At 72.2% G+C, this 112,496-nt stretch carries 109 protein-coding genes (2 of these 109 only partly in view); 43 read left to right on the plus strand and 66 right to left on the minus strand.

Features of this window, described 5'->3' with window-relative positions; translation table 11 throughout:
- Positions 1-298, minus strand: partial view of an MDR family MFS transporter gene (locus tag IG86_RS0108525; protein WP_030829797.1) — the start only. The gene continues 1,292 nt to the left of window position 1, outside the view; the window shows 298 of its 1,590 coding nt (coding positions 1-298); it begins with the start codon at positions 296-298; the stop codon falls past the left edge of the window.
- Positions 299-424: 126 nt separating this feature from the next.
- Here IG86_RS0108525 and IG86_RS0108530 point away from each other — a divergent pair, with 126 nt between their 5' ends.
- Positions 425-1,006, plus strand: a complete 582-nt coding sequence (locus IG86_RS0108530) for a TetR/AcrR family transcriptional regulator (protein WP_030829799.1) — start codon at positions 425-427, stop codon at positions 1,004-1,006.
- 49 nt (positions 1,007-1,055) lie between these two features.
- On the opposite strand, the gene IG86_RS0108535 is transcribed toward IG86_RS0108530, so the two are convergent.
- Entirely contained in the window at positions 1,056-1,883 is an 828-nt protein-coding gene (locus IG86_RS0108535; protein WP_030896021.1) for an alpha/beta fold hydrolase, read from the minus strand.
- A gap of 383 nt (positions 1,884-2,266) precedes the next feature.
- Positions 2,267-2,677, minus strand: coding sequence for a nuclear transport factor 2 family protein (locus IG86_RS0108545; protein WP_030829811.1), 411 nt, complete (start codon positions 2,675-2,677; stop codon positions 2,267-2,269).
- A gap of 107 nt (positions 2,678-2,784) precedes the next feature.
- On the opposite strand from IG86_RS0108545, the gene IG86_RS0108550 reads away from it, so the two are divergent.
- The 3 genes from IG86_RS0108550 to IG86_RS0108560 all read left to right on the plus strand — a co-directional run bounded on the left by IG86_RS0108550 (position 2,785) and on the right by IG86_RS0108560 (position 4,272).
- Complete coding sequence (locus IG86_RS0108550; protein WP_030896023.1) at positions 2,785-3,315, plus strand: TetR/AcrR family transcriptional regulator; 531 nt, start codon at positions 2,785-2,787, stop codon at positions 3,313-3,315.
- A gap of 95 nt (positions 3,316-3,410) precedes the next feature.
- Positions 3,411-3,884 carry a carboxymuconolactone decarboxylase family protein gene (locus tag IG86_RS0108555; RefSeq protein ID WP_030896026.1) on the plus strand — a complete coding sequence of 158 codons (474 nt, stop codon included), beginning with the start codon at positions 3,411-3,413 and terminating at the stop codon, positions 3,882-3,884.
- A gap of 61 nt (positions 3,885-3,945) precedes the next feature.
- Positions 3,946-4,272 (plus strand): SCO4225 family membrane protein, encoded by a 327-nt coding sequence (locus tag IG86_RS0108560; protein ID WP_037849302.1) that lies wholly within the window; start codon positions 3,946-3,948, stop codon positions 4,270-4,272.
- Here IG86_RS0108560 and IG86_RS0108565 read toward each other — a convergent pair whose 3' ends face one another.
- From IG86_RS0108565 to IG86_RS0108625, 13 genes are all read right to left on the minus strand, one after another.
- Complete coding sequence (locus IG86_RS0108565) at positions 4,273-4,911, minus strand: OmpA family protein (protein ID WP_030896031.1); 639 nt, start codon at positions 4,909-4,911, stop codon at positions 4,273-4,275.
- 4 nt (positions 4,912-4,915) lie between these two features.
- A complete protein-coding gene (locus IG86_RS0108570) occupies positions 4,916-5,503 on the minus strand; it encodes a hypothetical protein (RefSeq protein ID WP_030896033.1) in 588 nt (195 codons plus the stop codon).
- A 30-nt stretch (positions 5,504-5,533) separates the two neighbouring features.
- Positions 5,534-6,187 carry a pilus assembly protein TadG-related protein gene (locus tag IG86_RS0108575; RefSeq protein WP_030896036.1) on the minus strand — a complete coding sequence of 218 codons (654 nt, stop codon included), beginning with the start codon at positions 6,185-6,187 and terminating at the stop codon, positions 5,534-5,536.
- A 5-nt stretch (positions 6,188-6,192) separates the two neighbouring features.
- Positions 6,193-6,402, minus strand: a complete 210-nt coding sequence (locus tag IG86_RS0108580) for a hypothetical protein (RefSeq protein WP_051785050.1) — start codon at positions 6,400-6,402, stop codon at positions 6,193-6,195.
- 110 nt (positions 6,403-6,512) lie between these two features.
- Positions 6,513-7,208 carry a LuxR C-terminal-related transcriptional regulator gene (locus IG86_RS0108585; RefSeq protein WP_030896041.1) on the minus strand — a complete coding sequence of 232 codons (696 nt, stop codon included), beginning with the start codon at positions 7,206-7,208 and terminating at the stop codon, positions 6,513-6,515.
- A complete protein-coding gene (locus IG86_RS0108590; protein ID WP_107056220.1) occupies positions 7,208-8,098 on the minus strand; it encodes a DUF5936 domain-containing protein in 891 nt (296 codons plus the stop codon). The genes IG86_RS0108585 and IG86_RS0108590 overlap by 1 nt, the downstream gene beginning before the upstream one ends.
- A gap of 13 nt (positions 8,099-8,111) precedes the next feature.
- Positions 8,112-9,050 (minus strand): type II secretion system F family protein, encoded by a 939-nt coding sequence (locus IG86_RS0108595; protein ID WP_030896048.1) that lies wholly within the window; start codon positions 9,048-9,050, stop codon positions 8,112-8,114.
- A complete protein-coding gene (locus tag IG86_RS0108600; protein WP_030896051.1) occupies positions 9,047-10,396 on the minus strand; it encodes a TadA family conjugal transfer-associated ATPase in 1,350 nt (449 codons plus the stop codon). Before IG86_RS0108600 ends, IG86_RS0108595 begins: the two co-directional genes overlap by 4 nt.
- A gap of 1 nt (position 10,397) precedes the next feature.
- Positions 10,398-10,793, minus strand: coding sequence for a TadE/TadG family type IV pilus assembly protein (locus IG86_RS0108605; RefSeq protein ID WP_030896053.1), 396 nt, complete (start codon positions 10,791-10,793; stop codon positions 10,398-10,400).
- Between the two features lies 1 nt (position 10,794).
- Complete coding sequence (locus IG86_RS0108610; RefSeq protein ID WP_030896057.1) at positions 10,795-11,172, minus strand: TadE/TadG family type IV pilus assembly protein; 378 nt, start codon at positions 11,170-11,172, stop codon at positions 10,795-10,797.
- A gap of 3 nt (positions 11,173-11,175) precedes the next feature.
- Entirely contained in the window at positions 11,176-12,447 is a 1,272-nt protein-coding gene (locus IG86_RS0108615) for a CpaE/TadZ family protein (protein WP_030896060.1), read from the minus strand.
- A 7-nt stretch (positions 12,448-12,454) separates the two neighbouring features.
- Positions 12,455-13,156, minus strand: a complete 702-nt coding sequence (gene cpaB / locus IG86_RS0108620) for a Flp pilus assembly protein CpaB (RefSeq protein ID WP_030896063.1) — start codon at positions 13,154-13,156, stop codon at positions 12,455-12,457.
- A gap of 50 nt (positions 13,157-13,206) precedes the next feature.
- Complete coding sequence (locus IG86_RS0108625; protein WP_030896066.1) at positions 13,207-14,184, minus strand: hypothetical protein; 978 nt, start codon at positions 14,182-14,184, stop codon at positions 13,207-13,209.
- Positions 14,185-14,568: 384 nt separating this feature from the next.
- Between IG86_RS0108625 and IG86_RS0108630 the strand changes: the two genes are divergently transcribed.
- Together IG86_RS0108630 and IG86_RS0108635 are read left to right on the plus strand one after the other, a co-directional pair.
- On the plus strand, positions 14,569-16,260 hold the full coding sequence (locus IG86_RS0108630; protein ID WP_045936973.1) for a chitinase: 1,692 nt from the start codon (positions 14,569-14,571) through the stop codon (positions 16,258-16,260).
- A gap of 125 nt (positions 16,261-16,385) precedes the next feature.
- Entirely contained in the window at positions 16,386-17,717 is a 1,332-nt protein-coding gene (locus tag IG86_RS0108635; protein ID WP_030829869.1) for a M14 family metallopeptidase, read from the plus strand.
- A gap of 136 nt (positions 17,718-17,853) precedes the next feature.
- Here IG86_RS0108635 and IG86_RS0108640 read toward each other — a convergent pair whose 3' ends face one another.
- Both IG86_RS0108640 and IG86_RS0108645 read right to left on the minus strand, forming a co-directional pair.
- Positions 17,854-18,264 (minus strand): RidA family protein, encoded by a 411-nt coding sequence (locus tag IG86_RS0108640; RefSeq protein WP_030829871.1) that lies wholly within the window; start codon positions 18,262-18,264, stop codon positions 17,854-17,856.
- Positions 18,261-19,019 carry an IclR family transcriptional regulator gene (locus IG86_RS0108645; RefSeq protein ID WP_030896068.1) on the minus strand — a complete coding sequence of 253 codons (759 nt, stop codon included), beginning with the start codon at positions 19,017-19,019 and terminating at the stop codon, positions 18,261-18,263. Before IG86_RS0108645 ends, IG86_RS0108640 begins: the two co-directional genes overlap by 4 nt.
- Positions 19,020-19,213: 194 nt before the next feature.
- Here IG86_RS0108645 and IG86_RS0108655 point away from each other — a divergent pair, with 194 nt between their 5' ends.
- Genes IG86_RS0108655 through IG86_RS0108665 form a run of 3 tightly spaced genes read left to right on the plus strand, consistent with a single transcriptional unit; the run spans position 19,214 to position 23,128 of the window.
- Entirely contained in the window at positions 19,214-20,500 is a 1,287-nt protein-coding gene (locus IG86_RS0108655; protein ID WP_030896069.1) for an alanine racemase, read from the plus strand.
- A gap of 8 nt (positions 20,501-20,508) precedes the next feature.
- A complete protein-coding gene (locus IG86_RS0108660) occupies positions 20,509-22,089 on the plus strand; it encodes an N-acyl-D-amino-acid deacylase family protein (protein ID WP_030829879.1) in 1,581 nt (526 codons plus the stop codon).
- Positions 22,090-22,111: 22 nt separating this feature from the next.
- A complete protein-coding gene (locus tag IG86_RS0108665; protein ID WP_030896072.1) occupies positions 22,112-23,128 on the plus strand; it encodes a YdcF family protein in 1,017 nt (338 codons plus the stop codon).
- Positions 23,129-23,197: 69 nt separating this feature from the next.
- On the opposite strand, the gene IG86_RS0108670 is transcribed toward IG86_RS0108665, so the two are convergent.
- Complete coding sequence (locus IG86_RS0108670) at positions 23,198-24,553, minus strand: carbohydrate-binding protein (RefSeq protein ID WP_030896075.1); 1,356 nt, start codon at positions 24,551-24,553, stop codon at positions 23,198-23,200.
- Positions 24,554-24,731: 178 nt separating this feature from the next.
- Here IG86_RS0108670 and IG86_RS0108675 point away from each other — a divergent pair, with 178 nt between their 5' ends.
- Positions 24,732-24,917, plus strand: a complete 186-nt coding sequence (locus tag IG86_RS0108675) for a hypothetical protein (RefSeq protein ID WP_030034983.1) — start codon at positions 24,732-24,734, stop codon at positions 24,915-24,917.
- A 203-nt stretch (positions 24,918-25,120) separates the two neighbouring features.
- On the opposite strand, the gene IG86_RS0108680 is transcribed toward IG86_RS0108675, so the two are convergent.
- Positions 25,121-26,134 carry a LysR family transcriptional regulator gene (locus IG86_RS0108680; RefSeq protein ID WP_045936974.1) on the minus strand — a complete coding sequence of 338 codons (1,014 nt, stop codon included), beginning with the start codon at positions 26,132-26,134 and terminating at the stop codon, positions 25,121-25,123.
- A 107-nt stretch (positions 26,135-26,241) separates the two neighbouring features.
- Between IG86_RS0108680 and IG86_RS0108685 the strand changes: the two genes are divergently transcribed.
- On the plus strand, positions 26,242-26,700 hold the full coding sequence (locus IG86_RS0108685; protein WP_051785051.1) for a nitroreductase/quinone reductase family protein: 459 nt from the start codon (positions 26,242-26,244) through the stop codon (positions 26,698-26,700).
- Positions 26,701-26,704: 4 nt separating this feature from the next.
- On the opposite strand, the gene IG86_RS0108690 is transcribed toward IG86_RS0108685, so the two are convergent.
- From IG86_RS0108690 to IG86_RS0108705, 4 genes are all read right to left on the minus strand, one after another.
- Positions 26,705-27,655, minus strand: coding sequence for an arylamine N-acetyltransferase family protein (locus IG86_RS0108690; protein ID WP_051785052.1), 951 nt, complete (start codon positions 27,653-27,655; stop codon positions 26,705-26,707).
- Between the two features lie 22 nt (positions 27,656-27,677).
- Positions 27,678-27,947: a hypothetical protein gene (locus tag IG86_RS0108695; RefSeq protein WP_030829899.1), complete on the minus strand. Its 270-nt coding sequence runs from the start codon at positions 27,945-27,947 to the stop codon at positions 27,678-27,680.
- 12 nt (positions 27,948-27,959) lie between these two features.
- On the minus strand, positions 27,960-28,436 hold the full coding sequence (locus IG86_RS0108700; protein WP_030896084.1) for a macro domain-containing protein: 477 nt from the start codon (positions 28,434-28,436) through the stop codon (positions 27,960-27,962).
- A gap of 297 nt (positions 28,437-28,733) precedes the next feature.
- Positions 28,734-28,967: a hypothetical protein gene (locus IG86_RS0108705; RefSeq protein ID WP_030665735.1), complete on the minus strand. Its 234-nt coding sequence runs from the start codon at positions 28,965-28,967 to the stop codon at positions 28,734-28,736.
- 339 nt (positions 28,968-29,306) lie between these two features.
- On the opposite strand from IG86_RS0108705, the gene IG86_RS0108710 reads away from it, so the two are divergent.
- From IG86_RS0108710 to IG86_RS0108720, 3 genes are all read left to right on the plus strand, one after another.
- Positions 29,307-30,518: a pyridoxal phosphate-dependent aminotransferase gene (locus IG86_RS0108710; RefSeq protein WP_030823077.1), complete on the plus strand. Its 1,212-nt coding sequence runs from the start codon at positions 29,307-29,309 to the stop codon at positions 30,516-30,518.
- A 101-nt stretch (positions 30,519-30,619) separates the two neighbouring features.
- The gene (locus IG86_RS0108715; RefSeq protein ID WP_030823074.1) at positions 30,620-31,012 is read left to right on the plus strand and encodes an SCO4983 family protein; all 393 of its coding nucleotides are present in this window, start codon (positions 30,620-30,622) and stop codon (positions 31,010-31,012) included.
- Between the two features lie 253 nt (positions 31,013-31,265).
- Positions 31,266-31,907 (plus strand): RDD family protein, encoded by a 642-nt coding sequence (locus IG86_RS0108720; RefSeq protein ID WP_030823071.1) that lies wholly within the window; start codon positions 31,266-31,268, stop codon positions 31,905-31,907.
- A gap of 43 nt (positions 31,908-31,950) precedes the next feature.
- Here the strand turns inward: IG86_RS0108720 and IG86_RS0108725 are convergent, their stop codons facing one another.
- Positions 31,951-32,391, minus strand: a complete 441-nt coding sequence (locus IG86_RS0108725) for a hypothetical protein (protein ID WP_157854795.1) — start codon at positions 32,389-32,391, stop codon at positions 31,951-31,953.
- Positions 32,392-32,535: 144 nt separating this feature from the next.
- On the opposite strand from IG86_RS0108725, the gene IG86_RS0108730 reads away from it, so the two are divergent.
- From IG86_RS0108730 to IG86_RS0108745, 4 genes are read left to right on the plus strand one after another with little or no spacing between them, the layout of a single operon-like run.
- Entirely contained in the window at positions 32,536-33,612 is a 1,077-nt protein-coding gene (locus IG86_RS0108730; protein WP_030823066.1) for a substrate-binding domain-containing protein, read from the plus strand.
- Between the two features lie 16 nt (positions 33,613-33,628).
- Positions 33,629-34,816: a toxic anion resistance protein gene (locus tag IG86_RS0108735; RefSeq protein WP_030896086.1), complete on the plus strand. Its 1,188-nt coding sequence runs from the start codon at positions 33,629-33,631 to the stop codon at positions 34,814-34,816.
- Positions 34,813-36,426, plus strand: coding sequence for a substrate-binding and vWA domain-containing protein (locus IG86_RS0108740; RefSeq protein WP_030896089.1), 1,614 nt, complete (start codon positions 34,813-34,815; stop codon positions 36,424-36,426). The genes IG86_RS0108735 and IG86_RS0108740 overlap by 4 nt, the downstream gene beginning before the upstream one ends.
- Complete coding sequence (locus IG86_RS0108745; protein WP_030823055.1) at positions 36,413-37,024, plus strand: hypothetical protein; 612 nt, start codon at positions 36,413-36,415, stop codon at positions 37,022-37,024. The genes IG86_RS0108740 and IG86_RS0108745 overlap by 14 nt, the downstream gene beginning before the upstream one ends.
- A 116-nt stretch (positions 37,025-37,140) precedes the next feature.
- On the opposite strand, the gene IG86_RS0108750 is transcribed toward IG86_RS0108745, so the two are convergent.
- A complete protein-coding gene (locus tag IG86_RS0108750) occupies positions 37,141-38,967 on the minus strand; it encodes a phosphoenolpyruvate carboxykinase (GTP) (RefSeq protein ID WP_030823052.1) in 1,827 nt (608 codons plus the stop codon).
- 220 nt (positions 38,968-39,187) lie between these two features.
- Between IG86_RS0108750 and trhA the strand changes: the two genes are divergently transcribed.
- The gene (trhA, locus tag IG86_RS0108755) at positions 39,188-39,919 is read left to right on the plus strand and encodes a PAQR family membrane homeostasis protein TrhA (protein ID WP_030823049.1); all 732 of its coding nucleotides are present in this window, start codon (positions 39,188-39,190) and stop codon (positions 39,917-39,919) included.
- Between the two features lie 52 nt (positions 39,920-39,971).
- Here trhA and IG86_RS0108760 read toward each other — a convergent pair whose 3' ends face one another.
- From IG86_RS0108760 to IG86_RS39785, 6 genes are all read right to left on the minus strand, one after another.
- The gene (locus IG86_RS0108760; RefSeq protein WP_030896091.1) at positions 39,972-42,386 is read right to left on the minus strand and encodes a galactose oxidase family protein; all 2,415 of its coding nucleotides are present in this window, start codon (positions 42,384-42,386) and stop codon (positions 39,972-39,974) included.
- Positions 42,387-42,409: 23 nt separating this feature from the next.
- Positions 42,410-43,603, minus strand: a complete 1,194-nt coding sequence (locus IG86_RS0108765) for a glycosyltransferase (protein WP_078848123.1) — start codon at positions 43,601-43,603, stop codon at positions 42,410-42,412.
- A gap of 6 nt (positions 43,604-43,609) precedes the next feature.
- Positions 43,610-45,310, minus strand: coding sequence for an ArnT family glycosyltransferase (locus IG86_RS0108770; protein WP_030823043.1), 1,701 nt, complete (start codon positions 45,308-45,310; stop codon positions 43,610-43,612).
- Positions 45,307-46,611: a glycosyltransferase gene (locus tag IG86_RS0108775; protein WP_030896101.1), complete on the minus strand. Its 1,305-nt coding sequence runs from the start codon at positions 46,609-46,611 to the stop codon at positions 45,307-45,309. Before IG86_RS0108775 ends, IG86_RS0108770 begins: the two co-directional genes overlap by 4 nt.
- Before the next feature lie 273 nt (positions 46,612-46,884).
- A complete protein-coding gene (locus IG86_RS0108780; protein WP_030823037.1) occupies positions 46,885-48,963 on the minus strand; it encodes a thioredoxin domain-containing protein in 2,079 nt (692 codons plus the stop codon).
- A gap of 69 nt (positions 48,964-49,032) precedes the next feature.
- Positions 49,033-49,794: a DUF4344 domain-containing metallopeptidase gene (locus IG86_RS39785; protein ID WP_051785053.1), complete on the minus strand. Its 762-nt coding sequence runs from the start codon at positions 49,792-49,794 to the stop codon at positions 49,033-49,035.
- 152 nt (positions 49,795-49,946) lie between these two features.
- Here IG86_RS39785 and IG86_RS0108790 point away from each other — a divergent pair, with 152 nt between their 5' ends.
- On the plus strand, positions 49,947-53,219 hold the full coding sequence (locus tag IG86_RS0108790) for a tetratricopeptide repeat protein (protein ID WP_078848125.1): 3,273 nt from the start codon (positions 49,947-49,949) through the stop codon (positions 53,217-53,219).
- 224 nt (positions 53,220-53,443) lie between these two features.
- On the opposite strand, the gene IG86_RS0108795 is transcribed toward IG86_RS0108790, so the two are convergent.
- Both IG86_RS0108795 and mca read right to left on the minus strand, forming a co-directional pair.
- Positions 53,444-53,671 carry a hypothetical protein gene (locus IG86_RS0108795; RefSeq protein WP_030823028.1) on the minus strand — a complete coding sequence of 76 codons (228 nt, stop codon included), beginning with the start codon at positions 53,669-53,671 and terminating at the stop codon, positions 53,444-53,446.
- A 2-nt stretch (positions 53,672-53,673) separates the two neighbouring features.
- A complete protein-coding gene (mca, locus tag IG86_RS0108800) occupies positions 53,674-54,555 on the minus strand; it encodes a mycothiol conjugate amidase Mca (RefSeq protein ID WP_037942174.1) in 882 nt (293 codons plus the stop codon).
- 115 nt (positions 54,556-54,670) lie between these two features.
- Between mca and IG86_RS0108805 the strand changes: the two genes are divergently transcribed.
- Positions 54,671-55,084 carry a DUF4307 domain-containing protein gene (locus IG86_RS0108805; protein ID WP_030823022.1) on the plus strand — a complete coding sequence of 138 codons (414 nt, stop codon included), beginning with the start codon at positions 54,671-54,673 and terminating at the stop codon, positions 55,082-55,084.
- A 164-nt stretch (positions 55,085-55,248) separates the two neighbouring features.
- Positions 55,249-55,746 (plus strand): transcription elongation factor GreA, encoded by a 498-nt coding sequence (gene greA, locus IG86_RS0108810; RefSeq protein WP_030823019.1) that lies wholly within the window; start codon positions 55,249-55,251, stop codon positions 55,744-55,746.
- Between the two features lie 149 nt (positions 55,747-55,895).
- On the opposite strand, the gene IG86_RS0108815 is transcribed toward greA, so the two are convergent.
- The 3 genes from IG86_RS0108815 to ilvA form a co-directional block, all read right to left on the minus strand.
- Positions 55,896-56,753 carry an ABC transporter permease gene (locus IG86_RS0108815; RefSeq protein ID WP_030823015.1) on the minus strand — a complete coding sequence of 286 codons (858 nt, stop codon included), beginning with the start codon at positions 56,751-56,753 and terminating at the stop codon, positions 55,896-55,898.
- Positions 56,750-57,799 carry a daunorubicin resistance protein DrrA family ABC transporter ATP-binding protein gene (locus tag IG86_RS0108820; protein ID WP_030823012.1) on the minus strand — a complete coding sequence of 350 codons (1,050 nt, stop codon included), beginning with the start codon at positions 57,797-57,799 and terminating at the stop codon, positions 56,750-56,752. The genes IG86_RS0108815 and IG86_RS0108820 overlap by 4 nt, the downstream gene beginning before the upstream one ends.
- 166 nt (positions 57,800-57,965) lie before the next feature.
- A complete protein-coding gene (gene ilvA, locus IG86_RS0108825; RefSeq protein ID WP_030896106.1) occupies positions 57,966-59,198 on the minus strand; it encodes a threonine ammonia-lyase in 1,233 nt (410 codons plus the stop codon).
- Between the two features lie 241 nt (positions 59,199-59,439).
- Here ilvA and IG86_RS0108830 point away from each other — a divergent pair, with 241 nt between their 5' ends.
- The 3 genes from IG86_RS0108830 to IG86_RS0108840 are packed head-to-tail and all read left to right on the plus strand — an operon-like array spanning position 59,440 to position 60,691.
- Positions 59,440-59,961 carry a MarR family winged helix-turn-helix transcriptional regulator gene (locus tag IG86_RS0108830; RefSeq protein ID WP_045936384.1) on the plus strand — a complete coding sequence of 174 codons (522 nt, stop codon included), beginning with the start codon at positions 59,440-59,442 and terminating at the stop codon, positions 59,959-59,961.
- Positions 59,962-60,017: 56 nt separating this feature from the next.
- Positions 60,018-60,440 carry a sigma factor-like helix-turn-helix DNA-binding protein gene (locus IG86_RS0108835; RefSeq protein ID WP_030823001.1) on the plus strand — a complete coding sequence of 141 codons (423 nt, stop codon included), beginning with the start codon at positions 60,018-60,020 and terminating at the stop codon, positions 60,438-60,440.
- Positions 60,437-60,691 carry a hypothetical protein gene (locus IG86_RS0108840; RefSeq protein ID WP_030822998.1) on the plus strand — a complete coding sequence of 85 codons (255 nt, stop codon included), beginning with the start codon at positions 60,437-60,439 and terminating at the stop codon, positions 60,689-60,691. The genes IG86_RS0108835 and IG86_RS0108840 overlap by 4 nt, the downstream gene beginning before the upstream one ends.
- 173 nt (positions 60,692-60,864) lie before the next feature.
- On the opposite strand, the gene IG86_RS0108845 is transcribed toward IG86_RS0108840, so the two are convergent.
- On the minus strand, positions 60,865-62,022 hold the full coding sequence (locus IG86_RS0108845; RefSeq protein WP_030822995.1) for a cystathionine gamma-synthase: 1,158 nt from the start codon (positions 62,020-62,022) through the stop codon (positions 60,865-60,867).
- Positions 62,023-62,099: 77 nt separating this feature from the next.
- Here IG86_RS0108845 and IG86_RS0108850 point away from each other — a divergent pair, with 77 nt between their 5' ends.
- From IG86_RS0108850 to IG86_RS0108870, 5 genes are all read left to right on the plus strand, one after another.
- The gene (locus IG86_RS0108850; protein WP_030822991.1) at positions 62,100-63,206 is read left to right on the plus strand and encodes a hypothetical protein; all 1,107 of its coding nucleotides are present in this window, start codon (positions 62,100-62,102) and stop codon (positions 63,204-63,206) included.
- Positions 63,207-63,450: 244 nt separating this feature from the next.
- The gene (locus IG86_RS0108855) at positions 63,451-65,049 is read left to right on the plus strand and encodes a M48 family metallopeptidase (RefSeq protein ID WP_030822988.1); all 1,599 of its coding nucleotides are present in this window, start codon (positions 63,451-63,453) and stop codon (positions 65,047-65,049) included.
- Positions 65,046-66,200, plus strand: a complete 1,155-nt coding sequence (locus IG86_RS0108860) for a hypothetical protein (protein ID WP_051785054.1) — start codon at positions 65,046-65,048, stop codon at positions 66,198-66,200. The genes IG86_RS0108855 and IG86_RS0108860 overlap by 4 nt, the downstream gene beginning before the upstream one ends.
- Positions 66,201-66,283: 83 nt before the next feature.
- Positions 66,284-66,952, plus strand: a complete 669-nt coding sequence (gene msrA / locus IG86_RS0108865; protein ID WP_030822982.1) for a peptide-methionine (S)-S-oxide reductase MsrA — start codon at positions 66,284-66,286, stop codon at positions 66,950-66,952.
- Positions 66,953-67,240: 288 nt separating this feature from the next.
- Positions 67,241-68,068, plus strand: a complete 828-nt coding sequence (locus tag IG86_RS0108870; protein WP_051785055.1) for an SAVMC3_10250 family protein — start codon at positions 67,241-67,243, stop codon at positions 68,066-68,068.
- A 23-nt stretch (positions 68,069-68,091) separates the two neighbouring features.
- Here IG86_RS0108870 and IG86_RS0108875 read toward each other — a convergent pair whose 3' ends face one another.
- Positions 68,092-69,153 carry an NAD(P)-dependent alcohol dehydrogenase gene (locus IG86_RS0108875; protein ID WP_030822978.1) on the minus strand — a complete coding sequence of 354 codons (1,062 nt, stop codon included), beginning with the start codon at positions 69,151-69,153 and terminating at the stop codon, positions 68,092-68,094.
- Between the two features lie 169 nt (positions 69,154-69,322).
- Between IG86_RS0108875 and IG86_RS0108880 the strand changes: the two genes are divergently transcribed.
- Entirely contained in the window at positions 69,323-70,309 is a 987-nt protein-coding gene (locus tag IG86_RS0108880) for a helix-turn-helix transcriptional regulator (protein ID WP_078905853.1), read from the plus strand.
- Here the strand turns inward: IG86_RS0108880 and IG86_RS38530 are convergent.
- From IG86_RS38530 to IG86_RS44225, 3 genes are all read right to left on the minus strand, one after another.
- Positions 70,299-71,258 carry a GNAT family N-acetyltransferase gene (locus IG86_RS38530; protein WP_030896118.1) on the minus strand — a complete coding sequence of 320 codons (960 nt, stop codon included), beginning with the start codon at positions 71,256-71,258 and terminating at the stop codon, positions 70,299-70,301. The genes IG86_RS0108880 and IG86_RS38530 overlap by 11 nt on opposite strands.
- 105 nt (positions 71,259-71,363) lie before the next feature.
- A complete protein-coding gene (locus IG86_RS0108890) occupies positions 71,364-72,635 on the minus strand; it encodes a L,D-transpeptidase (protein WP_030822972.1) in 1,272 nt (423 codons plus the stop codon).
- A gap of 132 nt (positions 72,636-72,767) precedes the next feature.
- Entirely contained in the window at positions 72,768-73,061 is a 294-nt protein-coding gene (locus IG86_RS44225) for a hypothetical protein (protein WP_030661679.1), read from the minus strand.
- A 155-nt stretch (positions 73,062-73,216) separates the two neighbouring features.
- Between IG86_RS44225 and IG86_RS0108900 the strand changes: the two genes are divergently transcribed.
- Positions 73,217-73,555, plus strand: a complete 339-nt coding sequence (locus IG86_RS0108900; RefSeq protein WP_030822970.1) for a hypothetical protein — start codon at positions 73,217-73,219, stop codon at positions 73,553-73,555.
- Positions 73,556-73,651: 96 nt separating this feature from the next.
- Here IG86_RS0108900 and hutH read toward each other — a convergent pair whose 3' ends face one another.
- The 5 genes from hutH to IG86_RS0108925 form a co-directional block, all read right to left on the minus strand.
- Positions 73,652-75,193, minus strand: a complete 1,542-nt coding sequence (hutH, locus tag IG86_RS0108905) for a histidine ammonia-lyase (protein ID WP_030822968.1) — start codon at positions 75,191-75,193, stop codon at positions 73,652-73,654.
- Between the two features lie 116 nt (positions 75,194-75,309).
- Complete coding sequence (locus IG86_RS0108910; protein ID WP_030822965.1) at positions 75,310-76,425, minus strand: GGDEF domain-containing protein; 1,116 nt, start codon at positions 76,423-76,425, stop codon at positions 75,310-75,312.
- A gap of 121 nt (positions 76,426-76,546) precedes the next feature.
- Positions 76,547-77,344, minus strand: a complete 798-nt coding sequence (locus IG86_RS0108915) for an enoyl-CoA hydratase/isomerase family protein (protein ID WP_030661666.1) — start codon at positions 77,342-77,344, stop codon at positions 76,547-76,549.
- A 239-nt stretch (positions 77,345-77,583) separates the two neighbouring features.
- A complete protein-coding gene (locus IG86_RS0108920; protein ID WP_030661663.1) occupies positions 77,584-78,732 on the minus strand; it encodes an adenylate/guanylate cyclase domain-containing protein in 1,149 nt (382 codons plus the stop codon).
- Positions 78,733-78,953: 221 nt separating this feature from the next.
- A complete protein-coding gene (locus tag IG86_RS0108925; protein ID WP_030822959.1) occupies positions 78,954-79,820 on the minus strand; it encodes a biotin--[acetyl-CoA-carboxylase] ligase in 867 nt (288 codons plus the stop codon).
- 131 nt (positions 79,821-79,951) lie between these two features.
- On the opposite strand from IG86_RS0108925, the gene IG86_RS0108930 reads away from it, so the two are divergent.
- The 4 genes from IG86_RS0108930 to IG86_RS0108945 all read left to right on the plus strand — a co-directional run bounded on the left by IG86_RS0108930 (position 79,952) and on the right by IG86_RS0108945 (position 82,642).
- Positions 79,952-81,544, plus strand: coding sequence for an acyl-CoA carboxylase subunit beta (locus IG86_RS0108930; protein WP_030661657.1), 1,593 nt, complete (start codon positions 79,952-79,954; stop codon positions 81,542-81,544).
- Between the two features lie 18 nt (positions 81,545-81,562).
- Complete coding sequence (locus IG86_RS0108935) at positions 81,563-81,775, plus strand: acyl-CoA carboxylase epsilon subunit (protein ID WP_030028528.1); 213 nt, start codon at positions 81,563-81,565, stop codon at positions 81,773-81,775.
- An 80-nt stretch (positions 81,776-81,855) separates the two neighbouring features.
- The gene (gene mmpB / locus IG86_RS45005; RefSeq protein ID WP_257856429.1) at positions 81,856-81,990 is read left to right on the plus strand and encodes a morphogenic membrane protein MmpB; all 135 of its coding nucleotides are present in this window, start codon (positions 81,856-81,858) and stop codon (positions 81,988-81,990) included.
- A gap of 22 nt (positions 81,991-82,012) precedes the next feature.
- A complete protein-coding gene (locus IG86_RS0108945) occupies positions 82,013-82,642 on the plus strand; it encodes a Maf family protein (protein WP_173429197.1) in 630 nt (209 codons plus the stop codon).
- Here the strand turns inward: IG86_RS0108945 and IG86_RS38535 are convergent.
- The 5 genes from IG86_RS38535 to IG86_RS0108970 form a co-directional block, all read right to left on the minus strand.
- Entirely contained in the window at positions 82,623-83,105 is a 483-nt protein-coding gene (locus IG86_RS38535; RefSeq protein WP_045936380.1) for a hypothetical protein, read from the minus strand. The two genes, IG86_RS0108945 and IG86_RS38535, sit on opposite strands and share 20 nt — an antisense overlap.
- Positions 83,106-83,225: 120 nt before the next feature.
- On the minus strand, positions 83,226-83,831 hold the full coding sequence (locus tag IG86_RS0108955) for an SAM-dependent methyltransferase (RefSeq protein WP_030822948.1): 606 nt from the start codon (positions 83,829-83,831) through the stop codon (positions 83,226-83,228).
- Positions 83,831-84,592, minus strand: coding sequence for a PIG-L family deacetylase (locus IG86_RS0108960; RefSeq protein WP_030822944.1), 762 nt, complete (start codon positions 84,590-84,592; stop codon positions 83,831-83,833). The genes IG86_RS0108955 and IG86_RS0108960 overlap by 1 nt, the downstream gene beginning before the upstream one ends.
- On the minus strand, positions 84,589-85,320 hold the full coding sequence (locus IG86_RS0108965) for a GNAT family N-acetyltransferase (RefSeq protein ID WP_051785056.1): 732 nt from the start codon (positions 85,318-85,320) through the stop codon (positions 84,589-84,591). The genes IG86_RS0108960 and IG86_RS0108965 overlap by 4 nt, the downstream gene beginning before the upstream one ends.
- A gap of 62 nt (positions 85,321-85,382) precedes the next feature.
- A complete protein-coding gene (locus IG86_RS0108970; protein ID WP_030896124.1) occupies positions 85,383-86,564 on the minus strand; it encodes a macrolide family glycosyltransferase in 1,182 nt (393 codons plus the stop codon).
- 83 nt (positions 86,565-86,647) lie between these two features.
- On the opposite strand from IG86_RS0108970, the gene IG86_RS39790 reads away from it, so the two are divergent.
- Both IG86_RS39790 and IG86_RS0108980 read left to right on the plus strand, forming a co-directional pair.
- Entirely contained in the window at positions 86,648-87,169 is a 522-nt protein-coding gene (locus IG86_RS39790; RefSeq protein ID WP_157854796.1) for a hypothetical protein, read from the plus strand.
- Positions 87,166-88,302: a beta-ketoacyl synthase N-terminal-like domain-containing protein gene (locus tag IG86_RS0108980; protein ID WP_030896126.1), complete on the plus strand. Its 1,137-nt coding sequence runs from the start codon at positions 87,166-87,168 to the stop codon at positions 88,300-88,302. The genes IG86_RS39790 and IG86_RS0108980 overlap by 4 nt, the downstream gene beginning before the upstream one ends.
- A gap of 63 nt (positions 88,303-88,365) precedes the next feature.
- Here the strand turns inward: IG86_RS0108980 and IG86_RS0108985 are convergent, their stop codons facing one another.
- The 6 genes from IG86_RS0108985 to fabF form a co-directional block, all read right to left on the minus strand.
- Positions 88,366-89,853 carry a class I adenylate-forming enzyme family protein gene (locus IG86_RS0108985; RefSeq protein WP_234315986.1) on the minus strand — a complete coding sequence of 496 codons (1,488 nt, stop codon included), beginning with the start codon at positions 89,851-89,853 and terminating at the stop codon, positions 88,366-88,368.
- Positions 89,850-90,878 (minus strand): agmatinase, encoded by a 1,029-nt coding sequence (gene speB, locus IG86_RS0108990; RefSeq protein WP_030822922.1) that lies wholly within the window; start codon positions 90,876-90,878, stop codon positions 89,850-89,852. The genes IG86_RS0108985 and speB overlap by 4 nt, the downstream gene beginning before the upstream one ends.
- A 1-nt stretch (position 90,879) precedes the next feature.
- Positions 90,880-91,650, minus strand: coding sequence for an enoyl-ACP reductase FabI (gene fabI / locus IG86_RS0108995; RefSeq protein WP_030822919.1), 771 nt, complete (start codon positions 91,648-91,650; stop codon positions 90,880-90,882).
- 130 nt (positions 91,651-91,780) lie between these two features.
- Positions 91,781-91,867 (minus strand): class III lanthipeptide, encoded by an 87-nt coding sequence (locus tag IG86_RS45485; RefSeq protein WP_199814445.1) that lies wholly within the window; start codon positions 91,865-91,867, stop codon positions 91,781-91,783.
- Between the two features lie 65 nt (positions 91,868-91,932).
- Complete coding sequence (lanKC, locus tag IG86_RS0109005) at positions 91,933-94,560, minus strand: class III lanthionine synthetase LanKC (RefSeq protein ID WP_045936379.1); 2,628 nt, start codon at positions 94,558-94,560, stop codon at positions 91,933-91,935.
- Positions 94,557-95,876: a beta-ketoacyl-ACP synthase II gene (fabF, locus tag IG86_RS0109010; RefSeq protein WP_045936378.1), complete on the minus strand. Its 1,320-nt coding sequence runs from the start codon at positions 95,874-95,876 to the stop codon at positions 94,557-94,559. The genes lanKC and fabF overlap by 4 nt, the downstream gene beginning before the upstream one ends.
- A gap of 245 nt (positions 95,877-96,121) precedes the next feature.
- On the opposite strand from fabF, the gene IG86_RS0109015 reads away from it, so the two are divergent.
- The 3 genes from IG86_RS0109015 (at position 96,122) to IG86_RS0109025 (ending at position 98,745) form a co-directional block, all read left to right on the plus strand.
- A complete protein-coding gene (locus IG86_RS0109015) occupies positions 96,122-97,072 on the plus strand; it encodes a ribonucleotide-diphosphate reductase subunit beta (protein ID WP_030822913.1) in 951 nt (316 codons plus the stop codon).
- Positions 97,073-97,162: 90 nt separating this feature from the next.
- On the plus strand, positions 97,163-97,408 hold the full coding sequence (locus tag IG86_RS0109020; protein ID WP_030822912.1) for an acyl carrier protein: 246 nt from the start codon (positions 97,163-97,165) through the stop codon (positions 97,406-97,408).
- Between the two features lie 107 nt (positions 97,409-97,515).
- Positions 97,516-98,745, plus strand: a complete 1,230-nt coding sequence (locus IG86_RS0109025) for a cytochrome P450 (RefSeq protein ID WP_030822909.1) — start codon at positions 97,516-97,518, stop codon at positions 98,743-98,745.
- Positions 98,746-98,812: 67 nt separating this feature from the next.
- Here the strand turns inward: IG86_RS0109025 and IG86_RS0109030 are convergent, their stop codons facing one another.
- The 5 genes from IG86_RS0109030 to IG86_RS0109050 all read right to left on the minus strand — a co-directional run bounded on the left by IG86_RS0109030 (position 98,813) and on the right by IG86_RS0109050 (position 105,609).
- The gene (locus IG86_RS0109030; RefSeq protein WP_030822906.1) at positions 98,813-100,402 is read right to left on the minus strand and encodes an MFS transporter; all 1,590 of its coding nucleotides are present in this window, start codon (positions 100,400-100,402) and stop codon (positions 98,813-98,815) included.
- Positions 100,399-101,301 carry an ACP S-malonyltransferase gene (locus IG86_RS0109035; RefSeq protein WP_030822904.1) on the minus strand — a complete coding sequence of 301 codons (903 nt, stop codon included), beginning with the start codon at positions 101,299-101,301 and terminating at the stop codon, positions 100,399-100,401. The genes IG86_RS0109030 and IG86_RS0109035 overlap by 4 nt, the downstream gene beginning before the upstream one ends.
- A gap of 25 nt (positions 101,302-101,326) precedes the next feature.
- Positions 101,327-103,051 (minus strand): thiamine pyrophosphate-binding protein, encoded by a 1,725-nt coding sequence (locus IG86_RS0109040; protein WP_030896137.1) that lies wholly within the window; start codon positions 103,049-103,051, stop codon positions 101,327-101,329.
- Positions 103,048-104,289: an aldehyde dehydrogenase family protein gene (locus IG86_RS0109045; RefSeq protein WP_051785058.1), complete on the minus strand. Its 1,242-nt coding sequence runs from the start codon at positions 104,287-104,289 to the stop codon at positions 103,048-103,050. Before IG86_RS0109045 ends, IG86_RS0109040 begins: the two co-directional genes overlap by 4 nt.
- A 78-nt stretch (positions 104,290-104,367) precedes the next feature.
- Complete coding sequence (locus IG86_RS0109050; protein WP_157854797.1) at positions 104,368-105,609, minus strand: MFS transporter; 1,242 nt, start codon at positions 105,607-105,609, stop codon at positions 104,368-104,370.
- A 169-nt stretch (positions 105,610-105,778) separates the two neighbouring features.
- On the opposite strand from IG86_RS0109050, the gene IG86_RS0109055 reads away from it, so the two are divergent.
- On the plus strand, positions 105,779-107,047 hold the full coding sequence (locus IG86_RS0109055) for a helix-turn-helix domain-containing protein (protein WP_078905855.1): 1,269 nt from the start codon (positions 105,779-105,781) through the stop codon (positions 107,045-107,047).
- On the opposite strand, the gene IG86_RS0109060 is transcribed toward IG86_RS0109055, so the two are convergent.
- On the minus strand, positions 107,037-107,681 hold the full coding sequence (locus IG86_RS0109060; protein WP_030896147.1) for a 4'-phosphopantetheinyl transferase family protein: 645 nt from the start codon (positions 107,679-107,681) through the stop codon (positions 107,037-107,039). The genes IG86_RS0109055 and IG86_RS0109060 overlap by 11 nt on opposite strands.
- 1,143 nt (positions 107,682-108,824) lie before the next feature.
- Here IG86_RS0109060 and IG86_RS0109065 point away from each other — a divergent pair.
- Positions 108,825-110,588, plus strand: a complete 1,764-nt coding sequence (locus IG86_RS0109065) for an acetyl/propionyl/methylcrotonyl-CoA carboxylase subunit alpha (RefSeq protein ID WP_030896150.1) — start codon at positions 108,825-108,827, stop codon at positions 110,586-110,588.
- Between the two features lie 88 nt (positions 110,589-110,676).
- Here IG86_RS0109065 and IG86_RS0109070 read toward each other — a convergent pair whose 3' ends face one another.
- Together IG86_RS0109070 and IG86_RS0109075 are read right to left on the minus strand one after the other, a co-directional pair.
- A complete protein-coding gene (locus tag IG86_RS0109070) occupies positions 110,677-111,627 on the minus strand; it encodes a DeoR/GlpR family DNA-binding transcription regulator (protein WP_078658907.1) in 951 nt (316 codons plus the stop codon).
- Positions 111,628-111,802: 175 nt separating this feature from the next.
- Positions 111,803-112,496: the 3' portion of an NAD(P)H-quinone dehydrogenase gene (locus IG86_RS0109075; protein WP_030661593.1), read on the minus strand. The gene runs 746 nt beyond the window's last position; only the last 694 of its 1,440 coding nucleotides appear in the window; the start codon falls outside the window, past its right edge; the stop codon is at positions 111,803-111,805.

The following is a 112,496-nucleotide window of genomic DNA, read 5'->3' on the forward strand; positions in this document are numbered from 1 at the left end:
CGGAGCCGATCAGGAAGATGACGATCGAGGTGAGGAAGGAGCCCTTCCGGCCGTACATGTCGCCGATCTTGCCCCAGATGGGGGTGGAGGCGGCCGTGGCCAGGGTGTAAGCGGTCACCACCCAGGACAGGTGCTCCAGGCCGCCGAGCTCGCCGACGATGGTGGGCATCGCCGTGCCGATGATCATGTTGTCGAGCATCGCCAGCAACATTGCGATCATGAGGGCCATGAGGACGACCCGCACGCTGCGTGGCTTCACCTCCTGCGAGGTCTCCGCGGGCTTGCTTGTCTCCACCATTTCCTGTCCACTCCCCTGGGTACTACCTGCTGGATCGGCACTTACTTGCCGCCCGGCTAGTTCACTACACTGGGGACCGTAGACCCGTAACTTGCCGGGCGTCAAGTAAGTAATGCGAGGAGAGTCATGTCCAGCAGCAGTCCGCAGCGCCGTCGTGGCGACACGCGCCAGCGCATCCAGGACATCGCGCTGGAGCTCTTCGTCGAGCAGGGGTACGAGAAGACGTCGCTGCGCGAGATCGCGGAGCGGCTGGAGGTCACGAAGGCGGCGCTGTACTACCACTTCAAGACCAAGGAAGACATCATCATCAGCCTCTTCGAGGACGTCACGCGTCCCATCGACGAGCTGATCAAGTGGGCGGAGCAGCAGCCGCGCACCCTGGAGACCAAGCGCGAGGTGCTGCGCCGCTACAGCGAGGCGATGGCGGCGGGCGCGGCGCTGTACCGCTTCATGCAGGAGAACCAGGCGACGACGCGCGAGCTGAGCATCGGCGAGACGGTGAAGAAGCGCCTGTACCGCCTGGTGGAGCTGCTGCGCACGGAGGACGGCCCGCTGACGGACCAGGTGCGCTGCGTCAGCGCCCTGTTCACCCTGCACGCCGGGATGATGTTCCTCCAGCACGTCGAGGGCGACCCGGAGGAAACCCGCCTGGCCGCCCTGGAGGTCGCCACGGACCTCATCACGCAGGCGCACCACGAGGAGTCGTAGCAAACGGGGCCGGCCGGTAAGGGGCCGGCCGGCCGGTCACGATCGCCGGTCAGGCTCGGGGCGCGGACCCGGTCGAGGCGATGAAGGCGAGGAGGTTCTCGGCGTAGCGGTGCGGGGCGGTGAGGTGGGGGACGTGGCCCTCGCCCGTCAGGGTCCGCGCCTGCGCGCCGGGGATCACCTGCGCGAGCCGGTCGACGATCGCACCGAACCACGGCGGGCTGTCGGTGCCCTTGCTCAGCATCGCCGGGCCCGAGTAGCCGGCCAGGCGGGCGAGGTCGACGGTGTTCCAGTCCGGATCGCCCTGTTCGTCGGCGGCGGTGGGGGCGTTGGTGACGAACGTCCGCCGGGCCGGGTCGGGCATGCCGTCCCACGCGCCCGGCCCGAACACGACGTCCTCGACGAACCGGCGCGCGCCGGCCTCGGAGTCGCCCGCGCGGACCTCCGCCATGACGGCGTCGATGGGCGCCTGCGCCTCCCGCATCAGCCGGTCGAGCTCCGGATCGCCGGCCACGACGGCGGTGAGCGGCGGTTCGTGGACGGCGAGGCTGCGCAGCAGTTCGGGGCGCCGGGCGGCGAGGCCGAGCGCGACCGACCCGCCGAAGGAACTCGCGGCCACGTGGACCGGGGCGCCGATCATCTCGATGAGTGCGGCCAGGTCGTCCTCGTCCTGGGCCCGCGCGCCCTGGCCCGGCGGACGCTCGCTCAGGCTGTGGCCGCGGCGGTCGTAGACGAGCACGCGGTGGGCGCGGGTGAGGTACGGCAGGACGGCGTGCCAACTGTGGTGGTCGGTCCAGGAACCGTGGACGAGCACGAGCGGTTCCCCGTCGCCCTCGATCTCGTAGAAGAGCTCGACGCCGTTCACCTGAGTCCGTGCCATCCCTGGCCTCCCTGCCCGATGCCCTGCCGCCCGGCGTCGCGCCGGTCCTCCCCCGTGGAGCCTTGATCATCCTCGCAGACGCGATCACTGCTGGACAGGCATTGCGGCCGACCAGAACTCGCCCCGCTCGTCGGGGCGCTGGGGGGGAACCGGCCCTCACCGACCACCTCGACCGACAGGCTGTGGCAGTCCGGGGTACTGGTGAGCGCGAGCGCGGAGAGCGCCGCTCGCAGGGTCTGCTTCACCCGGTGGTGTCGCCGGCTCGCCATCAGCGGTGTTCATCCGGGTGCTGCCGCCGTCAGCGCGACGACAGGTCCCCCTGTGCGCTCGCGTGCGTACTCAGACTCAGGGCGATGTCCGAGTGCCCGCACCCAGCCGCCCGGTCAGAGGATGCGGCGGTCTTCGGCGGTGATCGGGACGTCGTTGATGCTGGCTTCGCGGCGGCGCATCAGGCCGTCGTCGTCGAACTCCCACTGCTCGTTGCCGTGGCTGCGCCACCACTGGCCCGAGGCGTCGTGCCACTCGTACTCGAAGCGGACGGAGATGCGGTTGCCGGTGTGGGCCCACAGCTCCTTGCGCAGTCGGTAGTCGAGCTCGCGCTCCCACTTGTCGGCGAGGAAGGCGCGGATCTCGTCGCGGCCGGCCAGGAAGCGGTCTCGGTTCCGCCAGACGGAGTCCTCGGTGTAGGCGAGGGCGACGCGTTCGGGGTCGCGGCTGTTCCAGGCGTCCTCGGCGGCCTGGACCTTGGCGCGGGCGGTCTCGTCGGTGAAGGGGGGCAGGGGCGGACGGGTCATGGCGCATGCCTTCCGGAGGGGAGTGGGAGAACGATCGTTCTCCCGCATCGCCCACCCTAGGAGAACGAGCGTTCTCGCCGCAAGCGAAATCCGGCTACCCTGCCTTCATGGACGACGAAGAGGCACGCACCCGACTGCTGGACGCCGCGGAGGAGCTGTTCTACCGCCACGGCATCCAGGCGGTGGGCATGGACCGCATCCGCGCCGCGTCCGGAGTGCCCCTCAAGCGCCTGTACCGGCTCTACCCGGCGAAGGAATCCCTGGTCACGGCCTACCTGGAACGCCGCGACCGGCAGTGGACGGCCAGCCTGCGCGCGTCCGTGGCGACGTCCGCGCAGCCGCCGGTGCTGGCCGTCTTCGACTGGCTGGCGCGGTGGTTCTCGGAGCCGGACTTCCGGGGCTGCGCGTTCCTCAACGCGTACGGGGAACTGGGCGCGGCCGCACCGGAGGTCGTCCGCGTCCACAAGGCCGAACTGCACTCCCTCCTGACCGAATGGGCCCCGGCCACCGCCTCGCCCGCGCTCGCCGACCAGCTCCTGGTCCTGGTCGAGGGCGCCACTGCGGTGGCCGCCCTGAGCCCCGGCCCGGAACCGGCCCGCCGGGCGCGCGAGGTGGCGGAGCTCCTCCTGGCGAAGTGACACAGGTCACTTTCCTGCGTCCCGGTGGGCTGTCACATCCGTCCGGTGCGATCCGTCAGAGCTGTGTAACCGTCGACACGGCAAGGAGAACCACCATGGACGCCCGACTCAACCTCTACGGCAACTCCGTCGCCACCAAGTTCGCGAGGTACATCAACTCCGCGGGCAAGGTCGTCTCGGACTCGACCCTCCCGGCCGCGACCCAGGAGCTGGTGAAGATCCGGGCCAGCCAGATCAACGGCTGTGGCTACTGCACCGACATGCACACCAAGGACGCCGCGCACGCCGGGGAGAGCGCGCAGCGCCTCCACCTGGTGGCGGCCTGGCGCGAGGCGAAGGTGTTCACCGACGCCGAGCGGGCGGCCCTGGAGCTGACCGAGCAGGGCACGCGCATCGCGGACGCGGCCGGCGGGGTCACGGACGCGGCGTGGGCGGACGCCGCGAAGCACCACGACGAGGACCAGCTGGCCGCGCTGGTGTCCCTCATCGCGCTGATCAACGCCTACAACCGGATGAACGTGATCATCCAGCAGCCGGCCGGCGACTACCAGCCGGGGCAGTTCGGCTGACGGTACGGAACTGGGTACGCGTACTCAGGACAGGGGCCCGGGGGCTCCCCACCATGGACGGATGAACGCTCGTACGCTCGTCCGCCTGACCTTCGCGAACCCCGCCTCGGCGATCTACCTGGGCCTCGTCGGAGTCGCCGTGGCCGTCGCGACGGCCGTCACGCTGTTCGCCCGGGATCCCGGCTTCGTGTGGGTGCTGCCGGCCCTGTTCGCGTTCCCGCTGTTCCTCGTCGTGGCGCTCGTCCACGGCGCGCAGGGGCAGCCCCCGACGTGGCTCTTCCTGACCGAGCTCGTGGTGTGCGTACTGCTCCAGTCGCTCGTCCTCGGCACGATCGTCGAGGCCTCCCGCGGCCGCCTCCGCCTCAGGCGGCGGCCGCGGGCGAGCTGACTAGCCGGCGGCGCCGCGCGGGAAGGTGATCTCCACACGGCGGTTCTTCTTACGGCCTTCTTCGGTGCCGTTGTCGGCGATCGGGTAGTCCTCGCTGTACCCGCGGACGTCGAAGACGACGCTCGGGTTCGTCACGGTCTTGGCCAGCTCGTTGTGCACGGCATCGGCCCGCTGCTTGGACAGCTCCTTGCCGTGCTCGTAGCTGCCCTGGTCGTCGGTGAAACCGAAGACCCGGATGCGGGTCGCCTTGGACTGGTTGATCTCGTTCCCGATGGCCTGGATCCGGGCGGCGGCCTGCGCGTTGAAGACGGCGCTGTCCTCGGGGAACAGCACCTCGGACTGCAGCGCCATCATGACGGTCTCGTTCGTCTCCTGCCGCCGCTGCTCCCCGCCGAGGTCTTCGACGACCTCGACCAGATCGAGCACCTTGGGCGCCGCGAGCGTGCCTCCCTGTGGGAGCTTGAGGCGGGGCGAGTCCGGCTTGACGGGCACGGGCGCGGAGGCGGATGCCTCCGTCCCGGGCGGTACGGACGGCACGACGTCGTCGGCGTTCGCGATGGCGGCCCCGCCGAACTGGAAGCCGGTCACGACGAGGCCGACGATGGCCACGGCTGCGGTGGTGCGATGGCGTGTGGTCACAGCGTCACCCAGAGATTTTGATGGGGGTCGCGGCAAAGGTCGGCAACCCGAAGACGACCTCGGTTGTGTTGGTGGGTGGAGCCGGGAACTGTGCGAAGAACGGGACGGATTCTCCCGCCTTGATCACCATGAGTCCGGTGGTGCATGCGCACCTGCCCTCGGTGTCCCTCAGGACGTAGTAGCGCTTCTTTCCCGCGTTGTCGACGACGGTGGCGCCGGCCACCGATGCCGGACTTGCCGTCTTCTCGTCGCCGCGCCACGCCGCGGTCTGCGCGAACGGAGTGGAACCCGTGTTCTTGATCTGACCGTTGACGGTGAGGTAGCCGTCCTGGTCACGAGTGGCCGAATTGATCTCCAGCACGATCCCGGACTGCCCCTGCGACGTCGCGATCACCTCGGCGGGTGCCGCACTGCCTCCGGGCGGCGCCGCCGACTTCTGGGGTGTGTCCCCCTGCTTCTGCGAAGCGGACGGCTTCTGCGATTCCTTCGGGTTCTCATCGCCCCCGCCACACCCGGCCAGCGCGAGGGCCAAGACCGCTGCAACCGCCACGGCCGCTCCCCTGCGGACCTTCACCTTCTGCCGAATGCTCATGTACGACGCTTCCTTGTCTCTCATCAGATGTCAGTCGGCCAGTCGCACGCTGAAGAGCTTCCTCGCCAGCTTGGACAACGAGCCCGGTTCCTTGGGGTCAAGCGTGAGCACGACGCCACCCTTGCACTGGATGCCGACGGAGGGGAGCGTTCCTGCTCCACCCCCTCCAGGCGACGGCGACGAAGGGGGTGGGGTCGCAGGCGACTGGCTCGGTGTCGGGGTGGGCATCGACTTGAGCGAGCACCGCGGTTCGATCACCGCTGTCGCCCTCGCGTTGGCCTTGACGTTCTCAGTGCCAGGGATCACCGAATCGCCGACGGTGCCGTTGGTGGTCACCGCGACCCGGAACTCAGGGAGCGCCACCTCACACGTGGTCGTGGCGGCATCGTTCAGAGAGGCGAACGCGGCCGCCTTGCCGCACGCGCCCTCCGGCTGCAGACGGTCGCCACTGAGGATCTCCTCCCAGCCGCCCTGTGAGAGGCCGGCGAGGTCCACGCCCTCGAACGCACTGTCGCGCACCGCACGTGCAGCCGCCAACGCTGCCGCGTCGGCCGCCCCCTGTGCGTCGCTCCGCTTGGCGCCGCCCATACCTATGACGACGAAGGCGAAAGCGGCGAACAGCAGGCCCGTCAGCACCACGACGTAGATGGGGAAGGCCTGTCCTCGGTCCCGTGGCCCGGGCACTGCCGTCAGTTGGCCGTGATGTCCGCCAAGGCCTGAGTGATGGCGTTCGCGATGGCGGCCGCCAGCCCCGACCCCACGATCGCGCCGATGATCAACACGATGATGACGATGATCCCCAGGTACTCGAAGACCGTCTGTCCTTCGTCCCCACCCCGCCCCGCCTGAACTCGGTTCCGCCGTTCGACGATCGGCTTGAGCAGCTTGAGATTCCGCATCTGGGTCCCCTCCAGGGCCGGCGCCGTTGTCGATTCGCGGACGGTACGGCGCGTTACCAACAGTTGCAAAGGGTCCCGGGGCCCAAATACGGACCCACTGCGCACTCCGTCTACCCATGTCCCGTCACCCCTGGGCGGGCGGTTCCCAGCCACCGCGCTATCGCCTCGCTGCGGGTCGCGCTCCGGAGCTTCGCGAAGATGCGGTTGATGTGGTTCTTGACCGTCTTCTCACTGATGAAGCAGGTGGCCGCGATCTGTTGGTTGCTCATCCCGGACGCGATGAGGTCCATAACCTCCTCCTCACGCGAACTCAGCCCGAATTCAAGCCGGTTGAGACGGTGATGCTCGGAAGACTGTGCCACATTCCCTTGCGGTTGCGAAGAGGCCCTCAGCTCCGCGAGGACCGCGCTCGCCGCCGTCGGGCTGAAGTGCGCCCGCCCGACCCGTACGTCGCGCACCGCCGCGATCAGGTGCTCTGGCGTGAATTCGCCATGGATCAGATAACCGCCCGCACCCAGCAGCAGGGACTCTCGGACGACCCCGGCCTCCTGGCTGTACGTCAGCATCAGTACCGGAGCGAGCTGTACGAGGTGAGGGAGGGCCGAGATGCCGTCCACGCCCGGCATGCGCACGTCCAGCAGGATCACGTCGGGAGCGTGCAGACGTGTCAGGTGCAGGGCTTCACCGCCGTCCGACGCGGCTGCCGCCACTTCGATGTCCGGGACGGCGGCCAGCAGGGCCGCCAGGCCCGCCCGGACGACCGGGTTGCCGTCGGCGATCAGGACGCGGATCCGCACGGGCGGCATCACCGTCCCCCGAACATCGCGCCGAAGTCTACGTTCGCCCCGTACACGAACCCGCCGATCAACAAGATCATCGTGCCGGGCAGCATGAACATCGTGACGGCGAGCGTCGCTCGCGGGACGGCCCGAGCGGCCCGCCGCCTCGCGTTCTGTGCGTCCGTTCGGCGCATGTCCTCCGCGATGGCGATCAGCGTCTCCACGATCGGCGAGCCCAGCTCTTCGCCCTGTTGGAGGGCAGTCACGAACTGGGCGACTTGCTCGCTGTCGTTGCGCCTGCGCAGCTCGTCGAAGGCCTGGCGACGGCTGACCCCCATGGCCATCTGCTGCAGGGTGATCCGGATCTCGTCCGACCACGGCCCCTGGTACTTGTCCGCCACCCGCTCCAGCGCCTGCCGGAAGCCGAGCCCGGCGCTGACCACGACGGCAAGGACGTCGAGGAAGTCGGGCAGGGTCCGCTCGATGTGGTCGCGGCGGATCCGGATGGCCGACCAGAGTCCTACTTCGATCCAGAAGAAGCCGAAGGCCACCATGAGCAGGGCCAGGATCAGCTGCCCGTTGAGCAGCATCGCGAAGGCGCCGAGGCCGCCCAGGATCGCGTAGACGGCGCGGCGCGCAGCGTAGCGGTCGATGGTGAGCCCGGACGGGTTTCCGGCGGTGTCGATCTGCCGACGTTTGCGTGTCACCCGGTCCGGGCCCATCAGCCGCAGTATCAGCGGGGCGTAACGGATGCCTGCGCGGTCGACGATCGAGCCGACCACGGTGGTGCGGGTGGCCCCGACTTCGAGCGCGAGGGCCAGGTCGGTCGGAAGTTTGACATCGGCGCGGTAGAGCCGGATGCCGTGGAAGGCGCCGAGGACTGAGAGCGCCCCGGCCAGCGCCAGGAGCCAAGCGATCATCCCCGACTCCTCACACGTCGATCTTGGACAGGCGGCGGATAAGGACGAAGCCGACGGCGAAGAGGCCGATGGCCACCAGAACGGCGGTCTGGCCGATGACGGAGCCGGTCATACGGTCCAGGGCGCCCGGCATCAGCAGGTCCACCAGCAGCAGCGAGCCGACTCCCATCACCGGCACCAGATACGCCGTCACCGTCACCTGGGACAGCTGGGTGCGGATCTCGCGACGGGTCTCCTTGCGCTGCTCCAGCGTCACCGTCAGGTTGCGCAGGCTCTCCACGATCGCTCCGCCGGCCCGCGCCGACAGGACGAGGGTGGAGACGAGCACGACGAGTTCCCGCGAGGGCAGGCGCTCGGCGATCTCTCCGAGCGCCTCATCGATGGAGTGGCCCACGGCGAGCCGGTCGGCGACCCGCGCCAGCTCCTCGCCTGCGGGCGCGTCGAGCTCCTCGGCAGCGATGCCGATGGCCGTGCGCAGGGCCAGCCCGGCCTGGGTGGCGTTGGCGAGGATGCGGGCCAGGTCCGGGAGCTGGTTGACGAACCGTTCGGTGCGGCGGGCACGCTGCCAGTTGAGGAAGGCGTTGGCCGCCCACAGGCCGATCAGGCCGGCCACCGGTCCGAAGAAGGGGGCAAGGAAGGAGGCGGCGACCATCCAGAGTCCGGCGATGGCCGCACACACGTAGACGAAGAACTCGCCCACCGTGAGGTCCAGTCCGGTGACCGCGAGCTTGACCTCGATACGGCGGCCCAGCGCGGTCCGGCGCAAACGGCGGTCGATCTTCCGGAAGCGGCGTACCCGGCCGAGCGGTTCGGGTACGCCGCTCGCCGAGAGGCGTTCGACGAGGGCGGCGTGCTGGGCGCGGCCGGCCGCGTACGCCTGGAGGCCGACGACCGCGAGCACGCAGGCCAGCAGGGTGATGCCGAGGGTGAGGAGGATCAGTGGGTTCACAGGGCGGTCCGTGTGATGTGGGGCGTGGTGAGGGGGTCGTCCGGTAGTGCGACGCCGAAGGCCTGCGGGATGGGCTGGTTGTTCATGTAGAGGCGTTCGGCGATGCGGCGGGGCAGCGGGTAGTACTCGAAGAAGCCGTGGACGCGGCCGTCCGGGCCCATGGGCTGGGCGACGAACCGGCAGACGGTGGTGATCCGGAAGGGTTCGCGGCCGTGTGATTCGAGGATGGAGATCTCCGTGATGCGGCGCGAGCCGTCGCCGAAGCGCGTCAGCTGCACGATGACGTTGACGGCGCTGTTGATCTGGTCCTGCAGGGCTTCGAAGGGGATCTCGACCTCCGACATGGAGGCCAGGGTCTGCAGGCGCGTCAGGGCGTCGGAGGAGCTGTTGGCGTGGACGGTGGCCAGCGAGCCGTCGTGGCCGGTGGACATGGCCTGGAGCATGTCGAGGGTCTCGCCGCCGCGGACCTCGCCGACGATGATGCGGTCGGGGCGCATGCGCAGGGAGTTGCGTACGAGGTCGCGGATGGTGATCTGGCCCTTGCCCTCCACGTTCGCCGGCCGGGATTCCAGGCGGATGACGTGGGCCTGCTGCAGCTGCAGTTCGGCGGAGTCCTCGATGGTGATGATGCGCTCGCCCTCCGGGATCAGGCCGGAGAGGGCGTTGAGGAGGGTGGTCTTGCCGGTGCCGGTGGCGCCGGAGACGATCACGTTCATCTTCGCCTGGACCAGCCCGGACAGCAGCAGGAGCATCTGCTCGTCGAGGGAGCCGAGGGCGATCATCTCGTGCAGGGTGAAAGCGCGCGGGAAGCGGCGGATGGTGAGGGTGGCGCCGGTCAGGGAGAGCGGCGGGATGATGACGTTGACGCGCTCGCCGCTCGGCAGGCGGGCGTCGACCATGGGATTGGCCTCGTCGACGCGGCGGTTGACGGTCGAGACGATGCGCTCGATGGTCTGCATGAGCTGCTCGTGCGAGGCGAAGCGGAGGGGGAGCTGCTCGACGCGGCCGGCCCGCTCGACGAAGATCTGGTCGGGTCCGTTGACCATGATCTCGGAGATGGAGGCGTCTTCGAGGAGCGGTTCGAGCACGCCGAGTCCGAGTGCCTCGTCGACGACGCGGCGGATGAGCTGCGCGCGTTCGACGGTGGACAGGACGGGGCCCTCGCGGCTGATGATGTGCCCGAGTACGCGTTCCAGGCGCGCCCGGCGCTCGGCCGGTGCGAGCGCGGACATCTCGGCGAGGTCGATCTCCTCCAGCAGCTTGGCGCGGTAGGAGGAGACCAGCCGGCCGTCCTCGCGGGGGCTGTGGCGGTCGTCGGGGGTGCTGACCCGGGAACGCAGGCTCATGTCAGGGTCCCTCGGGATCGTCGTTGGGCATCGTGGCGCTGCGGGTGGTCTCACCGTTGCCTACGCCGGGCACGATGGATTCGATCGTGATCCGGACGGTCACCGTCACCGCGTCGGGCGAGGTGTCGAAGGCGAAGGTGGTGCCCGGCCCACGCAGGCCCTCCCTGATCGCCGCGCGGCCCGCCGCATCGCCGCTTCCGGGCTTGCGAGCCTCGGCGCGCGCCGCAGTACGTGCCGCGGTCTCCGCCTGCTGCACGACGTACGCGGCCCAGCCCAGCTGGATTCCGCAGAGTGCGACCAGCAGCAGAAACGGGAGGAAGCCCACGTACTCCAGGGCCGCCTGGCCCCGGTCCCCCGCTTGGGCCCGGCGGAGGCGGCCGTACCGGTAGCGGTCCATGTCACTCCTCCTCTTCCTTCGGAGAGCCGGCCTCGCCCTCGATCGGGACGCCGATGTCGAGACCGGGGTACAGGAGCGGGAGGTTGAGGCTGACGCGAGCGGTGACGATCCCACCCGTCTCCGAACAGGCGACGGTCATGTTCCAGGCACTGCCGACGTGCGCTCCCGCCGCCGCCTGGCAGGCCGCGGGCCCGTGCACCGCCCCCGCCCGGGCCGCCTCGTCCGCCGCGTTGCCCGCCAGGGAGAAGGCGTAGCCGATCAGGACGCACTCCCACACCGCCGCCACCAGGAGCAGGATCAGCGGTACCGTGCCGACGAACTCGATCGCCACCTGGCCGCGGTCGCCCCGGTCGCCCCGGCCTCCTCTCCGGGCGGGCATCGGTCAGCCCTCCCGGCCGCGGCGCAGGCGGGAGACCGTGCCCGCGGCGCGCAGGGTCAGGGCGCCGCCCGGGGGGCCGGCGGGCGGCGGGGTGTCCGGGGCGGCGGCCAGGAGGCCGAGTTCGCCGGCCAGGGTCCACAGGGCCTGCTTGACCGTCGAGCGGTTGTCGAGGTCCTGGACGCGGCCCGCGTCGACCACGGCCTGGAGTTCCTTGAAGGCGGCCGGGACGGGGGTGCGGGTGGCGCGCGTCTTGGTGATCTTCTCGATGAGGGCGGGCTGGATCTCGGTGTGCTTGCTCCAGCGGTTGACGACCACCGAGGTGTCCTCGGCCTTGCGGACCTGGAGCCGTTCCCACAGCCGGACCATGCGCTTGGCGGCCCGTACCGCGATCACGTCGGGGGTGGTGACCAGGACCGCGACGTCCGCCATCTCCACCGCGGCGGCGTTGGCGCCGGTCACCTGGGTCCCGCAGTCGACGACGACGAGCTCGTAGCGGCTGCGCAGGGCGCCGACGATGTGGCGGGCGGCCCGGTCGTCGACCTCCTCGCCGCGTTCGCCGTCGGCCGGGGCCAGCAGCAGCGCGAGCCCGGTGCGGTCCTCGTAGACCGCGTCCTGGAGGACCCGCGGGGAGATGTCCTGGATCCCGGCGAGGTCGGCGATGGACCGCCGGAACTGCACGTCGAGGTACGAGCCCACGTCGCCGGCCTGGAGGTCCATGTCGACCAGTGCGGTACGCCGTCCCGAGGCGGCCGCGGCGAGCGCGAACTGGACGGCGGTGAAGGTGGTGCCCACACCGCCCTTGGCCCCGGTGACCGTGACCACCCGGCCGCCCGGTCCGGTGAAGGCGTCGGCGGCGCCCTTGCCCAGGTGGCGGCGGACGCCGACGGCCCACTGGGCGGCGGCCTGGACGCGGGCGGCGAGTTCCTCGTAGGACAGCGGCAGGCCGACGAGGCCCCGGGCGCCGGAGTCCATCGCGGCGGAGAAGAGCGCGGGGCCGGCGTCCGAGGAGACCAGGACGACACCCACCGCCGGGAAGCGCAGGGCGACTTCCCGGATGAGCTCCAGGGCGGGGACCGGGCCGATCCGCTCGTGGACGAGGACGACCTCGGGGAGGTCGTCGAGGGAGTCGAGGGCGAGCCGGGCGAGGGTGTCCAGCAGGGTGGTCGAGTCGGCGACCGGAGCCGCGGGCTCCGCCGACGGGAGCTGGCTCAGCAGGGTGGAGAAGATGCGGGCGGCGTCCGGGTCTGCGACCGCGGGGAGGATTCGGGTGGTCATCCGGGCCTCACTTGTCCCCGTCGAGGGTGTACGTACGGTCGCCCGCGGCGGGCGCGGAGTCGGTGCCGGGGGCGACCAGCGCGAGGCGCACGTGCTCCGCGAAGGACTCGGCGTACGCGACGCGCTGGGTGTCCTTGGTGCTCAGGGCGAAGGTGATCGGCACGGCCTCGGAGGGGCCCTTGCGGTCGCTGTCCTTCTCCAGGGCGGTGAGCTTGCCGACGTTCAGGACCCGGGCGTTGGCGACGATGATCACCGAACGGGAGGGCTCGGTGTCCTTGGCGCCCTTGAAGGTGGCGATGATGTTGACCTTGGCACCGGAGGTGATCTTCCCGGCCACGCCCGTGGCCGCGTCGATCATGATGGCGATCTCCTGCTCACCGGGCTGGAGCTGCGGCCGGTCGACGAACATGTCCGTCTGGAGCAGCGAGCCCTTCTTCAGGGTGGTGAGCGCGATCTTGTCCCTGAGCGCGCCGAGGTCGGTGACGGCCGTGTCGGACAGCCACCGCTCGGGGATCCTGATCTCCTCGAACTGGCCGGCCGCCAGCGGGCTGTACGGGGCTATGTCGGCCTTGGCGCGGTAGGCGACGACCTCGGACCCGACCTTGGAGTTGACGTCGCCGATCACCACGAGGACTCCGGCGAAGGCCCCCAGGGCGCACAGGACCGACAGGAGCAGCAGAATGACGCCGCGGCGCTGGCGTGAGTTCATAGGCCGTACTACCTCGCCGTTCTTTCTTCATTCGTACGTTCGGTCGTCGGTCAGGGTCTGGAGCGGCCGGTGCTCGCCGGCACCGCCTCGGACGGCGGTGGGGCGGTGAGCGGCGCGGCGCAGAAGCCGCAGCGGTCGCCGATGAGTTCCAGGCCGCACCAGCGGCACTGCTCGCGGCGGACCGAGGCGACCAGCTGGTAGAGCACGGACAGGTCGGGGATGCCGGCGGCGAACTCGACGAGCTTGGGGGTGCCCCACCAGGCGGGTGAGGCGGCCGGCAGCGGGCTCTCCAGGACTCCCTGCACCTGCCAGGCGGGGGCGAGTTCGGCGGCGACCCAGTCGGAGGTGAGCTGGCCGCGAGCGAAGGTGAGGTGCGTGGCGAAGTCGGGTCCGGCGGGCAGGTCCGCCGCCGCGCCGTGGGAGCCGTGCGACCCGGTGTGCGAGCCGTGGGACGCACCGTGCGACCCCCCGCGGCCGCTGCGTCCGCCGCGTCCGCGGCTTCCTCCGCCGGCGGATCCCAGCTTGGCCAGGTGCGGTGTCGGGTGGGCGAGTACGGCGAACTGCGCGCTCGGCGACCAGGACCGGGCGTGCGCCCCCAGCCCGACGGGCACGCGGACCCGGTCGAGTTTGGCGACGGAGCCGAGCAGGGCGCCCGCGAAGATGTAGTGGGACAGCAGCCGGGCCGCGGAGGCGATGACTCCGGGGCTGAAGTCGCAGACGCTGAGCTGGCGCAGCTGACGGGCCAGCAGGGCCGTGCCCAGCGGCGGCAGATCGATGTCGAGCAGCGCGATCCGGTCGGTTTCCAGGATCGCCCGGACGGTGTGCAGCCGCTGGACGGTGGGCCGCGGCAGCCAGGGCGGTACGAGGGCCACGACGTGGCCGTGCCGTTCGAGCAGGGCGCTGGTCCCGGCGAGCGCGGCCTCCAGGTCGTGCTGTTCGGGCGGGTGCAGCAGGGCGGCCCCGGGCGTGTGCCGGTCAGGGGCCGGCAGCACCAGGTCGGCGCTGGTGACAGCGATGGCGGTCGGCACGCGAATTCCCCCGTTCCCCCACGTTCTCCCCGTACGCCCGGACTCTCGCGCGCTCGACGGGGACGCGTCGCAGCCGTGTCGCGTGCGCGCACCACTGCACGACCGCGGACGGCCCGTCGCCCATCCCCCCTTGCCTCAGCACCATAACCGCGTCACCCCTGGCAGGTCAGGGGCTTGGTGATTCCCGTGTGTAAGGCAGCGGTCACAGGTGACGGAAAACCCGGACAACAGGGATCACGCAATCAGCCATTTCAAGCCACTTTGCGAAGACTCTTGACACGAGGATTGGTCTGGACCAACTTGGCAGCGCACGCCGTGAGTCGGCCCCACCCCCACACGGTCCGGCTCTCCCCCCACCACCACACCTCCCCCCACGGAGCCCACGTGAACCGCATACGCTCCCTCTCCCTGCCGCTCGCCGTGACCGTCGCCGCCGGGGCGCTGACGGCTCTCGCCGCCGGTGCGGCACAGGCCGCGGACGTCAACGTCGCCCGCAACGGCGGCTTCGAGTCGGGTCTCGCCAACTGGTCCTGTTCCGGCGGGAGCGGCGCCGCCGTCTCCTCGCCCGTCTACGCCGGGGCCGGCGCCCTGAAGGCCACACCGGCCGGTTCCGACAACGCGCGCTGCAGTCAGACCGTCACGGTCAAGCCGAACTCGACGTACACGCTGAGCACACAGGTGCAGGGCAGCTACGTCTACCTCGGCGCGACCGGGACGGGCACCCAGGACGTCTCCACCTGGACCCCCGGCTCGGGCGGCGGCTGGCAGAAGCTGTCCACCACCTTCACCACCGGCCCCTCCACCACCCAGGTCACCGTCTACACGCACGGCTGGTACGGCCAGCCGGCCTACACCGTGGACGAGTTCAGCGTCTTCGGCCCGGACGGCGGCGGGGGCACCGACCCCGGGCCGGGCATCCCGGGCGCACCGGCCGGAGCCGCCGTTTCCGGCCAGAGCGCGAACGGTCTCACCCTTTCGTGGAACGCCGTCAGCGGCGCGTCCGGCTACCACGTGTACCAGGACGGCGCCCGCGTCCAGACCGTGTCCGGCACCTCTGCCCCGATCTCCGGTCTCGCGCCGTCCACCTCGTACTCCTTCCAGGTGAGCGCGTACAACACGGCGGGTGAGGGCCCCAAGTCGGCTCCGGTGACGGGAACCACGACCGGCGGCGGGAACCCGGGGAACCCGGCCGTCCCCAAGCACGCCCTGACCGGCTACTGGCAGAACTTCAACAACGGCGCGACCGTCCAGAAGATCTCCGACGTCTCCGCGCAGTACGACATCATCGCCGTCTCCTTCGCCGACGCCACCACCACGCCCGGCGCCATCACCTTCAACCTCGACTCGGCCGGCCTCGGCGGTTACACCGTCGCCCAGTTCAAGGCCGACATCGCCGCGAAGAAGGCGGCCGGGAAGTCGGTCATCCTCTCCATCGGCGGCGAGAAGGGGACCATCACGGTCAACGACCCCGCCTCCGCGACCAACCTCGCGAACTCGGCGTACGCCCTGATGCAGGAGTACGGCTTCACCGGCATCGACATCGACCTGGAGAACGGCCTCAACCCCACCTACATGACGCAGGCGCTGCGCGCCCTGTCCGCGAAGGCGGGCCCGTCGCTGGTGATCACCATGGCCCCGCAGACGATCGACATGCAGTCCACGCAGGGCGGCTACTTCAAGACGGCGCTCAACATCAAGGACATCCTCACCGTCGTCAACATGCAGTACTACAACAGCGGCTCGATGAACGGCTGCGACGGCAAGGTCTACTCACAGGGCTCTGTGGACTTCCTCACCGCGCTGGCCTGCATCCAGCTGGAGGGCGGCCTCGACGCCTCGCAGGTGGGCATCGGCGTCCCGGCCTCCCCCAGCGGCGCGGGCAGCGGCTACGTCTCCCCGACGGTCGTCAACAACGCCCTGGACTGCCTGGCCCGCGGCACGAACTGCGGATCCTTCAAGCCGTCGAAGACCTACCCGGGGCTGCGCGGCGCGATGACCTGGTCCACCAACTGGGACGCCAAGGCGGGTAGTGCTTGGTCGAACTCGGTGGGTCCCAAGGTCCACGGGCTCCCGTAGGCGGTACGTGTGGGGGTGGCCGGATCGGTTCGGCCGGCGTCCGAGGTCCTTGACCGGGACATGCCACAAGAGGACGCTGAGCGCGTCCGCACGGCTACCCCCACACTCCCCACCCAGGAGAACGCATGCGGCTCCATACCCGCCGGAGGGCCGGCCTGACGGCGGCCCTGCTGGCGCTCGCGCTGGGCGCACCCGCCTACGGCATGAGCGCGACGGCAGCGCCACCGCCCAGCCCGTCCACCGCCACCCAGGACGAGGCCATCGTCCAGTACCGGATCCACGGACCCTCCACCGTCGCCGACCGCACCGCCCTGCTCCGTACGGGCGTCTCGATCGACGAGGTGGACGACCACACCGTGGTGGTCAGCGCCGACACCATGCAGGCCAGGAAGCTGAAGGAGCTGGGCTACAAGCTGACCGCCCTGCCCGGGCCCCCGGACCGCTCGCTGCCCGGCATCGCCGCCAGCCCGATGGACTTCCCCTCGGCGGACTCCAAGTACCACAACTACGCCGAGGCGACGGCCGAGATCAACCAGCTCGTCGCGCAGTACCCGGCGATCGCCTCCAAGCAGGTGATCGGCAAGTCGTACCAGGGCCGGGACCTCCTCGCCATCAAGATCAGCGACAACGTCGCGACGGACGAGTCCGAGCCCGAGGTGCTCTTCACCGCGCACCAGCACGCCCGCGAGCACCTGACCGTCGAGATGGCGCTGTACCTGCTCAAGGAGTTCACCTCCAAGTACGGCACCGACTCCCGCGTCACGAACGCCGTCAACGGCCGCGAGATCTGGATCGTCCCGGACCTCAACCCGGACGGCGGCGAGTACGACATCGCCACCGGCTCCTACCGCTCCTGGCGCAAGAACCGGCAGCCCAACTCCGGATCCTCCTACGTCGGCACCGACGAGAACCGGAACTGGAACTACAAGTGGGGCTGCTGCGGCGGCTCCAGCAGCAGCAAGAGCTCCGAGACCTACCGCGGCGCGGCCGCCGAGTCCGCGCCCGAGGTGAAGGTCGTGTCGGACTTCGTGCGCAGCCGGGTGATCGGCGGCAAGCAGCAGATCAAGGCCGCGATCGACTTCCACACCTACAGCGAGCTGGTGCTGTGGCCGTTCGGCTACACCTACAACGACACCGCCCCGGGCCTGACCGCCGACGACCTCGCCGTCTACAAGAAGATCGGCACGAGCATGGCGGCCAGCAACGGCTACACGCCGGAGCAGTCGAGCGACCTCTACATCACGGACGGGACGATCGACGACTGGCTGTGGGGCAACCAGAAGATCTTCTCCTACACCTTCGAGATGTACCCGGAGAGCGGCGGCGGCGGCTTCTACCCGCCGGACGAGGTGATCGACCGCGAGACCGCCCGCAACAAGGACGCCGTGCTCCAGCTCCTGGAGAACGCGGACTGCATGTACCGCTCGATCGGCAAGGAAGCCCAGTACTGCTCATAGCGGGGCGCACGGGCACCTGAACCGGGGGCGCCCCGCCGCCAGGGGGGCGTCCCCTCCCCTGCGGCGGGGCGTCGGCCCCTGTCCAGGGGCGTGCGGGGCGTGCGGGGCGTGCGGGGCGTGCGGGGCGTGCGGGGCGTCAGCCCAGGACGGCGAGCGCGTCGATCTCGATGAGCAGCCCGGCCGGCAGGCCCACGTACACGGTGGTGCGGGCGGCCGGGGCCTCCTTCAGTCCCTGCTCCTCGAAGTAGGCGTTGTAGAGGTCGTTCATCTCGGCGAAGTGCGCCGTGTCGGTGAGGTAGACGCGGATCATCATCACGTCGTCCCAGCCCGCGCCGCCCGCCTCCAGCACGGAGCGGACGTTCTCCAGCGTCTGGAGGGTCTGCTCGCGCAGCGTCGGCCCGGCCGGCGTCGGCGGCCGGCCCTCCACGTGCGGCAGGAACCCGACCTGCCCGGCCACCTGCAGGATGTTCCCCTTGCGCACCCCGTGCGAGAACTTCGCGGGCGGGACGGTGTGGGTGGCGGGGGTGAGGGCGGTCTTCTCGGTCACGCTGTCTCCTTCTCCTGAACTCCTGAATAGTCCTGGCTGATGGCACCGGCGGTACGCAGTACCTGCGGCAGCAGTTCGAGCAGCCCCTCCGCCGGGACGACCACCCTTGGCGCGGAGACGGACAGCGCGGCGACGACCCGCCCGCCGGGCCCGCGCACGGGCGCGCCCAGGCAGTTGATCGACTCCTCGTGGCCGCCGAGGTCGGTGGCCCAGCCCTGCTCCCGTACGAGGTCCAGTTCGCGGAGGAAGGCCTCGGCGTCCGGGGTGGAGCGGGCGGTGTAGCGGGGGTACTCGATGCGGTGGGCGAGGGCCCGGCGTTCGCCCTCGGGGAGGTCGGCGAGGAGCAGCTTGGCGACGGCGGCGACGGTGAGGGGCACGGGCCTGCCGATGCGGGAGTACATGCGCACCGGGTAGCGGCTGTCGACCTTGTCGACGTAGACGACCTCGTCGTCCTGGTGCAGGGCGAGGTGCACCGTGTGGCCGGTGGCATGGTTCAGCTCGGCCAGGTGGGGGCGGGCGACCTCGCGGACGTCGAGGTTCTCGATGGCCTCGGCGGCGAGCGCGAAGAGGCGCGCGCCGAGGCGGTAGCGGCCGTCGGGACAGCGGTAGACGAAGCCGCCCTCGTTCAGGGTGCGCAGCAGGCGCAGCGCGGTGCTCTTGTGCACGCCCAGCTCGTCGGCGACGTCGCCGAGGCCGGCGGGTCCCTTCGCGAGCAGCGGCAGGATGCCGAGCGCTCTTTCGACCGACTGGCTCATCCCGCGTCCTCCCGTACGGTCACGACGACCACCGGCTCCGCCGGCGCACCGGGCTCGGCCCGGAGCTGCGCCTCCACGCCGGCGAGGGTGAACCTTCCGCACGTTGACCCGCCGTCACCGGGGATGTTAGACAGCATGCAGTGCTACACGCAACGACCGTTGCAGGCAACGCAACACACCCGGGAGGCATCCGCATGGCCAGCGCCAGCGACCCCGTCAAGGACCTCGCCGACGAGCCGGTCGACCACCGGTTCAAGGGCCTGCCCCCGGACGCCCAGGCGGACGGCCTCACCGTCGGGCAGCTCGCCGCCCAGCGCCGCGACCTGCACACCGGCGGGTTCACCACCCCCGTCCTGACCCTCGACGCGGACGCGCTGGAGCACAACCTCGCCGCGCTCGGCACCTACGCCGCCCGCCACGACCTCGCCTTCGCCCCGCACGGCAAGACCTGCATGTCCCCGCAGCTCTTCCGCCGCCAGCTGGACCACGGCGCGTGGGGCATCACCGCCGCCGTCCCCCACCAGGCCCGCGTCTACCGCGCCTTCGGCATCCGGCGGATCTTCCTCGCCAACGAGCTCGTCGACGCGGCCGCGCTGCGCTGGGTGGCCGGCGAACTCGCCGCCGACCCCGCCTTCCGCTTCGTCTGCTACGTCGACTCCGTGCGCGGGGTCCAGCTCATGGACCGGGCCCTGCGGGGCGCGCCCGCCCGCGTCGACGTCGTCGTCGAGCTCGGCGCCGGCGAGGGCGCCCGTACCGGTGCCCGCACCGACGAGGACTGCCGCGCCGTCGCCGACGCGGTCGCCGCCACCACCACCCTGCGCCTAGTCGGCATGGGCGGTTACGAGGCCGAGGTGCCCGAGGCCGACCCCGCGCGCGTCCACGCGTACCTGCGCCGGCTGACCGCCCTCGCCGTCGAGTTCGACAAGGCGGGCCGGTTCGCGGCCGACCTCGACGAGATCGTCGTCAGCGCCGGCGGCTCCGCCTGGTTCGACGCCGTCGCCGACGTCTTCGCCGAGCTCCTGGAGCTCTCCCGGCCCGTCCTGAAGCTGCTCCGCTCGGGCGCGTACGTCTCCCACGACCACGGCTGGTACACCCGCCTGACCCCCTTCAACCGCCACCCCGAGGAGGGCGGTCTGCGCCCGGCGTTCCGTCTGTGGACCCAGGTCGTCTCCCGCCCCTCCCCCACCCAGGCCTTCGTCAACGCGGGCAAGCGCGACATCGCCTACGACCTGGGCCTGCCCGAGGCCGAACTGGTCCGCGACCCGCTCACCGGCGAGGAGCGGCCCGCCACGGGCATCCGCGTCGTGAAGCTGTCCGACCAGCACGCCTGGCTGGAGACCGGCTCGGCCGACGACGTCCGGGTCGGCGACTGGGTGGCCCTCGGCATGTCCCACCCCTGCACGATCTTCGAGAAGTGGCCGCTGATCCCGGTCGTGGAGGCCGACGGCACCGTCACCGACTACGTCCGCACCTTCTTCTAGGCCCGGCCGTGGACCTGGTCCTGCGGGGCGCCCGTGTCGTCGACGGCACGGGCGGCCCCTCGTACACCGCGGACGTCGCGGTCCACGAGGGCCGGATCGCCGCCGTCGGCAAACTGTCCGGGGGCCGCGAGACCGTCGACGCGCGCGGTCTCGTCCTGGCCCCCGGCTTCGTCGACATGCACGCCCACAGCGACCTCGCCCTGCTCCGCGACCCGGACCACAGCGCGAAGGCCGCCCAGGGCGTCACCCTCGAAGTCCTCGGCCAGGACGGCCTGTCGTACGCGCCCGTCGACGACCGCACCCTCGACGCGGTCCGGGCCGCCATCGCCGGCTGGAACGGCCCCGGCGACGACGTCGACTTCGACTGGCGCACCGTCGGCGGGTACCTCGACCGGCTGGACCGCGGCTTCGGCGGCGAGGGCGTAGCCGTCAACGCCGCCTACCTCGTCCCCCAGGGCACGGTCCGCGCCCACGTCGTCGGCTGGGACGACCGCCCGGCGACCGCGGCCGAACTGGACCGGATGCGCGCCCTCGTCGCCGACGGCCTCGCGCAGGGCGCCGTCGGCATGTCCTCCGGGCTCACCTACACCCCCGGCATGTACGCCTCCGGCAGCGAACTGGGCGAACTGTGCCGGGTGGTGGCCCGCTACGGCGGCTACTACTGCCCCCACCACCGCAGTTACGGCCGGGGCGCCCTCGCCGCCTACACGGAGATGGTGGACCTGGCCCGGGAGGCCGGCTGCGCCCTGCACCTCGCCCACGCCACCATGAACTTCGGCGAGAACGAGGGCCGCGCCCCCGAACTCCTCGCCCTCCTCGACACGGCTCTGGACGCGGGCGCCGACATCACCCTGGACAGCTACCCGTACACCCCCGGCTGCACCACCCTCGTGGCACTGCTGCCGAGTTGGGCGAACGCGGGCGGCCCGGAGGCGGTCCTGGCCCGGCTGCGCGACGACGACCAGGCCGCGCGGATCCGGCACGCGCTGGAGACCGAGGGCGCCGACGGCTGCCACGGGGTCCCCGTCGACTGGTCGACGATCGAGGTCTCGGGCGTCGCCGACCCCGCGTACGCCGCTCACGTGGGCACCCGCGTGGACGGCTGGGACACCGCCCGCCGGCTCCTGATCGGCGACCGGCTCGCGCCGACGGTCCTCCAGCACGTCGGCCACGAGGAGAACGTCCGGACGATCATGCGCCACCGCGCCCACACCGGCGGCTCCGACGGCATCCTCCAGGGCGCGAAACCGCACCCGCGGGCGTACGGCACCTTCCCGCACTACCTGGGGCACTACGTCCGCGAACTCGGCCTGCTCTCCCTGGAGGAGTGCGTCGCGCACCTGTCCGGCCGCCCCGCGGCGCGGCTGCGCCTGCCCGACCGGGGCCTGGTCCGCGTGGGCCACCGGGCCGACCTCGTCCTCTTCGACCCGGACACGGTCGCGGCCGGCTCCACGTACGAGCGGCCCCGCACGCTGCCCACCGGGATCCCGCACGTCCTGATCGGCGGACGGTTCGTGATGCGCGACGGGCGCAGGACCCAGGTGCTGGCCGGACGTTCGGTGCGCCGGACCGAGCGCGGGCCACGGTGAACGCGCCACCTACGATGGCCCCATGGTCGCCTTCGCCCTCGCCGCCCTGCTGTTCCTCGCGTTCTGCATAAGCGTCCGGCAGGACCGGCGCCGCTTCAGCAACGCCGTACTCCTGGGACTGACCTTCCTCACGGCCTTCTCCGCCCTCTTCCTCCAGGTGGGCAAGCTGCCCTTCTGGGCGGCCGTCACGGTCGTCGTCCTCACCTTCGCCTCGCCCGCGTTCGGCATCCTGGCGCTCGGCGTCCTCCTCGTGCGCAACGGCATGACCATGGTCCGCAAGGAGGGCTTCCGCCCGGCCAACCTGCTGTCGATGCTCGCGGGCCTCGCGATCTTCGCGCTGATCGCGTTGCTGATCCTCGTCGCCGTGGTCGGCTCCCCCGTCCTCGGCGGCATCGCCGGAACCCTCACCGTCGTCGCCGGCTACGTCTCCTTCGTCTTCTTCTGCTTCCTCGGCTACGCGTTCCTCTACGGCCGGATCAAGGTGCGCGGCGACATCGACCACGTGGTCATGCTGGGCTCGGGCCTGATCGGCGGGGACCGCGTGCCGCCGCTGCTGGCCTCACGCCTGCGCAAGGGGCAGCAGATCTACGAGCGCCAGCTGGCCCGCGGCGGCCGGCCGCCGGTGCTGCTCGTCTCGGGTGGCAAGGGCTCGGACGAAAAGGTCGCGGAGGCCCGGGCGATGGCGGACTGGCTGATCGCGGAGGGCGTGCCGGCGGACCACATCGTGCTGGAGGACCGGTCCACGACGACCGAGGAGAACATGCGCTTCAGCCGGGAGATCATGGAGGCGCACGATCCGGCGTACCGGTGCGTGGTCGTCACCAACAACTTCCACGCCTTCCGGGCCGCGATGCTGGCGCGCAAGACCGGCGTCAACGGGCAGGTGCTGGGCTCCCCCACCGCGAAGTACTACTGGCCGAGCGCGACCATCCGCGAGTTCGTCGCGATCTTCTGGGAACACCGGACCGTGAACCTCGCCATCTGCGGCCTGCTGGCCGTCTTCGGCGCGCTCGGCACGCTGGCCGCGGTCCTCGTCTGACGCGCGGCGACGACGGAGAAGGTGCCGTGACTCCCCCCTTGGCAGTCACGGCACCGGTCACCGTACGAATCAGACCCGCTGCCAGAGCGCCGGGACGTTCGGCGGCTCCCAGCCGGTCTGGGCCTGGTGGCCCTGGAGGCAGCGGTAGGTCGCGCCGCCGTGGGTGACGCTCGCGCCGGCCGCGTAGACGGTGCCCGCCTTCCAGGTGCCGCCCGGCTCGGGCTCGCCGGGACCGGGGCCGGGGCCCGGATCGCCGCCGCCGACCTTGAGGGTCAGCCCGTACGCCGACAGGATCGGGTTCAGCGGCTGGAAGAAGGTGGTCCCGCCGCCGGAGCAGTTGCCGGAGCCGCCCGAGGTCACGCCCTGGGCCTGGCTCCCGGAGATGTAGGAGCCGCCGGAGTCGCCCGGCTCGGCGCAGACCGTCGTACGGGTCACGCCGGAGATGGTGCCCTCGGGGTAGGTGACGCTGGTGTTGTGCTGCTGGATCGTTCCGCAGTGCCATCCGGTGGTCGAGCCGGACCGGCACACCGAGGCCCCCACCGGCTGCAGCACCGAGCCCGCGACCTGCACGTTCGCGCCGCCGCTGCCCTTCACGTACGGGGTCGAGGTCCAGTTCGTGTTCGCGGCGACCCACGCCATGTCGTTGCCGGGGAAGACCGAGGCCTGGAAGGAGCCCTGGGCGACCTGGTTGAAGCCGGAGGTGGTCGTCCCGGCGCGCCCGCAGTGCCCGGCGGTGGCGAAGCCGTTCACGGTCCCCTTGGTCACGGGGAAGCCGACGGAGCAGCGGCCGCTGCCGTTCATGTAATAGGCGTCCCCGCCGCGCAGGTCGTAGAGCGGACGCGGGGCCTGTGCCGTACGGACCACCGTGACCTGGGCGGCGTCGGTGCCGGTGGCGGCGAGCAGCCGGGCCGCCGCGCCCGCCTCGGTCTCCTCGACGACGAGCGTGTTGGAGCGCGGGTCCACGTAGCGGACGGGGGTCGCGGGGCCGGCGGCCCGGTCCAGCGCGGCCTTGGCGCCGTCGAGGTCGGCCAGGGTACGGGCGACCAGCTGCGCCCGGGCCCCGGCGGCCCGTATCGCGGCGGTGTCGGCGGCCCGCGTGGTGGCGACGGTGAGGGTGCCGGCGTCGGCCCCGTCCACCCAGGCCCCGGCGAAGGCCGCGCCGAGCCGGTCCCGGAGGCGGGCGGCGGTGGCCCCGGCCTCGGCTTCGTGTACGAGACGGGCCTTGGCCTGCGTGGGGGTCAGGCCGAGGTCGCGCTGCATGGCGGCGAGCAGCTCGGGAGGTGCGTCGGCGGTCCGCAGGGTGGTGGCCGCCGAGGGCACCGCGGGGGCGGGGGCCGGGTCGGCGACGGCGCCGCCGGTCCCGGCCAGCAGCAGCCCGGCGGCGGCCAGGGCGGTACACGCCGCGCGGGCGTGTCGCTTGAGCATGGGGGATCTCCTCGGTTTCCGGTGGGGGTCTGCGGAAACCGTAGAAATCCGAACCTTCCTGCGGGAGCTGTCAGTTGGACCCTCCCCCGGCGGTATGCCCCTCACCCCGCGGCGGCCGAGGTGCGTTCATGGGGCGGCGGCCGGAGTATGGGGGCAGGGAAACCGTAGGAGGTACGCGATGGTCAGTGAACCCGACGAGCAGCCCACACGGTCGGACCGGCTCTTCACGGGCGGGGAACGGCCGTACGACCCCGAAGACCTCGTGATGGCGACAGGCCACGACCCGACTCCGGAGCGGGTCGAGAAGGCCCGCAAGTTGATCGAGAAGGAGGGCCCGCAGGTCATCGAGCGCTACCTGCCCTAGCCCCCGGCAACACCCAACGGCTGCCCCACCCGCCCCGTCCCCGCCCCACCGCGGAGCGGGGCGGCGCCGCGCTCCCGCAGCCCCACCGACCCACCCAGCCCACTCAGCCCCGCCGGCCCACCCAGCCCCGCCGGCGTTTGAGGCGCGGGGGCGCGGGGGCAACGGCGCCGCACCCGGCAACTCAACGCACCGCACCGCACGCATTACGCCGCAGGCCACGGCGCGGCCGACCGCAACCCCCCGGAAACCGGAGCCGGAGCGGAAACCGGGACCGGAGCCGCCCGCAGGGCCGAGCCCCCACCCGCCGCCCGCCCCAGGGCCTCGGCATGGGCAGCCCTCGCATGCCCCAGCACCTCCACCGCCCGCGCAGCGACCCGCGCGGCGGGATGCCACCCGAGCACGTGCCGCCACACCAGCGGGGTCCCGGCGAGCGGCCGGGTGACCACCCCCGGGGTCGCCGGGAACGTGGCCCGGCACAGCCCCACGGCCCGCCCCACCTGCACCAGGTGCACACAGGAGGCCGTGTCGGTCTCGTAGACGCAGGCGGGCGTGAAGCCCGCCCGCACGCACGCCGCGGCGAAGCAGTCGCCGAAGCACCCGTCGCCGGGGACGTCCGTCCACGCCTCGGCGGCCAGCTCGGCCAGCTCGACCTCATCGCGCGGAGCCCGCTCCAGGGCCAGCGGGTGCTCCTCGGCCAGCATCACGTGCACCGGATCCCGCGCCACCTCCATCCACGCCAGCCGCCCGGGCTCCGGCGGCGCGCTCTCCCCGCAGACTCCGACCAGCGCGAAGTCCAGGCGCCCTTCGGCGACGCTCCCGGCGACCTCCCTCTCCGACCAGGAGGTGTACGTGGTCACCGGAACCCCGGGCTCCTCATCGGCGAGCCGGTCCACGAGCCCGCCGAGCAGCGGCCCGTGCGTCCCGCCGAGCCGGTAGCCCTGCGCCCCCTGCCGTGCGAACCGCTGCGCCTCCTCCTGGAGCTCGCACACCGCGGGCAGCAGCACCCTGGCCCGCTCCAGCACCAGCTCCCCGAGCGCGGTGGCCCGTACGCCCTCCCGCCCGCGCACGAACAGCGTGCCGCCCAGCGCCCGCTCGACCCGCTTCAGCTGCGCGCTGAGCGCGGGCTGCGCCAGACCGAGCACGGTGGCGGCCCGGGTCAGGCTCCCGGCGTCGGCGACGGCCCTGACGATCTTGAGATGCCTCAGCTCCAGATCCATGACACGGAGCTTGGTCCAGACTTATAGACGTGCGCTATGGGTCGGACGCATCCAGAATCGTTAATGCTCGTTAGCCGCCAGGGGGCCACGACCCTAAGGACAGGTAAATGCACACACTCGAAGTCGACTGGGACCACCCCACGGACCCGCGACCCGGTCCGCGGCTCGACCACGTCCGCGACTACGTCAGCACCGCCGGCGCCGACGGGCACCTGTGGCACGGCGTCCCCACCCTGCTGCTCACGACGCTCGACCGCACCACCGGCACCACCGTACGCATCCCGCTGATCTACGGCGAGGACGCCGGCCGTTTCCTTGTCGTGGCCTCCGCCGACGGCGCCCCGGACCACCCCCACTGGTACCGCAACCTCACCGCCCACCCGGAGGTCCGCCTCCAGGTGGGCGCGGCCACCTTCGAGGCGACGGCGCACACCGCCACCGCGACGGAACGGGAGGTGTACTGGGAGATGATGACCGCCCTGTGGCCCCCGTTCGAGGACGACCAGGCGGCCGCCCGGCCCCGCGAGATCCCCCTGGTGATCCTGGAACGCCTCCCGGGTCGCTGAACCCTCAGGCGTCCGCCGCCTCCCGGCGGGCGGCGATCTCGTGGAGTTCCTCCTCCGTGAGCGCGATCCCGAACACCGTGCGCAGGGTCCCGTCCAGCGCCTCCCCGGCGATCTCCTCGGTGGTGCTCGACCCGTCGGGGAGGGTGGTGACGAGCTTCAGGTCGTCCAGGCTGTGGTGGGCGGCCGGGGTCATGCGCTGCGCGAAGAGCCGGCGGACGAACGGGGAGCGCGCGTTCGTGCCCACGAAGTGGCTGCCGACGGCGTAGTCGATCGGGTACTGGGCGGTGAGGGTGAAGGTGTGCCGGTCGATCCAGGGCGTCGGGACGCGATCGGGGTCGTCGTCCGGCCCGGACGGGCCGGGGGCGGTCTGGTACAGCCACCACTGATCGATGCCGTGGGCGCCGGGCCGCCGTTCCAGCCGGTGCCGCCAGCCGTCGTACGCGACGTGGGCGCCGTCGGCGAGTTCGATCGGTCCGAGCGGACCGGCCCCGAAGCCGACGTCGCACAGCCACTCGCGGTCGTCGTCGCGGGCGGTCACGGCGAGCAGGCCGTGGGTGGCGGGGAGCACCTTGGGCGCGCCCAGGCTGACCCGCCCGATCATGCCGGTGACGTGGAACCCGAGGCGTTCGACGGCTGCGGCGAAGAGGAGCACGTGCTCGAAGCAGTAGCCGCCGCGACGGTCCCGTACGAGGCGGGCCTCGACGGAGGGCAGGTCGAGCGGCAGGTCCCGGCCGAGGACGGCGTGGACGTTCTCGAAGGGGATGCCGGTGGTGTGCGCCCGCTGGAGGTCCCGCAGGACGGCGAGGGTGGGCTCGCGGGGGCCGTCGTACCCGATCCGGGCCAGATAGGCGTCGAGGTCGAGCACCTCGCCGGACCACCGGTCGGGCCGGTGGTCGGTCGGGCTGGGCACGGGGGCGAGGAGGGGGGCGGGGATGTCGGCTGACCGGATGTTCATGACTCCAGCCTGCTACCTCGACCTACCTTGAGGTCAAACCGGAATGCGGCCCTTCCGTGCACAACCGCGGCCCGAGCCGGGACCGCAGGGCCCGGGCGGTGGACCGCACCTCGTCGTCCATGGAGCCGCCCGCGACGACGTCGAGCACGGCGAGCACGAGGTCGGCCTCCGCCCGGGTGAGGAGGGGCAGGCGTTCGGGTTCGGCCGGGGATTCGATCTCCTCGGCCACGATGCTGGTGTACAGGTCGTCGAGCGTCACGTGGGAGAAACGCGCCGGCCCGACCCCGGTCACGGCCGGAGCGGTTCACGCCCGGTCGTAGACGGTCACCTCGATGTCGCGCTCGCACAGCGCCCCGGTGACCAAGGGCTCGACGCGCGACCAGACGCCGCCCGCGAGCCCGCATCCGATCCTCGGCATGTGCACGCTCGCACCCAGCTCGACGGCGTGCCCGGCCAGCGCGACCAGGCAGCGCTCCAGCGCGTCGTAACGGATCGGCGGGCCCCCGCTCCCGGTCCGCATCCCGCGCTGCCCGACCATGTTGGCGACCCATACGTCGGGCTTCACCCGCACCAACTGCACGGCGCCCAGCCCGAAGTCGTTGCCGCTGCGCCCCCGGTGCCAGGCCCGGTACGCGGCCTCCGGCTCGGCCCACCGCTTCGAAACGGCCAGCACGAACCCCTTTCCCCACCCCCCGAGGTCGTTGCAGACATGGGCGATGACCTTGGGCCCTTTGGCCTGGGGACTCGTCGCATCCCCCGCGATGATCCGCAGCGACTTCATACCCGGACGATACGACGCCCCACCGACAACGCCGCAGCGGAGAGGGAGGCCGAGCGGTACCCGGCGAACCCCATCCCCCGGCGGTGGCAAGCCACGCGCTGCGCGGACGGCGGCGCCGGAAGGGTGCGGGGGGCTTCGGGGGCGGGGTTCGTGCTGGTCGGGATCAGGGTTTGGGGGTTTCCCGCCCCCCAGGCCGCCCCCACGCTTCCCGGCCCCGCCCAGGCGTCTTCCGCCCCCCGGCGCCCCGCGCGTCCCGCCCCGGCCCCGGCCGGGTGGAACGGCCCCCCGAAGCCCCCCTCAGAGGTATTCGCGGGCGAACTCCACCGCCCACTCGATCGCCGCCACCGGGACGCTGGCCGCCGCGGGGTCGATGGTCAGGCGGGCGCCCTCCCAGCCCTGGCCGTGCTCGCGGAAGATCGCGAAGTGTCCCTCCTCCAGAGTTCCTTCCGGCCTGACCAGGAACTCGATCGCCCGGTCGTCGCCATCCGTGCCGACCGTGGTGATCGCCATGTCACCGACTACGAACTCCACTGCCCCGCGCTCCTTGGTTGCCGCCGTTCAGGCATCACTCGCCCTGGTTCAGGACCCCAGCCTCTCCCGCGGTCCCGGCGCCCGCATGAGTGCGCGTACTCAGCCCGGGTACTCAGTCACCTCCGGTCCCCATCGGCCCGCCCAAGGTGACGAGGGCAACACGCACCCCCGCGCGCAGCTCGGACTCACCCATTCCATAGGTCGGACGTCGGCCGGGCCCCGGATTCCAAGGGAAGAGCGCACCCCCACCCGCCCATCGCGCCAAACGGCATAAATCGACCTTCGAGTCTGACCCGAAAAGGCAGGTCGAGCCCGCACTCGGCCCCGTAAGCTCCCGTCATGCAGGTGATCCAGTCAACGAAACTCGCCAATGTCTGCTACGAGATCCGCGGCCCCGTGCTCGAAGAGGCGATGCGGCTCGAAGCAGCAGGTCATCGCATCCTCAAGCTCAACACGGGCAACCCCGCGGCCTTCGGCTTCGAGTGCCCGCCGGAGATCCTCGAGGACATGCTCCGCAACCTGGGCTCCGCCCACGGCTACGGCGACGCGAAGGGCCTGCTGTCCGCGCGCCGTGCGGTCATGCAGCACTACCAGACCAAGGGCATCGACCTGGACGTCGAGGACATCTACCTCGGCAACGGCGTCTCCGAGCTGATCACGATGTCGATGCAGGCGCTGCTCGACGACGGCGACGAGGTCCTGGTCCCGGCGCCGGACTACCCGCTGTGGACGGCGTCCGTCTCCCTCGCCGGCGGTACGGCCGTCCACTACCGCTGCGACGAGCAGGCCGACTGGATGCCGGACCTCGCCGACATCGAGCGCAAGGTGACCGACCGCACCAAGGCGATCGTGATCATCAACCCGAACAACCCGACCGGCGCGGTCTACGACGAGGAGATGCTGCGCGGGCTGACGGACATCGCGCGCCGCCACAACCTGGTCGTCTGCTCGGACGAGATCTACGACCGGATCCTGTACGACGGCACCGAGCACTTCAACACGGCCGCGATCGCCCCGGACGTCCTGACGCTGACCTTCAACGGCCTGTCCAAGAACTACCGGGTCGCCGGCTACCGGGCCGGCTGGATGGCCGTGTGCGGCCCGAAGAAGCACGCCACCGACTACATCGAGGGCCTGACGATCCTCGCGAACATGCGGCTGTGCGCGAACATGCCCTCGCAGCACGCGGTGGCCACCGCGCTCGGCGGCCGGCAGTCCATCGAGGACCTGGTGCTGCCCGGCGGGCGGATCCTGGAGCAGCGCAACGTCGCCTACGACCTGCTCACGCAGATCCCGGGCGTGTCCTGCGTGAAGCCGAAGGGCGCGCTGTACGCCTTCCCCAGGCTGGACCCGGCGGTCTACAAGATCAAGGACGACCGGCAGATGGTCCTGGACCTTCTGCGGGCCGAGAAGATCATGGTCGTGCACGGTACGGGCTTCAACTGGCCCGAGCCCGACCACTTCCGGATCGTCACCCTGCCCAACGCCAAGGACCTCGCGGACGCCGTGACCCGGATCGGGAACTTCCTGGACGGCTACAGCCAGGTCTGATCCCGGCCAGAAGCGACCACACCGGCCAACATCAGGATCCAGCTCAACTTTAGAACCAATCCAATGTAGGATGGTCTCCTGACCACGCAGGAGGCCTCCTCATGTACGAGCCGATCCGCACGAAGCCGGTCGTCCAGCGCATGGGCGGCACCACGGTCGACTACCCCCACAGCAGCCGTGCCGAAGCGCTGGACATCCAGCTCGCCGGCCACCTCGCGGCCCTGCTCGCCGTCACCGACGAGCTCGGGCTCGACGAGGCCGCCGACACGATCGCCACCCAGATCGCCCGGCTGCGCGGGTCCCTGCCCACCCGGGCACCCCAGGGCCCCGCGGGGGACGCCGCCGCGCTGCACCGGCGCGCGCACGACCTCGCCGCCCGCGCTCTCCTCGTCGCCGCGTCCCGCGCCGACACCACCGTCGCGATCCTCACCGCCGAGCGCATGGACGCTCATGCCGCCGCCCTGGAGTCCCTGGACCTGGCCGGCGCCCTCTAGACGGCCCCGGTCCGGGGCCGCGGAGGCTCCGGACCGGGTGCCATGACCGGCCGAACTGCCCTTCCGGAACCGGCCGAGGCCCCTTCCGGGGCGCTCCCCGCGGCCCGCCCCGCGGACAACGAATTGGACAGATCCCCGCGCTCCGAACACGATGTTGGCTGAAACATCGCGGCAGCACGGGGGAGGCCGCTCATATGGACCATCTCCTCCACTCCGCTTCGTCCCCGATCGAGCACCCTGGAGAGATGCGCCCATGAGCTTCGGCGATCCGAACAACCCCTACGGCCAGCAGCCCCCGCAGGGCCAGCCCGGCTACGGGCAGCAGGCCCCGCAGGGCGTCCCCCCGCAGTACGGCTACCCGCAGCAGCCGGCGCCGGGCGCGGCCCCGCAGTACGGCTACCCGCAGCAGACCCCGCCGCAGGCGAACTACGGCGCGTACCCGCCTCCGGGCATGCCGGGCATGCCCTCAGGGATGCCCCCGCTGGCCCACTGGGGCCTGCGCTTCGGTGCGTACCTGCTCGACATGCTGATCATCGCCGGCCCGATGTACCTGCTGATCGGCCTCGGTTCGGCGTTCGCCGGCGACGAGGCGGGCGACTCGATCGCCGGCGTGCTGGGTCTCGTCGGCATGCTGTACGCCCTCGGCATGGGCATCTTCCAGCTCTACAAGGAAGGCACCACCGGCCAGACGCAGGGCAAGAAGATCGTCGGCATCAGCCTGCACCGCGAGGCCGACGGCGCCACGCTCGGCTTCGGCATGGCCTTCGTCCGCAAGCTGGCGCACTTCCTGGACAGCATGGCCTGCTACCTCGGCTGGCTGTGGCCGCTGTGGGACGCCAAGAAGCAGACCTTCGCCGACAAGGTGTGCAGCACCGTCGTCGTCAAGGTGAAGTGAACAGCGACGCCTGAGCGGGCATCGGCCCCGTAGGCCCCGCCCGCTACGGAACCCCGGGTGCCGGGGTCGCCGGCGTGAACTCCGCGCCGGCGACCCCGCACCAGGGCACCGTCGCCACCGGCCACACCGGGCCGACCACCTCCGCGTACTCGGTCGCGCCCGGGGCCACGCCCGGAATCCTCACCAGCGCCTGCGCCGCGCGCCGTCCCGGGTCCGCTTCGGCTCGGTCGCGGAACTCCACCGTCACGACGTACGCGCCGGCGCCCTCGGCCCGCCCGGCCGCCTCGACCGCGGCCGCCACCCGTCGGCTGGCCGGATCGACACGGCAGCCGGTGACCCGTACGTCCTCCACCGCCGCCCGCGGCGGGGCCTGCTGCGGTTCACCGCCGCTCGCCCACACGTACAGGCCCAGCGGGGCGAACACCAGCAGCCCGGCGATCGTCACCAGGCCGACCAGCCAGCCCTGCCACTTCAACGCGCTCACGCCCATGCCCCCGATCCTCCCGGGCGGCCGCCCCTCCCACCAGCACCCGCGAACTCACACAGCATTTCGAAGTGGGACCGCCTGGACACCTGACGTTCACTCAAGGTGGCGCGGAATGTGGGTTTCCGTGAGCACGCTGCACCCGTGAGACGCATCCTAGGAATCGTCCTGGGCCTCCTCCTGATCGGTGGCGTGCTCTACGTCGCACTGCAGGGGCAGGATCACCCAGAATCCACGGCAACGAAGACCGTGCGTGGCGTCATCGGTTCGGAGAAGTCCGAGTTCTTCCGCGACCCCGACGTCGTCAAGGCCCTTGCCGCCAGGGGCTACATCGTGAAGACGGAGACCTCGGGCTCCTGGGCGATGGACCAACTCGCCCTCAAGGAATTCGACTTCGCCTTCCCCGGCAGCAGTGAACCCGCCAAGGAGGTCGCGGCGGCCGCCGGCCTCAAGGGGGCCCAGGAGACCAAGCCCTTCTACTCCCCGCTGGTCGTGATCGCCCGCCCGAACGCGGCCCGGGTGCTGGCCTCGAACGGCCTCGCCACCATGACCGGCAAGAGCTCCGGGACCCTGCTGATGGGCCCCTTCCTCAAGGCCGCCGCCGAGGACCGCACCTGGCAGCAGCTGCCCGGCTCCTCCGCCCACGCCGAGCTGACCGGCACGGTGTTCGTCAAGACCACCGACCCGGCCTCCTCCAACTCCGGCGCGCTCTTCCTCGCCGCCGCCTCCAACGTCGCGAACGGCAACAGCGTCGTCGCCGACGACGCCGGCATCGAGCGCACCGCGCCCCTGATGCGCAAGCTGATCTCCGTCCAGGGCGCCCTGGAGACGAGCACCGACGACCCCTTCCGGGCCTTCATCAGCGGCAGCGGCGAACCGCTGATCCTGGTGTACGAGTCCCAGGTCGCCTCGCTGTTGATGCAGAAGCAGGACCCCGGCGAGATGGTGGTGCTCTACCCGGACACCACCGTGAACACGGCGCACACCTTCGTCCCGCTCAGCGACGACGCGAAGGAGCTGGGCACGCTCCTCGCCACCGATCCGAAGCTGCGGGAGCTGGCCGTGCTCCGCGGGTTCCGCCCGCAGGACGGCGTGGCCGAGTTCACGGCCGCGACCGCCCCGCACGCCGACCACCTCAACCCGGGGCTGACCGGGATCCGCCAGGTCGGCACACCCACCGTCAAGATCCTCATGGCGCTCGCCCAGCGCGCCAAGGGCTAGGGCCAAGGGACACACCATGACACTGACACCTCCCGAGGACGCCCCGCTCGTCCTCAGCGCTCCCGAGCCCGTCGCCCCCGTCCGCAAGGAGCAGGCCACCGGTCTGGTACCGCTCCAGGACGGCGTCCGCGACGAGATGGCCCGCCGGGCCGGGGAGTACGTCGGCTCGCTCGCCGGGATCGACGCCCGCTCCCCCGAGTTCGCGCAGCGCATCGGCGAGATCACCGCGCTCGGCTCGGCCGACGTCCGCACCGCCGCCCAGCAGTCCAACCGGATGCTGGAGCGGGCCGTGCGCTCCCTCGGCTCCGACGGCGGCGGCGACGCCCAGGCGCGCGTCGCCGGCTCCCTCGTCGAGCTGCGGCGCACCGTCGAGGACCTCGACCCCCGGGACAGCCCCGCCAAGGGCGCCCGCAGGCTGCTCGCGAAGCTGCCGGGCGGCAACAGGTTCCGCGACCACGTGGCGAAGTACGCCTCCTCGCAGGCCACCTTGAACCGGATCGTGGGGGCGCTGCGCAGCGGCCAGGACGAGCTGCGGCGCGACAACGCGGCCCTGCACACCGAACGTTCCCGGCTGTGGGAGACGATGGGCAGGCTCCAGGAGTACGCCGTCCTCACCGAGGCCCTGGACACCGCCGTCGGGCAGCGGGTCGCCGAGGCCGAGCACACCGATCCGCAGGAAGCCGACGCACTGCGCGCGGACGTGCTCTTCCCGGTCCGCCAGAAGCACCAGGACCTGCTGACGCAGCTGGCCGTCTGTGCCCAGGGCTACCTGGCGATGGACGTGGTCCGGCGCAACAACGACGAGCTGATCAAGGGCGTCGACCGGGCGGCGACCACCACCGTCTCGGCGCTGCGCATCGCGGTGATGCTGGCTTCGGCCCTGGACAGCCAGCGCACGGTGATCGAGCAGGTCAACGCCCTGAAGGGGACCACCGAGGACCTGATCCGGGGCAACGCGGACATGCTGTCGACGCAGAGCGGCGAGATCCAGCGGATCGCGGCCGATCCGGCGGTGGGCGCGCAGACGCTGCGGACGGCCTTCGCGCAGATCTACAAGACGCTGGACGCGATCGACAGCTTCAGGGCGCAGGCCACGGAGAACATGGCCGCGACGGTGGAGTCCCTCGCCGGTGAGCTGCAGAACGCGTCGGCGTACCTGGCGCGGACGCGGACCGCCGGCGCGCTCGAGGGCGGTGCCCTGTGAGGGGGCGCGCCGGCCGCGTCTGGGTCGCCGGTGCGGTCCTCGCCTCGCTCGTCGGCGCGAGCGGCTGCACGTCCGGCGGTGCGGCCGAGCCGGAGGGGTCGGTGTACAAGGAGGGCACTCTGCGGGTGCTGGCCTCCAGTGAGCTCGCGGACATGGAGCCGGTGCTGGAGCAGGCGCGGAGGGCGACCGGGGTCACGGTGAAGCTCACCTGGTCGGGGACGCTGGACGCCGCCGAGCAGGTCGCCTCCGGGCAGGCGGACGGCAAGTACGACGCGATCTGGCTGTCCTCCAACGACTATCTGCGGCTGCGGCCCGAGGCCGCCGGGAAGCTCTCCAGCGAGACCCCGGTGATGTCCTCGCCCGTCGCCCTCGGTGTGAAGCCGGAGGCGCTGGCCCGGCTCGGCTGGAAGCCCGGTGAGGTCACCTGGCCGGCGGTGCACGAGGCCGTCGCCGCGGGGAGGCTGACGTACGGGATGACCGATCCGGTGCGCTCCAACTCCGGTTTCTCCGCGCTGGTCTCGGTGGCGTCGGGCCTGTCGGGTGCGCAGGCGGCGCTGAGCGACGCGGACGTGAAGGCGGCCACGCCCCGGCTGAAGGAGTTCTTCGCCGGGCAGAAGCTGACGTCTGGCTCCTCGGGCTGGCTGGTGGCCGCGTACGGCAAGCGCGGGGACGTGGACGCGCTGGTGAACTACGAGTCGGTGCTGCTGTCCATGAACCGTGACGCGAGGGGCGGCGGGGCGCCGCTGACGGTGGTCCGGCCGCGCGACGGTGTGGTGACCGCCCATTACCCGCTGACCCTGCTGACGTCGGCCCCGGCCGGGGCCCGCGATGCGGGGCGGGCGCTGACGGACTACCTGCGCGGCGCCGAGGCGCAGCAGGCGATCACCGGGCAGACTTTCCGCCGTCCGGTCGCGGCCGGGGTGGCTCCGGCGGCCGGGCTGGACCGGGAGAAGCGGCGCGAGCTGCCGTTCCCGGGGTCGCGTGTCGTCGCCGACGGGCTGCTGGCCAGTTACGAGAACGAGCTGCGCAGGCCTTCGCGGACGGTGTACGTGCTGGACACCTCGGGGTCGATGGGCGACGGGGACCGCATCGGGCGGCTGAGGTCGGCGCTGACCGATCTGACGGGCAGTGGCAGTTCGGGGACCGGGAGGCGCTTCCGGGACCGTGAGGAGGTGACCCTGCTGCCTTTCGGGTCGAAGGTGAAGGAGGTGAACACGCACGTGGTGGAGCCGGGTAATCCGGGGCCGGCGCTGGATGCGATCCGCCGGGACGTGAAGTCGCTGGAGCCGGAGGGCGGTACGGCGGTCTACGGCAGCCTGGAGGCGGCGTACCAGCAGCTGGGTAAGGGCGCCGTGGACGCCTTCACCTCGATCGTGCTGATGACGGACGGCGAGAACACCGAGGGTGTCGGGGCCAAGCACTTCGATTCCTTCTACGCGGCGCTGCCCGAGGCGCAGAAGCGGACGCCGGTCTTCGCGGTGCTGTTCGGCGATTCGGACCGCAAGGAACTCACCCACATCACCGAACTGACCGGCGGGCGGCTGTTCGATGCCACCGGCGGGAACGGTTCGCTGGCCGGAGCCTTCGAGGAGATCCGTGGCTACCAGTAGGGCGTCCGGGGCCTTGAGGTACCTGGAGTCGGGAAAGAACCTGGCCGGCTCCGCGTGCGGCGTGGCCGGCCTGGCCCTCACCCTCGCGGGGGTGGCCGGTGCGTACTGGCCGGTGGTGGTCGCCGGGCTGTACGGGGCGGGTGCGCTGATCGCCCCGCCGGAGCGGACGGCGCCGCCGCCCTTCGATCCGCGTGAGGAACTGGGCGTGCTGCGCGAGGACTTCGGACGGCTGCGGGGGTACGTGGCGCAGGTGGAGGTGCCGTCGGGGGCCGGGGACGCGCTCGCGGAACTGCTGGATCTGTACGGGGCGCTGCTGGAGCCGGGGTGGGTGGCCGATGTGCTGGTCACCGATCCGGAGGCGGTGCACGCGGTGTCCCGGGCGGTGCGGCAGGACGTGCCGGAGAGCGTGGACGCGTACAACCGGACCCGCTGGTGGAGTCGGATGGCGCCGGGCGGCGAGTCGCCGGAACGGCACCTGGAGCGGCAGCTGGGGCTGCTGCGCGAGGAGGCGCGACGCGTAACGGCGGGCCTCCACGAGGTGGAGGCCCGCCGTCAGCAGACGCACACGACCTACCTGGAGGAGCGCGGACGCTCCTGACAGGGTGGGTCGGTGCTGCGGTGGGCGCCGCTTGGTCGGGGGCTCCCACAGCGGTGGGACGCCGCTTGGTCGGGGGCTCCCACGTTCATCAGCCCTTCTTCAGGGCGCGTCCTGGCTCAGCCCAGGCGCTCCACGAGTGCGTGGTACTGCTCCCACAGCTCCTTGGGAGTGTGGTCGCCGTAGGTGTTGAGGTGCTCGGGGACCAGGGCGGCCTCCTCGCGCCAGACCTCCTTGTCGACGGTGAGGAGGAAGTCGAGGTCCTCGGCCGGGAGGTCGAGGCCGTCGAGGTCGAGGGAGTCCTTGGTCGGCAGGATGCCGATGGGGGTCTCGACGCCTTCGGCGGTGCCGTCGAGGCGGCCGACGATCCACTTCAGGACGCGGCTGTTCTCGCCGAAGCCGGGCCACACGAACTTGCCCGCGTCGTTCTTGCGGAACCAGTTGACGTAGTAGATCTTCGGGAGCTTGGCGGCGTCGGCGGAGGCGCCGACCTTGACCCAGTGGGCCATGTAGTCGCCCATGTTGTAGCCGCAGAACGGCAGCATGGCGAAGGGGTCGCGGCGCAGCTCGCCGACCTTGCCCTCGGCGGCGGCGGTCTTCTCGGAGGCGATGTTCGAGCCGATGAAGACGCCGTGGTTCCAGTCGAAGGACTCGGTGACCAGCGGGACGGCGGAGGCGCGGCGGCCGCCGAAGAGGATCGCGGAGATCGGGACGCCCTTGGGGTCCTCCCACTCGGGGGCGATCGTCGGGCACTGGGAGGCCGGGACGGCGAAGCGGGCGTTGGGGTGGGCGGCGGGGGTCTCCGAGGCCGGAGTCCAGTCGTTGCCCTTCCAGTCGATGAGGTGCGCGGGCGCCTCTTCGGTCATGCCCTCCCACCACACGTCGCCGTCGTCGGTGAGCGCGACGTTGGTGAAGACGGTGTTGGCGTACATGGTCTTCATGGCGTTGGCGTTGGTGTGCTCGCCGGTGCCGGGGGCGACGCCGAAGAAGCCGGCCTCGGGGTTGATCGCGTAGAGGCGGCCGTCCTCGCCGAAGCGCATCCAGGCGATGTCGTCGCCGATGGTCTCGACCGTCCAGCCGGGGATCGTGGGCTCCAGCATGGCGAGGTTGGTCTTGCCGCAGGCGGACGGGAACGCGGCGGCGACGTACTTCGTCTCGCCCTCGCCGGCCGGCGGGGTGAGCTTGAGGATCAGCATGTGCTCGGCGAGCCAGCCCTCGTCGCGGGCCATGACGGACGCGATGCGCAGGGCGTAGCACTTCTTGCCGAGGAGGGCGTTGCCGCCGTAGCCGGAGCCGAAGGACCAGATCTCGCGGGTCTCGGGGAAGTGCGAGATGTACTTGGTGGTGTTGCAGGGCCACGGCACGTCGGCCTCGCCCTCGGCGAGCGGAGCGCCGAGGGTGTGGACGGCCTTGACGAAGAACCCGTCGGTGCCGAGTTCGTCGAGGACGGGCTTGCCCATGCGGGTCATGGTGCGCATGGCGACGGCGACGTAGGCGGAGTCGGTGATCTCGACGCCGATCGCGGAGAGCTCGGAGCCGAGGGGGCCCATGCAGAACGGGACGACGTACATCGTCCGGCCCTTCATGGAGCCGCGGAAGATCCCCTTCTCGCCGGCGAAGATGTCCTTCATCTCGGCCGGGGCCTTCCAGTGGTTCGTGGGGCCCGCGTCCGCCTCCTTCTCGGAGCAGATGAAGGTGCGGTCCTCGACGCGCGCGACGTCGGAGGGGTCGGAGGCGGCGTAGTAGGAGTTCGGGCGCTTCGTCTCGTCGAGCTTCTTGAACGTTCCCTTGGCGACGAGCTCCTCGCACAGGCGCTCGTACTCGCCCTCGGAGCCGTCGCACCAGACGACGCGGTCCGGCTGGGTGAGGGCTGCGATCTCGTCCACCCAGGAGATCAGCTCCTGGTGAGTCGTCGGGATGGTGGGAGCCGCGTTGTCGCGCGCCACGATTGCTCCTTGTTGAGGGGTTTGTTTGGTGTAGGCCCCGTGGGGGCTGCGACCCGGACGCTTCGCGCTCCGCTCATCCGGTGTCGACCGCACTCATCTGATCATCCGGTGGATGTGCGCATATGTCCAGAGGGCCTCTCACGTGAGCATTGCCACGTCCGTCAATCTTCCGTAAAGAGGATGAGCGGAAACCTACGGACCCGTAGGTAGCATGGCGCGCATGACTTCTGACGCCGCCGCCGTCCCCGCCTCCGAGGCCGCAGCGACCTCCGAGGCCTCCCCGGTCGTCGAGGCCGCGGAGGCCGTCGAGTCCGCCATCGAGGCCAAGCCGCTGCTGCGCGGCTGGCTCCACCTCGGCATGTTCCCCGCCGTGATCGTCGCGGGCCTGGCGCTGATGGCCTTCACCGACTCGACCCGGGCACGCGTCGCCTGCGGGATCTACATCCTCACCGCCTGCCTCCTCTTCGGCGTCAGCGCGGTCTACCACCGCGGCACCTGGGGCCCGCGCGGCGAAGCCATCCTGCGACGGCTCGACCACGCCAACATCTTCCTGATCATCGCGGGCACCTACACCCCGCTGACCGTTCTGCTGCTCCCGCCCTCCACCGGCCGGACCCTGCTGTGGGCGGTGTGGATCGCGGCGGCCGCGGGCATCGCCTTCCGCGTCTTCTGGGTCGGCGCCCCGCGCTGGCTCTACACGCCCTGCTACATCGCCATGGGCTGGGCGGCCGTCTTCTTCCTGCCCGACTTCATGCGCACCGGCGGCATCGCCGTCCTGGTCCTGGTGATCGTCGGCGGTCTCCTCTACAGCGCCGGCGGGGTCATCTACGGCATGAAGCGGCCCAACCCCTCCCCGCGCTTCTTCGGCTTCCACGAGGTCTTCCACTCCCTGACCCTGGCGGCGTTCATCGCCCACTACGTCGGCATCTCGCTCGCCGCGTACCAGCACTGAGCCAGGAGAAGGGGCCCGGCCGCGCGTGCGGCCGGGCCCCTTTTTCGTGCGTTCAGCAGGCGAACCCGTCACCGTCGGGGTCGAGGCGCAGCGGATCGCTGCCGTTGACCTTCAGGCGCCTGGGGTACTGGTGGGAGGCCAGCCACTCGCAGCGGGCCTTCGCCGTCGCCTTCACCCCGTCCGGGAAACGGGTCGGCACGCACACGTTGACCGTGCCGTAGTGCCGGTCGCAGCCCGCCACGCTCGGCGCGACCGGGACCGACTCCCGCTTCGCCGGGTTCTCCTTGGCCGGGCCGAGCGTGTCGGCGAAGGTGTGCTCGTGCGCGGACGGCTGCTCCTGGGCGGCCGCCAGCGCGGACGGACCGCCCAGGTGCACCCACGTGGCGATCGACGGGACGCCGTTCGCGTCGACCGCGAAGAGCATGTACCAGCCGGGCGGCGCCAGGTTGGGGTTGCTCGTGACGTTCAGGTCGATGTTGTTGCCGTCCACCGTCATCGGCAGGTCCACGAACCGCTGGTTCGGGTCCGAGGAGTGCGTCACCGCCGCCGGGCGGATCAGCTCCGCCTTGGCGATCGGCCGGTCGACGGTGATCCGCTGCGTGTCCCCGTACACCCACTGCGTGTCGATCACCGAGGTGATCTGCGGGCGGGCGCCCTTGAACAGGTACGGCGGCGTGTAGATCGACACGTTGTGGTTGTAGGTGCCGTTGCCCGGGTTGTCGCCCACCGACATGACCCGCCCGTCCGGCATCAGGAACGACGCCGAGTGGTAGGTCCGCGGGATCGGGTCCGTCGCCAGACCCGCCTGGTAGCTGTTGGTCGCCGGGTCGAAGAACGAGGCCTCGAAGACCGGGTCGGCCCGGTCGTGCAGCCCGCCGCCGGTCTCCAGCACCTTGCCGTCGGGCAGCAGCACGGCCGAGACGTACATCTTGCCCTCGGCGCCCGTCTGCGGGCGCTTCCCGGCACCGGTGTCGACCAGGCCCTGGGGCAGGTCCGGGCCGGCCGTGTAGGCGGGGCTCGGCTTCTTCAGGTCGATGATGTCGGTGATCCGGTTCGCCGCCGGATTGCGCTCGTTGTTGCCGCCGCCGATGGTCAGGACCCGCTGGTCCTGGGCCGGGGGCAGCAGCACGCTCGCCGACTCGTCCCGCTCGTCCTTGTTGCGCAGGCCCGGCACGTCGGTGACCGTGTTGGCGTCGTAGTCGTAGATCGAGGCGCCCGTCCCCGGGGTGCCGTTGCCGAAGGTGTGGCTGCCCGAGTAGAAGAGCCGCCCGTCCTGCATCAGGATCATCGACGGGTACAGGCCCCAGTACGACCAGGTCTGGTTGACCTCGTTCATCGGCAGCCACTTGTTCTGCGCCGCCGAGAACTTCTCCGCGGTCACGTTGCCCGTCGAGTCCTCCTTCAGCCCGCCGAAGGAGATCACGTCACCGTTGCCGAGGACCGTCGCCGACGGGTACCAGTGCCCGCCGTTCATGTCGTTCGTCCTCGTGTACTTCTCGGTGGCCGGGTCGAAGGTGTACGAGTCCTTCAGCCCCTGGTAGCCGATCGAGCCGTCGGCCGACGGATAGCCCTTGTTGCCGCTCATCACCAGTACCCGGCCGTCCGACAGCTGCACGTGGCCCGCGCAGAACATGTCGACCGGCGTCGGGATCGTCCTGAACGACCCGTTCGCCGGGTCGTAGACGGCGGAGGTGAAGGTGCCCGCGTTGAACTGGGCGATGTCGTTGCCCGAGCCCGCGATCAGCAGCACCTTGCCGTTCTTGAGCACGACCGCGTGCATCGAACGCACCGGGTTCTGCGCCGGGATCACCTGCCACCTGCCCTTGGCGCACTCCTGCGCCGTACCCGAACACGCCGGCTGCGGAGGGGCCGCGCCCACCTCCTCCAGCGCGTAGTCGTCCGTGGTGAGCGTGCCCACCCCGTACACCGACAGCCCCCAGGCGATCTTGTCCGTGTTCGGCGGGACGACCGGCGTACGGACCTCCGTACGCGCCCACCCGGCGCTGACGGGCGGATTCTGCAGGTCGGTCCAGTACTGCCAGCCCGCCGTCGTGTCACGGCGGAACACCGTCACCGACACGTCAGGGGTGTTCGACTTGTACCAGGCCGACAGGTCGTACTGTCTGCCCGGCGTGACCGCCGGCGCGCACGCGGTGTTCTCGGTGACCAGCGCCTTGCGGTCGCCGTCCACCCGGCGGGTCAGGGACACCCTCATCGCCTTGGTGCCGCCGTGCGCGTCGGCGACGGTCGCGAAGGTGAAGTCGTTGTCGCCCCAACCGGACTTGGACCAGCAGGACGGCATGTCGGAGCCGGCGGCGCCGGCGGTCTCGAAACCGGGATTGGAGAGCAGATTGGGCGGACCGGCCGTGGCCTGCTGCGGTGCGGTGAGCAGCAGACCCGCGGTCATCGCCCCGACGGCGAGCAGCGCGGCACGCCGCCCCGCCCTCCGCCGGATGGTCGGACGCATGGAAAGGTTCCTTTCTGTGCGGCTCAACTCCTGGTGTGGCGCCCCGACGTGAGCGGGGAGGTGCGGCGGCGCGGCAGGTAGACCAGGGCCTCGGTGGCCGCGAACCGCAGGACGAAGGTGGTCACCAGCGCGAGCGCGGTGGCGGGCAGCACCCCGAGCCCGAGCCGGCCGACGAACACCGCGATCAGCGGGATGCGCAGCAGCAGATCGGCGTTGGCGAGCAGGGCGAAACGGCCGACGCGGTCCGCCCAGTGGCGGTGCCGGCGCCGCTCACGGAAGAGCAGGACCTCGATGAGGACGAAGTTCCACGACACCCCGGCCTGGTTCGCGACGATCTCGGCCGGCAGGTAGTGCATCCCTGCGCCCGTGAGCAGCCACAGCGCCGCCAGGTTCGGCACGAAACCGGTGAGCCCGATCAGCCCGAAGCCGATCATGCGAGCCAGTGGGGCCGCGGAACGCAGCGAGGCGAGGTGGGCCAGGAAGCGCATGCCCTCACGGGCCGTGGACTTCGACTCCCCCGCGAAACGCACCTGGAAGACGAACGGCACCTCCGCGACCCGAGCCGGACGGCAGCGCACCGCCAGCTCCAGCAGGATCTTGTAGCCGAGCGGCTGCAGGGCCTGCGCGGTCACCGTGGAGCGGCGCATCGCGAAGAAGCCGCTCATCGGATCGCTGATCCCGCGCAGCGCACGCGGGAAGAGCCCCTTGGTCAGCCACGTCGCGCCGCGGGACACCGCGACGCGGTAGCTCCCGGCGAGCCCGGCCCGGCTGCCGCCGCTGGTGTAACGGGAGGCGACCACGAGGTCGGCGCCGGTGCGCTCGCCCTCGCCGACGAGCTCCGGGACCAGGTGGGGCGGGTGCTGGAGGTCGGCGTCCATGACGACGATCCAGTCGGTGTCCGCCCGCGCGATCCCCGCGACGACCGCCCCGCCGAGACCGCCCTCGGGCGTCTCGCGGTGCAGGACCGACACCGGGAAGGCGTGGTCGGCGGCGGCCTTCTCGATGACGGCGGGCGTGTCGTCCGTGGAGTCGTCCACGAACAGCACCTCGCAGGGCAGGTCACCGGGGAGGGCCCGGCCGAGCCGGCGCAGCAACTCGGCGATGTTCCCCGCCTCGTTGAAAGTCGGGATGATCAGGGTGACGCTCCCGGCCACAACCCGCGGAACATGTCGCTCCGCATCGACCGGGGCACGCAGGGACCACAGGTCCTCGCTCATCGCGGCTCAGCTCCCACTCTCACGGTCGGTGCGACGGATCTCGATGCGGTCCTCACCCGAACCGAAGACGGCCACCACGCGCGAATGCTCCAGCGCCGCCCTCACCGTGGGCAGGTCCACCGCGTCACGGCGCACCGTCGGCGAGGAGACCACGTAGTCGATGTCCCGCCAGCCGCCCGGCAGGGTCCTGGAGACCGCCGGGTCCAGATCGGCCTTGTAGAACCAGATGGCACCCGGCCCCGGCTCGAAGCCGTGGTGCACGGCGTCCAGCCAGAGCGCGTCGTCGAGCAGCACCCGGGTGCCCGCCGGGTCGGCGACCTCGCTGCCCAGCCACGCCGCGGCCTGCCGGTACGGGGCGTTCGCGTCGGCCGTGAGCGCGGTGCGGTCGCCCTCGTACCAGCGCGGCAGCACGTACACCGCCGCCGACACCGCCAGTACGCCGAGCAGCGCCCGGCGCGCCCACACCCGGGACCTGCGCTCCCCGCCCGCGCGACGGCGGCGCAGCACGGCGTGCGTGACGCTGGCCGCGCCGCCCGCCAGGACCAGGGCGAGGAACGGCAGCGCCTGGATCACGTACATCGCGGGCAGGTAGCCGGAGGGCCGCATCGCGACGACGGCGAGGATGACGGCGGCGAGCGCCGGGCCGGCCAGCGCGCGGGCGGTGACCGACCGGCGCACGGTGACGATCAGCAGCACAGCGCCGGCCAGACCGCCGAGCGGGAGGACGGTGTCGTAGTAGAGCCAGGACCGCAACACGCCGTGCGAACCGGAGCCGGGCGTGAGGATGAAGCCGGAGCCCTCACGTCCCATCTGGTACGTGATGGCGTCGATCAGCGAGACGTGGCCGGAGCCGGGCAGCAGCTCCCCGTTGAGCAGGGCGTAGAGCGGGTACGACAGTCCGATCAATGCACAGGCGGTGACGGCCCCGGTGACGGCGAACTTCCGGGTGTCGCGGTGGCTGTGCCGCCACATCGTCACCAGCAGCGCCGGGAGCACCACCAGCATCGTCTCCTTGGTGAGGACCGCGGTGGCGGCCGCCAGCCCGGAGGCGAAGTGGTGCCACAGGTGACGGTTCGGCGACGCGGCGAGGCAGAACGCCAGCAGCATCCACATCACGGCGATGTTGTCGAGGAAGATCTCCCGCTGCAGGACCACGGACAGCGGCGACAGCCCGAAGAGGGCCGTCGCGAGCCCGGCCGCCCACCGCGGCAGCCACAGCCGGCGCGCGAGCACGTACAGCAGCACCGAGGAGGCGGCGGACACCGCGAGCATCGAGAACCGCATCGGCGCGACGGTCATCCACTCCGGCACCAAGAGCGACGGCAGGTACGTCAGACCCGCCAGCTGGATCCAGCCGAGCGGCGGATGGTCGTACCAGTACGTGTAGTGGGCCAGGCCCTCGCCCTGCTGGACCGCCCACGCCTGGGCCAGGTAGGTGCCCTCGTCGTCGCTCAGCGTCGGGAAGTGCGTGATGTTCCAGCCCTGCACGGCGACGATCACCAGCAGCAGGGCCCCGCACAGCAGCAGGTCGGGGCGGGAGGAGCGGAAGCGCACGAGCGGGCGGCCGGGCGGAGCCGGCCGGCCGCCGAGCCCGTCGCCGGCCGTGGTGCGCCGGGCCCCGGGGGCGGTGGCCGTGGGCGTGGGCGTGGCCGTGGGCGTGGCCGTGGGCGTGGGCGTGGGCGTGGCCGTGGGCAGGGTGGCGGTCACCGGCGGCCGTCCTCTCGGATCGCGGTGGCGGATGCGGTGCCGGCTGCGGTGCCGGCTGCGCCGGTCGGCAGGTGGGCGCCGGTGTGGCTGGTCAGTTCCCACTCGTTGCGGCCGCGCTGCTCGCGCCAGACCGCGCGGATCGCCGCGCCCGCCAGCATCACCTGGTAGAACGGGCCGCCGACGACGAGCTTGACGTAGTGCGCGAAGCGGACGCGCAGACCGTACTGCCGGCCGAAGTCGTGCAGGCCGACGATCTCGAAGACGAAGGTCACCATCGCCGTGATCATGGGCAGGAAGGTGATGATCGCGATCCCCACCGGTACGTCGAGGAACACCGCGACGGCGAAGTTCACCGGGATGATCACCCCCGACGCGGCCTGCATGAACGGGGTCATCAGCGTGTAGCGGGCGAGCCAGCGCTGACCCCGGCCCGGCAGCTGCTGCCAGTCCTTCTTCCGGTACACCTGGAGGAACCCCTGGTTCCAGCGGGTGCGCTGCTTGAGCAGGCTCACCAGCGAGCCGGGCGTCTCCTCCCGGGTCACCATGTCGGAGTCGTAGGCGACGACGACCTTCTTGCCGACCGACGACAGCCGCACCCCCAGGTCGCAGTCCTCGGCGAGGCAGTTCTGGTCCCAGCCGCCGGCCTCGCGCAGCACCTCGGTACGGACGAAGACGGTGTTGCCGCCCAGCGGGATGAAGCCCTTCTCGGCGTGCAGGTGGAGCCGTGAGCGGAACCAGAAGAAGTACTCCAGGCAGTTGCGCAGGCTGTACCAGCTGGAGTGGAAGTTGATGAGCTGGACCCCGCCCTGGACCACGTCGGCGCCCGTGGCGCGGAAGGCGTGGTCGACGTGGGCCAGCAGCTCGGGGTGGACCTGGTCCTCGGCGTCGAAGACCCCGACGATGTCGCCACGGCAGGACGGCAGGGCGGTGTTGAGGGCCTTCGGCTTGTTCTTCGTCTCGTGGTGGTCGACGACCACCCGCACCCGGGCCGGCGCGCGGGCCGCGGCCCGTTCGGCGACGGCGGCGGTCTCGGGGTCGTCGTGCCCGACGATCACGATGATCTCGTAGTCGGTGTGGCTCGATTCGAGCAGCCGGTCGATGGTGTGCTCCAGCACCGCCTGCTCGTGGCGGGCCGGCAGCAGCAGCGAGAAGGCCAGGCGCCCCTCCCCGTCGGGGCGGTCGAAGCGCGTGGCGGCGAGCGTCTCCGGGGTCCGCCACGCGTGCATCTGCCACCACAGCGTGAACGCGGCCATCCAGAAGAGCGCCAGTGAAATCACAGCAATGAACACAGACGTGTACAAAAAGGCCCCCCACAGACCCGCCGCCCCCCGGCGGCGATCAGAAAACCCCCCGGGAACTCGCGGCAGGCCCCCCGGCCCGCCGCCGCCCCGCTTCCCCGTACCCCGCGCCCCTGCTCCCCGCCCCCGGACGGACACACCCCCCGGTGCGCCGTCCCGGTGACTCCCGAAGACCTGAGGCTAGGCAGTGAACATGACATCCAGCCTCAGTGTCGATGAAGTACGTGTTTCTGAATCGACATGCACACAAACGGAATTGACGGCACTACCGGCCCTTCAGGGACGAACCGCACCCAACTGCTCCGCCAGCTCGACCGGGTCCGTCGTAGGCCGCGCGCAGACGAAATGTCGACACACATACGCCGCCGGAAGGTCGCGCACGAGCGTGCGCTCGGCCAGAAGGGGGAACTCCCCCTCGCCGCCCCCCTCGCCGCCCTGCGCGGACTGCGGCAGCCCGACCGCCACCACCGCACCAGGGGCCGTCCCCAGCAACGCCGCCCGGTGCAGCGCCGCCCGCGCCGGATCGTCCGGATGCCCGACGACCGCCACCTCACGCGGCCCGTCCGACAACGCCTCGGCCACCGCCAGCCCGTGCCCGATGAACCGCGGCACGCGCGGACCGAGCGCGTGCACCACCCCGAGCGCCCGCTCCGCCGCCGTACGGTGCGCCTCGGACCCCGTGTGCGCGGCGTACGACAACAACGCACCCGCCGCGGCCGTCCACCCCGACGGCGCCGCCGTGTCGGTCGGATCCTGCGGCCTGCGGATCAGCTGCTCCGCGTCGTGCGCCGTGTCGTACAGCGACCCGTCCTCGGCGGTGAAACGGTCCAGGACCAGGTCCACGAGGAAGCCGGCGAACTCCAGCCAGACCCCCTCACCGGTCACCGCCGCCAGGGCCAGGAAACCCTCCGCGACGTCGCCGTAGTCCTCCAGCACCCCGGCGTTGGCACCCACCTGGCCGTCCTTGCTGGTCCGCGCGAGACGAGGGGCCCGGCCGGCGGCCGCGTCGAAGTGCACCCGCACCAGCAGATCGGCGGCCTCCGTCGCCCGCTCCACCAGGTCGGGCCGCTCGAAGTACGCCCCGCACTCGGCCAGCGCGGCGATGGCCAGACCGTTCCAGGCGGCGACGACCTTGTCGTCCCGCCCGGGCGCGGGCCGCTCAGCCCGCGCGGCCAGCAGCCGCGCCTTGATCCCGGCGATCCGCTCGGCCTCCACCGCCGGCCCGTCCTGCGGAAGCTGGAGCACGGACTTGCCGTGCTCGAAGGTCCCCTCCTCCGTCACCCCGAAATACCCGGCGGCGAGTGCCCCGTCGTCCTCCCCGAGCACCTCCCGCAGCTGAGCGGGCGTCCAGGCGTAGTACGCGCCCTCCACGTGCTCGCCGCTCGCCGGATCCTCACTGTCGGCGTCGAGGGCGGAGGCGAAGCCGCCCTGACCGGTCCGCAGCTCCCGCACCATGAAGTCGGCGGTCTCGAGCGCGACCCGCCGCGCCAGCTCGGAGCCGGTGGCCCGCCACAGGTGTGCGTAGACCCGGCAGAGCAGGGCGTTGTCGTAGAGCATCTTCTCGAAGTGCGGCACCACCCACTCCCGGTCCACGGAGTACCGCGCGAACCCGCCGGCGAGCTGGTCGTAGATCCCGCCGCGCGCCATCGCCTCACAGGTGTCGGCGGCCATCTGCAGCGCGCCCTCGGACCCGGTGCGGGCGTGGTGGCGCAGCAGGAACTCCAGCACCATCGACGGCGGGAACTTCGGCGCCCCGCCGAAGCCGCCGCGCGTGGCGTCGTACTCGCGCGTCAGCCCGAGCAGCGCCTGCGCGAGCTCCTCGGGGCCCGGCGTCCCGGCCTTCCCGTAGTCCAGCTGCCGCCCGGCCAGGTCGCGCGTGATCTTCTGCGCGACCTCGGCGACCTCCTCGGGCCGCCCCACCCAGGCGGCCCGCACGCCTTCGAGGACCTGCATGAAGGAGGGCATCCCGTGCCGCGGTTCGGGCGGGAAGTAGGTCCCGAAGTAGAACGGCTCGGCGTCGGCGGTGAGGAACACCGTCATGGGCCACCCACCCTGCCCGGTGGCGGCCTGCACGGCCTCCATGTAGACGGCGTCGACGTCGGGCCGCTCCTCGCGGTCCACCTTGATGTTGACGAAGTGTTCGTTGAGATACCCGGCCGTCAGTTCATCCTTGAAGCTTTCAGCTTCGAACACATGGCACCAGTGGCAGCTTGAATAGCCGACGCTCAGATGGACGGGCACGCCCCGCTCCCGCGCCTCGGCGAAGGCCTCGGGCGACCACGGCCACCAGTCGACGGGGTTGTCGGCGTGCTGGAGCAGGTACGGCGAGGTCTCGTTCGCAAGGCGATTCGGCATGGCCCCATCCTGCCGCACCACCCCGCGTAGGGCTCATGACCTGGCCATCAGGCCGCCGGCTGCGTCGGGTTACGTCCTGAGGACGGGGGCCAGGTCCTGGAGCCAGGCGGCGCGGGTCGTGGTCCAGGTGTGGGGGCAGGGGGTGCGGGGCGGGGTGGCCAGGGTGGGGTGGCGGGCGGGGGCGGCGCCGTAGGTGGCGCAGCGGTGGGATTCCGCACGGGCGGGGTCGGGGGCGTGTTCGTCTTCGGGGTCCGGTTCGGGGTGGGCGGCGGCGGCCAGGTCGTAGGCGCGGGCTGCGGCCAGGAGGGTCCGTTCGCCCTCGGGGCGGCCGTCGCGCAGCAGCATCAGCTGGGCGAAGCGGTCGGCGGCGTCCTCTTCGGCGCGGTCGTCGGGTGCGGGGAGGCCGAGCGTGTCGATGAGGGCGTGGCCCGCCTCGTGGTAGAGGGTTTCGCGGGCCACGGCGGCGACGGGGTCGTCCGCCGGGGTGTCGCCGGCCCGCTCGAACAGCTCGCGGTCCTCGGTGAGGTCGTCGTAGCAGAGTTCGATGCGGCGGGTGCCGGGGTCGTAGCCGCTGCCCTCGCCCGCGCAGGAGCGGGTGGCGACCTCGATCCGGTGAGGGAGGTCGAGGTAGGTGTTGAGGTCGGCGGTGACGGTCTGCGTGATGCGGTGGCGGTCCAGGAGAGTGGCGATCTCGCGGTCTGCGGGGGCTGGTTCCTCGCGGCGGAGGGTGAATCCCTGTGCCGGTGCCGGGTGTTGGCAGGAGGTGAGGGGTGCGGTCAGGAGCAGTGCGGCGCACAGGGCGGCCGTGGCGTGGATCGCTCGTAATGTCATGGGGCTCTGGCCTCAGGGGAGTTGGTGTTTTTCGATCCGACTGTATGAACGAGTGACCGCTTCCCTCTGAACTAGCTCAGATTCCCTCGCGAACGGGGGTGTCCCGCAGGACACTTGTGGCACGTTGCCGGAGCTCTCTGAGGGGGATGCCGATGCGGGACAGCCATCGTGGTGAGGCCGAGCGTCTGTTGGAGCGGGCTGTGGACGAGGCGGTCCGGCGGGGGGCGGGCACGGCGGACACCGCGGGCGGGGCGGTGGACGGGGCGGCGCTGCTGGCGCGCGGCAGGGAGGCCCTGGACGCGCTCGCCGCGAGTGCGGCGTCCGAGTACGAGGCGTACGTGCGGGCGCTGGACGAGGCGGCGGCCGGGGACCAGTCGCTGGGTGAGGCGTTCCGGCGGGGCGATACGTCGACGGCGGTGCTGGTGACGGCGGTCGCGGCGGCGGCTGCTGTCGGGGCGGACCTGTCGCTGGGTGTCGCGGCGGGTACGGCGCTGACGGCGGGTGCGGTCGTGGGGATCGCCGGTGCGGTGGCGACGGTGGCGAGGGTGACGGCCCTGCACGTGCCGGCCGCGAACCGGCGGGCGGGGGAGCTGGGCCGGCCCGGTGGGGCGGAGCAGCTGAGGTTGCAGTGGTTGTCGGCGCTGGAGGTGCGCGGGATACGTCCGTTCCTGGAGCAGCAGCGTGCGGTGGCGGCGGCGGCGCGGGCGCCCCGGCCGGTGGCGGTGTCGCCGGTGCGGACGGCCGGGGCGTTGCGCGGGGTGGACCGCAGTGCGGAGGCGAGGCGGCGCAGTGCGCTGGAGCATTCCTTCGGGCAGTTGCCGGACGTGGCGGACCGTTTCGCGGGCCGCCGGTCGGAGTTGACGCGGATCGCGCAGTGGGTGCAGGCGGCCCGGGCGAGTACGGAGACCCGTCCTGTGGTCGTGGTGTTGCACGGGGAGCCGGGGGTGGGGCGGACGGCGCTGGCGCTGCGGGCGGCGCACGCGTTGCGGGACCAGTTCCGGGGTGCGTGCGTGGTGGACATGCGGGGTGGTTCGCCCAGTGGTGAGCCCGGCGAGGCTCCGCTGTCGACGCGGGAGGCGCTGTTGCACCTGATGAACCGGTTGGGTGCGCCGCGCGAGCAGTTGTTGTTCCGGGAGGGGGCGTCAGCGGAGCAGCAGGTGCGGCGGCTGGGTGAGCTGTACCACCAGCATCTGCGGGGGTTGCCGGTGACGGTGCTCCTCGACGACGCGGTGGATGCGGCGCAGGTGCGGATGCTGGTGCCGGAGCGTTCGGAGAGCCTGGTGCTGGTGACGGCTCGGGAGCCGCTGGAGTTGCCCGGGGACGTGGCGGCGTGGGTCCATCAGCTGCCGGTGGGGCGGCTCGGCGGGGACGAGGCGGCGGAGCTGGTGCGGGCGGTGGCGCCGGAGGCGGCGGCCGGTGGGAGAGCCGAAGCCGACGTGGCTTCGGTGGTGGAGATGGGCGGTGGGCTGCCGCTCGCGTTGCGGATGCTGGCTCCGCTGGTGCGCGACAGCGCCGTGGCCGCCGTCGGCGGAGGGGGCGGTGGGGACGGGGTGCATCCGGTGGAGGCCGCCCTGCGGGCCGCGCATGCCCGGCTGGCCGAGCCCGCCCGGCTGCTGCTGCGGCGGTTGCCGCTGGCGGGGCGGGCTTCGCTGGGCGGTGCGGCGGCGGCCGCGCTGGCCGACGTACCGGAGCAGGCGGCGCTGCGCACGCTGGAGGAGTTGTGGGAGGCCGGTCTGATCGAGCGGGTGCGGGGCCAGCGGTTCCGGATGCATGACGCGGTGCGGGCGTACGCGGCGGCCCGGCTGGCGGCGGACGAGGACCGGGCGCAGGCCGTGGCGGCGCACGAGCGGTTGATCCGTGACTACGCGCAGCTCGCTGACTCGGTGATCCGGATGGTCGACGGGAAGATGTCGACGCGGGCGAACCAGTTCGGGGGGCACGGCTTCGTTTCGCTGGACGCGGCGCTGCGGTGGCTGGACGACGAGTCGAGCTTCATCACGGCGGCGCTGAGGCATTCGGAGGGGGTGGACCAGCAGGCGGTGCTGGACCTGCTGGGGGCGTTGTGCGACTTCTGTCTGCTGCGCGGTGACCTGTACCGGCTGGGTGAGATCGACGAGCTGACGCAGGCGGTGGCGGCGGGCCGGCAGGACCAGGCGGGGCAGCAGGGGCGGCTGGTGCGGTCGGTGCAGTGGCGTACGGGTATCGCGGCGCGGCAGCTGGGTGAGCTGGACAAGGCGCGTACGACGCTGACGTCGGTGGTGGACCAGTACATGGAGGCTCGTCAGGAGGCGGGGGCGGCGATGGCGCTGGTCTCGCTCGGGATCACGCTGCACCACCAGGGGAATCTGCCGGAGGCCGCGGTGCGGATCCGGGAGGCGCTGGTGCTGCAGGAGCCGGCGGAGCTGGCGGGTGACCGGGCGTGGGGGCTGCACGCGCTGGCGGCGGTGGAGCGGGACCTGGCGCACCTGGCGGAGGCGACGCGGCTGCTGGAGACCTCGCTTGAGCTGCACCGGGAGAGCGAGAGCGTGCACGGTGAGGCGTGGGCGCACTTCCAGCTGGGGCAGGTGCACCTGCGGTTCGGTGAGGTGGAGCAGGCGGAGAAGGAGCTGGACCTGGCGCTGCAGCTGTACGGGCGGACCCGGGACGACCGTGGTGAGGCGTGGGCGCTGACGCAGCTGGGCCGCGCGCGGGTGGTGGACGGGGATCCGGGGCCGGCGGTGGAGCGGTTGCGGGAGGCGCTGTCCCGGCACCGGGAGGCGGAGGACGCGCGCGGTGAGGCGTGGACGCAGTACTACCTGGGGCAGGCGCTGGAGGTGGGCGGCGAGCGGGACCGGGCGGTGCGGGAGCTGGAGCGGGCGCGGACGATGTTCTCGCGGATGCGGGACGTGTACGGGCTGGCGCACGCGCGGCACCATTCGGGGCGGGTGACGCGGGACCAGCGGGCGGCGCAGACGGGGAACCTGAAGAACTCGGGTTTCGCCCGGCAGCTGCTGGTGGATGCGCGGGCGGATTTCCAGCGGATCGGGCTGGCGCACGGTGAGGCGTGGACGTGTCTGGAGCTGGCGGTGGTCGACGCGGGCAACGGGCGGCTGTCGCAGGCGCTCGGGCTGTGCGAGGAGGCGGTCCGGTTGTTCATCTCGTACGGGGACCGGCGTGGGGAGGACTGGGCGCGCTTCTTGCGGTGCACGCTGCTGCCGTACGTGGGGCTGGCGGGGCCGGGGGTGCCGGAGGAGGCGCGGGCGGAGCTGGCGCGGCTCGTGGAGGCGCCGCATCCGGCGCGTGACGGGCGGCTGGAGGACTGCCTGGAGACGTACGGGGTGATCCTGGGCCGGGGTGTGGATCCGGCGGAGGGCTGGCAGGCGTGGCGCCTGGGCCTGGTCCCGAACCTGCACTCGCGTGAGGTGATGGGCGTGCCGCGGGTGTGACCCGCCGCCGCCCGGCCGGGGCGGCGGCGTCCCCGCCCGACACCACCCGCCGGCGCCGTCGCCCGCGCCCGTACGGGACGGCCGCGCGGGCGGGACAGCCGGGCGGGGCCGCGCGGGCCGGCCGGCCGGCGACACCGTCGGGAAACGCCCCAGGGAGTGTCCGCGAAGCAGCGCCGGCCGCCCGGAGGGCGGGCGCCGGGCAGGCGGGACTTCGCGGGCACGGCCTAGCTGGTCGGCTTCGGGGTGGAGGTGGTGGGGGCGGCCGGGTCCGGGGCTTCTTCGAAGTCCACGCGGCCCATGTGCCGGTTCATGGACTTCATCAGGGCCCACACGCCGACTGCGAGGGCCGCGAACACGATGAAGCCCAGGATTCCGGGGGTCACCTTGTTCTTGTCGAAGGTGTCACCCGCCAGGGGAAGGAGCTGGGTCAGTGCTGCCTGCGTAGCGCTCATGGCTAGGCATTCTCCCGGATGCCCGCGAAGAGGTCGGACTCGGGGAGGGAGGTGTCGACGAGCGACTTCGCGAGCTCGTACTCCTCGGTGGGCCAGACCTCCTTCTGGACCTCCATGGGGACGCGGAACCAGCCGCCGTCCGGGTCGATCTGCGTGGCGTGCGCGATGAGCGCCTTGTCCCGGATCTCGAAGTAGTCCGCGCAGGGGACGTGGGTGGTCAGGGTCCGCTCCTTGCGCTCGAACTCCTTCCACCGCTCCAGCCACTCGCCGTAGGGGGATTCCAGGCCGCGGGCGAGCATCGCCTCGTGCAGGGCGATGGTGCGCGGCTTGTTGAAGCCCTGGTTGTAGTAGAGCTTCTGCGGCTGGTGGGCCGGGCCGTACTCGGCCTCGGGGTACTTCTCGGTGTCGGCCGCGCCGTCGAAGGCCACCATCGAGATCTTGTGGGTCATGATGTGGTCGGGGTGCGGGTAGCCGCCGTTCTCGTCGTACGTGGTGACGACCTGCGGCTTGAACGCCCGGATCTTCTTGACCAGCTCGCCGGCGGCCTCGTCGACGTCCGCGAGGGCGAAGCAGCCGTCGGGGAGCGGGGGCAGCGGGTCGCCCTCGGGGAGGCCCGAGTCGACGTAGCCGAGCCATTCCTGCTCGACGCCGAGGATCTGGCGGGCTTCCTCCATCTCCTTGGCGCGGACCTCGTGGATGTTGTCCTCGATGTACTTGTCGCCCTGGAGCTTGGGGTTCAGTACGGAGCCCCGCTCGCCGCCCGTGCAGGTGACGACCATCACGGGGACCCCCTCGGACACGTACTTGGCCATCGTGGCCGCGCCCTTGCTCGACTCGTCGTCGGGGTGGGCGTGGACGGCCATCAGTCGAAGCTGCTCGGTCAAAACAGGATCCTCTGCGATTCGGCGCGACACTCGGCTTCTATAGTGACCGAACTGGGGGACGGAAAATTCCAGGGGTGACCCGGTGACCCACCCGCCCCAGCGAGAGGAAAAGATCATGAGCGCGGTGCGCGAGGGACTGCCCGAGGGCCGGTACGGCCGGTCGGCGGACGAGCGTACGGACCGGAAGCTCAAGATCATCGGCGCGGCGCTGGGTGCCGTGCTGCTGGGCGTGATCGGCTGGATCGGCTGGGACTACGTCGCCGGGCGCAGCGTGAGCGCCGAAGTGATCAAGTTCCAGGTGATTTCGGACACCGAGGTGAAGGTGCACCTGGAGGTCCGCAAGGACGCGTCGGTCACCGGCGTGTGCACCATGGTCTCGCAGGACGAGCAGCACGCCGAGGTGGGCCGCGGCGACTTCACCTTCGCCCAGTCCGAGTCGCGGGTCGACGAGGTCGTCTCGCTGAAGACCACCGGCCGCGCCACCATGATCGAGCTGGTCGGCTGCCAGCCCGCGGCCTCCGCCGGCTGAGGCGTTCCGCCCGCTCGGCCGCGCCGCTGCGGCGGCGCTTCGGAGCGCGGCCCGCGGGGCAATGGCCCTCTGGGGTCCTCCCCCTTTTCTTCCCGAATTGTTAGGCTCGTGGTTTCGTCCGCCGCTGGCGGCCGAGTAGTCCCCTGTACCGACGAGGAGCACCCGTGACCCAGACGAGCGAGAGCGTCACCTGGCTGACCCAGGCGGCGTACGACCAGCTGAAGGCGGAGCTGGACTATCTCTCTGGTCCCGCCCGCACGGAGATCGCCGCGAAGATCGCAGCCGCCCGCGAGGAGGGCGACCTGCGCGAGAACGGTGGGTACCACGCGGCCAAGGAGGAGCAGGGCAAGCAGGAGCTCCGGGTGCGCCAGCTCACGCAGCTCCTGGAGAACGCCAAGGTCGGGACCGCGCCCGCGTCCGACGGCGTGGTGGCTCCGGGCACCCTCGTGAAGATCGCCTTCGACGGCGACGAGGACGACACGATGGAGTTCCTGCTGGCGTCGCGCGAGTACGCCTCCGGCGACTTCGAGACCTACTCCCCGCAGTCCCCGCTGGGCACCGGCGTCATGGGCAAGTCGATCGGCGAGGACGCGGAGTACGAGCTGCCGAACGGCAAGAAGGCCTCGGTCAAGATCCTGGACGTCAAGCCCTTCACCGGCTGATCACCCCCGATCATCTCGATCGACCCGATCGACCCGATCGCTTCGATCACCCTCAGTTCGCGCGTGATGCCCGGCCGGTTCTGCGGCCGGGCATCACGCGTGTACGGGCGCTGCGGGCGATGCGGGCAGTACGGGCGCTGCGGGCGGCCCTACGCGGTCGCCGAGCGGTACTTGCGGACCGAGAGGGTCCGGAAGACCACGATGATCAGCACCGACCAGAGGACGGACGCCGCGACCGGGTGCTGCATGGGCCAGGCGTCCGGGACCGGGTAGCCGGGCGGCAGGTTCCCGAAGAGCTCGCGGCACGCCTGGACGGTGGCGCTGAAGGGGTTCCACTCCGCGATGGTCTGCAGGAACGGCGGCATGTTCTCGGAGGGGACGAAGGCGTTCGAGATGAAGGTCAGCGGGAAGAGCCAGATCAGCCCGCCGGAGGTGGCCGCCTCGGGTGTGCGCACCGACAGTCCGATGAGGGCGCCGATCCAGGAGAAGGCGTAGCCGAGCAGGAGCAGCAGGCCGAAGCCGGCGAGCACCTCGCCGGGGCTCGTGTGGGTGCGCCAGCCGACGAGCAGGGCCACGACGGCCAGGACGACGAGGGTGAGCGAGGTCTGGACGAGGTCGGCGAGGGTGCGGCCGGTGAGGACCGCTCCGCGGGCCATGGGCAGGGAGCGGAAGCGGTCGATCAGGCCCTTGTGCATGTCGTCGGCGATGCCCGCGCCGGCGCCCGCGGTGGCGAAGGTGACGGTCTGGGCGAAGATGCCGGCCATCAGGAATTCGCGGTAGGCGGCGGGCGAGGTGCTGCCGCCGACGCTGATCGAGCCGCCGAAGACGTAGCTGAAGAGCACGACGAACATGACCGGCTGGATCACACCGAAGATGATCATCTCGGGGATCCGTGACATCCGGATCAGGTTCCGCTTGGCGATGACCAGGGAGTCGCTGACGCCCTGGGCCAGGCCGCCGCGCGGGCGCGGTGCCGCCAGGTCCGGGGTCCGGGAAGTGAGGGTCACTTCGCCGCCTCCTTCCGGGCCGCCCTGCGGCCCTTGGCCTCGGCGCCGGCTCCGCCGTCACCGCCTCCGCCGTCACCGCCGCCGCCGTTCTCCTCCTCCGCCGCCCGTTCCGCCGCGTGGCCGGTCAGGGAGATGAACACGTCGTCGAGGGTGGGGCGGCGCAGGCCGATGTCGTCGATCTCGATGCCGCGGCCGTCCAGTTCGCGGATGACCTCGGCGAGCAGCTTGGCGCCGCCGGCCACCGGCACGGTCAGCTTGCGGGTGTGCTCCTCGACCGTGGTCTCGCCCTTGCCGAAGCCGGTGAGCACCTCCCGGGCGGTGGCGATGTGGCCGCGTTCGTGGACGACGACCTCGACGCGCTCGCCGCCGGTTCGGGCCTTGAGCTGGTCGGAGGTGCCACGGGCGATGACCTTGCCGTGGTCGACCACGCAGATGTCGTCCGCGAGGTGGTCGGCCTCCTCCAGGTACTGGGTGGTCAGCAGCAGGGTGGTGCCGCCGGCGACCAGTTCCTTGATGATGCCCCACAGCTGCTGGCGGTTGCGGGGGTCGAGTCCGGTGGTGGGCTCGTCCATGAACATGACGGGCGGGCTGACGACGAGCGCGGCCGCGAGGTCGAGGCGCCGTCGCATGCCGCCGGAGTACGTCTTGGCGGGGCGGTCGGCGGCGTCGGCGAGGTTGAAGCGGTCGAGGAGCTCGACGGCCCGCGTCCTGGCCGCCTTGGCCCGCATCTGGTAGAGCTGGCCGACCATCTGGAGGTTCTCGCGGCCGGTCAGGTACTCGTCGACGGCCGCGAACTGGCCCGAGAGGCCGATGGCGCGCCGGACCTCGTTGGGGTGCCGCAGGACGTCGATGCCGGCGACGACGGCCTTGCCGCTGTCGGGGCGCAGGAGGGTGGTCAGAACGCGTACGGTCGTGGTCTTGCCCGCTCCGTTCGGGCCGAGCAGGCCCAGGACGGTGCCTTCCGGAACGTCGAGGTCGACGCCGTCCAGAGCCCGTACGTCGCCGAAGGTCTTGACCAGACCCTCGGCGTAAATAGCGCCTGGCATATGGATTCTCCCCATGTGAATCGGGCCAGTGGGGTCAAGCTATTCAGGGCATTGATGCGCAAATCCTATGGGCGGCGGGCGGGTCCCGCTCGGCCGATCGAGTGGCGGACGGCGTAGGGGGTGTCCGGCGGATCAGGGTCGGACGACCGCCGGCCCATCACAACCGCTAGCCCATCACCTTGTATCCGGCGCCGTGCAGCGTCCGCGCGACCTCCGCGCAGTGCTCCGGCCCCTTGGTCTCCAGGTGCAGCTCCACCTCCACCTCCGTGAGCCCGAGCATCGGGTCGGTCCGTACGTGGCTCACGTCCAACACGTTCGCATCCACCACTGACAACACCCCCAGGAGCCCGGCCAGCGCCCCGGGCCGGTCGGCCACGCGCAGCCGCAGCGACAGGTACCGGCCCGCCGCCGCCATGCCGTGCCGCAGGATCCGCTGGAGCAGGAGCGGGTCGACGTTCCCGCCGGACAGCACGGCCACCACCGGGCCCGAACCGTACAGCTCGGGCTCGCTCAGCAGGGCCGCCACCGTACTGCACCCGGCGGGCTCCACGACGAGTTTCGCCCGTTCCAGGCACAGCAGCAGGGCGCTGGAGAGGGCGTCCTCGGAGACGGTGCGCACGTCGTCGAGGAGTTCGCCGATGATCCGGAACGGGACGTCGCCGGGCCGCCCGACCTTGATGCCGTCGGCCATGGTGTTCGGGTCGTCGATCGACACCGGGTGGCCGGCCTTGAGGGAGGGCGGGTACGCGGCCGCGCCCGCCGCCTGCACCCCGACGACCCGGACGTCGGGCCGCAGCGCCTTCACCGCGACGGCGACACCGGCGGCGAGACCGCCGCCGCCGACGCCGACGAGGATGGTGCGCACCTCCGGGCACTGCTCCAGGATCTCCAGGCCGACCGTGCCCTGGCCCGCGATGATGTCGCGGTGGTCGAAGGGGTGGATGAACACCGCGCCGGTGCGGTCCGCGTACTCCTGGGCGGCCAGGAAGGTCTCGTCGACGACCTGCCCGTGCAGGCGCACGTCGGCCCCGTACTCCTGGGTCGCGGCGACCTTCGGCAGCGGGGCGCCGACCGGCATGAACACGGTGGAGCGGACCCCGAGGAGCGAGGAGGCCAGCGCCACGCCCTGGGCGTGGTTGCCGGCGCTGGCGGCCACGACGCCGGCGGCGCGCTGCTCGGGGCGCAGGCCCGCGATGCGCACGTAGGCTCCGCGCAGCTTGAAGGATCCGGTGCGCTGGAGGTTCTCGCACTTGAAGTGGACCGGCGAGCCGGTGAGTGCCGAGAGGTGCCTGCTGCCTTCCATCGGCGTGACCCGGGAGACGCCGGAGAGCATCTTCTGAGCCCCCCGTACGTCGTCGAGGATGACCTGCGGGACGGGCTGGGGCACACGGTAGTTCATGCCGTCAGTCTCGCAGCCCGGGCGCGACCGGGCCCGGAGCGTCCACGGGGGCGCCAGGAGGGGGCTACGGGCGAGTAGGGGAGGCACGGCGGTGAGGGGCGAAATCTCGCCATCCGGGACGGCCGTGGGACGCCCGCCCGTGCGGGCCGTACCAGTTCTCGTACGAGGCGTACGAGCCGCCGCAGGGCCGCGTACTCTGTCCCCCATCCTTGTCGGACCCACGCGAAGAGAGCCCACGGCCATGCCTTCCTCCCCGGCCAATTCCGATCTGCCCGTGCCGGCCGATGCGCCTGCCGGAGCCGGTCTCCTCGACGCGCTCCAGCACCAGGTGGCGGTTTTCGCCCGCCGCGCCGAGCAGACCCGTCTGGGCGGTGTGGGCCAGGCCCGCAACTCGATGGACCGCGCCGCCTACCTGCTGCTCAACCGGCTCGACCTGGAAGGCCCGATGGGCGTCAAGGCGCTCGCCGGAGGCATGGGGATCGACTCCTCCACGGTGACCCGGCAGGTCGCGCCCCTGGTCGACGGCGGTCTGGTCAAGCGGACCTCGCACCCCGAGGACGGGCGGGCCGTGGTCCTCGCGCTGTCCCCGCGGGGGCTGGCGCGGCTGGAGGAGGTGCGCTCCTCGCGGCGCGAGCTCATGGCCCGGGTGACGGAGGGCTGGAGCGAGCACGAGCGCGAGTCCTTCACCGGACTGCTGACGCGCTTCAACCTGTCGCTGTCGGAGCTGATGGCGGCCGTGGCCGAAGCCGGGCCCGCCTCCTGAGCGGAGTGTGTCCGTCCTCTTGACCTGACCGGTCCCACCGGCCGCACTATGTGAATATGCGGGCGGTTGATCAACAGGCGGGCTCCTACGGCGAGTTCGAAGCCTTCGTCGCGGGTGCGGCCGGGCGCCTCCTGCACGTCGCGGTACTGCTGACCGGTGAACCCGAGTCGGCACGACGGCTGCTCGCGGGCGCGCTGGCACGTACGTACGCGAACTGGCGGCGGCTGCGCGCGGACGACCCGTACGACTTCACCCGCCACGAGCTGTGCGAGGCCTTCGCCCGGACCGGCTGGCGCCACCACGGCGGGACCGGGGTGCTGGCGCGGCTGAGTCCGCCGGAGCGGCTCGTGCTGGTCCTGCGGCTCTACGAGGGGGTCGCTGAGGAGGTCACGGCGGCGCAGCTCGGGATGCCGGTGGAGCGGGTGCGGGTGTTGTGCAACCGGGCCGTGTCCCTGCTGAGGGCCCGGGAGGCGGCGTGAGCGGGCTCCCGGACCGGAAGGAAGCCCAGGTCAAGCGGCTCCTGGAGGGCCCGTACCCGGTGGTGCCGACGGGTCTGGCCGCGGGCGCGGCGGCCCGCGGGGACCGGCTGCTGCGGCGGCGCCGGGCGCTGCGCAGGCTCGGCTGGGCGGTGCTGTTCGCCGCGGCGGTGGCCTTCACGGTCTGGGCCTCCCTGACCCGCCCCTGGGCGGGCCCCCCGAGCGGCATCTCCCCACCCCTGGAGGGCTGGTAGCCCCGCCCTTCGCACCCAGCCTCGCCGGCGTTCGAGGCGCGGGGGCCGGGCAGAGCCCGGTGCCCGGCGGAGCCGGGTTTCCCGGGGCGCCGCCCCAGACCTCGCACCTCAATCGCCGGCGAGGCTGAACTGGCCCGCCGGGTCCGGGCGGAGCCCGGCGGGGGGGTGGGGTGTCAGCCCAGTGCCTGCGTCAGGTCCGCGATCAGGTCGTCGGCGTTCTCGATGCCGACCGAGACGCGGATCAGGTCCGCGGGGACCTCCAGCGCCGAACCGGCCACCGACGCGTGCGTCATGCGGCCCGGGTGCTCGATGAGGGACTCGACGCCGCCCAGGGACTCGGCCAGCGTGAAGATCTTGGTGCGGCCGCAGACCGCGACGGCCTCTTCCTCGCCGCCGGCGACCTGGAAGGAGACCATGCCGCCGAAGTTGCGCATCTGCTTGGCGGCGATCTCGTGGCCCGGGTGCTCGGCCAGGCCCGGGTAGAGGACCTTGGTGACCTTCGGGTGCCGCTTGAGCACCTCGACGATCTTCGCCGCGTTCTCCGCGTGCCGGTCCATGCGCACGGCGAGGGTCTTGATGCCCCGCAGCACGACCCACGAGTCGAACGGCCCGGCCACCGCGCCCATCGCGTTCTGGTGGTAGGCCAGCTCCTCGCCCAGCGCCTCGTCCGCGGTGACCAGCGCGCCGCCGACCACGTCGGAGTGCCCGCCCATGTACTTGGTCAGCGAGTGCACGACCACGTCCGCGCCCAGCGCCAGGGGCTGCTGGAGGTACGGCGAGGCGAAGGTGTTGTCCACGACCAGCTTGGCGCCGGCCGTCCGCGCGATGTCGGCGACGACGGCGATGTCGGTGATGCCGAGCAGCGGGTTGGAGGGGGTCTCGACCCAGATGACCTTCGTCTTCGGGGTGAGTGCGGCCCGTACGGAATCGGCGTCGGAGGTGTCGGCCACCGACCACTCCACGCCCCAGCGGGAGACGACCTTCGCGAAGAGGCGGAAGGTGCCGCCGTAGGCGTCGTTCGGGATGACCACGTGGTCGCCCGGGGAAAGCAGCGTACGCAGCAGGCAGTCCTCGGCGGCCAGTCCGGACGCGAAGGCGAGGCCGCGCCGGCCGCCCTCCAGCGCCGCGAGGTTCTCCTCCAGCGCGGTGCGGGTCGGGTTGGCGCTGCGGCTGTACTCGTAACCGCCGCGCAGGCCGCCGACGCCGTCCTGCTTGTACGTGGAGACCTGGTAGATCGGGGGCACGACCGCGCCGGTCAGCGGGTCCGCCGTGTTGCCCGCGTGGATCGCGCGGGTCTCGAAGCTCTGGTGCTCGTGGCTGTCGTCGCTCATGGTCAGATGCTATGCCCAGGCCCGGTGTGCACCCCCCCTATTGGCCTGCCGGGCCCTCGGTCTGGTTCGCTGGAGGCATGGAGATTCTGTGGTTCCTGTTCGCGGTGCTCATGATCGTGTTCATCGTCGGCCCGTTCGTCCGGCGCAGGCGCGGCGGCGTACGTCTGGTCGCGCCGGGCAGCCCCGACGCCGCCGACCCGGCGAACTACGGATTCGACCGGCAGGAAGACCTCGACATCCGCATCCCCGGGCCCGACCAGGACCTGATGGACGCCCTCGACAACGTGCGGCGCACCGGGCAGTGGCAGGCGGCCTCGCAGCTGCTCGCCGGTACCCCGCGGGAGGGCGAGCGGCGCTGGCAGCGCGTACAGGCCTTCGGCGGGGCGGCGGCGCTGGAGCTCGTCGCGCAGCCGGGTGTGGGCGCGCAGTGGCTGAAGGCGTGGCGGCTGGAGGCGGACAAGGACGCGGGCGGCGCGCAGGTGCACGCGGAGCTGCTGGTGCAGCAGGCGTGGCGGCACTCGGGCGGCGTCGGGTCCGAGGACCACCGGATCATCCTGGAGGAGGCCCGGGAGGCGTGCCGCAAGGCCGCGCTGCTGGCGCCGGGGGACCCCGTCCCGTACATCACGGAACTGGCGATCGCGCGGGGACTGGCGTACCCGGAGGCGCAGTTCGACGAGCTGTGGGCGAAGGTCATCGACCGGGCGCCGGAGCACATGGGCGCGCACCTGGCGGCGCTGCACTATTGGTGCGCGAAGTGGCACGGTTCGCGGGAGAAGGCCGACGCCTTCTCGCACGCGGCCGCGGCGCGCGCCCCGCAGGGCTCGCTGCTGGCGGCGCTGCCGCTGTTCGCGCTGTACGAGAACCTGCCGGACGTCATCCTGAGCAGCGGTTTCTACCGGAGCGAGGCCGTGACGCGGGCGGTGGAGGGCGCGCTGTACGCGGTGCGCACGGCCCGGCAGGACGACCCGATGCTGGCGCACGTACGGCACCTGCTGCTGCTGTTCCTGGTCAACATGGAGCGGTGGGCGGAGGCGATGGAGCAGGTCCGGCACGTGGACGGGTACGTGGGCGCGCTGCCGTGGTCGGCGGCGCAGGACCCGGCGGCGCAATACGCGGTCTACCGGGCCCTGGCGGTGGCCGGCTACGAGGCGAACGGCGGGTCCCCGGCGACGCTGCCCCGGTAACGGGCGCCCGCCCCCGGTAGCGGGCGCCGGCCTTCGGTGCGGGTGCCCGCCCTCGGTGCGGACCCGCGCCGAGGGGCGGCTCGTCCGCGGCTCCCTACTCACGGGTACCCCCCACGACCAGCGGCGACGGGCGGTGAATAAAGTTGCCGTCAACAATCTCTGAGCCGCATCATGCGGCGTGGCGGCCATCGGCCCTCGCCACGCACCTCAGCACCGCTTTCATCCCGTGGGGGGATCTGTCCATATGGGCGCTTCTTTGCGTGCCGTGCGCGCGCTCGTCCTGCTCGCAGGCTTCTACCTGCTCGGCGTCATCCTGCTCGCCGCCCTCGTCGGCGTCGACTTCGCCGTCGTCACCTGGCTGCACGGCCCGGTCGCCTTCAAGATCATAATCGTATCGGTCGTCCTCGCCGTCCCGATCGTCCGCGGCCTGTTCATGCTCCGCACCCCCAAGGGCGAGCCGCCGGCCGGCATCACCGTCACCGAGGCGCAGGAACCCCTGCTGTGGCAGACCGTGCGCGAGATCGCGCAGCAGGTCGGCACCCGCGCCCCCGACGAGATCGTGCTGATCGACGAGGTGAACGCGGCCGTCGCCGAGGACGCCGCTCTGCTGGGCCTGCGGCCCGGAACCCGCCGTCTCTACCTCGGCCTGCCTCTGATGACGGGCCTGGACGAGATGCAGCTGCGCGCCGTGCTCGCCCACGAGATGGGCCACTACGCCAACTTCGACACCCGCCTCACCCCGCTGATCGCCCGCGGCCGCGCCCAGCTGATCCGTACGATCGGCCACTTCCACGAGCGCGCCGACAAGAAGGTCGCCAAGGAGCGGGCCCGCCAGGAGAAGCGGGACGAGAAGCGGGTCGCCAAGGGCAAGGGCGCCAAGGGCGTCGACACCTCCGGTGAGGGTGCGACGTACCGCGCCATGGCCAAGATCTACATGGCGTACGGCAACTTCTACGTGCGGGCCACCCGCACCACCTCCCGCCGCCAGGAGCTCGCCGCCGACCTCGCCTCGGTGCGTGTCGCCGGCCGGGACTCCGCCGCGTCCGCGCTGCGCGAGATCAACGCCCTGGACTCCGCCCACGACTTCTACATGAGCTCCTACGCCACCCTCGGCGTCGGCGCCGGCCTGCTGCCCCGCCCCGGCGAGGTCTTCGGCGGCCTGCGCAAGCTGCTCGACGCCCGCGCGGAGGACCTGGACGACCTGCGCCGGGAGCTGTCGACCGAGCCCGCCTCCCCGTACGACTCCCACCCGCCGCTCGCCGAGCGCGTCGCCCGGATCGAGGCCCTGCCCGACGACGGCCGCGGCGGGCAGAGCGCCCGTCCCGCCCTGGAGCTGCTGTCCGACGCGGGCGCCGCGCTGGCCGCGCTGGAGCAGGTCGTCCTCACCCCGGAGGCCCTCGCGCTCAAGCGGGTCGACTGGGAGGACCTCGTCCACGAGTCGATGACGCAGTACGTCGGCCAGGGCGCGGAGGAGATCCGCGAGGCCTTCGCCGCCGAGGGCGCCGGCCCGGGGCTGCCCGCCCTGCTCGACGCGGTCGACGCCGACCCGGCGGTGCTGTGGCGGATCGCCGACCGCTTCCCGAAGTCGCAGGAGGCGGCGGCCGCCACGGGCCGCACGGCCCGCGAGTTCGCCCGCCCGGTCGTCCGGCGCGCCCTGAACCAGCTGGTGACGGTGGAGCTGACGGGCCGCGGCGCCGCCCGCTGGCAGCTGTCCTGGTCCGACTCGGCCTCCCTGTGCTACCCGGCCGACGGCTTCGAGGAGCAGCTGCGGCTCGCCCTGGACGCGGCCGTCGCCGACCTGCCCGACACCGAACCCCTGCGAAAGCTGGTGCTTGCCCCGTGATCGGCCTCTACGTCCTGGGCGCCATGCTGCTGTTCGGGGCCTTCAAGATCCTGCGCGGCGCCTACTACATCCGCAAGGCGAAGCGGCTGGAGGCGGAGGTCACCGCCATCGAGGCGCGGACCGATGCCCTGAACGCCGAGACGGCCGGCATCAAGGCCGAGCGTAAGGCGCAGCAGGCCGCGGCGGTCGTGGCACTGGGCTTCGTGCCGGAGGCCGATCTCGACACGGACAACGCGCTGCCGGTGTCGCCCGAGCGGACGGCCGCCGTCGCGGCGGTCAAGGCCGGCGACTGGGAGGCGGGCGCCGCCTACCTCGACGCGGCCGGGCAGGACTGGGAGGAGCGCTGGCAGCGCGTGCGCCCCCTGTCCGAGCTCGCTGCCGAGGACGACGCCTGGCTGCTGGCCTGGCGCGCGGCCAGGCCGTCGGACCCGTCCGCGGCGCTGGTGAACGCGGACACGGGCGTCCTGGTGGCGTGGAACGTGCGGGGCTCCGCGCGGGCCAGCCACACCACGCAGGAGCAGTTCCGGATCTTCCGCGAGCTGCTGCTCAAGGCGCGGGAGCAGGCGCGGGAGGCGCAGCGGCTGGCGGACCCCGCGGACCCGGTTCCGTACATGGTGGAGCAGTCCATCAGCCAGGGCCTGGGCTACTCGCACGAGGAGTACCGGGAGCTGTGGTCGCAGATCGTCGAGCGCGACCCGAAGAACCTGTCGGCCCACACGAGCGCCATGCAGTACTGGAGCCAGAAGTGGCGCGGCTCGCACGAGCTGGCGCTCGCGTTCGCGCGGGAGTGCGCCGCGTCGGCCGAGCCGGGTGAGCTGCTGTCCGCGCTGCCGCTCATCGCCTACGTCGAGCAGGAGCTGCACGAGTCGGACCTGAAGCCGGAGACCTTCTTCAAGGAGCCGGAGGTCCTCGCGGCGGTGGAGGCCGCCCTGGCCGACCTGGCGGCGGCCGATCCGGCCGACTGGCGGTCGATCCGGCTGCGCCACCTGCTGGCGTGGTTCCTGTTCTGGCAGGACCGGGACGCGGAGGCGGTCGAGCAGTTCCGCCACATCGACGGACACATCGGGGCGATGCCCTGGTACTACTGGTCGCCGTCGCGGTACGTGTACGCGCGGGACTGGGCGGTGCGCGAGGTCACGCCGGGCCTGTGAGGCGAGCAGCGGGGCGGGTCGGAGCGGGTCGGGGAATCCCGGCCCGCCCTCCGCGCGTTGTCACTCCCACAAGGAGGGAATCCATGTTCTCGTACCGCCGCACGCCCGAGCTCCCCACCCGCGAGGAGGCCCTGACGGGCCGCGCGGAGCCGCTGTTCGATCTTCCCGAGAAGCACACCGTGCTGGGCAATCCGCTGGCCGGCCCGTATCCGGCCCACCTGGAGGTCGCCGACTTCGGCCTGGGCTGTTTCTGGGGCGCGGAGCGCAAGTTCTGGCAGACCCCCGGGGTGTGGACCACGCTGGCCGGCTACCAGGGCGGTTACACCGAGAATCCGACGTACGAGGAGGTGTGCTCGGGCCTGACGGGTCACACGGAGGTCGTCCGCGTGGTCTTCGACCCCGCGCAGGTCTCCTACGCCACGCTCCTGAAGCTCTTCTGGGAGTCCCACGACCCCACCCAGGGCTTCCGCCAGGGCAATGACGTCGGCACCCAGTACCGCTCGGCGCTCTACACCCACTCCCCCGCCCAGCAGGCGACGGCGGAGGCCTCCCGCACGGCCTACCAGCAGGTCCTGGCCTCCTCGGGCTACGGCGAGATCACCACGGCGGTCCTCCCTGCGGCGGAGCGCCCCTTCTGGCCCGCGGAGGCCGGCCACCAGCAGTACCTGGACAAGAACCCGGGCGGCTACTGCGGCATCGGCGGCACGGGCGTCTCCTGCCCGATCGGCGTGGCCGCGGCCCCCGGCGAGTAGCCCCCGCACAAGCGCCACCCCCGGTTCCGGGAGGCCCCCGGCCTCCCGGAACCGGGGGCGCTCCGACCGGTGTGTGCGCTTCCAGAGCCTGCCGGAGCCGAAACGCCACGCTGAGCGCTGGGCGGAGTACGCCTCCCCCTCGACCGCCACAGCCCGGTCCTCGCCGAGCTCTTCGGGGCGGCGAGGTGTGCGTGGTGAACACCGGGACGGCAGACACCAGAGGACAGGGGTGGGTACCTTCAGGGACCCCGCCGGTCTCACGGACCGGCTGTTGTCCTTGGAGGCGGGATGCGGGAGTTGCTCTACCTGTCCAGTGCGAAACTCGACGAGTTCTTACCCGGCAGGAGTGGCGAATTCTTCAACCGGGCATGGGAGGCGGAAGTATCGGCGCTCGGCACGGGAGCTCGCCTCGCTGTAGGCGAACGCCCGTCAACCGAAGAGCCGCTGGGGCAGCGACTGGAGCAGGCGCTTTCCCACATCAGCGCCAAGTGTGACGCGCATCAGGCCGTTCCGGGCTCCTGTCACTCCTTGATGTCCTACGACTGGCTTGAGTTCACAGGGTTCTTTCGACACGGGCCCAGAAAGCGCGACTGGGGACTCGAAGACAGGGGTGTCTACACCTTCATGTCGCTTGAGGGTCCTTCTTGTTCATCAGGGCGCGACGACACATGCGACGGCATTCAGGTCATCCTCTGCGGATCACGAAAGCATGTCCTGGCGGAAGTCGAGGCCCCACCGACCCGGATGGGATCCGGGTCCGACTGGCTGCACGACCTGGCCGCCGCCTTGGTCGCGAGGGAAGCGCAAGGGGATACGTCGCTGCCCGATGCCCTTCATTCCACCAGTCGGCGGGACAAGGAGTTCGCTGCGCGCTCGGCCTACGACATGCTACTGACCGACTACGAGGGTCCTGCGTATCTTCACGGCCATGCACGGGTGTTGTGCAATTTCCCTCCCGGCGTGTGGCAACACAGACTGATCGTGGCAACCCCCCTGTACGTCGAAGCCCTGCCGCACCCCCGGCTCGGGGCAATCGAGATCGCAACCGAAGGGGCCTCCTCCCGGAGTCCGTGGCACAGGCTGCGGCGGATCACGCGTCGAAATACCGGCGGGTGACGGCGAGTTGCAGTGGCGGCAATTCAGATCGTCGACGTGTCGATCACGAAGCGGTAGCGGACGTCGCTCGCCAGGACCCGGGCGTAGGCCTCGTTGATCCGGTCGGCTTCGATCACTTCGATCTCCGAGCCCAGGCCGTGCTCCGCACAGAAGTCCAGCATCTCCTGGGTCTCGGCGATACCGCCGATCATCGATCCGGCGAGGGTCTTGCGGCCGCCGATGACGGAGAAGAGGTTGAGCGAGACCGGCTCCTCCGGCGCGCCCACGTTCACGAGTGCCCCGTCGACCTTCAGCAGGCCCAGGTACTCGTCCAGGCCGAGCGGGGCCGAGACGGTGGACAGGATCAGGTCGAAGGTTCCGGCGAGCTCCTCGAAGGTGGCCCCGTCGCCGGTGGCGTGGAAGTGGGTGGCGCCCAGTCGCCGGCCGTCGGCCTCCTTGCGGAGGGTCTGCGACAGTACGGTGACCTCCGCGCCCATCGCGTGCGCCAGCTTCACGCCCATGTGGCCGAGGCCCCCGAGGCCGACGACCGCGACCTTCCTGCCCGGGCCCGCCTGCCAGTGCCTCAGCGGCGAGTAGAGGGTGATGCCGGCGCACAGCAGCGGGGCGGCCACGTCCAGGGCGAGGCCGTCGGGGATGCGGACGGTGTAGTTCTCGTCGACGACGAGGTGGGTCGAGTAGCCGCCGTACGTGGGCTCGCCGGACCGGTCGAGGGCGTTGTAGGTGCCGGTCATGCCCTGCACGCAGTGCTGCTCCCGGCCGCTGCGGCAGTGCTCGCACTCACGGCAGGAGTCGACCATGCAGCCGACGCCCACCCGGTCCCCGACGGTGAAGCGGGTGACGTCCGTGCCGACCTCGGTGACGATCCCGGCGATCTCGTGGCCGGGGACCATGGGGTAGATGCCCTCGCCCCATCCGTCGCGCGCCTGGTGGATGTCGGAGTGGCAGATGCCCGCGTACTTGATGTCGACGAGGACGTCGTGGGGGCCCACGGGGCGGCGAGGGACGGTGGTGCGCTCCAGCGGGGCGCCGGGGGCGGGGGCGGCGTAGGCGGCGACCCGGGTGGACGCGGTGGTGGTGACGGACATGGGGGTGCTCCTCGAAGCGGTGGTGTCTGTGGTGCTGCGGTGCGCACCACGCTGCCCCGCGGCCCGGCCGGTACCCAGCCCCCTGCGTGTCCCAGGACCGGCGAACCTACTACTGGTGGGGTCAGGCTGACGCCCTCCGGGCGGCACTGCGCCCGGCGATACTGGCGGCATGGACCAGCTTGATCAGCGAGCGTGCCTGGGCGAGTTCCTGCGCTCCCGCCGCGCACGGCTGCGCCCGGAGGACGTGGGCATGACGGACTACGGGCGCCGGCGGCGCGTGCCGGGCCTGCGCCGGGAGGAACTGGCCCAGCTGGCAGGGGTGTCGGTCGCGTACTACACGCGCCTGGAGCAGCGCGACGGGCACAACGTGTCGGCGGAGGTGCTGGACGCCATCGCGCGGGCCCTGCGGCTCGACGGGACCGAACGGGCGCACCTGATGGACCTGGCGCGGCCGAAGGCGCGCAGGCGCCGCCTGAGCCGGCGGCCCCAGCAGGTGCGTCCGGCGCTGCGCACGCTGATGGACGCGATGGACGGCGTACCGGCCTACCTCGTGGGGCACCGTCAGGACGTCATCGGCTGGAACCGGCTGGCGGCGGCGGTCTTCGGGGACTTCGGGGCGCTTCCCGCGGCGGAGCGGAACCTGGTCCGGCTGATGTTCCTGGATCCGGCGACCGCGGAGCTGTACGGGGAGTGGGAGTGCCAGGCGTGCTGGGTCGTCAGCAACCTGCGGCTGTACGCCGGCCAGCACCCGGACGACGAGCAGCTGTCGGCCCTGGTCGGGGAGTTGTCGGTGAAGAACGAGGAGTTCCGGCGGCTGTGGGCGGCGCACACGGTGGCGGACAAGACGCACGGGGTGAAGCTGCTGCGGCACCCGCTCGTGGGCGAGATGCGGCTGTCGTTCGAGACGCTGACGCTCCCCGACGATCCGGCGCAGTCCCTGATCACGTTCCACGCGGAGCCGGGCTCGGCGTCCGAGGACGCCCTGCGCCTGCTGGCCTCCTGGGACGCGCAGAGTACGGCAGGGCAGACGACGGCAGGGCAGACGACGGCGGGGCAGACGACGGCGGGGCAGGGGACGGACACTCGGAGCACGGCCCCTTCGGCGGCCGGGCGGCCCTCCGGGGCCGCCCGCTTCCCGGATGCGGCTACAGCTTGATCTGGAAGATGCCGAGCCCGCGCTCCCGCCGGTAGCCGAGCGCCTCGTTCACCGCCCGCATCGGGCCGTTCTCGTCCGCCACCGTGGTGGCGATGCGGCGCAGCCGCGGGTGACGGGCGGCGGCCTGCGCGACCATGTGCCGTTTCACGGCGCGTCCGAGGCCGTGCCCGCGGTGGCCGGGTACGACCACCGTGTCGTACTGGACGGCGCTCGTGCCCGCGGGATCCGGCAGGACGATCTCCGTGTACGCCGCCACCTCGCCGTCGGGGGTCACCGCCGCGACGGTGCTCAGGTCCCCGCCCCGGTCGAGGATCAGCTGCTGGAGGGTGTGCAGCCGCTGGGCCGTCCACGTCTGGATCCGCTCGTCCATGTCTCCGGTCGGGGCGTCCTCCATGGCCGCGTGGGCCGCGGCCGCGGCGGGCGCCCAGGCGTCGGGTACGAGGCCGTGCCAGGTCAGGAGTTCGTAGCCGGGTGTCTCCGGGACCCGCACCGGGCCGGGGGCCGGGATCTCCTGCGCGTACCAGGCCATCGGCAGGACGTTCTCGAAGCCCATCGCCTCCGCGAAGGCCTGGCCGGGGCCGCCGAGGTCCACCATGGCCGCGACCGAGGTCCGGCCCTGTGCCAGCAGTTCCTCGCGGACCCGCTCCCACAGGGCGGTGCCGACGCCCCGGCGCCGTTCCTCGGGGTGCACCGTCAGCACGTCCAGGAACGCGGTGTGGGTGTTGCCCTCCTCGGTGAACAGGAGCAGGGCCGCCACGCCCGCGCCCTCGCCGGCCGCCCACAGTACGGGCCGGCCGCGCGCCGGCGTCACGCACAGCCGCCCGGCGACCTCCACCCGGGAGGGCGGGGGCAGCTGCGGCAGGTCGGCGGCCGCGGCGGCCGTCAGGACCGCCAGCCAGGCGTCCACCTGGGCGTCGGACGGGGGCAGGGCGAGGGAGTGGATCATCATGGCCCCGACCCTAGAACGCGTCTGGACGCGTCGCCCCGGGGTTTTCGGCCACCGTCGCACGAAGCCGCCCCGTTGCGTTCGTACGGGTGCGAGCCGTGGCCGGTGTCAGGAGGCCGCGCCGGCCTTCCAGTCGGCCCAGCTCATGTTCCAGCCGTTGAGGCCGTTGTCCGGCTTGATGGTCTTGTCCGGGGAGTTGACCACCGTGACGACGTCGCCGATGAGCGAGTTGTCGTAGAACCAGGCGGCCGGCTGGTTCGGGTCGCCCGCGCCCTTGACGTCGTTCAGGCCGACGCAGCCGTGGCTGGTGTTCACGCTGCCGAAGATCGAGTCGGCGCCCCAGTAGTTGCCGTGGAGGAACGTGCCGGAGTTCGACAGCCGCATCGCGTGCGGGACGTCCTTGATGTCGTACTCGCCCTTGCCGTCGGCGTCGGTGAAGCCGACCGTGGCGCCGTTCATCCGGGTCTCCTTGAACTTCTCGGAGATCACCATCTGACCGTTGTAGGTCGGGTTGGCCGGGGCGCCCGCGGAGATCGGGATGGTCTTGATGACCGCGCCGTCCCGGGTGACCGTCATCTTCTTCGTCTTCGCGTCGACCGTGGAGACCTGGCTGCGGCCGATCTTGAAGGTGACGGTCTTGCTCTGGACGCCCTGGACGCCGGGGGCGCCCTGGACGCCTTCCAGCGCCATCTTCAGCGTGACGGTGGAGCCCGCCTGCCAGTACTGCTCGGGGCGGAAGTCCAGGCGCTGGGCGCTGAACCAGTGGCCGACGACCTCCTGGCCGCTGCTGGAGGAGACCGAGATGCCCGCCTGGACGGCCTTCTTGTCCTTGATCGCCTTGTTGAAGGTGATCGAGACCGGCATGCCGACGCCGACGGTCTGGCCCTCCTCCGGCACGAAGGAGGCCACGAAGCTGTTCTCGGGGGAGACGGTCGTGAAGGAGGCGTTCTCGTGCGCCTCCTTGCCGTCGGCGTCCTTGGCCGTCGCCGACAGGGCGTACTTCGTGGAGCGCTTCAGGGCGCCCTTGGGCTTCCAGCTCTTGCCGTCGGCGGCTATGTCGCCGGCGACGGCCGTGCCCTCGCTCGTCTTCAGCTCGACCTGGGTGAGCGTGCCGTCACTGACGGCGACGTTCGCCGAGTCGTTGAGGCCGACGTTGGTCGCGCCGTCCTTCGGCGTGATGGTGATCTTGGCCTTCGAGGCGTCCTTGGCCGCTGCCGCGTCCACGTCCGCCTGGGACTTGCTGGCCTCCCCGTTGCCCTTCGGGTCACCGCCGCCCTCGTCGTTGCACGCCGAGAGCACCAGTACGCCGCCGAGCACGACGGATATGGCCGCCAGGGACCTTCTCCGCCGCTTGCTGTCCGTCCTCACACGCCACTCCATCGTTGCCGGAAACCCCGAGACCGCCGTCCCGGGGTTGGCCCGGCAGGGGGCCCGGCCCCCTGCCTGGTCCTGACAACGCGTTAACGGCGCCGGCCGGTTCCACATTCCGTTGGGATGTGGGCAACCACACGGTCAGGCGTTGTCGGGTTCTTCGTCGAAGTCCCCATCTTCCTCGTCGAGGTCCCACTCCATCGACTCGGGGTCGTATTCGACGGGCTCGCTGCTCCAGGAGGCCTGCGCGAGCTCCACGCCGGGGATGTCGACGACCAGGTCAGTGGGGTCGACGAGGTAGGCGAGGGCTTCCGATTCGTCTTCCCGGACGGCGGCCTCCGCATGGCTGCGCTCCTCGTCCGGCATGAACTCGTCGGCCTTGATGTGCTCGAGCGCGGCTCCGGTGAGCGCCTGGGCGTCCGGCACTTCAAGCACCAGATCCACCCGAAGTCGTACATATCGTGATGTCTCAGAAGGGTTCATACGACGGAGAGTAAGCCCGCGGAAGCCCTGACTTTCCCACGACCCGCCCCTTTCCGTAGCATCACCGCACACGGCCAATTCGCTGCTGCCACAAGGGGGATCGCACCGTGTCCGCACGCCGACCGCTGCTCACCGCTCTCGGAGCGACCACCCTCCTCGCCGCCCTGTGGTTCGTGCCCTCCGCGGGCGCGACCGCTCCGGACGCGGCGGAGAGCTCCTCCGGCGTACCCGTGGGCGCGAACTCCGCGGAGGCGGCCGACGCGGCGGAGCGCACCGGGACGATCACTGGCTCGGCCCCTTCCGCTTCCGGCGCGCGGGCGCAGTCCCTCTCGCTCGCGGACACCGGATCCGTCGACACCACCCCCTACCTCCTGGGCGGTACCTTCTGCCTCGGCGTGGGGGCCGCGTTCGTCACCTACTCGGTACGCCGCCGCCCCGGGACGTGATCCACGACGGCAAGGGCCGCCCCGGGAGAGATCCCGGGGCGGCCCTTGACCGTGCGGCGGTGCGCCGGCGCGGCAGTGCGGCGCGGGCGCCCGTCGTCAGGCGAGCGGACCCGTCACCGGCTCCACCGCGGCGAGCAGCCCGCCGGTACGGACGAACTCGTCGGCGGCGGCCAGGTCGGGGGCGAGGAAACGGTCCGGCCCGGGACCCTGCACGCCCGCCGCGCGGGCGGCGGCGATCGCGGCGAGGCTGGCCGGGGCGGCCGTGAGCCCGTGGCGCAGCTCGATGGCGCGGGTGGCGGCGTACAGCTCGATGGCGATGATCCGCGTCAGGTTGTCGACGGCGGTGCGCAGCTTGCGCGCGGCCGACCAGCCCATCGAGACGTGGTCCTCCTGCATGGCGGAGGAGGGGATCGAGTCGGCCGAGGCCGGCACCGCGAGCCGCTTCATCTCGCTGACCAGGGCGGCCTGCGTGTACTGGGCGATCATCAGGCCGGAGTCCACGCCGGCGTCGTCCGCGAGGAACGGCGGCAGGCCGTGGCTGCGGTTCTTGTCGAGCAGCCGGTCGGTGCGCCGCTCGGCGATGGAGCCGAGGTCGGCGGCCGCGATGGCGAGGAAGTCCAGTACGTAGGCGACCGGGGCGCCGTGGAAGTTGCCGTTGGACTCCACGCGGCCGTCGGGCAGCACCACCGGGTTGTCCACGGCGGAGGCCAGCTCGCGCGAGGCCACCAGGGCGGCGTGCGCCATGGTGTCGCGGCCCGCGCCGGCGACCTGCGGGGCGCAGCGCACGGAGTAGGCGTCCTGCACGCGCGGCGCGGACTCCTCCTGGAAGTGCCCGGTCAGGCCGGAGCCCTTCAGCACGGCGGCCATGTTGGCGGCGGAGGCGCCCTGGCCGGGGTGCGGGCGGATGGCGTGCAGCTCGGGCTGGAGGACCTTCTCCGTGCCGAGCAGCGCCTCCAGGGTGAGGGCGGCGGTGATGTCGGCGGACTTGTAGAGCCTGTCGAGGTCGGCGAGGGCCATGACCAGCATGCCGAGCATGCCGTCGGTGCCGTTGAGGAGGGCCAGGCCCTCCTTCTCGCGGAGTTCCACCGGCTCGATGCCGTGCTCGGCGAGCAGTTCGCCGGCGGGGCGGACCGTGCCGTCGGGGCCCTCGGCGTCGCCCTCGCCCATGAGCGCGAGCGCGCAGTGGGACAGGGGTGCGAGGTCGCCGGAGCAGCCGAGGGAGCCGTACTCGTGGACGACCGGGGTGATGCCGGCGTTGAGCACGGCGGCCATGGTCTGCGCCACGGAGGGGCGCACGCCGGTGTGGCCGGAGGCGACGGTCTTGAGCCGGAGGAACATCAGCGCGCGGACCACCTCGCGCTCGACGCGCGGGCCCATGCCGGCGGCGTGCGAGCGGACGATGTTGCGCTGGAGCTGGGCGCGCAGCTCGGGACTGATGTGCCGGGAGGCGAGGGCGCCGAACCCGGTGGACACCCCGTAGACGGGCTCGGGCTTGGCGGCCAGCGCGTCGACGATCTCGCGGGCGCGGGCGAGGGCGTCGAGCGCCTCGCCGGACAGCTCGACCCGTGCGTTGCCGCGGGCAACGGCGATGACGTCCTCGGCGGTGGTACCGGACGTCCCCACCACGACAGTGTGCATATCCATATTCAGCACCCTACGGATTGAATCGCTGTATGTCACTAGCTGGAACTGTCACGATCGCGCAGCCTGTGGACCCCTTACGGATTGACGCGCCGGGCATCCGGGGGCGCGGGTCACTGGCGGCCGCGGAAACGCCGCCGCTCCCCCGGGGCCTCCTCGGCGGCCGCGTCCGCCAGGCGGACCACCGCGGTGTCCCGGCCCGCCACCACCGGCGCCGTCGAACGCGCCGCCTTCGCCTTGTACTGGGCGGCGTCCGCGAGGCGGAACAGCCGCCGGGAGGACTTCAGCGGCCCGATGGGATCCCCGGTGGAGGCCACGCCGCAGGCCACGCCCTCGCCCAGCTCCAGCTCGGCGGCGCGCGTGCACAGCTCCTCGCTGACCCGGACGACGTCGTCCGCCGGCGGGCCGACCCCGACCAGGCAGAACTCGTCGCCGCCCAGGCGCGCCACCAGAGCGCCCGGCAGCATGGCCCCGCACAGGCTCAGCACCGACCCGAACCGTTCCAGCAGCCGGTCGCCCATGGCGTGCCCGAGGGTGTCGTTGACCTTCTTCAGCCCGTTCAGGTCGCAGACGACGAGACTGACGACGACACCGGTGCGCCGGTGCTCCTCCAGGGCCTCGTCGAGGCGCATGTCGACGGCCCGGCGGTTGGCGAGCCCGGTCAGCGGATCGGTGAAGGCGAGCCGCCGGGCCTCCTCCAGCCGCTCGTTCTGCGCGAGGCCGGCCGCGACCACGGCGGCGAGCACGGTGGCGAACTCCGCGTCACCCTCGTCGAAGTCGGGCAGCCCCTCGTCCCGGGCCACGTACAGCTCGCCCCAGGCCCGCCCGCTGAGCACGACGGGCGCGACCACGCACGTACCGCGGCCCCGGCGGCGCAGGGCCTCGCCGCGCCGCCCCGGCCGGTCGCCGACGGCGCTCTCGACCCAGGCGTGCGGGCCGCCGCCGCCCACCCACCGCTCGTGCAGGAACTCGGTGACCTCGGGGAAGTCGTGCACCGGGTAGGACTCGTCCTCGGGGAACTCCTCCTCGCCCGCCCGCCGCTCGCCCTCGTTGACGAGCACGCGCAGGCACCCGCGCTCCCGCTCCCACGCGGAGATCGCGGCGAACGAGCCGTCCATCGCCAGGCGCGCGCCCCGCGCCGCCGCACGCACACTGTCGCGCGGCGTGCACGCCGCGGCCATCGCCTGGGCGAGGCCCACCACGGCTCGCAGCCGCCCGTCAGATCCCATCACCCCAGGTTAGGGAGTTTTGTCGGATTTTGAGATAATTGGCGCGATTTTCGGCGCAACCAAGATCACCTGCGGGGGTACGGCCGGGCGCCCGCGGCGCCCGGCCGGGCACCGGCCTCGGCTACTCCCCCGGCCAGTTCGGCTTGCGCTTGTCGTTGAAGGCCGCCACGCCCTCCGCGCGGTCACCGGAGAAGGCGACCGTCCGCCAGGCGGCGTCCTCGATCTCCAGACCGGCCGCCAGGTCCATCCCGTGCCCCAGCCGCAGCGCGCGCTTGGCGGCCCGCAGGCCCACCGGCGAGTTCGCGGCCATCCGCGACGCCAGCTCCAGCGCCTCGGCCGTGTCCCGGCCGGCCGGGACCACGGAGTCCACCAGCCCCAGGGAGAGCGCCTCGGCGGCCTCCACCCGGCGCGCGGTGAAGATCAGCTCGGCGGCCCGCGCCGCGCCCACGCGGCGCGGCAGCAGCTGCGTGCCGCCACCGCCCGGGATCACGCCCACGGAGACCTCGGGCAGGCCGACCACCGCGGTCTCGTCGGCGACGATCACGTCGCAGGCCAGGGCCAGCTCGAAGCCGCCGCCCAGCGCGAAGCCGTGCACGGCCGCGACGGTGGGCATCGGCAGCTCCAGCACGCCCCCGTACGCCCCGCGCGTGGTCGGCCGCTGCCGCACCAGCTCGGCGTCCGACAGCGAGTTGCGCTCCTTGAGGTCGGCCCCGACGCAGAAGGCCCGCTCCGCCGTGGAGGAGAGCACGACCACCCGTACGGTGCGGTCCGCGGCCAGCGCGGCGCAGGCGGCGCCGATGGCGCGGGCCATGTCGGTCGACACCGCGTTCATGGCCTTGGGGCGGTCCAGGACCAGCTCCGCGACCCCGCCCTCGTGGCGGCGTACCGCCACGAACTCCGACTCGAACTCGGACGCCATAGGACCCTCCCGGTTAACGAACGTTACGTCGGGATAGTAGGCGGGCCGCCCCACCGTCCGCGACGCCCGGCGCACATTGCGGTGCGGTCGTGACGTCCGTACGTGGCCTGCCGGTCCGGAACGGGGGCGTGAGCCCGGCTTCGGTGGGGCCGGGCGCGCGCCGGGAGGGAGTCAGAGCCGTGGGGCCCGCTGCGGTCCGGCTCCGGCGCGCTAGCGGACGCGCGGGCGGGCGGGCGGTGTCAGCGGCGCTTGCGGCGCGTCAGCGACCAGGGCTCCACGACACCCAGGCCGCGCACCGGCCGCTGCCACATCGGCTGGAGGGCGAACCGGTAGGCCGCGCCCTCGTCGGGCTCCGTCTCCGCCTCCTTCTCCGACACCGGCGCGGCGCCGGTCCGGGAGAGTTCCTCCGCCATCGCCCCGTCCACCAGTACGGCGTCCTTGGGGGCTATGGACGTCAGCCGGCTCGCGAGGTTCACGGTGGTCCCGAAGACGTCGCCCATCCGGGTCGTCACCGTGCCGAAGGCGATCCCGACCCGCAGCTCGGGCATCTGCGGGTCCGCCTCCATCGTCTCGATGAGCCGCAGCGCGATCTCCGCCGCCGTCGCGGCGTCGTCGGCGCAGTACAGCACCTCGTCACCGAGCGTCTTGATCAGCCGGCCGCCGTACGCGGCCACCAGGTCCGCCGCGGTCGTCTCGAAGGACTCGACCAGCTCGCCGAGCTCCTCCTCCTCCAGCCGGCGCGTCAGACGGGTGAAGCCCACCAGGTCGGCGAAGCCCACCGCGAGCCGCCGGTCGACCATCTCCTCGTCGTCCGCGACCTGCACCACGCGTCCGGTGGCCGCCGCCAGCTGGCGGCGCCACACGTACACGAGGAATTCCTCCAGCTCCGGCAGGAGCAGCTCGACCAGGGGGTACGTGACCTCCGTGCGGGTCATCCCCGGCTCCGGCGGCTCCGTGAGCCCCTCCAGGAACGAGTCGATCTGCCATTCCGCGAGCCGCGCCGTGGTCTGCCCGGTGGACCGCGCCACCTGTACCGCCATCGGCTCGGACAGCAGCCCGGCCTCCACCAGACCGGCGAGCCGGCGCAGGGCCAGTACGTCGGCCTCCGTCAGTGCCCGGGCCTGGCCGATGTCGGCGAAGCCCATGGCCCGCCAGAAGCGGGAGGCGAGCTCCATCGACACCCCGGCACTGCGGGCGGCCTGGAACGGCGTGTACCGGCGCTCGGCACCGAGGATCAGCTGCTCCAGGCGGATCGCGAGCGGGTCCGCCGTCGGCTGCACGGTGTGGTCGACCTCGTGGTGGGGAGTGTGCTGGTCGCGCCCGATCGGGGTGCCCGGACCACTGGGCCCCGGGGCGGACGCGCCGGAAGCAGAGTCGTCGACGGTCAAGGGCCGCCTCCTGTCCATTCCGTGCGCACTGCCCTGCCGAACCGGTTGATCACCACGAGCAGCGGGATCGCCTAAACCATACGGCAGGTGTGCCGTAGCTCACTCCCCTCCCCGGCCTCGATCCGGGCACGGCCCGGGGCTCCGCGCGGCGGCGCATGAGGCCGTACGCACCCGAAACGCGGCATTCCGCGCATTCCGCCGCACGCCCGGCCCCACGCCCGTCAGTGCACGGATCGCAGGTGGACGACGTCGCCCGCCCCCACCGCCTCGTGGGTCCCTTCGGCCGTACGGATCACCAGGCGGCCATCGGTGTCGACGGCTTCGGCCGTTCCGGTGAGGGTGCGCCCGCCCGGGAGCTCCGCGCGCACGTGCCGGCCGAGGGTGGCGCAGCCCGCCGCGTAGGTCTCCTGGAGGCCGCTGGCCGCCGGGTCGCCGCCGGCGGCGCGCCAGTTCCCGTACCACTCCTCCAGGGACCGCAGCACGGCCCTCAGCAGGGGGTCCCGGTCGGTCACGGTGGCCTTGGCCAGCGCCAGCGATCCGGCGGCGGGCACCGGGAGCTCCTCCTCGGTGAGGGTGACGTTGAGGCCGATCCCGACGACGACGCCGTCCGCGACCCGCTCGGCGAGGATGCCGCCGGTCTTGCGCTCCTCGCCCTCGACGCTGACCAGCAGGTCGTTGGGCCACTTGAGGGCGGTGTCCACGCCGGCGGCCCGGGAGAGCCCGGTCGCGGTGGCCACGCCGGCCAGCAGCGTCAGCCACCCCCACTGCTCCTGCGGGACCGCGTCGCCCGGCTTGAACAGCACGGAGAAGAACAGCCCGGACCGGGCGGGAGCGACCCAGCTGCGGTCGAGCCGGCCGCGTCCGGCGCTCTGCTCCTCGGCGACGAGCACGGCCCCCTCGGGCAGCTCCGGCGCCCGCGTGGCAAGGTCGGTATTGGTGGACCCGGTGGAGGCGACCACCTCCAGGGAGGTCCACAACCCGTCCCCGGTGACGAGGGCCCGCTGCAGCGCGGCGGCGTTGAGCGGCGGCCGCTCCAGGCTCGACCAACGACCTGCGGAAGCTCCGGCTGATGCATCTGATGGCGTCATGCAACCCAATGTAGGTGTGTCAAACGCCGCACTGCCGAGCGCCATGCCCGCCGATACGCTACGCACCAGTAGCCAGCAGTAGTCAATCAATTGACCAGGCAGTTGACACCACGCAGGGAGCCGCGACCCCGATGTCACATCCGTCAGAGCCGATCGACATGCACACCACCGCGGGCAAGATCGCGGATCTGCAGCGCCGCATCGACGAAGCCACCCACGCCGGTTCCGCCCGCGCCGTGGAGAAGCAGCACGCCAAGGGCAAGCTGACGGCGCGTGAGCGGGTTGCCCTACTGCTGGACGAGGGATCCTTCGTCGAGCTGGACGAGTTCGCCCGGCACCGCTCCACCAACTTCGGGCTGGAGAAGACCCGGCCCTACGGCGACGGCGTCGTCACCGGTTACGGCACGGTCGACGGGCGCCCCGTCGCCGTGTTCTCGCAGGACTTCACCGTCTTCGGCGGGGCCCTCGGCGAGACCTTCGGCCAGAAGATCATGAAGGTCATGGACTTCGCGCTGAAGACCGGCTGCCCGCTCGTCGGCATCAACGACTCCGGCGGCGCCCGCATCCAGGAGGGCGTCAGCGCGCTGGGCATGTACGGCGAGATCTTCCGCCGCAACGTCCACGCCTCGGGCGTGATCCCGCAGATCAGCCTGGTCGTCGGGCCCTGTGCCGGCGGCGCCGTGTACTCGCCCGCGATCACCGACTTCACGGTGATGGTCGACCAGACCTCGCACATGTTCATCACCGGCCCGGACGTCATCAAGACGGTCACCGGCGAGGACGTCGGCTTCGAGGAGCTGGGCGGTGCGCGTACGCACAACAGCACGTCCGGCGTCGCCCACCACATGGCGGGTGACGAGAAGGACGCCATCGAGTACGTGAAGTCGCTCCTGTCGTACCTCCCCTCGAACAACCTCTCCGAGCCCCCCGCGTTCCCGGAGGAGGCCGACACCGAGGTCTCCGACACCGACCGCGAGCTCGACGTCCTGATCCCGGACAGCGCGAACCAGCCGTACGACATGCACACCGTGATCGAGCACGTGCTGGACGACGCGGAGTTCCTGGAGACGCAGTCGCTCTTCGCGCCGAACATCCTGACCGGCTTCGGCCGCGTCGAGGGCCACCCGGTGGGTGTCGTCGCCAACCAGCCGATGCAGTTCGCCGGCTGCCTGGACATCGACGCCTCCGAGAAGGCGGCCCGCTTCGTGCGGACCTGCGACGCCTTCAACATCCCGGTGCTGACCTTCGTCGACGTTCCGGGCTTCCTCCCGGGCACCGACCAGGAGTACAACGGAATCATCCGGCGCGGCGCCAAGCTGATCTACGCGTACGCCGAGGCCACCGTCCCCCTGATCACCGTCATCACCCGCAAGGCCTTCGGCGGCGCCTACGACGTCATGGGCTCCAAGCACCTCGGCGCGGACCTGAACCTGGCCTGGCCGACCGCGCAGATCGCCGTCATGGGCGCGCAGGGCGCGGTGAACATCCTGCACCGCCGCACGCTCGCCGAGGCCGCTCCCGAGGAGGTGGAGGAGACCCGGACCCGGCTCATCGCCGAGTACGAGGACGCGCTGCTCAACCCGTACACGGCGGCCGAGCGCGGCTACATCGACGCGGTGACCATGCCGTCCGAGACCCGCGCGCACGTGGTGAAGGGGCTGCGGCAGCTGCGCACCAAGCGGGAGTCCCTGCCGCCGAAGAAGCACGGCAACATCCCCCTCTAGTCCCTCCAGGAGGTCACCGTGGTGATCAAGGTCGTCAAGGGCAATCCGACCCCGGAGGAGCTGGCCGCCGCACTGGCGGTGGTCCAAGCGCGCGCGGCGCTGCTGGCCTCGTCGCAGCCGTCGGGCGCCCCGCAGGTCACGGACGAGTGGTCGACGCCGGCCCGGGTGGCACGGCGGCGGCTGCCGCAGCCGGGGCCGCGGGCCTGGGGCCGTACGTACTGGCCCGGCTAGCCGGGATGTGGTGAACGCGGGGCGGCGCTTGAGTACCCGTACTCAGGCGCCGGACCCGCCCCCGGGGCCAGGATCGGAGCATGCTCTGGTCCGACCCGAAGAACGAGCCGCCCAAGGACATGCGCGACGCGCAGGCGATGATCCGGCGGCTCACCGTGGTGCTCGCCCTCGCCATGCTCGTGGTGGTCTACGTCCTCGGCGTGAGCCACTTCTGAGCCGCGCCCGGCCGCGCCTACGATGGCGGGCATGACTGCCACGCCCGAGCCCTCGAACACGCGGGGGCTCGTCCTCGCCTCCGCCTCCCCCGCCCGGCTGAACCTGCTGCGTCAGGCCGGTCTCGCCCCGCACGTGATCGTCAGCGGCTTCGACGAGGACACCCTGGACCACGACGAGCCGGCCGAGCTGGCGCTCGCGCTGGCCGAGGCGAAGGCGGCCGTCGTGGCCGGCCTGGACGAGGCCGCGGGCGCCCTGGTGATCGGCTGCGACTCGGTGCTGGAGCTGGACGGCGAGGCGCTGGGCAAGCCCGCGGACGCCGAGGAGGCCACCGCCCGCTGGAAGGCGATGCGGGGCCGGGCCGGCGTGCTGCGCACCGGGCACTGCGTGATCGACACGGTCACCGGGCGGCAGGTGTCGGCCACGGCGTCGACGACGGTCCGCTTCGGCGAGCCGACGGACGCGGAGGTCGCGGCGTACGTGGCGAGCGGCGAGCCGCTGCACGTGGCGGGGGCGTTCACCCTGGACGGGCTGTCGGCGCCGTTCATCGACGGCATCGACGGGGATCACGGCAACGTGATCGGGCTGTCCATGCCGCTGCTGCGCTCCCTGCTGGGCGAACTGGGCGTGTCCATCACGGACTTGTGGGCTTGAGCTCCCCGAACGGCGGCGGTGGCGGGGCGTCCTCGACCGGGCCGCCGCCGTCGCCCTCGCCGCCCTGCCGGGCCGCTGCGGGGTAGAGCGTCAGGATCAGTACGAGGAGACACAGGATCAGCATCAGCGTCGTGAAGGCGGCCCAGCCGACCAGGCCGACGGCGAGGATGCCGAGCACCGCGTGGGTGACGGCGGCGCTGATGAGGGCGACGCGGGCGAAGCGGCCCGGCGCCCGGTCGCGCAGCGCGGTGACGGCGGCGAGCACGGCGCACAGCACCAGGAAGGCGCCCATGCCCGCGCCCATGGCGTAGGTGGCCTTGGACATGACGTCCGGGTCGCTGCCCGCGATGGACATCGACTGGTTGGCCGTGGTCCGGCCCAGCACGATGTGCACGAGCACGAGCACCGCCGCCTCCGCGACGAGCACGATCGCGGCCAGTCCGGCCACGAGTCTTCGCAGCACGCTGCGCCCACCCCCCACGTGTCACAAGCCTGTTCGACGCCCTGGAGGCTACTAACGGGTAGCGCGGCGGGCAAGACGTCCGCACACCCCGGTTGCCGCCCGCCGGCCGGAGCGTCACCCCTACGGTTCGCGCCGGAGCAGGTCCAGCCGGTAGGTCTCGCCGTAGCGGCTCGCGTCCCGGCCGGCGACCTGGACCGTCCCGGGGACGGCGCGGAAGGCCTCGTGGACCCCCCGTCCGGTCATGACCCCCTCGGGGCCCTCGTGGACCCAGTGCGCGAGCAGCAGGTGCCCGCCGGGCCGCAGCCGTGCGCTGATCCGCCGGGCCGCGAGGTGCAGGTCGGCGTCCGACAGGTAGTAGCCCACCTCGGACATGACGACGAGGTCGAGGTCCGCCGCCCCGTCGGCCAGGTCCTCGGGCACCCTCAGCGTCGCGAACGAGACGCCGTCCAGGTCCGCGCAGTTGCCGCGGGCCTGTTCGATCGCCGCGGCGGAGCAGTCGGTGGCGAGCAGCGCGTCGCAGTGCGGCGCGAGGAGCCGGGTCAGGGCGCCCACGCCGCAGCCGATCTCCAGTGCGGAGCCGAAGCGCCCGGCGGGCAGCAGGGAGGCGGTGTCGGCGAACTTCTCCCGCTCGTAGGCCTTGTGGAGGGTTCCCCAGGGGTCTGTCCTGGCGCGGTAGGCCTTGTCGAAGTGCGCGGTGGACACCGAGGCGCGGCGGGTGGCGGGCATCAGGGCTCCCGGGTGTGTGCGGTGGGGTCGCCGAGCGGCTCCAGCTCCCAGACGAGTTCGGCCTGCAGGGGGCCGGGCTTGCGCAGGAAGGGGCCGTGGCCGACGGCGACCGGGGCGAGTTGCGAGCTGTGGCAGACGATGGCCGCGCGCTTGGCGGCCCATTCGGTGTCGTCGAGGCGGACGTCGTACGCCACCCGCATCCGGTAGCGGGCCGCGGTCTCGCGCAGCGCGCCCCCGTACGCGGGGTCGCTCGTCAGGCGTTCGACCGCCGCGTCCGTGCCCCACCGGCGCACGGCTCCCGTGTAGGGCAGGTCCGCGTACACGTACGGCCGGGGGCCCGCCGGGTCGGTCAGGGCGGCGAGGGCCTGGTCGCGGACGGCCGCGTGGTCCGGCTGGTTGGTGCCGAGCGGCACCAGCACCCTGGTGTCCGGGTGCAGCTCCCGCAGGAGTTCGCTCAGCCCGGTGAGGGTGCCGCCGTCGCGGTAGGGGCTGTCGGCGTTGGGCAGGGTCAGCTGTTCCACCCCCATCAGGGCGCAGGCGCGCGCGTCCTCCTCCAGGCGCGCGCGGTGGGCCTCCCGTGCCGTGGCGAATCCGCAGCCCGCGTCCCACCAGGAGACGGGCGCCTGCGCGGGCGGGGCGCCGCCGTGGACGGTGACCACGGCGGCGGGGCCGTCCAGCCGGCCGAGCAGTCCGGCGACGGAGAGGGCCGCGTCGTCGAAGTGCGGTGAGAGGACCAGGGTGCTCCAGCGCTGCGACGTCACCGCTCGCCGGCCCCGGGCAGCCGGTCGGCCTCGTGGTCGCGGTCCCGGTCGCGGCCCTGGGGGGTGACGCCGGCGGCGACGAGCAGGAGTCCCGTCGAGGTCTTGCCGAACGGGCCTGCGACGTACTCGGCGAGGAGCCGGCGGGCCTGCTCCTTGTCCGCCTCGGGTATGGCGTCCGGCAGCGTGAACGTGGCGTCGGTGCGCTTGAGTTCCTCGACCGCCGCGTAGTACTCGTGGCGCAGCAGGCCCCACACCGCGCCGTCGTGGTGGCGGCCGTCGAGGTAGAAGTACTCGCGCAGGATGCCTTCGAGGGTGAAGCCGACACCGGTCACCAGGCGGAGCACGTTCTTGTTGTAGAGCGCGGTGGTGAACTGCACGCGGTGGGCGTTGCGGGCGTGGAAGAGGTGGTCGATCAGGAGGTCGAAGGCCTCGGCGCCCAGGCCCCGGCGCCACAGCTCGCGATCTCCGATCGCGCCGCCGAGGACGTATCCGCCGACCGGACCCTGGGCCTTGAAGTGGACGGCGCCCACGGTGCGGTCCTCGGCGTCGCGGACGGCGAACTGGCGCAGGCCGCCGCTCTGGTCGAGCCGGCGGAACTCCTCGGCGGTGACGACGTCTCCGTCGGTGGCGGCCATGACGGCGGCGGGGGCGTCCGGCCCGAACCACCGTGCCATCAGCTCGTAGTCCTCGTCCCTGGGCCGTTCGAGCCTGACGAGTTTGCCCTGCATGGCGACTCCCTGAGTGAAGGTGCTGGATGAGTGGAGGGGGTGGGGGGTGGAGGGGATGGTGGTCAGGTGGCGGCCGCGGCGGACGCGACGAGCAGTTCCAGGCGGTCGGCGGCCTCGGGGGCGGCGCCCGCGGAGCGCAGGTCGTCGCGCATCCGTGCGGCGTTGGCGCGGATGCGGGTGTCGTCCATGACGCGCACGAGGGCTTCGCGCAGGGTGTGCGCGGTCAGCCGCTCGCGGTCGAGGCGGACTCCGAGTCCCAGCCGGCCGATGCGCTCGGCGACGGCGGCCTGTTCCTGGGTCTGCGGGACGGCCACCATCGGGGTTGCGTGGAGGAGGGCCTCCATGGTGCTGCCCATGCCCGCGTGGGTGACGAACGCGTCGGCGTGGCGCAGGACGGCGAGCTGGGGGACGTACGGGCGGGCGTCGACGTGGTCGGGCAGCGGGCCGAGGGCGTCGGGGTCGATCCCTGGGCCGTAGGCCATGACGACCTGCCAGGGCAGGTCCGCGACGGCCTCGCCGCACATCCGGAAGAACTCGGGCCATCCGTAGCAGGCGGTGCCCAGGGCGATCAGCAGCACCGGCCGGTGGTCGGCGGCGGGGGACCAGTCGCCCTGGAACCCGCGGTCGCCGGTGCAGGGTCCGACGAAGGCGAATCGGTCGTCGAAGGTTTCCCCGCGGTACTGGAAGGAGCGCGGCAGGAAGACCAGGCGCAGCGGCTCGGTGTGGCCGAGGAAGTCGCCGGCGGACGTCGCGGGCAGGCCGTGGGCGGCGAGGAAGCGGGTCAGTTCGCGGACGAACCGCAGGACTCCGGGGTGCAGCGGCTGGTCCGCCAGGAACTCCGCCTCCAGGGAGAAGTGCTCGTTGGACACGAAGGAGGGCCACATCTCGGCGGCCGGGAGATGCCACTTGGCGGCGAGGACCCGGCCTGCCCAGGCGATCCCGTCGTAGGCGATGACGTCGGGCCGGTCGGTGGCCCAGGCCTCGGTCAGCACGGGCAGGGTGGCCTCGGCCTCCCGGAGGAAGTCGGTGGGCGAGATGTCCAGGCCGTCGTCGGTCAGGGCGTCGTCGACCGGGTTGCGGTAGACGACGGGCTCCGCGCCGACGGCCCGTACGGTCTCGGCGAACGCCTCGGTGACCGCGTACGAGACCCGGTGGCCACGGCGCACCAGTTCTTCGACCAGGCCGAGGGTGGGGTTCACATGACCGTGCCACGCGATCCCCACGAATCCGACGTGGAGCGGCATGACTCCCCTTTCCTTTCGTTGACAAAACTTGACTACCGGCTGAGCATATTCGACAGATCATGACTTGCGGTAGAGGGGTTGGGATGACGACAGGAACCAGAAGGCCCGTCGCGGTGCCGTGGCACCGGGCTCTCGCCGGGACCGACGAGGCCCGGGTGGCCGCCGTCCCGGTGCCGACGGCGGCGCCCTCCGTGCACCGCAAGCCGGTGGAGGCCGCCTCGGCGGCCCTCGGCGCCGCCTTCGGCGCGCTGTCCGAGGACGTGCGGGCGACGGCTCCGCTGTACGTCCTGTGCCACGACTACGGCACCTGGGCGGCCCGGCGCTTCGTCGCCCGCTGCCACGACCCCGCACGCCGGCTGCGCCCCTCGGACTCGGTCGGAATGGAGACCTCCGAACTGGTGCGCCCCTACCTGACCGCCTCGGGACATCGCGGCGACTGCTACCTGCTGGCGCGGCTGCCGGCGTCCGACGAGGAGTTCACCCCTGCCGTCACCGCCGCCCGCCCGGCCGCCGTCGTACTGGACCTGATCGTGTTCCCCGGCGAGGACCCGCGTGACGCGGACTGCCTCGCCCTCGCCACCACCTGGAAGGCGTCCGGCCTGTGAGCGACATCGTCATCAGCGGACTCGGCCTGGTCACCCCCTTCGGCCGCGGCGTGGAGCCGTACTGGCAGGGCCTCCTCGGCGGACGCTCCGCCCTGGGGCCGGCCCGGCGCTTCACGGCGCCGCCCTACCGGGGCGAGCCGGTCGGCGAGGTACCGCAGGCGGGACCGGAGCCGGACGGGGGTCCCCGCAAGAGCGCCTACGCACGGGCCGCCCTGGAGGAGGCGCTGCACGCGGCGGGCCTCGCCCGGCTCCCGGACGGCGCCGTCGTCCTCCTCGTCGGCCAGGCCGTCCTCCCCCGGCCCGGCGACGGCCGTGCCCTGCCGACCGCCGACGAGCGGGAGTTCATGGGCCCGGACCCCGCCGAGGTCCTCGGGGTGCGCCCGGACCCGCGCCACGTGCACCTCTCGCACGCCTGCGCCTCCGCCGTCTTCGCCGTCGGCTACGCCCGCGAGCTGCTGCGCGCGGGCTCCGCGCCCGTGGCCGCCGTGGTGGGCTCGTCGGTGCTCAACCGGTACGAGTACGCCAGCATGGACGTCGTCCGGGCCGTCGGCCGCACGGCCGCCCGGCCCTTCGACGTCGAACGGGCGGGCATCTCGCTCGGTGAGGGCGGTGGCGCCGTCGTCCTGGAGAGCGCCGGTCACGCCCGCGCCCGCGGGGCGGCCGCGGACCTCGTCGTCGCGGGTGCCGCCTGCCGGGTCGCCGGCGCCAAGTCCGCGGCCTCGGACACCGACCGGATCGCCGCCTGCATGCGCGACGCCCTCGACGACGCCTCGGTGCACGGACTGGACCACGTGCACGCGCACGCGACCGGGACCGGTCAGGGCGACGCGGCGGAACTGGCCGCCGTCGAGGCCGTCGCCGCGGACTGCGGCGCCCGCGCCCTGCCCGTCAGTTCGCACAAGGGCGCCATCGGCCACCTGCTGCACATCTCCGGCGCACCGGCGATCGCCGCGGCCGCCGGGACGCTGCGCAGGGGGATCGTCGCGCCCACGGCGGGCCTCACCACCCCGGAGCCGACCGACCGGCTGGTGCTGCCCACGGCCCCGATGGAGGTCTCCGGCGCCCGGACGGCAGCCGTGAACAGCTTCGGCTTCGGGGGCAACAACGCCTCGCTGGTCCTGCTCCGGCGGTGAACCCACAGGTCGCTCCGCCCGCGGGGGTCGGGCGGAGCGACCGGCACCGGGGGTGCGGGCGGATCAGGCGGCCGCCACACCGACCATCTTGCGCAGGGCCGCCGTGTCGGTCTTGCCGTTGGCGCTCAGCGGAAAGCGGTCGACGACGTGGACGGCGTTGGGCTGTTCGTACTCCGCCAGATGCGGAGCCATCCGCCGGCGCCACTGGGCCGGTGAGCCGCCGTCGGGGTCGGCCACGACGAAGTGCAGGGCGCAGCCGCGCCGCCGGTCCTCCACCGCCAGCGCCTTGACCTGCCGCCCGCAGGCCTCGGCCTTGCGCTCCAGGCTCTCCGGGTAGAGCGTGAAGCCCGACCGGTGCACAGCCTGGTTGCGCCCCACCACGTACAGATGGCCCTCGGCGTCGAGGTGCCCGAGATCTGCGGTCGGGTACCAGGAGTCCTGCGGTACGGGGGCGAGCGTGCCGTCGTCGAGCAGGTGGCCCTCCATCAGCCCGGGCGAGAGCACCTCGATCTCGCCGAGCTCGCCGGGGGCGGCCGGTTCGCCGTCCGCGCGCACCACCCGTACCCGGATGCCCGGCAGCGGCCTGCCGCAGCCGGTGGGCACGTCGGGGGTGGCCAGCGCGACGTTCCCGAGTTCGGTGAGTCCGTACCCGTCGAGGAGGGGCCGGCCCAGGGCGGCGGGGAAGGCCGCCGCGAGCGGCGCGGGCAGCGGCGCGCCGCCGACGCCCCAGACGCGTACGCGGCTCAGCGCGGCGCGCAGCTCGGGGCGGCGGCGCACGACGCCGAGCAGGGAGTGGTAGGTGGACGGGGCCGCGTCCACGGCCGTGACCCCGTGCCCGGCGGCCTGGGCGAGGGCCACGTCGAGCCGCTGGTAGGGGGTGACGGCCAGCGTGCAGCGGGCCAGCCACCACAGCAGCACCACGGACAGCCCGTACTGGTGGGAGAAGGGCAGCAGCGGGGCGAGCACGTCGTCCGCGCGGTAGCCCATGGCCGCGATGGTGCGCCGGGTGTTGTCGTGGAGCGCGCGGCCGGACTTCACGATTCCCTTGGGCGGGCCGGTCGTTCCCGAGGACCACAGCACCACGGCGTCGGCGCGGGCGAACCACGCGGTGAGGTCGACGTCCGCGTCGAGCGGGGGGTGGCCCGCCCCGAGGCCGGGATACGCCAGCACGCTCTCGGCGGGGAAATCGGCGGCGGCCTCTTCACGGGTCAGCAGCCATCGCGCCCGCGCCCGGCGGGCCGCGAAGCGTCCGTCCGCTGCCGACTGGCGGTGGTCCACCGGCACCAGTGAGGCGTCCAGGTGCATCAGGGCGAGCAGGGCCACGACGTAGTCGACGGAGTTGTCGCCCTTGACCAGGACCCGGTCGCCCGGTCCGACGCCGCGCCCGCGCAGCTCCCCCGCGGCGGCGAGCACCCGGCCGGTGAGCGCGGCCCCGGTGAGCGTGCCGGCCGCGTCGGCGAGGCCGGGGGCTGCGGGTGCGCCGGCCGCCCGGCCCGGGGGTGGCGTCCGTACCGTCCCTGCTGTCGGTTCCTCGGTCCTCGTCACGGTCACCGGTGTGCTCCTTCTCGCGTTTCCCGTTCCAGCAGCGGGGTGCGCGGATCCCACCGCGTGCCCAGGGCCCGGTCGCGGCGCCGCCGGGCGATGCCGGACAGCGCCTCCAGGACGACGCGGTTGCCCAGGTAGGCGGTGATGTCGGCGTGGTCGTAGGGGGGCGCCACCTCGACGACCTCGACGCCGACCACGGGAAGCTCGTAGGCGATCCGGCGCACCGCGTCCAGCAGCTCGCGGGAGGTCAGACCGCCCGGCTCCGGAGTGCCGGTGCCCGGCGCCTGGCCCGGGTCCACCACGTCCACGTCGACCGACAGGAACACCCCGTCGCAGTCGTCCATGGCGACGGCGAAGGCCTCGGTGAGACAGGCCGGCAGGCCGCGCGAGGTGATCTCGGACATCTCGTACGAGCGCATGCCCTCACCCGCCATCCAGCGCAGGGTGTCCGGGCCGGGCCAGTAGCCGCGCAGCCCGATCTGGAGGAAGCGGTCGCCGCGCACCGCGCCCGACTCGATGAGCTGGCGCATCGGCTTGCCGTGGCCGTACAGCGGGCCGTCCTCCACCTCGCCGGTGTCGGCGTGGGCGTCGAAATGGAGCATCGCTATGCGTCCGAAGCCGTGGTGGCGGGCCAGCCCGCGCATGTCGGGGAGCGCGATCGTGTGGTCGCCGCCGAGCACGACGGGGATCGCCCCGAGCGCGGCCGTCATCCGTACCGCCTGCTCGATGCTCTTGATGCTCTGCTCGATGTCGCCCGAGTAGCAGGGGACGTCGCCGGCGTCGTACACCTTCAGCTCGGTGAGCGGGTCCACGCCCAGGGCCAGGCTGCGGCGTGCGCCGTTCTGCGGCAGGTAGCAGGCCTGGCGCATCGCGGACGGGCCGAAGCGGGCGCCGGGCCGGTGCGAGGTGCCGCCGTCGAAGGGGGCGCCGAGGATGACCACGTCGGCGTCCTCGGGCGGGTCGGACAGGTCGAGCCGCGGGACGCCGAGGAAGGTGATGTCGGGCCCGTGGGCCGATCCCAGGTGGTGCACGTCAGCTCCCGATCATGTGGTGGCCGCCGTCCGCGTGGACGATCTCCCCCGTGGTGGCGGGCAGCCAGTCCGACAGCAGTGCCAGGCAGGTACGGGCGACGGGGGTCGCGTCCGCGGAGTCCCAGCCGAGGGGCGCGCGGGCCGCCCACCCGGTCTCGAAGGCCGGTCCGTCGCCGCCGATGCCACGGGCGGCCAGGGTGCGCAGGGGGCCGGCCGCGACCAGGTTGACCCTGATGTCGTCGGGACCGAGCTCGCGCGCGAGGTAGCGGCTGCACGCCTCCAGCCCCGCCTTGGCCACGCCCATCCAGTCGTAGCCGGGCCAGGCCCGGGAGGCGTCGAAGTCCACGCCCACGACGGACGCGCCGGGGCGGAGCAGGGGCCGGCAGGCCACCGTGAGGGCCTGGAGCGAGTACGTGGAGGTGTGCAGGGCGGCGGAGACCTCGGGCCACCCGGCGCTCATGAAGCCGCCGTCGAGGCATTCGGCCGGGGCGTGCGCGATCGAGTGGAGCACGCCGTCGACGCCGTCGAGGTGCTCGCCGACGCGGTCCGCGAGCGTGGCCAGCTGGTCGGGTGCGGTGACGTCGAGTTCCACGACCGGGGGTTCGTGGGGCAGCCGGCGGGCGAGCCGCCGCACCAGCGAGGTGCGTCCGTACGCGGTGAGGACGATGCGCGCGCCCTCCTGCTGGGCGAGGCGTGCCACCGCGTAGGCGATCGAACTCTCGGTGATCACGCCGGTGATGACGAGTCTCTTGCCGTCGAGCAGGCCGCTCATACGGGTCTCTCCCTCAAGGTCCTTCGGGGCGCCGGGGTCGGTCCGGCGCACAGAACGCGCGGAGCGCGCGGAAAACGGACGAGCTCCGGGGCCCGCCCGGAAGGGCGGGCACCGGAGCTGCTCAGCTCGTTCAGCAGTGGTTGCTGGCGGTGCTGGCGACGCGCGTGGTCTCCTCGGCGGGGACCTCAAGGCCCTGCAGGTCGAGAACGATCGACATGATGTTTCCTCCTCTCCGACGTATCGGGGTCAGTGGACGACCGGTCGGCTGATGCCGTCCGGAACTCAGGGGGCGTGGTGGTCCACGCCGGTGGGGTGCCGGTCCGTGCGCGGCGCCAGGAAGGGCAGGAAGTCCCGCCGTCCGTCGAGCGCCGCGGTGAGGGCCAGCAGGATGCCGGGGCTGCCGGTGGCCAGGTCCATCGAGAGCCTGCGCAACTGCTCGCCGGGGAAGGCGAGGTGGCCGCGGTAGGACAGCGCGTGCCAGTGCAGTCGCGACAGGTGCCGCGCCACGGCCGTCCCGGGTGCCGTTCCCGCTGCGCGGCCGCGCAGCGAGGCGAGCGTCGCCAGCAGGCCGGCCCGGCCGCCGAACAGGTGCGGCTCGATGGTGAACTCCGGCTCGGCGGCCCGCACCAGGAGGGGCAGTGCCTGCTCCAGCCGGGCGTCCCGGTGGTGGGCGAGGACCTGGTCCGCGACCAGTGCGATCCCCGCGCTGCCCACCTCCAGGTACGGCAGCAGCCGGAACCCGCCGTCCACCTGGAGCGAGCCGTCCTCGGCGACGCCGCACAGGTCGAGGTCGTGGTGGAGCGCCCGGACCGCCAGGTCGAGGTGGGCCGTGTCCGCCGTGTCCTCGTACAGCCTCAGGAAGAACAGGGCGGGCCCGGACCAGCCGCGCAGCAGCCCGGCCCGGCTGCCACGGCCGGGGCCGGCCGTGATGCCCGGGGCGGTGCCCTGGGCGATCGCGTCGGCCATCCGGTCGGCCAGGCCCAGGGCGCGGCGGAGGTGGTCGCCTCCGCCCGTGCGGGCGGCGGCCTCCAGCAGGTCGAGGCCGATGCCCGCGGTGCCCCGCTGCAGGCTCAGGTCGCGCAGCACACCGACGGCCTGCGCGCTGCGGGCCAGCAGCGCCGCGGCCGCGTCCAGGTGGCCGAACTCCCGCAGGACGTGGGCGACTCCGTGCGCCCCGTCGTAGAGGCCCGGCCGCGACGGCGCTCGCCGTTCGGCGGCCTTGAGCAGCCACTCCTCGTGCTCGGGGAAGCGCCCCGCGCCCGAGGTGTGCAGCGCCCACAGGACGCCCGCCGCACCGTGGGCGAGGCCCGTCCCGTCGGTGAGGAACTGCCGTACGTCGCCGGGGAAGAGCCGGTCGTCGCGCTCGGGGGTCGCCGAGAGCAGGACGGCCTCCGCCAGGGACTTGCGTACGGCCGCCCAGTCGGGCCGCGCCGCGTCGAGGTCCACGCTCAGCGCCTCGCGGAGCACGGGCGGCACCCGGTCGCGCGCCTGCTCACCGGGGGCCAGTTCACGGCGTACGGCGTCCAGAGCGCCGGCGGGCAGGGCGAACCGCTTCTCGGCGATGTCCGCCTGGCGCACGCCGCGGCCCGGGTCGAGCTCGTTCAGCCCGGTGAGCGGGAACAGCAGCCACAGGCGCAGGGCGGCCAGGGCGTGCCGGTCGATGGCGAAGCCGGTGCGTCCGGCTCCGGCGAAACCGGGGTGGCCGAGGCCGAGCCGGTCCGCCTCCTCGACGGGGACGGCGAGTTCGAAGTCGACCAGCGAGACGCGGTCCTCGTCGTCGATGAGGATGTTCGCCGGGTGCAGGTCGCCGAAGACCATGCCGCGGGCGTGCACCTCGGCCACGAGCCGCTCGATGCGGTCGGCCACGGCCTGCGCCCGGTGGGCGTAGGCGGTGAGATCGCCGTCGGTCGGTCCGGCCTTGGTCAGCGGGTAGTGCCGGGCCAGCCAGCCCTGCAGGGTGTCGCCCTCCAGGTGCTGCACGGCCAGGAAGTGGTGCTCCCACACGACGCGGTGCTCGTACAGGGCCGGGATGCCGGGGATGCCGGCGAGGTGCTCCATGGCCCGCCGCTCCCGCGCCAGGCGGGTCACGGCGTCCCTGCCGCGGCCGTCGAGGCCCGCGTGGGGGCGGCCCTCCTTGAGGACGACCTGGCGTCCTTCGGCGTCCTTCGCCAGGTAGACGCCGCCGCCGTTGGAGAAGTGCAGGGCGCGCTCGACCCGGTAGGGGAAGTCCGCGGCGGAGCCGCTCGCCTCGCGGGCCGCGAGCTGCTCGGCCAGGAAGGGGGGCAGCTGGATCCACTCGGGCACCTCGAACACGGGCCGCCGCCGGTCGGGGACCAGGGTGCCGTCGGGGCGTTCGATCGCCGCCACGGCAGAGCCGTCCTCGTCGGTGCACCACCGGGCGACGAAGCCCCCGTAGCGCACGTGCAGCGGCCCGGCGTTCCAGCGCAGGTCGGTGAGGATGTAGGGGCCCGCCTCGCCGTCGAGGAGGCCGCCCAGGTCTTCCAGGGCGCGGCGCAGCTGGTGCTCGTCGCTCGGGTAGATCGTCACCAGCTTGCCGCTGGAGGAGCGCGGGGCGTACTTGAGGCTGTGGGTGGTCAGCACGTCGACGCTGCGCAGGAACTTGAACGGCAGTCCCTCGCGGGTGCAGTAGTCCCATGCGGCGTCCACGATGCGCCGGGCGTTGTCCGGCAGACCGGAGATGTGGATCTTCCAGCCCTGCTGCGGCATGACGTGGCCGACCGGCGTGTGCACGATCCACACGTCCATCTCGCGGCGCTCGAAGCCCTCGTGGGCCGGGGCGCCGGTCTGGGCGAACCAGGAGCTGTCGTCCTCGTTGTGGCGGCCGGCGATGTCGTAGAAGACGCGGCTGGCCTGGCAGTACTCCTCGGGCTGCGGCCTCGTGCTGGTCATCGCTCTCCTCCCTGGTACTCCGGCATCGACGGGGACTGCGAAGGCGGCCCGGAAGGCCCGGACGGGGCCCGGAGCACGAGCACGGCGTTGTGCCCGCCGAATCCGAACGAATTGCTGAGCACCGTGCGCACGGCGTGGGGACGCGCGGTGTGCGGCACGTAGTCCAGCTCCGTGTCCTCGGGGTCGTCGCAGTTCACCGTCGGCGGCACGATCCCGTCGCGGATCGTGTGGACCGCGGCGATCAGCTCGACCGCACCCGCGGCGCCGATCATGTGACCGGTCATCGACTTGAGCGAGCTGATGGGGACGCGCAGGGCGTGGCGCCCGAACACGGCGCGGATCGAGGCGCTCTCGATGCGGTCGTTGAGCTGGGTGCCGGTGCCGTGGGCGGAGATGTGGTCGATCTCCTCGGGCCGCACCCCCGCGTCGTCCAGGGCATCGGTCATGGCCTGCCGGGCGGCGAGGCCCTCGGGGTGCGGATGGGTCGAGTGGTAGGCGTCGGTGGTCGCGCCGTAGCCCGCCAGTTCGGCCAGTACGGTGGCGCCGCGGCGGTCGGCGTGCTCGGCGGATTCCAGGACGACGACGCCCGCGCCGGCGCCCATGACGAACCCGTCCCGGGCCCGGTCGAAGGGCCGGCTGGCACGGCCGGGTTCGTCGTCACGGCGGGAGAGCGCGCCGGCGTTGGCGGCGGCGGCGAGGTCGAGCGGATTGACCGCGTCGTCGGCCCCGCCGGCGATGACGACGTCCGCATAACCGTGGCGGATCATGCGCATCGCGTCACCGATGCAGGTGGCGCCGGTCGCGCAGGCGGTGGCGGTGGCGCCGGAGGGACCCCGTGCGCCGAGCCGGAAGGCGATCTCGCCCGCCGCGCTGTCCAGCGAACCGCTGGAGGCGAGGTACGGGGTCATCCTGCGCCGTCCGTGGTCGCGCAGGTCGTGGATGGCCGACTGCATGAGCTGGCCCGGGCCGTAGCCGGAACCCACCAGGACGGCGGTCCGCACGGCGCGTTCCCCGTCGATCTCCAGCCCGGCCTGCCGCACCGCCTGGAGGGCGGCGGCGAGGGCGAACTGGGCGTACCGGTCGAGTCGGCGGCCCTGCTTGTTGGGCATGTACGGCTTCGGATCGAAGTCCACGACCTCGCCGGCGAACCGGGTCGGAAGGGTGTCGCCGTCGTAGCGGGTGATGGTGCGGATCCCGCTGCGCCCGGCGGTGGCCGAGGCCCAGAACTCCTCGGTGGTGCAACCGATGGGGGAGACGACGCCGCTGCCGGTGATGACCACGCGGCGTTCCAGGGCACGAGCCCGTGTCTGCGTCATGTCCGCCTCCCTTCCTGATTGCCGTGAGCGTCAACCACCCTGCGGAGGAGGCCTGTTGGCCGTCCCGTCGGGGCGATGACCAAACATTGACACACTCTCGACTCAAGAGTCAAGAAACATGACTGAGCGATTCCCGAAGACGCCTCAGCGGCCACTCATTCACGTTGACGATGCGCCGTGAGTGCTGTTCACTGTCGAATTCATGGATAGTCATGAACTTGACTCAAGAGTCATGGAGAGTTGATATGCCGCGCTGGAGCACACTGTTGCTCGACGACGCCTCGCTCGCCGAGATGCCGAAGCTCCCCCTCAAGGACGTCCTTCGGCACGCCGACCTCGTCACCGAACAGCAGCCACAGCCACAGGCTCTCTACGAGCGCTGGGAGAAGCAACAGTGGTCGGCCCAGGCCATCGAACTCGGCCCGGACCGCGAGGACTTCGACAAGCGGCTCCCGAAGGCCGCACGCAAGATGATCGAGGAGTCCATCGCCACCTTCATCATCGGCGAGTACACCGGTCTCGACCTCCTGGGCCCGATCCTGACCGGAGCCCCCGAGGAGCGCGACCACCTCTACCTCGGTACGCAGATCGCCGACGAGACCCGCCACACGCAGCTGATGCTGCGCCTCGGCGAGGAGATCCTCGGCCTGGACCCCGACCCCAAGCGGATGCTGGTGCAGGCGTGGAACATGGTCACGCCGGCCCACCAGGAACTCAGCCGCGTCGAGACCGAGATCATCCGGGAGCTGCAGCAGCACCCCTCGGACTACCGCCGCTGGCTGCGCGCCGTGGCCCTCTTCCACCTGATCACCGAGGGCGTCCTGGCCCTCGTCGGACAGCGGGCCATCGTCAACTCCCTGCACGGCATCCCGCTGCTCGCCGGACTGAAGGCCGGCTTCACGGCGATGTGCCGCGACGAGTCCCGGCACGTCAGCTTCGGTCTGCACGCGCTGCGCCAAGGCGTGCTGGAGGGCTACGGCGACGACATCCGCGAGATCGTCGAGCTCGCCGCGCCGATCGCCCTCAACATCGAGGAGGGCGGCGAGGTGGACGCGGCCCCGCAGGGCCTCACCATGAAGCAGCTCGGCATCGAGAGCCTGTACCGCCAACTGCGCCTCATCGGCATCGAGAAGGAGTTCGCCGACCACGTCGTCGACCTCTCCGCCCTGAAGCCGGCCGCCGAAGAGGACCGCTGAGCCGCCACCGCGCGCCCGCCCACCGCCGCACCGCGCTCCCCCGCCCCACAGCCACAGCCACAGCCACACACCCCAAGAGAGGTAACCGCCATGACGCGTGAAGACATCATCTCCGGCCTCGCCGAGATCCTGAACGAGGTCGCCGACGTGGAGCCGGCCGACGTGACCGAGGAGAAGTCCTTCATCGACGACCTCGACGTCGACTCCCTGGCGATGGTCGAGGTCATCGTCGCCACCGAGGAGCGCTTCGGGGTGAGCCTGCCCGAGGAGGAGCTGAAGGAGCTCCGGCTGGTCTCCGACATCGTGATCCGGATCGAGAAGCAGCTGGCCGGCTGACCGCCCGATCCTCCCGCTGCTGCTTCGGCCCGGCCCGCCCCGGGGCCGGAGCGGCGCATCCACCCACTCCCGGACTCGCCCGCACGAGCCCGGGGCCAGGAGGCACCATGAGCGACGACCGGGTCCAGGTACGCCGCGCTCTTCGCGCCCTGTTCAGCCCGCTCGGCTGCCCCGACCCGTACCCCCTCTACGCGGTGCTCCGCGAACGGGCCCCCGTGGCCCGGCTGCCCGACGGGACCGTCGTCGTCACCCGCTACGCCGACTGCGACCGGGTGCTGCGCGATCCCCTCTTCCGCGTCGAGGACGACGAATGGATCGCCCGCACGTGGCCCGAGGGCCCCGAGCACCTGGCCGTCCACTCCCTCATGGGCGAGATGGTCAACCAGAACTCGCCCCATCACGAGCGGCTGCGGCGCCTGGTCAGCCGGGCCTTCACCCCGCGCCGCGTGGAGGGGCTGCGGCCGGCGGTGGAACGGCTGACCGACGCCCTGCTGGACGACCTCGCCGACCACGCCCCCACCGGACCGGTCGACCTGATGGAACGGCTCGCCCTGCCGCTCCCCATCACCGTCATCGGCGAACTGCTCGGCATTCCCGAGGAGGACCGGGCCTGGTTCGGCCCGCGGGTGCGGGACATCACCTCCGCCATCGAGAACAACCTCCTCGGCCCCGACCTGGAGCGCGCCGACGCGGCGACCGCCGAACTGTGGGACCGCCTGGGCGCGCTGGTGGCCGAGCGGCAGGCCGATCCGCGCGAGGACATGGTCAGCACGCTCATCGCGGTCCGCGACGCGGACGGCGACCGGCTCACCCACCGCGAGCTGCTCGCCAACCTGGTCCTGCTGTACTCCGCGGGCTACGAGACGACGAGCAACCTCATCGGCAACGGCACGGCGACCCTCCTCGACCAGCCCGGGCTCCTCGCCCGCCTGCGCGGTGAGCCCGACAACGTCGCCGCCTGGGTCGACGAGATGCTGCGCTTCACCCCGCCGATCCAGATCGCCTCGCGCTGGACCGGCGAGGACACCGAACTGCACGGGGTGAGCATCGAGAAGGGGACCCAGGTCGTGGCCCTGCTCGCCGGGGCGAACCGCGACCCGGAACGCTACGAGTCCCCCGACACGTTCCTGCCGGGCAGGCCCCTGTCCGGCTCGCTCAGCTTCGGCGCCGGCGCGCACTACTGCCTGGGCGCCGCCCTCGCCAGGATGGAGGCCCAGGTCGTCTTCCCCCGGCTGCTCGCCCGCTTCCCGCACATCGCCCACGCCGGCCCGGCGCTGGCCCGTACGCGCGTCACCTCGCTGCGCGGCTACGACCGGCTCCCGCTGGAGCTGAAGTGATCCCGGACGGCCGCCGGCCCGGGGCACAGAGCCCCGGGCCGGCCACGCGCCACGTCGTACGGCGGGGCTACGACTTCGCCTTCTTCTCCCGCGGCCAGATGGTGTAGGACCACGACCAGAGGGTGTCGATCACCCAGATGGTCAGCCAGATCCGGCCCAGCCAGACCAGCGGCCCGCGCTGGTCGTCGGGCACGCTGCCGTCCGTGATCTGCCATACGAGCCAACTGGAGTCCAGGGCCCACAGGACCAGCTGCCCCAGCGCGAACGCGACCGTGTGGATGTACCAGTCACGGCGCTCCTTGCGGGCGTGCTCCTTCGGCCCCAGGGCGGGCTCCGCCGAAGGCTGCGCCGGTTCCGGCTTGCTCGTGTCCATGTCTTCTCCGTCCTGTGTCATGTGTACTGTTTCCGGCCCGGCATCGGCATCGGCACCGGCCCCTGCTCCGGCCGGAGCCGCCGTCCCGGCCTCGTTCTCCTCCCGCGGCAGGCGCAGGACGCGGACCGCGAACGGCACCACGGCCGCCCCCACAGCGGAGGTGGCGGCGGCCGCCGCGCAGGCGGCGACCCAGCCGAGTTCCTCGTAGAGCACCCCCATCACCAGCGGCCCGGCCACCACACCGGCCAGGCGCGCGGTCTCGTAGAGGCCCATGCCCCGGCCGATCCGGCCGCCGGACGCGGCGGCCACGGTCGCCTGCTCGACGGGGATCTGCGCCGCGAAACAGGCGGCGGCCACGGTCCAGAACACGGCGATCGCGAGGGGCGTGGAGACGACCGCCAGCCCCGCGGCGAACAGCGCGCCCGCCACGAACGAGGCGATCATCGTCGGGGTCCGGCCCAGCCGGTCGGTGAGGTGGTGGGTGTGCTCCGGCAGCAGCACGAACACCACGAAGCCGGGGGCGAAGACCATGGCGATCTCGTTGGGCGACAGGCCCAGATCCCCCTGCAGCCGCAGAAGCAACAGCATCCACAGCCCTGCTTCGGCGGCGGCCGTCACCGCGGACACCACCATCAGCGGCAGCAGCCGGCGCTCGGCCGCACCGCGTCGGAGCAGCCCTCCCGCCCCCGGAGCGTCCGCGCCCGGGCGGGCCGGCCGGCTGCTCGGCCCGCGCAGCAGCAGGGCCGCGGCCAGCACGCAGGCGGCGGCGCCCAGCCAGAACAGCGCCGGATAGCCGGTCCGTTCCAGCAGGGAGAACGCCACCAGGTATCCCACGAAGGCGCCTTGGCCTTCGGCGGAGAGCAACTTCCCGTAGGCGGCGGTGCCGTCGCCGTCCCGTGCCTCCTGCCCGGTCCAGGCCCGCAGAGCGACCCAGAACAGCGCGCCGCCCGCGCCGCCCAGGCCCGCCGCGGCGAAGGCCACCGGCAGGGAGCCGGCGAGCGCGTACCCCGCGAAGGACAGGGCGTACAGGCCCGCGCCGGCCGCGGCCACCCGCCGCTGGTCGAAGCGGTCGGCCAGTTCCCCGGCCAGGGGGCGCACGATCAGCGAGAGCACCGCCTCGAAGGCGATGAGGGCGCCCACCACGGACGCGCCGGCCTCCAGCGTCGAGCCGGCCCACAGCGGCAGCAGGAAGTCCAGCACCTCGGCCGGGGCGCTCGCGAACAGCGCAGCCGACAGGACCCGGCGGCCTGCCGGGTCCGTCGGCGTCCTGGTCCCGGCGCTCACGTTTCGAGCGCCGTCTTGGGGGTGATCACCCGGGTGGGGATGGACTTGTTGGTGATCCGCGCGAACATGTTGCGCGGGCCCGGGATCCACACCTCGTCGACCGCCGCCGTGTGCAGGCCCCGCAGGATGGTCTGCCAGTGGACGGGGGTGGTCCAGCCGTCCAGCAGGTCCTGCTTGATCTCCTCGGGATCGGTCAGGAGCCGCCCGTCGACGTCGGACAGGACCGGTATCCCCGGGGTGTGCCACGGCACGGTGCCGTAGACCTCGTCGTGCAGGCGCGCGCGCAGCCCGGAGACGGCGGAGCAGTGCTCGGCGCGGTTCATCGTGTAGAAGGGGAAACCCCCCTCCTCGCGGACCCGCTGTTCGAAACGCTCCAGGGAGCGCAGCGACGCGGACACCGCGTGGACCTCCTCGTCGAGGACCACCGACAGCTCGATCCATTCACCGCGTGCGCGTGTCTCATCGACCAGCCGCTGCACCGTGTCGTGCGGGAGCCGGTAGAAGAAGTGGCAGCCCAGCGGTTCGTCGAGCGAGTCGAAGTAGTCCGTCTCGACGGCCACGCTGCGCCGGATCAGCTCCAGGGCGTCGGGGTAGGTCAGGGCGCCGGCCCAGACGGCGGCCATGAAGGCGCCGAAGCTCTGCCCGCCGCAGACGGCGGGCCGGCCGCCGTGGCGGTCCTGCGCGCAGTCGGCGAGGGCGAGGGTGAGTGCCATGAACCCGGTCTCGAACACCTCCCACTCGTAGATCGACGCCTCGCGGTAGGCGTCGGCCAGGCAGTAGCCCAACACCTCGTCCGCCTGGGCGAATCTGCGTCTGGCGTGGTCGTTCGTGGTGACGAACTCGCTGATCGCGTCGAATCGGGTGGGAATGAGCCCGGGGAAGAAGAGCGCTACGGCCATTGCCTCATCCTTGTCTCGCAGTCGTTCATTCGTCCTCGCGCAGCGGGAAGTCGCCGCCCGCCCCGGAGGTTCCCGGGGGGCTGTCGGCGAGGGACACCCTCACCTCGACCACTCCTGCCGTGTTGTTGTCCGCGCAGTGCTGCCACGCCGTATGGAGGACGCCGTGGAGATCGCCGGGGTTGTCGACCCGCCAGAATCCGAGACCGTACGCACCGGCCAGGCCCTCGGATCCGGTCGGGCGGTCGGCGGTGAAGGCGAACCGTGAGCCGGTGCCCGACACCCGGTCCAGGTTGGTCTGGAGCCACCCGTAGCCGCCGTTGTCGAGGACCACGTACAGCACGGCCACGCCCGCGTCGGCGACGGTGGGCAGTTCGGAGCGGAAGAGGTTGAAGGCACCGTCGCCGACCACGGCCACCACGGGCCGGCCCGGCTCGGCCAGGGCGACGCCCACGGCGGCCGCGGCGCCGAAGCCGAGCGGGGTCTGCTCGCTGGGCACGACGGACCCGCCGAGGGCCCCGCAGCTCCAGTGGGGGTAGAAGTACGACCACATGTCCTGCAGGCCGTTCTCCTGGACGAGGACGCGGGTCTCGGGAACGGCGCCGGCGAGGGCGGACAGCACGCGCGCCACCGGTACGCCCGCGGCCGGCCCGGCGGCGTCGGCCGCCGCGTCCGCGGCCGCCGCCCGCTCGGCCGCGCGTGCGGCGTGGGCCTCCCGTACGGCGTGGACCCGTTCGGTCCAGGCGGTGTCGCCCGCGTGCCCGTCCAGCAGCCGGGACCAGGCCGCGACGGTCCGTCCGACGTCGCCCAGCACGCCGGTGCCCGGCCTCCCGGTGACGAGGCTCTCCTCCCCCGTCACCACCTGGATCACCGGGAGCCCGGCGGCGTCCGGCCAGCCGAAGGTCGCCGTCTCCTCCAGCCGGCTGCCGAGCGCGATCACCAGGTCGCTCTCGCGCCACAGCCGGTCGGCGGGGGCCACCGTGTAGAGGCCCGACACTCCGCAGAAGAGCGGGTGGTCCTCGGCGATCGTGCCCCGGCCGGACGCGGTGGTGAAGATCGCGGCGCCGAGCCGCTCGGCGAAGGCCTCCAGGAGGCGGTCGGCGTTGCGGTGGCGGGCGCCGCCGCCCACCAGCAGCAGGGGCCGCCGGGCCGCGGCGATGGCGTCGGCGGTGGTCCGCAGGACTTCGAGGTCCGGGGTCTGCCGCTGCGGGGCGGCCGACCGCCAGGGGCCGACGCGGGTGACCGGTTCCCCGGCCGTCTGTTCCGCGATCTCTACGTACACGGGGCCGGGCGTGCCGTTGACGGCGACGGCGACGGCCTTCTCCAGTACGCCCGCCAGCCGGTCGGGGTGGTCGACCCGCGCCGCCCACTTGACGTAAGGACGCACCGCTGCGAGCTGGTCGAGCTCCTGGAACGCCCCCGTGCCCAGCCGGTCCAGGGCGGTGCCGCCGGCGATGAGCACGACGGGCGCGGCGGCGGAGGCGGCCTCCAGCACCCCCGTGAGGGTGTTGGTCAGGGCCGGGCCCTTGCCCACCGCGCAGATGCCGGGCCGCCCGGAGGCGAGGGCGTAACCGGTCGCCATGAACAAGGCGTTGCGCTGGTCCCGGCACAGGACGAACCGGGTGTCGGTGCCCTCCAGGGCGCCCAGCAGGTCCATGTCGTCGCCGGGCAGGCCGAAGACGACGCCGGCGCCGAGGTGGTGCAGGTGGTCGGCGACGGCGTGCCAGGCGCCGGGATACGTACGGTCGTTCATCGGCCGGCCGCCGGGAGGTGCTCGGCGACGGCCTTGGAGACGAGGACCGGCTCGGTCCAGATCTCCGTGCCGTCGGTGATGTAGTTCGCCATCCGCCCGTATCCGCCGAAGGGGGCGTTGCCGTCGTCGATGGACAGCAGGGTGGTGTCGAGGGTGACGGTGGTGCGCCGGCGCAGGGCGTCGGCCAGGGCGGGGGCGTGGCCGTACACGCTGGATCCGAGGGCGCGTTCGGTGAACACCGCGGTGGTGAGGGTGGCCGCCAGGGTCTCCGGGTCGCGGTAGGCGACGACGTTGAAGACCGGTGCGAAGAACTCCGGCACCGGGGTGCGCGGGGTCACCTCCTCGCCCACGACGACGGTGGGCTCCATCCGCCGCTCGCGGAAGTCGACATGACCGCCGTGGACGATGTTGCGGCGGTTGCGGGCCAGGAACTGGGCGGCCTCCTCCAGCGCGCCGTCGTAGAAGACGGGCCCGTAGTCGGCGTCCGGATCGGTGTAGGGCCCGTAGCGCAGGGCCTTGATTTCGGTGACGAGGGTGTCGAGGAACTCGTCGAGCAGGTCCTCCTGGACGCAGAACAGGTCCGGGCCCAGGCAGTCCTGGCCTGCGTTGTGCATCCGGATCTCCACGGCGTCCCGCGCCGCCTTCGCGAGGTCGGCGCCCGGGGCGACGACGAAGGGGTTGACCCCGGAGCCGAGGAACAGGAACAGCTGGCCCGGGGACAGTTGGGGCCTGATCTGCTCGGCGTTGCGGTAGGCGCCGGTGAAGACGACGACGTCGGCCGGCCGGACGTGCTCGCGCAGGAATTCGCGCTGGCTGGCATTGGTCAGTTCGATCGGCAGCCCGTGGCGCGCGGCGAGCAGCCGGTGCAGCCTGCCCATCTGGTCCTTGACCTGACTGGAGGGGCGGAAGACCAGGCGGTCCGCGTAGAGGGCGGGCACCAGCAGGTACAGGGCGTACGAGTACAGGACGACGTTGGACGGCATGTAGACCGCCAGTCGCGGGACCCGGCCCGGGCGGTACGTCTCGAACTCGGCGAGCGCGCCGTCGAGCGTGGCGATGGTCGCCTCGATCTCGTATCCGGCGGCGCGGTGCGTGGAGATCTCGCAGAGCAGGTCGTGGACGGCGCCGGGGTCGCCGGCCAGGAAGTCCCGGACGGCGCGGAGTGCCTCCAGGCGTCCGGGGTCGGGGACCTGCACCGGCTCGTCGAGAGCGGTCGGCCAGGCGGGAGCGGAGCTCATGTATCCCTCCTCGGGGCGGAGTCCATGGAGAGTCAGCGTCAACCCCTTGTCATTGATTGTCAAGTTCAGTCATGCCTGTCATGGCTGTTGATCGGTCCGCATGCCCCGCAGCGCGGGCGCCGCCCAGCAGCCGCAGACCACCAGCAGATAGGCGCAGGCGAGCGTGAGGATCGTCGGGCGCAGGCCGGCGGCGCCCACGAGCACCACCGTCAGGGAGGCCCCGAGCGGAACGGCCACCAGCCCGGCCGTGTCGACCGCGGCCGACACCCGCCCGTACTGCTCACGCGGAACGCTGCGCTGGAACACGCCGGTCCGGAGCGGACCCACCGGGGCGGCGAAGGCGCCGAGCAGCGCGAGCAGTACGGCGCCGACGGCGAGGGAGGGCAGGGCGGCGAGGGCGCCGATCGACAGGGCCACCGCCAAGCCCGAACCGAGGTACACCCGGCGGGCGCCGAGCCGGTGCCCGGCGACGGCGTAGCCCACCGTGCCGGCCACCGCCCCCAGCCCGAAGGCCGTGAGCAGGACGCCCAGGCCGGCCGCGCTCCCCAGGTGCTGGTAGGCGTACGTCACCAGGACCACGCCGGCCAGTCCGCTGTCCAGGCCGTTGAAGGCGGTCCCGGACACCGCCATGGCCCGCAGCAGCCGGTGCTCGCGCAGCGTGCGCAGCCCCGAGCGCAACTCGGCCAGGTAGGTCCCGGCGGCCCGTGCGCCCGGGGCCGCGGCCCGGCCGGCCGCGATCCAGCCGAGGATGAGGGCCGCCGCCAGCAGGCAGGCCGCCGCGTCGACGAGCAGGACGTCGGCGACCCCGAGCAGGGCGACGGCCGCTCCCCCCAGGGGCGGCCCGCACAACTGGGCGATCTGGTGGACTCCGCCGAGCAGCGCGTTGCCCCGCTCCAGCGGCATCTCCGCATCCGCGGACAGCTCGGGCACCAGACCGGTGACGGCGGCGGAGGCGGGAATGTCCAGCACATTGGCGGCCACGACGAGTGCCGCGAGTACGGGGAAGTTCAGCATCTCCAGCGCGTGCATGACCGGAATGCACGCCGCCCCGATACCGCCGACCGCATACGAGAGCACCGCCGTCGCCCGGAATCCCCAACGGTCCACCAGGGGGCCGGAAACGAATCCGACGGCTCCCGAGGCGACGGCGCCCAGGGCGACGAGGATTCCGGTCTGCGCCACGCTGCCGGTCGTCTGCAGCACGAACCACGGGACGGCGACGACCATCATCGCCTCGCCGACCGAAGCGACCGCCACGGCCCCCAACAGGACATAGATGCCCCACCGGCGCCGCCGGCCCGGCCGTCCATCGATTGTCATGAGTATTGACTTTAACATGACTCGAATGTGACTACATGAATACCCCAAGAATGCGCAAAAATCGGCACTGGTGTACGACTCAGCCCTGCGGGACGCGCCATGTCGGGTAGAATCTTTGTCACACTCCGTAAATATCCATCCGCCCTTCAACCACACAGCGAGCCGAACCTTGACGATCGAGCAGCCAGCATTCGGGAAACGCGTCCGGGAAAGCCGTCGCCTCCAGGGCCTGTCCCAGGGGGACCTGGCCGGCGAGGGCGTCTCGTCCAGCTACGTGTCGCTGGTGGAGAGCGGTCACCGGATCCCCAGCCTCAAGGCGGCCAAGGTCATCGCCGGGCGGCTCGGGGTGACGCTCGAGGAGCTGTGCGAGCCCGAGGCGCAGGACCGCCGGCGCACCCACCGGCTCCAGCTGGTCGGCCTGCTGGTGGCGGCCCGCTCCAGCCAGCTGGCCGGGGGCTGGGCCGCGGCCAGGAGCCAGCTGGACGCAGTCGTCCGGCAGGCCGGCGACGGCGGGTTCGACGAGGTGCGCTGGGAGGCCCGCTGGGAACTGGCCACCGTGCTCGACCGACTCGGTGCCGACGCCGAGCGCGAGGCGACCCTGCTGGAGCTGCTGGACGACCCGATCACCACCGCCGCGCAGCTCATGCGCACCCGGGCGGCGATCGAACTCGCCGACCTCTACCGGCGCACGGGGCGCCTCTCCGACGCCGTCACCTTCGCGGAGGAGGCCTCCGGCGCCGCCACCGGTCTCGACGCGGGCCGGCCCGAACGCGTCCAGGCCCAGGTCGTGCTGCTGACGGCGTACGTGGAGAGCGGCGAGTGGCACCGCGCGAAGAGCCTCGGCGACGCACTGCTCGACGAGGTGCCCACGGTGGCGGCCGAACCGCTGCGCGCGTGCGCGCTCTGGGCGGCGGCCGGTGCCCGCCACCTCGGTGGTGGCAGCGAGGCCCTCGGCCTGCTGGCCGAGGCGGACGGGCTGCTCGGCGGGGCGGACGACGTCCGGCTGCGCATCCGTCTGGACCGGGCCCGCGCCCTGCTGGCACTCGCCACCGGCGACGCGAGCGCCGAAGCCCTGCTGGAGCGGGTCCGCCATGCGCCGGTACTCTCCTCCGCGCCCACGGCCGCGGCCTGGCTCGCGGCCCTGGAGGCGCTGGCCGTCGTACGGTCCGGGGAGGCTTCCGCGGACGCCGCGGCCGCGGCCGCCGACGCGCTGGACCCCTCGGCGCTGGACCCGATCGACCGGGCCCGCTGCACGGTGATCCGGGCCCGCGCCCGGCGATCGGCGGATCAGGAGGAGGCGGCGGCCGCGGACTTCAGGGCGGCGGCCGCGGACTACGAGAAGGCCGGCGCCGTCCGGCTCGCGATGGAGACGTGGCGGGAGCTGAGCGCCCCCGGCCACGTCACCGGCGTCGACCCGCACGCCGTGCTCATGCCGTAGCGGGCTCCGGACATCGCAGTCTCCGGAACACCGCCCTGCGGACGGGAGCGGAGGCCGCCACGGCCGCCACCGTTCCCGCTCCGTCGGGCAGGTCCCGTACGTACGCCACGCCGCCCGCACCCCACGGCCCGGAGGCGGGCAGCGCCACCCTGCCGTCCGGCCCGGCGGCCAGCACGTCCACCTCGGCGGCGAGCGCGAAGGCTCCCCGCCCGGCCAGTCGCAGCGCCGCCTCCTTGCGGGCCCACATCCGGGCCAGGACCAAGGGCCGCCGTCCGGCCGCCGCCTCCCCCGCGAAGGCGCGCTCCGTTCGGCTGAAGGGCAACAAGGCCTCCGCCTCGACCGAGCCCGGGACCGTGACCGTACTGAGCGCCACCGACAGCCCCCGGGCGAGGGCGACGAGCAGCCCTCCGTCGTCCCGGCAGACCGCGAGCCCGAACGGCCCCGCGTCCCATCTCTGACGCCCCAGGTCGTCCCGTGTGAGCCGGACCTCGTCCGGCGGCCGCATCAGCAGGCGGCCGAGCAGGGCCCGGACCGTCCGGTCGGCCCCCGCGGAAGCCTTGTGCCGCATCTCTTCGGCGGGAGGGAATTCGCTCCCGTTCAGCACGGAGAAGACGTGGACCTCGCCCTCACCCACGTCGTACGGGCGGTCCGGCCGCGGCCATTCCTCTGGTAAATCCGATCCCCGTGCATCCTTTTCAGGTTGATGTATGTCATAGAGAAGATCATCCCCCGGCAATTTTCCCTCACATCTTCATTTACAGTCACCCGACACCGGTGCGCACCGGTACGGGGAATGAAATGGGTATTCATAGAAGCGCTCGGTCAAAGCGCTCTTTTGTCAACCGCTCGGCACCGGAGCTCGAAGCACCGGGGCGGGAAACGGCCTGCGGGACGCTCGGTCGGCTCGGCGCTGCGACCCCGCAGCCACTTGCCTCAGCACGTTCAGCAGGGCACACGGAACAGCAAACCTAACCTGGCGCGTTCGCCTCAGTCAACATCGACAGTGCCGATCTGACTCCAGCTGACCAGCGGTCATATTTCCTTGAAGGATTAACCGCTGACGCCCCGTCCGCAGGCGCGCTCCGGGGGCGCCGGGAGCCACCCAAAAGTCCGCTCCGGGTACGGGGAATGACGGCCGAATGACCTTCGCCGAACCTTCACACCCATCCGCCCTTCAGGTGCGCGACGCGCCGAGTGGCTTAAAACGCTCGTAGGTTTAGCACTCACCCGCGCCTTCGGCCGATCGGGCCCCCGCCTTTGCGGCCGTGACGGGACGCGACCCCTCGGTGACCGCACGGTCACACACCAAGCGGACTCACTTGCTCCGGGATTGCGTGCGGCCCTCGCACTCGACTTCGCCTCCAGTGCCGGCGTCGACCATCTGGAGTACACGCCCGGCGCGCTGCGCCCCGCCCGGCACCCGCGTGGGCTACATCGCTGTGGGTACGGTGTTGTCCCGGTAGGGCCGGGACGACGGGGCTGCTACCAATCAGTAAACAAGGGGACAACTCCGCTCACGACCGCAAAGAAAATGTGGGCCGTTCGTAGGGACTCGACAAAGAATCACCCGGGGCCGCTGACCGGGGAGACAGAGACCTTGGATACATGACGGGGCTACTGTGCAGTCGGGGATCCCCCTGACCTGGGGCGCCACAAGGGTTCTCCGGCGGTTCGACCCTCGCATCACACTCTGTGTGGGCAAGGTCACCACCGGGGAAGGGTCGAAAGGCCGTGTGGGCTGTCCCTAAACTCAGCTTGTTTCAAGGAGGGAGCCATCGTGCGCAAGGTGCTCATCGCCAACCGTGGCGAAATCGCTGTCCGCGTTGCTCGGGCCTGCCGGGACGCCGGGATCGCGAGCGTAGCCGTCTACGCCGATCCGGACCGGGACGCTCTGCACGTCCGCGCGGCAGACGAAGCTTTCGCGTTGGGCGGTGACACCCCGGCCGCGAGCTACCTGGACATCTCCAAGGTCCTCCAGGCCGCCGCCGACTCGGGTGCGGACGCCATCCACCCCGGATACGGCTTCCTGTCCGAGAACGCCGACTTCGCCCAGGCCGTGCTCGACGCCGGCCTGACCTGGATCGGCCCGCCGCCGCAGGCCATCCGTGACCTCGGCGACAAGGTGGCCGCCCGTCACATCGCCCAGCGCGCCGGCGCGCCGCTGGTCGCCGGTACGCCGGACCCGGTCTCCGGGGCCGACGAGGTCGTCGCCTTCGCCAAGGAGCACGGCCTGCCGATCGCCATCAAGGCCGCCTTCGGCGGCGGCGGCCGCGGCCTGAAGGTCGCCCGCAACCTCGAAGAGGTGCCGGAGCTCTACGAGTCCGCCGTCCGCGAGGCCGTCGCCGCCTTCGGCCGCGGCGAGTGCTTCGTCGAGCGCTACCTCGACAAGCCGCGCCACGTGGAGACCCAGTGCCTGGCCGACTCGCACGGGAACGTCGTCGTCGTCTCGACCCGTGACTGCTCCCTCCAGCGCCGCCACCAGAAGCTGGTGGAGGAGGCCCCCGCGCCGTTCCTGACCGAGGCTCAGAACGCGGAGCTGTACGCCGCGTCCAAGGCCATCCTGAAGGAGGCCGGCTACGTCGGCGCCGGCACGGTGGAGTTCCTCGTCTCCGCCGACGGCCTGATCTCCTTCCTGGAGGTCAACACCCGCCTGCAGGTCGAGCACCCGGTCACCGAAGAGGTCGCCGGCATCGACCTGGTCCGCGAGATGTTCCGCATCGCCGACGGCGAGGAGCTCGGCTACGGGGACCCGGTCCTGCGCGGCCACTCCATCGAGTTCCGCATCAACGGCGAGGACCCGGGCCGCGGCTTCCTGCCGGCGCCCGGCACGGTGACGAAGTTCGTCGCGCCGACCGGCCCGGGCGTCCGCCTGGACGCGGGCGTCGAGTCCGGCTCCGTCATCGGCCCGGCCTGGGACTCCCTGCTGGCCAAGCTCATCGTCACCGGCGCCACCCGCGAGCAGGCGCTCCAGCGCGCCGCCCGCGCGCTCGCCGAGTTCGAGGTCGAGGGCATGGCCACCGCCATCCCGTTCCACCGGGCGGTCGTCGCCGACCCCGCCTTCGCCCCGACCGACGGCAGCCCGTTCACCGTCTACACCCGCTGGATCGAGACCGAGTTCGTCAACGAGATCCCGGCGTTCACGGCTCCGGCCGCGGAGGAGACCGAGGACGAGCCGGGCCGCGAGACGGTCGTCGTCGAGGTCGGCGGCAAGCGCCTGGAGGTCTCGCTGCCGTCCTCCCTCGGCATGACCCTGGCCCGTACGGCCGCCGCGGGCGGCGCGAAGCCGAAGCGCCGCGCGGCCAAGAAGTCCGGTCCGGCAGCCTCCGGCGACACGCTCGCCTCCCCGATGCAGGGCACGATCGTCAAGGTCGCCGTCGAGGAGGGCCAGCAGGTCACCGAGGGCGAACTGATCGTCGTACTGGAAGCGATGAAGATGGAGCAGCCGCTCAACGCGCACCGCTCCGGCACCATCGTGGGCCTCACCGCCGAGGTCGGCGCCTCGGTCACTTCCGGCGCCACGATCTGCGAGATCAAGGACTGACGTCCCGATCGCGTCCGCGGACACGCGAAGGCCCCGCCCGGTCGGACCGGGTGGGGCCTTCGCGATGTCCGGGGTCTCCGGAGCGTCCCTATCGGCGCCGCATGTCGGCCACCCGCGCCCGCTCCGCCTGCTGCTCCAGCATCCCGCCGGGCGCGCTGCGCAGCTGGGCCGTGGGGCCGCCCCGCCGCTGCACGGGGAGGGGAGAGTCCCGGCGCGGTCGGCGTCCCTGCATGCCGTCCACACCGCCGGAGGCCACCGGACCGCCGGCCACGGTGATCTGGACGCCCTGGTCCGCCAGGGCCTGCAGCTCCGTGGCCGCCCGGTCGTCGTGCGGCGGGGGCTCGTCCGTGACCAGACGGGTCATCACGTCCGTCGGCACCGTCTGGAACATGGTGTCGGTGCCGAGCTTCGTGTGGTCCGCCAGCACCACCACCTCCGCGGCAGCCTGCACCAGCGCCCGGTCCACGCTCGCGCTGAGCATGTTGGACGTGGACAGCCCGCGCTCGGCGGTCAGGCCGCTCCCGGACAGGAAGGCCCGGGACACCCGCAACCCCTGCAGGGACTGCTCGGCACCGCTGCCCACGAGGGCGTAGTTGGACCCGCGCAGGGTGCCGCCCGTCATGACGACTTCGACCCGGTTGGCGTGGGCCAGCGCCTGGGCGACCAGGAGGGAGTTGGTCACGACGGTCAGGCCGGGCACCCGGGCGAGCCGGCGGGCCAGCTCCTGCGTCGTGGTGCCCGCGCCGACGACGACGGCCTCGCCCTCTTCCACGAGGCCGGCCGCGACATCGGCAATGGCGGTCTTCTCCGCCGTCGCGAGATGGGACTTTTGCGGAAAGCCGGACTCCCGCGTGAAACCGCCCGGCAAGACCGCACCGCCGTGTCGGCGGTCGAGGAGTCCTTCGGCCTCCAGTGCCCGCACGTCCCGCCGTACGGTCACTTCGGAGGTCTGGACGACGCGGGCGAGCTCCCGGAGCGACACCGCTCCGTTGGCCCGCACCATTTCGAGGATCAATTGGCGACGTTCTGCAGCGAACACGAAACTGACAGTAACCCCAACGACCGTCTGCTTTCAGCTCTTTGCGCCGGAATACCGAAGTTGTCCATAGAGCGGGGCGACTAGTGGTATACGCGGCCTGAGACTTGGGTGAACGTCTCGCCACGCGACCGCGCCCCGCCCCAAACCCCTTGCGGGGTGCGGCGGTTAGCGGAGCCTACGCCTCCCCGCCGGCCTTCCGGGTGTGCAGCTGGCGGGCCACCTCGGCGATCGACCCCGACAGCGAGGGGTACACGGTGAACGCGTTTGCGATCTGCTCGACCGTCAGATTGTTGTCGACGGCGATCGAGATCGGGTGGATGAGTTCGCTCGCACGCGGGGAGACGACCACGCCGCCCACCACGATGCCGGTGCCCGGGCGGCAGAACATCTTCACGAAGCCGTCCCTGATGCCCTGCATCTTGGCGCGCGGGTTGCGCAGCAGGGGGAGCTTCACGACACGGGCGTCGATCTTGCCGGCGTCCACGTCCGCCTGGGTGTAGCCGACGGTGGCGATCTCGGGGTCGGTGAAGACGTTCGAGGACACCGTCTTCAGGTTCAGCGGGGCCACCGCGTCGCCGAGGAAGTGGTACATCGCGATGCGCCCCTGCATGGCCGCGACGGACGCGAGCGCGAAGACGCCCGTGACGTCACCGGCCGCGTAGACGCCCGGCGCGGAGGTGCGCGAGACCTTGTCGGTCCAGATGTGCCCGGAGTCCTTGAGCCGGACTCCGGACTCCTCCAGGTTCATGTTCTGCGTGTTCGGGATCGCGCCGACCGCCATCAGGCAGTGGCTGCCGGTCAGCACCCGGCCGTCGGAGAGGGTGACCTCGACCCGGTCGCCGACCCGCTTGGCGGACTCGGCGCGCGAG

The organism is Streptomyces virginiae (genome assembly GCF_000720455.1).
Lineage (GTDB): Bacteria > Actinomycetota > Actinomycetes > Streptomycetales > Streptomycetaceae > Streptomyces > Streptomyces virginiae.

Bases quoted from the DNA above. Each gene is read 5' to 3' on its own strand.
- IG86_RS0108530 (WP_030829799.1), top strand. From the start codon at position 425: ATGTCCAGCAGCAGTCCGCAGCGCCGTCGTGGCGACACGCGCCAGCGC.
- IG86_RS0108535 (WP_030896021.1), bottom strand. From the start codon at position 1,883: ATGGCACGGACTCAGGTGAACGGCGTCGAGCTCTTCTACGAGATCGAG.
- IG86_RS0108545 (WP_030829811.1), bottom strand. From the start codon at position 2,677: ATGACCCGTCCGCCCCTGCCCCCCTTCACCGACGAGACCGCCCGCGCC.
- IG86_RS0108550 (WP_030896023.1), top strand. From the start codon at position 2,785: ATGGACGACGAAGAGGCACGCACCCGACTGCTGGACGCCGCGGAGGAG.
- IG86_RS0108555 (WP_030896026.1), top strand. From the start codon at position 3,411: ATGGACGCCCGACTCAACCTCTACGGCAACTCCGTCGCCACCAAGTTC.
- IG86_RS0108560 (WP_037849302.1), top strand. From the start codon at position 3,946: ATGAACGCTCGTACGCTCGTCCGCCTGACCTTCGCGAACCCCGCCTCG.
- IG86_RS0108570 (WP_030896033.1), bottom strand. From the start codon at position 5,503: ATGAGCATTCGGCAGAAGGTGAAGGTCCGCAGGGGAGCGGCCGTGGCG.
- IG86_RS0108580 (WP_051785050.1), bottom strand. From the start codon at position 6,402: ATGCGGAATCTCAAGCTGCTCAAGCCGATCGTCGAACGGCGGAACCGA.
- IG86_RS0108585 (WP_030896041.1), bottom strand. From the start codon at position 7,208: ATGCCGCCCGTGCGGATCCGCGTCCTGATCGCCGACGGCAACCCGGTC.
- IG86_RS0108600 (WP_030896051.1), bottom strand. From the start codon at position 10,396: ATGAGCCTGCGTTCCCGGGTCAGCACCCCCGACGACCGCCACAGCCCC.
- IG86_RS0108605 (WP_030896053.1), bottom strand. From the start codon at position 10,793: ATGGACCGCTACCGGTACGGCCGCCTCCGCCGGGCCCAAGCGGGGGAC.
- IG86_RS0108610 (WP_030896057.1), bottom strand. From the start codon at position 11,172: ATGCCCGCCCGGAGAGGAGGCCGGGGCGACCGGGGCGACCGCGGCCAG.
- IG86_RS0108615 (WP_030896060.1), bottom strand. From the start codon at position 12,447: ATGACCACCCGAATCCTCCCCGCGGTCGCAGACCCGGACGCCGCCCGC.
- cpaB (WP_030896063.1), bottom strand. From the start codon at position 13,156: ATGAACTCACGCCAGCGCCGCGGCGTCATTCTGCTGCTCCTGTCGGTC.
- IG86_RS0108635 (WP_030829869.1), top strand. From the start codon at position 16,386: ATGCGGCTCCATACCCGCCGGAGGGCCGGCCTGACGGCGGCCCTGCTG.
- IG86_RS0108645 (WP_030896068.1), bottom strand. From the start codon at position 19,019: ATGAGCCAGTCGGTCGAAAGAGCGCTCGGCATCCTGCCGCTGCTCGCG.
- IG86_RS0108655 (WP_030896069.1), top strand. From the start codon at position 19,214: ATGGCCAGCGCCAGCGACCCCGTCAAGGACCTCGCCGACGAGCCGGTC.
- IG86_RS0108665 (WP_030896072.1), top strand. From the start codon at position 22,112: ATGGTCGCCTTCGCCCTCGCCGCCCTGCTGTTCCTCGCGTTCTGCATA.
- IG86_RS0108670 (WP_030896075.1), bottom strand. From the start codon at position 24,553: ATGCTCAAGCGACACGCCCGCGCGGCGTGTACCGCCCTGGCCGCCGCC.
- IG86_RS0108675 (WP_030034983.1), top strand. From the start codon at position 24,732: ATGGTCAGTGAACCCGACGAGCAGCCCACACGGTCGGACCGGCTCTTC.
- IG86_RS0108680 (WP_045936974.1), bottom strand. From the start codon at position 26,134: ATGGATCTGGAGCTGAGGCATCTCAAGATCGTCAGGGCCGTCGCCGAC.
- IG86_RS0108685 (WP_051785051.1), top strand. From the start codon at position 26,242: ATGCACACACTCGAAGTCGACTGGGACCACCCCACGGACCCGCGACCC.
- IG86_RS0108690 (WP_051785052.1), bottom strand. From the start codon at position 27,655: ATGAACATCCGGTCAGCCGACATCCCCGCCCCCCTCCTCGCCCCCGTG.
- IG86_RS0108700 (WP_030896084.1), bottom strand. From the start codon at position 28,436: ATGAAGTCGCTGCGGATCATCGCGGGGGATGCGACGAGTCCCCAGGCC.
- IG86_RS0108710 (WP_030823077.1), top strand. From the start codon at position 29,307: ATGCAGGTGATCCAGTCAACGAAACTCGCCAATGTCTGCTACGAGATC.
- IG86_RS0108715 (WP_030823074.1), top strand. From the start codon at position 30,620: ATGTACGAGCCGATCCGCACGAAGCCGGTCGTCCAGCGCATGGGCGGC.
- IG86_RS0108720 (WP_030823071.1), top strand. From the start codon at position 31,266: ATGAGCTTCGGCGATCCGAACAACCCCTACGGCCAGCAGCCCCCGCAG.
- IG86_RS0108735 (WP_030896086.1), top strand. From the start codon at position 33,629: ATGACACTGACACCTCCCGAGGACGCCCCGCTCGTCCTCAGCGCTCCC.
- trhA (WP_030823049.1), top strand. From the start codon at position 39,188: ATGACTTCTGACGCCGCCGCCGTCCCCGCCTCCGAGGCCGCAGCGACC.
- IG86_RS0108760 (WP_030896091.1), bottom strand. From the start codon at position 42,386: ATGCGTCCGACCATCCGGCGGAGGGCGGGGCGGCGTGCCGCGCTGCTC.
- IG86_RS0108765 (WP_078848123.1), bottom strand. From the start codon at position 43,603: ATGAGCGAGGACCTGTGGTCCCTGCGTGCCCCGGTCGATGCGGAGCGA.
- IG86_RS0108780 (WP_030823037.1), bottom strand. From the start codon at position 48,963: ATGCCGAATCGCCTTGCGAACGAGACCTCGCCGTACCTGCTCCAGCAC.
- IG86_RS39785 (WP_051785053.1), bottom strand. From the start codon at position 49,794: ATGACATTACGAGCGATCCACGCCACGGCCGCCCTGTGCGCCGCACTG.
- IG86_RS0108790 (WP_078848125.1), top strand. From the start codon at position 49,947: ATGCGGGACAGCCATCGTGGTGAGGCCGAGCGTCTGTTGGAGCGGGCT.
- IG86_RS0108795 (WP_030823028.1), bottom strand. From the start codon at position 53,671: ATGAGCGCTACGCAGGCAGCACTGACCCAGCTCCTTCCCCTGGCGGGT.
- IG86_RS0108805 (WP_030823022.1), top strand. From the start codon at position 54,671: ATGAGCGCGGTGCGCGAGGGACTGCCCGAGGGCCGGTACGGCCGGTCG.
- IG86_RS0108820 (WP_030823012.1), bottom strand. From the start codon at position 57,799: ATGCCAGGCGCTATTTACGCCGAGGGTCTGGTCAAGACCTTCGGCGAC.
- ilvA (WP_030896106.1), bottom strand. From the start codon at position 59,198: ATGAACTACCGTGTGCCCCAGCCCGTCCCGCAGGTCATCCTCGACGAC.
- IG86_RS0108830 (WP_045936384.1), top strand. From the start codon at position 59,440: ATGCCTTCCTCCCCGGCCAATTCCGATCTGCCCGTGCCGGCCGATGCG.
- IG86_RS0108835 (WP_030823001.1), top strand. From the start codon at position 60,018: ATGCGGGCGGTTGATCAACAGGCGGGCTCCTACGGCGAGTTCGAAGCC.
- IG86_RS0108845 (WP_030822995.1), bottom strand. From the start codon at position 62,022: ATGAGCGACGACAGCCACGAGCACCAGAGCTTCGAGACCCGCGCGATC.
- IG86_RS0108850 (WP_030822991.1), top strand. From the start codon at position 62,100: ATGGAGATTCTGTGGTTCCTGTTCGCGGTGCTCATGATCGTGTTCATC.
- IG86_RS0108855 (WP_030822988.1), top strand. From the start codon at position 63,451: ATGGGCGCTTCTTTGCGTGCCGTGCGCGCGCTCGTCCTGCTCGCAGGC.
- msrA (WP_030822982.1), top strand. From the start codon at position 66,284: ATGTTCTCGTACCGCCGCACGCCCGAGCTCCCCACCCGCGAGGAGGCC.
- IG86_RS0108870 (WP_051785055.1), top strand. From the start codon at position 67,241: ATGCGGGAGTTGCTCTACCTGTCCAGTGCGAAACTCGACGAGTTCTTA.
- IG86_RS0108875 (WP_030822978.1), bottom strand. From the start codon at position 69,153: ATGTCCGTCACCACCACCGCGTCCACCCGGGTCGCCGCCTACGCCGCC.
- IG86_RS0108880 (WP_078905853.1), top strand. From the start codon at position 69,323: ATGGACCAGCTTGATCAGCGAGCGTGCCTGGGCGAGTTCCTGCGCTCC.
- IG86_RS38530 (WP_030896118.1), bottom strand. From the start codon at position 71,258: ATGATGATCCACTCCCTCGCCCTGCCCCCGTCCGACGCCCAGGTGGAC.
- IG86_RS0108890 (WP_030822972.1), bottom strand. From the start codon at position 72,635: ATGGAGTGGCGTGTGAGGACGGACAGCAAGCGGCGGAGAAGGTCCCTG.
- hutH (WP_030822968.1), bottom strand. From the start codon at position 75,193: ATGCACACTGTCGTGGTGGGGACGTCCGGTACCACCGCCGAGGACGTC.
- IG86_RS0108910 (WP_030822965.1), bottom strand. From the start codon at position 76,425: ATGGGATCTGACGGGCGGCTGCGAGCCGTGGTGGGCCTCGCCCAGGCG.
- IG86_RS0108915 (WP_030661666.1), bottom strand. From the start codon at position 77,344: ATGGCGTCCGAGTTCGAGTCGGAGTTCGTGGCGGTACGCCGCCACGAG.
- IG86_RS0108925 (WP_030822959.1), bottom strand. From the start codon at position 79,820: ATGACGCCATCAGATGCATCAGCCGGAGCTTCCGCAGGTCGTTGGTCG.
- IG86_RS0108930 (WP_030661657.1), top strand. From the start codon at position 79,952: ATGTCACATCCGTCAGAGCCGATCGACATGCACACCACCGCGGGCAAG.
- mmpB (WP_257856429.1), top strand. From the start codon at position 81,856: ATGCTCTGGTCCGACCCGAAGAACGAGCCGCCCAAGGACATGCGCGAC.
- IG86_RS0108945 (WP_173429197.1), top strand. From the start codon at position 82,013: ATGGCGGGCATGACTGCCACGCCCGAGCCCTCGAACACGCGGGGGCTC.
- IG86_RS0108955 (WP_030822948.1), bottom strand. From the start codon at position 83,831: ATGCCCGCCACCCGCCGCGCCTCGGTGTCCACCGCGCACTTCGACAAG.
- IG86_RS0108965 (WP_051785056.1), bottom strand. From the start codon at position 85,320: ATGCAGGGCAAACTCGTCAGGCTCGAACGGCCCAGGGACGAGGACTAC.
- IG86_RS0108970 (WP_030896124.1), bottom strand. From the start codon at position 86,564: ATGCCGCTCCACGTCGGATTCGTGGGGATCGCGTGGCACGGTCATGTG.
- IG86_RS39790 (WP_157854796.1), top strand. From the start codon at position 86,648: ATGACGACAGGAACCAGAAGGCCCGTCGCGGTGCCGTGGCACCGGGCT.
- fabI (WP_030822919.1), bottom strand. From the start codon at position 91,650: ATGAGCGGCCTGCTCGACGGCAAGAGACTCGTCATCACCGGCGTGATC.
- IG86_RS45485 (WP_199814445.1), bottom strand. From the start codon at position 91,867: ATGTCGATCGTTCTCGACCTGCAGGGCCTTGAGGTCCCCGCCGAGGAG.
- lanKC (WP_045936379.1), bottom strand. From the start codon at position 94,560: ATGACCAGCACGAGGCCGCAGCCCGAGGAGTACTGCCAGGCCAGCCGC.
- fabF (WP_045936378.1), bottom strand. From the start codon at position 95,876: ATGACGCAGACACGGGCTCGTGCCCTGGAACGCCGCGTGGTCATCACC.
- IG86_RS0109015 (WP_030822913.1), top strand. From the start codon at position 96,122: ATGCCGCGCTGGAGCACACTGTTGCTCGACGACGCCTCGCTCGCCGAG.
- IG86_RS0109020 (WP_030822912.1), top strand. From the start codon at position 97,163: ATGACGCGTGAAGACATCATCTCCGGCCTCGCCGAGATCCTGAACGAG.
- IG86_RS0109025 (WP_030822909.1), top strand. From the start codon at position 97,516: ATGAGCGACGACCGGGTCCAGGTACGCCGCGCTCTTCGCGCCCTGTTC.
- IG86_RS0109035 (WP_030822904.1), bottom strand. From the start codon at position 101,301: ATGGCCGTAGCGCTCTTCTTCCCCGGGCTCATTCCCACCCGATTCGAC.
- IG86_RS0109040 (WP_030896137.1), bottom strand. From the start codon at position 103,051: ATGAACGACCGTACGTATCCCGGCGCCTGGCACGCCGTCGCCGACCAC.
- IG86_RS0109045 (WP_051785058.1), bottom strand. From the start codon at position 104,289: ATGAGCTCCGCTCCCGCCTGGCCGACCGCTCTCGACGAGCCGGTGCAG.
- IG86_RS0109050 (WP_157854797.1), bottom strand. From the start codon at position 105,609: ATGACAATCGATGGACGGCCGGGCCGGCGGCGCCGGTGGGGCATCTAT.